Source organism: Xanthomonas sp. WHRI 7065, from assembly GCF_040203115.2.
Classification (GTDB): Bacteria; Pseudomonadota; Gammaproteobacteria; order Xanthomonadales; family Xanthomonadaceae; genus Xanthomonas; species Xanthomonas arboricola.
Genome location: NZ_CP168194.1, coordinates 1,880,593 through 1,993,101 on the forward strand (window position 1 = coordinate 1,880,593; position 112,509 = coordinate 1,993,101).

Genomic DNA, 112,509 nt, shown 5'->3' on the forward strand with positions numbered 1-112,509 from the left:
GTTGCTGTGACAACGCCGGCCACCAGGCCGGCGTTGTCGTTTGGGTCCACCGGACAGGCGCGACAGGATGGACGGACGGCGGGAGGATGCGGTGCGGCGGGAGCCAGCGATGAGCGACACGGAATCGAACCGCAGTGGCCTGCCCAGCCCGTGTATCGGTGTATGTTCATTGGACGCGCAGGCGCACTGTGTCGGCTGCCTGCGCAGCCTGGATGAAATTGCACGCTGGATGAGCATGAGCGACGGCGAACGTCAGGAATATCTGCACACGGTTCTGCCCGCGCGCGCGTTGGCGGCGCGGCTGCCCGAATGTGCGCAGCTGCAGCGTGCGTTGTATGCGCTGGACACCGCTCCCGACGGGCCGGGCTGGAATCATACCGAATTGATCGACCTGACCGAAGGCGGCGCGTCTGCGGAGGCCGCGGTGCTGTGCGGTCTGGTGCCGCGCGCGCAGGGCACCATGGTGCTGCTGACCCGGCGCACCGACAGCCTGCGTCACCATGCCGGACAGGTCAGTTTTCCCGGTGGCCGGGTCGAGCCGTCGGATGCGGATGCGGCCGCTGCGGCCTTGCGCGAGAGCTGCGAGGAAATCGCGCTCGGTGCCGGCCAGGTGCATGCGCTGGGATATCTGGATCCGTTTCTGACCGTGAGCGGGTTTCGCGTCATCCCGGTGGTGGCGGTGATCGACCCGGCGTTTGTGGCGGTGCCGCAGCCGGATGAAGTGGCCGAGGTGTTCGAGGTGCCGTTGGCCTATCTGATGGACCCCGACAATCTGCGCAGCGTGGAGCTGGAGTTTCGCGGCCGGCCACGCCGCGTGCTGGAATACGACTGGCCCGGCCACCGCATCTGGGGCGCCACCGCGGCCATTCTTCTCAATCTTCGTCGTCGTCTGGAGCAGGTTGCATGAGTGCGGAACCCCACTGGACCACGCTGGTCGACAGCGCCACGTTGGCCGCGGCATTGCCGCATCCGCAGTTGCGACTGCTGGACGCGCGCGCTGCGCCACCGACTGCGCCCGACCCGGATGCAGCGCGCAAGGCCTATGCACAGGGGCATCTGCCAGGCGCGCACTACGCCGATCTCGACGAGGATCTGGCCGATCTGTCGCAGCCGGCGCAAGGGCGGCATCCGCTGCCGACCAGCGCGGCATTTGCCAGGCGGCTGGGCGAGTGGGGGATCGACCCCGACAGCCAGGTGGTGATCTACGACGCCGCCGACGGCAGCATGGCCGCGGCGCGGGCATGGTGGATGCTGCGGTTGCTGGGGCATCGCCGCGTGGCGGTGCTCGATGGCGGGCTGGCCGCCTGGCGCGCGGCGGGGTTGCCGGAGAGCACCGAGCCGCCGGCACTGCACGATGGCGCGGCGTACCCGGGCAGCTTCGATGGCGATGCCGTGGTCGAGGCCGGGCAGATCCTGGCGCAGCTGGATCAGGCGCCGGGCTGGTTGCTGGATGCGCGCGCCGCCGAGCGGTTTCGCGGCGAGGTGGAACCGGTCGATCCGGTGGCCGGGCATGTGCCCGGTGCGGTGAGTCGTCCGTTGGGCGTGAGCCTGCGCGACGGGCGTTTCAAGCCTGCAGAGGAACTGCGCAGCGAGTTGTCAGCGCTGCTGGGCGCGTATCGTCCTGAGCAGGCAGTGGTGATGTGCGGCTCGGGCGTGACCGCCTGCCATCTGCTGCTGGCGCTGGAAGTGGCCGGCTTGTCGGGCGCGCGCGTTTACGCCGGCTCCTGGAGCGGTTGGTTGCAGGATGCGACACATCCGGTCGCGACCGGCCCCTGATTGCAGGCACAATGGCGGCAGGAACGGTGACCTGTGGGGACGCAGGTTCGCTGCGCGGAGCGCAGTTTCTCGCAGTGCTGGGTGACTCATGCGGTTGCAGTTGCAGGTCGGCGCGCTGTGCGTCGCGATGCTGTCGATGGCTGCCTGTTCGGCAGGGTCGACCGCCGACGCCAACGGTGCGCGCATCGCCGGTCGTGGACAGAGCGACCGCCATGCGGTGTATCAGGTCGAACTCGAACGTGCACGCGCCGAGCGCTTGCAGCGCTTGCGTGCGCCCGACGGCTGGCTGAGCTACACCGGCTCCGGGCGTGTGCGTGCAGGCCGTTACCAGGTGGGCAGCGATCCGCGCAGCGATCTGGTGTTGCCGGCCGGTCCTGCGCAACTGGGGCAGCTGACGCTGGATGGCGACGGCCGCGTGCACTTCGACGCCGCCGCCAATGTACCGGTGTACTTGAACGGGCAGCGCGTCGATCGCGTACGCCTGGAGCCGGAGCGCGCAGGGCAGCGGGGTGATCGCCTGGATGTGGAAGGGCGGCAGTTCTATCTGGTGCAGACCGGCAGCTTGTTCGGCTGGCGTTTCCGCGACCCGGCAGCGCCGCTGCTGAGCCATTTCGCCGGGCTGGAATATTTTCCGACCGATCCGCACTGGCGCATCCAGGCGCGCTGGCAGGCGTATCCCACCCCGCGCACGACCACATTGCTGACGTCGATCGGTACACCGCTCACCGTCGAGGTGCCGGGCGAGGCGGTGTTCTCGCGCAATGGCCAGGAGTACCGCTTGCAGCCGATCGTCAGCGACGACGGGCAGGGCCTGTTCTTCCTGTTCGCCGATCGCACCAGCGGCAAGGAAAGTTATGGCGGCGCGCGTTATCTCTACACCGCGCCGCCACACGATGGCCGGCTCGTGCTCGACTTCAATCTGGCCGAAAATCCGCCCTGCGCGTTGACGCCGCATGTGGTCTGCCCGATCGCATCGCCGGAAAATCGCCTGGATCTGGCGGTGAATGCAGGCGAGAAGACCTACCGCGCAGCCGAGCGCTGAGCGCTGCGCCAGCCAAGGCAGAATGCTGTTTCGATAGGCTGGCGTGCACTGCTGCTAGCGCGGCGTATGCGACCAGCTGACCGCCGCTTCGATCTGCGGCCACGGAAACAGCGGGCCGGGATCGAGCTTGCGCTGGATCTTGCGCGACGGGTCGTCGCTGGCCGCTTCCTGGGTGGTGTCCAGTGCCTGGTGGCCGGCAATGCGGCGTACCGACGGCAACTGTTGTTGCAGCCATTGCAGCAGCGTGATCAGTGCGTTGATCTGCACCTGCGGGTACGGTTCGCTCATGCACTGATGGCGCGAGTCCAGCCAGTGCGGATAACGGCCGCTGTTGACCAGTTCGATGCCTAGCGTATGCGGGTTGTGGCCGCGCACATGATGCGCGACGCGCTCCAGCGCAACGTACTGCTGGATGCTGCCGTTGCGGTCGATGTAGTAATGCCCGCTGTTGCCGGTGCCGCTGTCGTAGAGCACGCGTTCGCCGTATTCGCGCGCCATTGCCATGTCGGGCAATTCGGTGCAATGGATGACCACCATGTCGATCTGCGTGAGCGCGCGTCGCGCCAGCCGCGATTCGTAGGACAACGGCGCGTAGGTGATCGGTGGCGACGGCAGGACGGCATCGGACATGGGGCGGATGCTAGCATTCGACGATGGCTTTGAATCCCGACAGCCCTTTGGGCAAATTGATGGCAACCCTGCCGCAGACCGGCCAGGTGATCTGGATCGGCGTGCGCCCGGCGCGCGACGTGGACATGATCGAGGTGGACGCGGCGCAGGCCACCACCGGCATCGGCCTGGTCGGCGACCGCTACAAGGGCGGCAGCGGCAAGCGTGGCGTGACCCTGATCCAGGCCGAACATCTGCCTGTGATCGCAGCGCTGGCCGGTCATACAGCAATTGCGCCGGCCACCTTGCGCCGCAACCTGGTGGTGTCCGGTATCCCGCTGATCGCATTGAAGGGGCGGCGCTTTCGCATCGGCGATGTCGAGCTGGAAGGCACCGACCCCTGCGATCCGTGCTCGCGCATGGAAGATGCGCTGGGCGCGGGTGGCTATAACGCCATGCGCGGCCATGGCGGCTTGTGCGCGCGCATCCTGCGTGGCGGCGTGCTGCGCATCGGCGATACGGTGCAGGCGCTATGAGCCGCGGTCATTGCATCCTGTCGCACGGCTTCGAGAGCGGCCCGGATGCGCTGAAGGTCACCGCCCTGGCCGATGTCGCCGGGCAGCTGGGCTGGAGCCACGAGCGCCCGGACTACACCGATCTGGATGCACGCCGCGATGTCAGTTCGCTCGGCGACGTGCAGGGCCGGCTGCAACGCCTGCTGGAGATCGCGCGGGCGGCGGCCGACAAGGGCCCGCTGGTGCTGGTCGGTTCCAGCCTGGGCTCGTACATCGCCGCGCAGGTGTCGTTGCAGGTGCCCACGCGCGGGCTGTTCCTGATGGTGCCGCCGACCCGGATGGGGCCGTTGCCGGCACTGGAAGCGGCGCGCGTGCCGATTTCCATCGTGCATGCCTGGCGCGATGAATTGATTCCGGCCGGCGAGGTGATCGCCTGGGCGCAGGCGCGGCGTGCGCGCTTGCTGCTGGTCGACGACGAACACCGGCTGGCGTCGCATGTGGATGCGTCGGCGCGCGCCTTCGCCGAATTGTTGCAGAGCCTGTGATGCGCAACCGGTTGAAGGTGTGCGTGCTGCGGGGCCTGCGATGAACGTGCTGATTCGCGAAGCCAGCGATGGCGATGCTGCGGCGATCGAACTGCTGACGATGGTCGCGTTTATGCGCGACGAACATAGTCGCCACGACGAGCAACACGTGATCGCCGCCTTGCGCAACGACGGCGCGCTGGCGTTGTCGCTGGTGGCCGACCACGACGGGTATGTGGTCGGCCACCTGGCGGTATCGCCGGTGTCGCTGTCGGACGATTCGCCCGGCTGGTACGCGTTGGGGCCGCTGGCGATCGGGCCGGGGCATCAGCGCCAGGGACTGGGCACGCGCCTGGTGCAGGCGGCGCTGGGCAGCTTGCGCGAGCGTGGCGCTGCCGGTTGTCTGGCATTGGGCGAGCCGGGGTTTTTCCGGCGTCTTGGCTTTGCGGTGGAGCCGGGGCTGGTGTTGCCCGGCGTCCCGGCGTCCGAGCTGCAGGCGCTGGCGTTCGGCGACCGGCTGCTGCCGCTGGCCGATGTCGCCTATCACCCGGCCTTCGGGCTGGGTTGAGTGCAGCCGCTGGCGACCACCTGGCGTGATCCACGCCAGGCCTTGCGTGCGGTGCCAGTTCGCTCGGCCGCATCTTCCATCGCGGTAGAGACGCCGTCGCGCCGGGAGTGATCGCAGCATGGCGAGCGCTGCGATTGGCGCGCTCCTGTCGAGGTGGACGATGCAACGTGATGACGAAGACCTGGGCCAGGCCGCGCAGGCGGGCCGGCTGATTTCCCACGGCAGCGATGACCAGGACGATGCTGCATTGCTGGCATCGCTCACATCGCGTTTGCGCCAGAGCGGTGACCGGCCCGATGCGCTGGTCCAGCGTCTGCTTGGTCTGGTCGATGCGCTCTGGGCCACCGAGTTCGGGCGGTTTCTGCTCAGGCATCGCGGGTTGAATGCCTACTGGACCCATCGGTTGGTGACGTATCGCGCCGATGCGCAGCCGAACGAGTCGATGTCGGCGATGGAACGGCATATCTTCGAAGAGGCACCTGCGGTGCTTGCGACCCGCGAACGCTTCGGCATCTTCCAGCAGCAGCTGCAGGAGCTGCTGCGGCCAGGCATGACGCTGGCATCGGTGCCCTGCGGATGGATGGGCGAGCTGTTGCTGTTGGACTACCGGGAGTGTCCGGACGTGCGCCTGATCGGTATCGATCTGGACCCACAGGCGCTGGAAGGGGCGCTGCACCTCGCACGTGCGCGCGGGCTGGAGGGGCAGCTTTCGCTTCGTCTCCAGGACGCATGGACGCCTGGTGCCGACGATCGCGTGGATGTGCTGACCAGCAATGGCTTGAACATCTATGAGCCGGACGAGGTGCGCGTGATCGCGCTGTACCGCGCATTTTTTCAAAGGCTGGCGCCAGGCGGCGTGTTGGTCGCAAGTTTCCTGACACCGCCGCCGACGCTGTCTGCCGAGTCGCCGTGGAAGCTGGAACACATCGATCCCGAGGCGCTGATGCTGCAGAACCTGGTGTTCGCCGAGATCGTCCAGGCGCGCTGGGCCTCGTTCCGCACCCATGCGCAGACCCGCGCGCAGCTGGAAAGCGCCGGGTTCACCGATCTCCGCTTCATCGATGATCGCGCCAGCATCTTTCCTACGGTGGTTGCCCGGAGACCTGCGGCCGGCTGAGTGGGGGGTAGCGAAGGCATCGGCCGCGTCGTATGCGCCGCTATGCCGGTTGGACGCAGGCCTGGCCGGCGAGTTTCACGCTGCGTGCTGCGTGCTAAGTGCTGCGGGTCCTGGCCTTCGGCGAGCACTTGCCGCGTTTTTTCGAGGGCGCCTGGAAGTCAGCAGGTGCCGGCCGCCAGGAGCTTGAGCATGTCTGCAAGGTCGGGTGCTCACCATGCTGCGCTTGAACGCAGCCAAGCCCGAGGTTTGCTTGCGTCGCAGGCTGACCTACACTTTGCCGCATTGCCCACTGTCTGAGGATTGGTCCAATGCGCCATTGATGCCGCCGTCGTGATGACGGCCTTACCCGCTGCCGGTCCGGCTGGATCGGTGCGTGTGCTGGCATGCAATGGAGACCCGTATGACCTATCCGTCGCTGACGCTGGAAAGCGTTGCGTATGTGCTGCCCGATGGCAGCCCGCTATTTTCCGATCTGTCCATCCACATCGACCAACGCGCCACCGGCCTGGTCGGGCGCAATGGCGTGGGCAAGAGCGTGCTTGCGCGCCTGCTGGCCGGCGAGGTGCTGCCCAGCGCAGGGCGTTACGTGCGCAACGGCAGCGTGCATTACCTGCCGCAGCGCGTGCGCGTGGCGCCGGGGCAGAGCATTGCCGAACTGGCCGGGGTCGCGCCGCTGCTGGATGCGCTGGACCGTATCGCCGCCGGCAGCGTTGCGCTCGCCGATTTTGAACTGGTCGGCGAGCGCTGGACCGCCCATGCGCAATTTGCCGCAGAACTCGAACGGCAAGGCCTGGGTGGGCGCGATCCGCGTGCACCGGCCGCGCAGCTCAGCGGCGGCGAAGCGACGCGCGTGGCATTGGCTGGTGCGTTTCTGACCCGGCCGGACCTGTTGATTCTGGACGAGCCCAGCAATCACCTGGATGGCCCGCAACGCCAGCGGCTGATGGATCAGTTGCTGGCGTGGAGCGGTGGCCTGCTGGTGATCAGCCACGACCGCGGCCTGCTCGATGCGATGCAGCGCATTGTCGAATTGTCCGCGCAGGGCCTGCGCAGCTACGGCGGCAATTACACGTTCTATGCGCAGCAGCGCGCCATCGAACAGCAGGCGGCCAGCGCGTTGCTGGCCCAGCGCAAACAGGCGCGTGCGCGCGGCGAGCAGGCGCTGCGCGAACAGCAGCAGCGTCAACAGCAGCGCCAGGCACGCGGCGCGCGCGCTGCAGGGCAGGCCAACCAGGCCGCGATCCTGCTCGGCGCGCAGAAGCAACGCAGCGAGGTCAGCGCGGGGCGGCTGCAACAGCAACGCCAGGCCGAACATTCGCGGTTGAGCGAGGCGGTGGTGCAGGCCGCAGCGCTGGTGCAGGATGACCCCACGATCGCGCTCCTGGCGCCGACATCGCCCGCCGGCGCATCGCGGCAGCTGGCCACGCTGCAGCAGGTGGAGCTGGCCGACGGACGGCTGGGTGGGCGGCGGGTGGATCTGCTGCTGCATGGGCAGCCGCGGATCGGCCTGGTCGGCCCCAATGGCAGCGGCAAGTCGTCGTTGCTGCAACTGCTGGCCGGGCGCCTGCAACCCAGCGCGGGGCAATGCCAGGTGCATGTGCCGGCGGCCTATCTGGATCAGCACCTGGGGCTGCTGGATACGATGCGCTCGGCCGCTGCGCAGCTGCAGGATGCAGACCCGGGTGCGCCAGCCCACGCACAGCGGCTGCGCCTGGCGCTGCTGGGGCTGGACCAGCAGCGTGCCGACCTGCCCACCGGCCAGCTCAGCGGCGGCCAACGGCTCAAGGCGGCGCTGGCCTGTGCGCTGTACCGGGCGCAGCCGGCGCAACTGCTGTTGCTGGACGAGCCGACCAACCACCTGGACCTGGCCGCGGTGGAAGCGATCGAGGCGCTGCTGCGCAGCTACCAAGGGGCGCTGATCGTCGCCTCGCACGATGCCGCCTTCCTGCAGCGGCTGGGCCTGCGGCAGCGCCTGGAGACTGCGCAGCCGCAGTGGCGGCTGGCGCCGTGGTGAACCGCGCAGCGGGCGATCCGGCCGGCGGGCTGGTAAAGCCGGCTCCGATGGCCGACCATTTGCGCCCCGCCCGCGGCGGCCACGGCTTTGCCCTCCCGGGCGCCGGCCCAGCGTCCTGCTCCCACGCTCGCCCCCACGGCCAGCGTCTCCATCGATACCTGCCTACGTGAAATTCTTCGCATCCTGTGCCAAGGGCCTGGAATACCTGCTTGCCGACGAGCTGCTGTCGCTCGGTGCCAGCAAGGCCACCGCCACCATCTCCGGCGTCAACGTCGAAGGCGACCTGCGCGACGCGCAGCGCGCCGTGCTGTGGTCGCGCCTGGCCAGCCGCGTGTTGTGGCCGCTGAGCGAGTTCGATTGCCCGGACGAGGACGCACTGTATGCCGGCGTGGCCGAATTGCCGTGGGACGAGCACCTGTCCGTCGGCCACACGCTGTCGGTGGACGCGCATGTCTCCGGCACCGCGATCACGCACGCCCGTTACGCGGCGCAGCGGATCAAGGACGCGGTGGTCGACACCATGCGCCGGCAGGGCCTGGAACGCCCGTCGGTGGATGTGGACAGCCCGGATCTGCGGTTGAACCTGTCGCTGCGCAAGGGCCGCGCCACCATCTCGGTGGATCTGGGCGGCGGCCCGCTGCACCGGCGCGGTTGGCGCATGGCGCAGAACGATGCGCCGCTCAAGGAGAATCTGGCCGCGGCGGTGTTGCTGCGCGCCGGTTGGCCGCGCGCCTATGCCGATGGCGGCGGCCTGCTGGATCCGATGTGCGGCAGCGGCACCCTGCTGATCGAGGGCGCGCTGATGGCCGCCGACGTGGCGCCCGGCCTGCAGCGCTATGGTAGCGATCTCCCCAGCCGCTGGCGCGGCTTCGACCGCGAGGGCTGGCAGCAACTGGTGGGCGAAGCGCGCGAGCGCGACAGTCTTGGCCGCGCCGCGCTCAGGCAGGTGATCCACGGCAGCGACATGGACCCGCATGCGATCCGCGCCGCGAAAGAAAATGCGCAAGTGGCTGGCGTGGCCGAGGCGATCTGGTTCGGCGTGCGCGAGGTGGGCGACCTGCAGACCCCGCCGCAGGCCACCGGCGTGGTGGTGTGCAATCCGCCTTACGACGAACGTCTGGCCGCCGATGCGGCGCTGTATCGCCGCCTGGGCGATACCCTGCAGCGCGCGGTGCCGCAATGGCGGGCCAGCCTGCTGTGCGGCAACGCCGAGCTGGCGTATGCCACCGGCCTGCGCGCGGGCAAGAAATACCAGCTGTTCAATGGCGCGATCGAGTGCGCGTTGATCGTCTGCGACCCGATCGCGGTGCCGCGGCGCACCCCGCTGGCGGCGCCGACCGCGCTCAGCGAAGGCGCGCAGATGGTCGCCAACCGCTTGCGCAAGAATCTGCAGAAGTTCAAGAAGTGGCGCGCACGCGAAGGCATCGAATGCTTCCGCGTCTACGACGCCGATCTGCCGGAGTATTCCGCCGCCATCGACGTGTACCAGCAAGCCGATGGCGATCGCCGCGTGTTTCTGCATGTGCAGGAATACGCCGCGCCGGCGACGATTCCGGAAGCCGACGTGCGCCGCCGTCTGGGCGAACTGCTGGCCGCCGCACGCGAGGTGTTCGAGGTGCCGGGCGAACGCGTGGCGCTCAAATCGCGCGAGCGCGGCAAGGGCGGCAGCAAGTACGGCCGCTTCGAGCAGCGCAACGAGTTCATCAACGTGCGCGAGCATGGCGCGCTGTTGCGGGTGAATCTGTTCGACTACCTGGACACCGGCCTGTTCCTGGATCATCGCCCGTTGCGCGGCACCATGGCGACACAATCGAAGGGGCGGCGCTTCCTCAACCTGTTCTGCTACACCGGCGTGGCCAGTGTGGAAGCGGCGGTGGCCGGCGCGAGCTCGACCACCAGCGTGGACCTGTCCGGCACCTATCTGCAGTGGTGTGCCGACAACCTGGCTCTGAACGGCCAGGCCGGCAGCAAGCACAAGCTGGTGCAGGCCGACGCGCTGGCCTGGCTGGAAGCCGAGCGCGCGCATTTCGACGTGATCTTCTGCGACCCGCCGACCTTCTCCAACTCCGCACGCGCTGAAGACTTCGACATCCAGCGCGAGCATGTGCGGCTGTTGCGCGCGGCAGTGGCGCGCCTGGCGCCGGGTGGGGTGCTGTATTTCTCCAACAACTTCCGCCGCTTCAAGCTCGACGAGGAACTGGTGGCCGAGTTTGCGCAGTGCGAAGAAATCAGCCCGCGCACCATCGACCCGGATTTCGAGCGGCATGCGCGCATCCATCGCGCCTGGCGATTGACCGCCTGAGGAAGTGGCCCGGTGACGTCTGGCCGGGCAATACGCGTATGGCGCGCGAGATTGCCGCGCCCGTTACGCTGCCGCGCGCCGTGTCACCGGTGGCGCCCGATCGCGCAGGCGCAGGTGCGGCCGCACAGGCGAGGGCGGGGCGGCCAGCCAACAAGCCCACCACAGCGCTGCGGTATGCTGATTCGCATGCTCTGGAGTCAACGATGACCGCACCACCCCGGATTGCCTTTCTCGCCAGTCACGCCGAGCCGGCGGTGACCGCGCGCGCGCGTCTTGTGCAGCGCTATGGCGATCATGCGCTGGACACCGCCGACATCGTCTGCGCCCTGGGCGGGGACGGCTTCATGCTGCAGACCCTGCACCGGCACGGCGCTGCCAGCAAGCCGGTGTTCGGCATGAAGCTGGGCTCGGTCGGGTTCTTGATGAACCAGTACCGCGACGACGAGGACGACCTGCTCGCGCGTCTGCAATGTGCCGAACCGGCGCACCTGCGCCCGCTGGAAATGCAGGTGCAGACCGAGTCCGGTGCCAGCACGGTGTCGCTGGCCTACAACGAGGTCTCGCTGCTGCGCCAGACCCGCCAGGCCGCGCATCTGAGCGTGGATCTCAATGGCCAGACCCGCATCGCAGAGTTGATCGGCGACGGTGTCATGGTCGCCACGCCAGCCGGCAGCACCGCCTATAACTATTCCGCGCACGGGCCGATCCTGCCGCTGGGCTCGCACACGCTGGCGCTGACGCCGATCGCCCCGTATCGCCCGCGCCGCTGGCGTGGCGCCATCCTCAAGGCCGATACCGAAGTGTGCTTCCGCGTGCTGGACCCGTACAAGCGCCCGGTCAGCGTCACCGCCGACTCGCACGAGATCCGCGACGTGGTCGAAGTGACCATCCGCGAATCCACCCAGCGCCAGGTGACGCTGCTGTTCGATCCCGAACACAATCTGGAAGAACGCATCTTCAGCGAACAGTTTGCGGTTTGAGGAGCGGGGATTGGGGAGTCGAGATTCGGGATTGGCAATGGCAGAAGCGCGACGTGCAGCCGAGCCTGCGCGTGCCCAAGGTACGATGCAGTGCAAGTAACCAACTCAAATCCCAGAACATTCGTTGTTGCTCCAACCCATTCCCCAATCCCGATTCCCCATTCCCGGCACCCCAATGGCTGATAATTCCCCAAGACTCCTGACCGTCGCAGTGACCTCGCGCGCGCTGTTCGATCTCGAAGAAGGCCATGCGCTGTTCGAGGCCGATGGCGTGGAGGCGTATTCGGCGTTCCAGCGCGAGCATGAGGACGACATCCTGGAGCCGGGCGTCGCCTTTCCGGTGGTGCGCAAGCTGCTGGCGCTCAACCACGATGTGCCCGAAGAAACCCCGCGTGTGGAAGTGATCCTGCTGTCGCGCAATTCCGCCGACACCGGGCTGCGCATCTTCAATTCGATCCAGCACTACAACCTGGGCATCGTGCGGGCGACCTTCACCTCGGGTCAGCCGACCTGGCCGTACGTGAAGCCGTTCGGCACCGACCTGTTCCTGTCGGCCAACCCGGAGTCGGTACGGCGCGCGCTCACCCATGGTATTGCGGCGGCGACCATCATGCCGCGCGCGCCGGGCGAACGCGCCGAAGCCGCCGCGGCGATCGTGGACAACGACGAAAGCCGCCTGTCGACCCAGCTGCGCATCGCCTTCGACGGCGATGCGGTGATCTTCGGCGACGAGAGCGAACGCATCTCGCGCGAGCAGGGCGTGGAGGCATTCGGGCGCCACGAGCGCGAACGTGCGCGCGAGCCGTTGTCGGTCGGGCCGTTCCGCAATTTCCTGTCGGCGCTGCATACGCTGCAGGCGGCATTCCCGCCGGGCGAGGCCTCGCCGATCCGCACCGCGCTGGTCACCGCGCGCTCGGCGCCGGCGCACGAGCGGGTGATCCGCACCCTGCGCGAGTGGGGCGTGCGTCTGGACGAGGCGCTGTTCCTCGGCGGGCGGCACAAGGGGCCGTTTCTGGAGGCGTTTGGCGCGGACATCTTCTTCGACGATTCGCAGCACAACATCGACAGTGCGCGCCAGCACCAGCACGTGGCAGCCGGCCACGTGCCGCATGGCGTGGCCAACGATCCGCCGGGCAGGTGAGCGAGGCACCGAAGCCGGCTGGACGCGCCGCGCTGCGCTCCAGCTGGCGCCAGCTGGAGCTGTACTTCGCCGACGACACCGTGCAGACCCGCATGTCGCGCTGGGCACCGTACCGGCTGATGCTGCCGTATACGCGCGGCATGCTGGCGGCGCTGTGGCTGCAGCCGCGGCCCGAACGCATCGGTCTGATCGGCTTCGGCGGCGGCGCGCAGGCCAAGTTCTGCCACCGGTATCTGCGCAGCACGCGCATCGAGGCGGTGGACGCCGATGCGCAGGTGCTGGCGTTGCGCGATGCGTTTGGCGTGCCGCGCGACGATGCTCGGCTTGAGGTCACGCACGGCGACGGTGCGCAGTGGATCGGCACGCGTACCGGGCGTTACGACCTGTTGCTGCTGGATGCCTACGATGCCGAGGGCATCCCACCCGCGTTGCGCACGCCCGAGTTCTACGCCGATTGCCGCGCTGCGCTGACGCCCGGCGGTGTGCTGGCGCTGAACCTGTTCCAGGTGCCACTGGCCGGGCATCTGGCCACGCTGCGCGAGGTGTTTGATGGGCGGGTGCTGCTGTTGCCCGAGCCGGATCCGCGCAACCAGCTGCTGTATGCCTGGAACGGCAAACGCACGCCGGGCACTGCGGAGCAGGCACTGGCGACATTGCCGTGGCCGGCGCGCCGGCAACTGCGGCCGTCGATGCTGCGGCTGCAGGCAGCGTGGATGGAGCGGGCCTGGCGGTTTTCGTAAGCCGCTGTCCGGCGCGCGGCGTCAGCCTGCGAAGGAGAACACTTCGACCGCGCTCGCAGGCGCGCGGTCATGGGGGCAGCGGAGTTTCTGCATCTGCCAGCGGCAGCTGGATATCGGTCAGCCGCCAGCGCAGCCCTTGGCGGGTCAGCACGAACACCACCGGCACGCCGGTCGCGGTGCGGGTGGTGGCGGTGAAGCGGCGGGTGGATTCGAAGCGCTGCTCGGCGCCTTGCAGCGGACGCGCCGGCGCCGGCGCCGCATAGGTGTCCGGGCTGACGGTGGTGCCGGTGACGCGATTCCACACGCTATGGCCTTGCAGCAGCGCGCCGATGCCCAGCGGCGTCACCAGCGTGTCCACGCCTGCACCGCTGATACCGCTGGCGAGCTGCAGGGCGAACCCGCCGAGCAGGCTCGATTGCATGCGGCTGCCGGCCTGGCGGACCAGGTAATCGTCCAGCTGCGCCTTGAGGTTGACCCGCAGGCTGGGGAAATCCACATGGCGTTCCAGCTGCGCGGCGTCGCGATTGGCGACGGCCTGGCTGATGCCGCGAATGGCCAGGTACGGGCCTGCAACCACATAGCTGACAAGCAGCAGTACGGCCAGTACGGGCAACAGCAACCAGCGCTTGTTCATGGTGCGCAGTCCATCGCTATGGTTGGTGCAAGACGCAGCGATGCATAGCACCGCACAGCGGGAGATCGCTTCGGTGTGCCGACCGCCGGCGTCGCGTCGATGGCTGTCGGCGCCGCGCGATCCATCAAAATTCCAGATCCAGCGCGGCGCACAGGTAATCGACGAACGGCGCCAGCACCACCAGGTCGGCTTCGATGGTCTGGCGCAGGCGCGGGCCGGTCATGACGGCATCGTCGAGATGACGCAGGTACGCCCAGTTGCGATGCTTGAGATCGTCGATGAACTCGAACTCGTTGGGAAAGCCGCGCGGTGCACGCACCAGTTTCTCGCTGTCGTCCAGCGCGAACTTCCGGCGCAGTCTGGGTTCGTAGGCAGCCGCTTTCCAGTTGGCGGGATTGTCGAAGATGAACTGGCGCAGCTTGCGCTGGGTGTCCGGCTCCGGATGCCACAGCCCGGCACCGACGAAGCTCTCGCCCGGCTGCAGATGGATATAGAACGACGGCGCCGGCACCTGGCGGCGGCGCTCATGGAACAGGCGCGCGCCCTGCCAGTTCTTGTACGGCGATTTGTCGTTGGAAAAACGCGCATCGCGGTAGATGCGAAACAGCGAGCCGCCCTGGGTCTTGGGGTCGGCGCGATAGTGCTCGCTGACCTCGGCCAGGGCCGGCTGCAGGTCGGTGATGAGCTGCAGGAACGGCTGGCGCACATGCGCCTCGTACTGATGCCGGTGATCGTTGAACCAGGTCTTGTCGTTGTGGCGCGCCAGTGCGCGCAGGAACTTGAAACTGGCGTCGGAAAAATAGGTGGTCATAGCGTGCGTTGGAGGTCCAAACCCCAGGCGGCGAGCTGATCGAGCAGGGACTGCTTGGTAGCATCGTCGGGGTGAGCAAGCCGTAAATCCGCGATCTGCGCATGGAACTGATCGAGCGTGAGCTCGCCCAGGCCACGGTCTTCGAGCAGGCGCTGGCGGCGGTAGACGTTCCAGCGTTCCTGCTCTTCGAACGACAGCGTCTGCGGCCAGTTGCGCGCGCGGTAGCGGAACAGCAACTCGACCAGGCGCGGGTCGCGAAAGCGCGACTCCAGCGCGCCCAGTTCGGCCGGCGCACTGGCGCGCACCTGCGCCAGCAGGCGCTTGTCGCCTTCGGCCAGGAAGCCGTCATAGAGCGAGGCATCGGCATCGTTGACCGCCGGCGCCGCAGCACGCTCGTTGTCGTACACCTGGCGCACTTTTTCGGCCAGTTCAGGGCCGAGTTCGCGCAGGCGTGCAGCCTTGGCCAGCACCGCGTCGTGGTCGATGCCCAGGCGCTGGAAATCCGCTGCGCGCAGATGCTGCCAGGCCACCAGCGCCGGCGACTTGTTCAAGTGCACTTCCTTGAGCGGAATGCGCTGCTCGCCCTCGGGCAGGTCGGCGGCGCGGATATACAGCCGGTCGGCGATCTCGTCAGGGCTCATGCGCAACAGCACTTCAGGATCGCCGTCCAGATCGAACACGATCACGCGGCTGTCGATGCGCGGATGGCGCGTCAATGGCAGCACCGCGGCGGCGCACATGCGCGAGGCGGGATAGCGCTGCGAGATATGCAGCACCGGCTGCATCGCGATGACGTCCAGCAGCGTCGCCGCAAAGCGCTTGTCGCGCAGGCGCAGCGCGTAGTCCCACAACTTGGGTTGATGCTGCTGGAACCTGCGCGCCATGCCGATGGTGGCGTACACGTCCGACAGCGCCTCGTGCGCGTCGCCTTCGCGCACTGCGTTGGCATCGGCCAGGTGTTCGAGCCTGAACGAGGTGGCGCCGTCTTCGCGCTGCGGCCAGACGATGCCATCCGGGCGCAGCGCATGCACCAGCCGCAACACGTCGAGCAGGTCCCAGCGCGAATTGCCGCCGCGCCACTCGCGCTCGTACGGGTCGTAGAAATTGCGGAACAGTCCGCAGCGCACGAACTCGTCGTCGAAGCGGATCGAGTTGTAGCCCAGCGTGCAGGTCTGCGGCCGGCTCATCTGCTCGGAGATGCGTGCGAACGCTTCGGCCTCGCTCACGCCTTCGCGCAGTGCGTGCTGCGGGGTGATGCCGGTGACCATGGTCGCGTACGGCGAGGGCAGCAGATCGTCGGCCGGCTGCACGTAGAAACTGATCGGCTCTTCGATCACGCGCAGTTGCGCATCGGTACGCACCGCGGCGAACTGTGCGATGCGCGTGCGGCGTGGATCCTGGCCGAAGGTTTCCAGGTCGTAGAAGAGAAAGCTGTCAGGCATGCCGTATGAAATCCAGATCCGCGGCGCACTGCGCAGGGCGCCGCCAGTGCTGCCTAGTATCTCTTATCCGCGCCTACGCCTGCTGACGCCGGCCTGTGCGAGTGGATCAGTGCGCGCCTTCCAGCGGCTGCAGGCGCGCATGCACGACCGCTTCCAGCGCGGCCCAGTCGATGCGCGACAGGTCGCTGTGCCCGCGCGTGGCCTCGACCAGGATCTGGCGCTGGATCTCGCTGCGCGCCAGGGCGATCGAGTAGCGCGTGCGCAGGAAGGTCACCATCGTGTAATGCGGCACGAAGCGGGTGGGCCAGCGCGCCTGCAGTTGCTGTTCGAGCGCGCGTTGCAGCAGGAAATCGGGATCGTCAACGCGGTCGCGCATTTCCAGGTAATTCTCCAGCGCCATCTGCTGGATCGCTGCGGCGTCGTCACGGCGTGCGGCCTGGAACGCGGCAAACGCGGTTTCCAGATCCTCGTGTGCATCCAGCTGCTCTGCCAGCGCCACGCAATCTTCGAACGCGCAGTTCATGCCCTGGCCGTGGAACGGCACCATCGCGTGCGCAGCGTCGCCGATCAGCAGTGCGCGGCCGCCCAGGTGCCAGCGGTCCAGGGTGAGGGTGCCGAGCAGGCCGGGCCGATGTTCTTCCCAATGCTCCTTGAGTTGCGGGATCAGCGGCAGGGCATCGGGAAAATCACGCGCGAACAGGGCCAGCGCTTCGTCGCCGGTGCGCGTGGTGGCAAAGCTGGGTTCGCCGGCGTTGGGCAGAAACAGCGTGACGGTGAAGGTGCCGCCGTCGTTGGGCAGCGCGATGCACATGTAGCGCCCGCGCGGCCAGATGTGCAGCGCATTGCCTTCGATGCGGAAACCGCCACCGGGCAACGGCGGAATTTCCAGCTCCTTGTAGGAGTGATCGAGGAATTCGGTACGCTCGCCCAGCGGTGACTTGCGCTGCATCGCCGCGCGCAACGCCGAGCCGGCGCCATCGCTGCCGATCAGGCTCTGGAAGTGGATTTCGTGCGGCTGGTCGTCGCGGTCGTCGATGAAGCGCGCATAGCCGGCATCGAAGTCCACCGTGTGCAGGCGCCGATAGAAATGCACGCGTGCGCCAGCCTGTTCGGCCAGATCCAGCAGCGCGACGTTCAACGCGGCGCGGTGGATCGACCAGATCACTTCGCTGTCGTCGCGTCCGTAGCGTTGCAGCTGCGGTTCGCCGATCAACGGATGCACGATGCGCCCGCGCATCATCACCGCCTTGGCCATCACCGCGTCTTCGGCACCGGCCTGGCGCAGCGCATGGCGGCCGCGCTCGGCCAGCGCCAGGTTGATCGAGCGGCCGGACTCGTAGCCCTTGATGCGCGGATCGCCGCGGCGCTCGTAGACGGTGACCTGCCAGCCGCGGCGCGACAACAGGATGGCCAGCAGGCAACCGGCCAGGCCAGCGCCGATCAAGGTCAGGGAACGGGGAGAGACTGCGCTCAATGCGGTATCCGGCAGCGGCCGGACGCAAGTGCCGGCGAAGGGGGAGAACGGGGATGGCTGGCAACGGCACCAGCTGCGATCAGCCAGGTGCGGGTTCGGAGTTTACGTGCGCGTGTGCCGGTTCCGGCCCACGCACCGATCTGGTCGATGGCACAGTCTGTGCCGCGTGTGCTCAGGCGCTGGCCCAGGTTTCCACCTGTTCGACCAACCGATGCAGATCGCTGAAGCGGTTGTACAGCGGCACCGGTGCGATGCGGATCACGTCCGGTTCGCGCCAGTCGCCGAGCACGCCGACCGACTGCAGGTACTCGAACAGCGAGCGCCCCTGCGCGCGGCCACCGGCCACCCGCAACGACAGCTGGCAGCCGCGTTGCGCCGGCGCGGCCGGGGTGACGATCTGCAGCACCTGCGGCACGCGGGCGTGGATCAGCTGTTCCAGGTGCCCGGTGAGTTGTTCGGACTTGGCACGCAGCGCCGGCATGCCGGCCTGATCGAACAGCTCCAGCGACGCACGCAGCGGCGCCAGCGCCAGCACCGGCGGATTGCTCAGCTGCCAGCCTTCGGCGCCAGGCGAGGGCACGAACTGCGGCTCCATGCGGAAGCGGCTCTGCTGCTCGTGTCCCCACCAACCGGCCATGCGCGGCAGGTCGCTGTTGGCATGGCGTGCGTGCACGAAACAGCCACCCACCGCGCCGGGGCCGGCGTTGAGATATTTGTAGTGGCACCACACCGCAAAATCCGCGCCGTCGTCGTGCAGCGTCAACGCGATATTGCCGACCGCATGCGCCAGGTCGAAACCCACCATCGCGCCCTGCGCGCGTGCCAGCCGCGCGATTTCGCCCAGCTCGAAGGCCTGGCCGGTGCGGTACTGGATGCCGGGCCACAGCACCAGCGCCAGCCGCGGACCGTGCCGTGCGATGGCATCGGCGATCGCCGCCATCGAGACCGTGCCATTGGGTTGGTCGGCTTCCACTTCGATCAGCTGCGTGGCCGGATCCAGCCCATGCAGGCGCAGTTGCGATTCCACCGCATGGCGGTCGGACGGAAACGCGCCGGCTTCGATCAGGATGGCGCCACGCTCGGGCGTGGGCCGGTAGAAGCTGGCCATCATCAGATGCAGGTTGACGCTCAGCGTGTTCATCGCGACCACCTCGCCGGGCTGCGCGCCGACCACGCGCGCCAGGCCATCGCGCACCAGTTGGTGATAGGTCAGCCACTGGGTGGGACCGGTGAAATGGCCTTCCACCGCGAGCGCGCCCCACTGGTCGAGCACCTCGGCCACCATCGCGCGCGCGCCACGCGGCTGCAGGCCCAGCGAATTGCCGACGAAATAGGTCTGGTCCTGGCCGGCATGCTGCGGGAACACGAAGTCATCGCGAAGGTGGCGCAGCGGGTCGGCGGCGTCCAGGGCAACGGCATGGGCGCGGGACAGCAGGTCGGTCATGATCACGGCTCGCAACGCAGGTCAGTGACGCAGTTTACCCGCCGGCACCGTGTGCGCCGTCATGCGTGGCCGCTGGCTCGGCTGCAGCGCTGGTCGAGGCCGGCCGGGCAGGGCGCAGTAGATGCGTCAAGGTGCCGATGCTGTCGGTGATGCGGTCGATGGTGTCGGCCAGTGCGGCGGTGGCGGGCGAGCCGTCAGGCAGGGCGGCCAATGCATCGGACAGCTGGCGCTCGGCGCCGCGCAAGGTGGCCGCGGCGGGAATGCCGCCGTCGACCAGGCAGGCGATCAGCTCGGACAGCGCCTGGTCGGCCTGTTGCGCGAAGGCGGGCAGCGCTTCCAGCGCAGGCAGGGGATGGCCGTCGCGCAGCACCGCCTCCAGCGACAGGGTGGCGCGGATCAGCCGGTTGCCGTTGGCCAGCAAGGATTCGGCGAGTTTGAGCTCGTGCAGATTGCGCCGGCTGCGTGGCTCGCCGCGCAGCCGTTCGATCGAGGCCTGCGCGTTGGTGCGCGCCACGCGTGCGGCAGCGCGGGTGTCGCCCAGATCCTCCATCCTGCCGAGCAGCAGATTGCGCAGATGATCGCGGTAGGCGCTCAGCAGCTGCGCCAGCGAGGCGCGGATATGCCGGCGCTCGCGCGTGGGCCACACCGCGTAGGCGATCAACGCCCAGGCACTGCCGGCGACCGTGGCCTGCAGACGCGCACCGATGGCCTCGCCCGGTGCAACGCCTTCGAACGACAGCAGCAGCACCAGCATGCCGGTCAGAAACGCCACGCCGATGCCGTAATTCACCTGCGTCAGCAGGCGAAAGCCCAGGCAGAACAGCGCCAGCAACGCCAGGCGGACGCTGGCGCCGTCCATCGCCAGGTGCGCCAGCAAGGTCGCCACCAGCAGGCCGACGAAGGTGCCGGCCACGCGCAAGGCGCCGAAGCTGAAAGTGCCGCCGAAATCCGGCTTGAGCACGATGGCGGTGGTCATCGGAATCCAGAAGCCGTGCGGGATCTGCTGCCAGCGCTGGAAGGCGATGGCCAGCGCCAGGCACACGCCGCAGCGCAAGGCATGCCGGAAGGCCACCGAGGACAGATCCAGGTTCGCGCGCAGCGTGGCCCAGGTTGCCGCGGGCCGCAGCGCCGCCGGCAGGCGCGCTTCGGCCAGCTGCGCCTGGATCTCGCCACGGCTGCTGGCCCAATGCGCGTTGCGGATCAGGGCGCGCAGCTGGCCGCCCAGGCCTTGCGCGCGCGCCACCGCCACCCGCACCAGCCGGCGCTCGCGGGTATCGGCGTTGTCGTGCTGGAACTGCGCCAGTGCGGCGACCAGATCGTCGAAACCGGTCATCGAGGCATTGGCGGCAAGCGGGTCTTCGTCCACCGTCATCGCATGCGCGAGCTGTTCCAGCACGATGGCGCTGCGTTCGAGCACGCGCTCGATCGCCGGGCGCGCCTGCGAGTCGGTCAGGCGGGTATCGACATCGGCCAGCGACAGCAGCTCCAGCCGCACGCGCTCGCACAGCTCGGCGATGATGCGGAAGCTCTGCACGGCGATCGCGCGCGAGCGATGCTCGCCATGCAGCATCACCATCGCATCGAGCACTTCCTGGGTGGCCGGCGGCGGGGCGCTGGCTTCCGGACGCTGGCGTGCGATGCCGGCCAGTTGACGCATCAGGTCGGCCAGCGCGAAGCGCTCCGGGCGATAGCGTTGCAATGGCCAGGCCGCCAGTGCCAGCACTACCTGGAGCAGGCCGCCGGCGAAGATCAATGCCGCCACGCCCGCGGCCTGCTGCACCGGCAGGCGCATGTCGGCGCTGACCACCAGCAGGATCATGCTGGTCAGCCCCACCCGCGCTGCCACCGGGCCAAGTGCCACCAGCAAGCCGCCGCCAAGACCGAGCAGCAACCCGGCGATCACCAATGCCGGCGTGTTGTGGCCGACCCAGATGCCGAGCAACGCGGCCAGGCCTGCTGCCAGCGCGGCCATCAGCATGCGCTGCAGGCGCGCACGGTACGGGCCGGGCTGGTCGGTGAACATGGTGTTGAGCGCGCCGGTACACACGGCCAGACCGGCGGCGACATGCCCGGTGGCCACGCCGACGGCCAGCGGCAGCACCACCGCGGCGGTGTTGCGCAACGCTACGCGCAATGGCACGTCGCGCGGCTTGAGGTCGATCAGCGTGCGCAGCATGGCATGGGGTTCAACGCGGGCGCACAGCGCAGCTGCGGCGCGTGCACACGCTCGACACACGGCGCGCTGCGCACAGCTGCATCGTCATTGCGTTGCGCGGCATTGCGAGGGCGCGGCGGAGCGCCGATGGCCACCACCGAGCGAATGCGCTCGAAGACCTGTGCGACGCGTGCCTGGAATTGGCTGGGCCATCGTCCACTCATGCCTCGACAGTGGCATAGCGCTCCGGCGCAGGGTGCAGATGCCCGCACTGGCTGCAGGTGCGCAGCGCGAGCGAACGGTAGAAATGATCGAACACCGGCGGAAAATCGGTTTCGATGTCCTGCAGCGGAAACATCGCCTCGTACAGTTTGTGATTGCACTGCGGGCAATACCACTGCAGGCCGTCCTGCTCGTTGGGCAAGCGCTCGCGTTCGATCACCAGGCCGATCGAGCCGGCCGCGCGTTGCGGCGAATGCGGCACCTTTGGCGGCAGCAGGAAGATCTCGCCGGCGCGGATCGGGATGTCGCGTGCCACACCTTCGTCCTGCACCTTCAGCACCATCTCGCCTTCGAGCTGGAAGAACCACTCCGGGCCTTCGTCGTAGTGATAGTCGGTGCGCGCATTCGGCCCACCGACGATCATGATGATGAAGCCGTCCTGCTGGATGCATTTGTTGCCCACCGGCGGCTTGAGCAGGTGGCGGTGTTGCTCGATCCAGGCTTGCAGGTTGATCGGCGGGACCAGCATCGACGTTCCTCGGCAAAGAAGACGTCCAGCATAGCCAACCGACGGCGCCGATGGGCGCCGCGGCTGGCTGGCGTGCGGGTGCGGCTCAGCGTTCGGCGTGATCGGCCTGGATGCGCGCCAGTGCGGCGTCGTAACGTTCCTGCAGCAGCTCCGGGCGGTCGATCGACATGCCCAGGTCGTGCGCACGTCCGTCGCGCAGGCTGTAGACCCAGCCATGCACCTGCAGTGCCTGGCCGCGGTCCCAGGCGTCGCGCACGATGGTGGTGCGGCAGACATTGACCACCTGCTCGAGCACGTTGAGCTCGCACAGGCGCGCGTGCTGCACCGGCAGGTCGCCCGCATCGTGCAGGCAGGCCTCGTGCTTGTCGGCCACATCGGTGACGTGGCGGATCCAGTTGTCGACCAGGCCCATGCGCTTCTGGGTCAGGCTGGCAAACACGCCGCCGCAGCCGTAATGGCCGACCACCAGGATGTGCTTGACCTTGAGCACGTCGACGGCGAACTGGATCACCGACAGGCAGTTCAGGTCGGTGTGCACCACCACGTTGGCGATATTGCGATGGACGAATACCTCGCCCGGGGCCATGTCGATGATCTGGTTGGCCGGCACGCGCGAGTCAGAACAGCCGATCCACAGGTACTCGGGCGTCTGCTGGGTGGACAGCTTGGAGAAGAATTCCGGGTCCTCGCGGCGGATGCGCTCGGACCAGGCACGGTTGTTTTCAAGCAAATGGTTGAGCTCGTTCATGCGCGCAGTATTCCAGAAAACGCAGTGTTGGTGGCCCCTGTCGGGGCCCGGGATGAATCAGCTTTCAGGCTTCGTAGTATCGGTGAAGGGCCGATGTCCCGCTATTGCACCGATGCGGAAACTGGCGCCACCGATCAATTCAACAGGTGGCGCCGATGGCTGACTTCAACATGTTTTTTCCAACCCTGCTCAAGCACGAGGGCGGCTTCGTCAACGACCCCGCCGATCCGGGCGGTGCCACCAACAAGGGCATCACACTGCTGACCTTCAAGGCCTGCGCCCAGAACTTGCTGGGCGTGGAGCCAAGCTTGGCGAACCTGCGTGCATTGACCGATGCCCAGGCCGGGGTCATTTACAAGACGCAGTACTGGGACCGGCTACGCGCCGACCAGATCGCACTGCAGCCGTTGGCCAACATCTTGTTCGATTTCTATGTCAACGCCGGCGGCAACGCGATCAAGCTGCTGCAGACCGTGCTCAATGCCCAGACCGGCGGCGCGCTGGTGGTGGACGGACGGATGGGACCGGCGACCTTCGCCGCCCTGGCATCCAGCAACCAGCAAGACCTGTATGCACGTTACAGGGTCGGCCGCAAGGACTACTACCAGCGACTTGTCGCCGCGCGACCGGCGCTTGGCAAGTTTCTCAAGGGGTGGCTGGCACGCGTGGATAGCTTTCCCAGCGCGGCCTGAGCCGTCACCGTCCCCGCGACATCTCCGACCAACGAGCCCAACATGGCGCAAATCTCCCTCAATGATCTGATCGAAGCGCTGGCCGGGGCAGTTATCGACGCCCAGGACCGGATCGAACAGCACCAGATGGCTAACCTGGGCGCGTTCTTTGACGAGGACAACCGTCCCAGAAGCGTTCTGATCCGCTTGCCGTCGCAGCACCCGGAAGCGGGCGAGAACGACGAAGACCTGTATCGCGCACCGCTGTTGCCGCTGGTGTCGTCCAACGTCCTGCGCATCAAGGACGTAGAGATCAGCTTCGATGCACAACTCGGCGAGCTTAGCGAACTGGACGAAGCCGCGTTGCCGGCGTCGCTGGCGGTTCCAGCTGCCGTCGATGACTGGCATCCCAAGCCGCCAGCGCTGCCCGGCCAGATCGGCATCGACCTCGGCTCCAATGCAAAAAGTGCGCGGCACAGTGCGGTGCATGTCGTGTTACGCGTGGAAGGCAGCGAGCCGACCGAAGGCGTGGCACGTCTCATCAGTCGCCTTGCGCAGTCGCAAGGCGTGTTCAAGACGGTCAAGGGCGATTGATCCCCGCCGTCATCGATTGTTTTTCAAACAACCACTCTTCAGGAGAACACCATGAGCGATATTGTCAATATGTCCGACCAATTCAAGGGCCTGCCGATGGCGGACCTGATCGGCGCCCCGTTGCGTGCAGCCTGCGATGCGCAGGTCATGCTGGCCCGCGCCACCGCCGACTTCATCAAGGTCATCGGTTTTCTGCCGCCGACCGACCCTGCTGCCGATCCCAACGGAAACGGCGGTACGCGGACCGCGCAGTTCAAGTTCAAACGCCCGGTCGAAGACCCCAGCGGTACCGGGATGGCCGAGGAGGAAGTCGAGATCGTCGTGCCGCTGCTGACCTTGGTCAACGTTCCCAATTTGAGCATTCAGACCGTGGACGTGACGTTCGACATGGAAGTCAAATCCTCGTTTTCGGAAAAGGAAGCCGAAGACAAGAGCCTCAAGGTGGATTTGGAGGCAAGCGTCGGCTGGGGCGTGTTCAAGGCCAAGGTCAACGTGCAGGGGTCGGTGTCCAGCCACAAGGAAAACACGCGCTCTTCCGATAACTCGGCCAAGTATCACGTCGCATTGCACGCCGAAGATCGCGGTACCCCCGAAGGGCTGTCGCGCGTGCTCGACATCCTGCAGACCGCCGCAGCACCACGTAAAGTCACTGCGCCTGTGCCGGTGCCGTAAGCGTCGCTGTTGAGTCCTACACCTTTCTATCACCCGAGTCGTTGCCGATGATCGATTTGTCAGAAGTGAGCTACATCAAGCGCATCGTCGTCGGCAGCGACAACCCGGCAAAGATGCAGACCGCTGAGCAGGTCGAGGCCGCGCAGCATCTGCTCAATCGCTGCCTCAGTGAAGCGCCCAGGGGAACGATTCTCGGCATCGAGAAGAGCTTCACCATTGTGCAGCTGGGCGAGCATCAGGTGGTGCTGCAATGGTTGTGCTACCACGTGGGGTTCAAGCGCAAGCCGATCTGGCTGACGGAGTCGTAGATGGCACACGCGAGCTATTCCCTGGACGTCTTCGTGGAGCTGCTCGACCAGGCCGTCCGACAAGCGCAACAGCGATGCCGCCAGCGCCACGCCGCACTGGTGGATGCTGCGGTGGCCGCCTGCAGCATGCAGGTTCGCTGCATGGATGATGACGGAAAGGCCCAGGGCGAAACGGAGACCCTGCTGTCCATTCCGGTCTGCCAATTGCGTGCGCTGCGGCTATCGCAAATCAACGAGTTTTCGTTGACGCTGCACGTGCAAATAGAGCCGGTCACGCAGAGCGACGGCGCTCCCGGACTGGCGCTGCGTATCGCGCCGCCACGCAGCCGTACGCCAAGCCACGCGCTGAAAATCGGCTATCAAGGCAGCGAGCGTCCGCGTGGCGTGCTTTGGTTCGATGGCATCGCGCTGAAGGAATGGACGCTTCATCCGTTCGTGGACGTGCCATCTTCCGATCCCGGAGCGGTGCCGTGAGGTTGCTGCTGTCAGACGCCGATGCCCGCGCGCTCGCCGAGCGGCTGGGAACCGATGTGGCGGCCCTGCATGCGGATCTCTGCCGGCGGTCTCGGTGCCGGCGGCTGTCCAACTTCATCATCTGCTTGGTTGCAGTTCTGGTAGTTACTGCAGCCGGTGTGCTGAGCAGCAGCTTGATCGATCTTTCCATCCTGTCCAACTTCTTATCGGAGCTTTCTCATGTCTACCCAACCTCATCATCGACGTCATGTTCTCCGCATCACCTCAGCACTGGCCTTGTGCCTTTCATTGAGCGCAGTACAGGCCGCTCCGGCTGGTAGCATTCCGACAGGTGACTGGCGCGGAATCCTGTCCGCCAGCGGTGGTGCTGGCCCGGTTTATGTCCGCCTGAGCGGGCGCGCGGTGGGAGCCGACGGCACCCAAACGGCGGACGTGCGATTTGGACCTCCTTTCAATTGTGCGCTGGAGCTACGAGCGCAGCCGGACGGTTACGCGCTGCTGTCTCGCAATGGCGGCAGGTTTTGCGATGGGCTAGCCGGTGGCCGCGCCCAGCTTGAGGTGACGGAAGGTGCGACGTCCGGCATGCAACTCACGCTGCCCGGCCGCGATTCGCCGTTGGTCGTTGCTTTGGATCAGAGCAGCGCAGGTTTGGCTGAAGCTGGGCGCTGGCGTGGGGCGGGCCTGATTTCCGCCCAGCTGGAGATCGTGGCGACCACAGTCCGCCCGGGAGACGTGCTCGGTCGCCTGCGCTATGGCGCCCCCCGCGACTGCCAAGTGGAATTGCGCTATGCCGGGCGTGCGGCAGGCGCGTTGAATGCCTGGATCGGGGCCAACGATAGAGGCTATTGCCGCCAGCTCAGCGATGGCCAAGCCAGTCTGCGGATTCGCGACGATGGCAGCGCAGAGCTTGCTCTTGTTGTGAAAGGTCAGCGCGATACGACGCTGTTCGAACGGATGCCCTGAGATCGGGCTGGATGCGCGCCTGCATGTTGGGAATCACTTATGTGGAAGCGAACCAGGATGCGCGTCGGCCTGCGGCGACGCGCGGTGGCCCAGTCCGTCTCGCCGGCAGGATTCACCGGGCCGGTCTTCTCCAGCGTGCTTGAACAGCTGGAGCTCGAATGTCGGGCCATGGTGTCGTATGCGCTAAAGCAGGGGTTGGCGATGTCCCCCGATCTGCCTGGCCGGTTGGCGGAACTACGGGTGATGCCTGGCACCTCCCTGCATGGCGAAGCTGGCGCGCGCGAACTGGCCGCTCTGCACCGACAGCTGGTTCGCGCGATCCAACCCGCAACGCCGCAAGCGGTGGTGCTGATCGAGCGGGAGCGCTTACGCGGTGGCTTTTTGCGCTGGCTCGGTCCAATTCCGCTGATCCGCACCTTGACCTTAAGCTCGGTCGGCTGCCTTGCCTCAGTGGTCGGGCTGGCGATGTCCAGCCTTGTCAACGAGCAGAACATCGCGCTGGGATTTCTCGACTCCTCGGGCAGCACGCTGGGCTGGAATGTGATGTTCATCCTGGCCTGTGCCGGGCTTGGCGCAGCGTTTTCCGCCCTGTTCCAGGCCCATCGTTACGTCGCCGACGCGACGTACGATCCGCGATTCGATTCTTCCTATGCCGCGCGCATGATTCTGGGCCTCATCGCCGGTCTGATCTTGGTGGAGTTGCTGCCGGAGGATCTGTTTGCCGAAAGTAGCCTGGGCGCGTTCGGAAAACCCGCGTTGGCGATGATGGGCGGATTTTCGGCAAGTGCCGTCTATCGCCTGCTGCAACGCATGGTCGATGTCATGGAAACGGTCGTACGCGGTGATTCCAGCCAACACGCCGCTGCAGCGATCCAGTCTCAGCGCGCATTGGTCGAGTCCGAAGGTATCCGCGCGCGTGGCGAACTTGCCGCAGGTCTGCTGGACCTGCAGCGCGAGTTGGAAGCGGACCCGCGTCTGGATCAGGTGCGTCAGCAACTGACCGGCCTTGCCAGGCAAATGATGTCCGGCGACTCGTAATCTTTCGCGGTTGAGCTGCAGCTGGAACCGCGTTCGCTTTTATCGGCAGTCTCATGCAGAAACGATGTCTGGCACAGCGTGCCGAGCATCAGGTGGCGGTGCGTGTTGGTCCGGAGCGGCACAGTCCGCTTCGGCTCCGGTGCAACGTGCGTAACACACCCCAGGCAAACCTACCCGTCATTGCGTCGCACCGACATCTACACCGTTGTGCAAACCAGCATTCGACGGTCGCCAAATCAGTCCAGAACCGATGGTGCCGAGATGAGCGTATGACAAGCTCGCTCAAGTGCTCCTGCCGAGCATCTGTCGATTCGCTGCAGCGCGCCGCTTGAATGCCGCTGCACATCGCGGTCCCCATTCGTGTAACCGAGGGAATGATGAAGACACGTATCGTCGTCGCTGCTGATCGCACCATCCTCGTGGAAGGCATGGTCGCTTTGCTGCAAAAGGTTCCGGGTTTCGAAGTGGTGGGGCATGCCGAAGACGGACTGGCGTGTCTGCAGATCGCTGCCAGAGAGCAGCCGGATATCGTCCTGGTGGATGTCCTGCTCCCTGGCCTCAATGGCATCGATCTGACCCGACGTTTGATTCAACGCAGTCCCGGCAGCCGGGCAATCTGCATTGCTCCGTCCGATGCCTGCATGCGTGCCAGCGCGGTCTTCGAAGCTGGCGCAAAAGCCTATCTGGCGCGAACCAGTACCTTCGCCGAGTTGCTGCGTGCGATTCAACTCGTTGGTCAGGATCAGATCTATATCAGTCCGCAGATGTCGCGTTCGTTGATCGCAGGACTACGTCGAGCCGCCAAAGACGATTCTGCGTATACCCGGCTGACCTCACGTGAGCGCGAAATCGTGCAGCTTTACTCCGAGGGCCTGTCGACCAGACAGATCGCCACGCGCTTGCACTTGAGCGTGAAAACGGTGGGCACGCATCGCGAAAACTGCATGTTGAAACTCAATATTCAAAGCATTGCCCAGCTCACCCGCTATGCAATCGCGCAAGGACTTTCTCCGCTTGACCCCGCATCCGGCTGTGGCAGCGATCCCTGTGAGGCGCTTGTGCCGCAGCGATCGCGCCGGGCTGGCTGAGTTGCACTAGCCTTCGGGGAAATAGGGTGCCAGGCACGCCGGCGTCGGCCGACAATGTGGCCGACGCGTCCCAACCCTGTGGTGATCTGTCTTTCCAATGCGCAACTGAGGCCGTCTCAGCGCGTCGTATCGGCATTCATTGCCGCCTGCATCAACGCTGCGATCGCGTTCGAGGCTTGGTCGGGTTGCTGCGCCAGGAACTGGCTGACGCTGCGCCGATTGGCGGCGGGATGATTCTGGCTGAGCTTGAAGGTCAGCTCGATGCGGCTCGGAACGAAGCGGAAGCCGACCAGGCCGCGTAACTGGCGGCGGTGGCTGTCGCGTTCCATCTCGAACAGCCAGTCACTGCCGACGCGTTGTTCGAAGTGCGTGCTCATGCGGCCGATCAGCTCGCCCAGCGCTGCCTCATCGCTCACCTGCTCGCAGCGTCCATGCAGATGCGCCACGGCGTAGTTCCAGGTCGGCACGCGTGCGGCCGCTTCCTTGTCCGGATACCAGCTCGGCGACACATAGGCATGCGGGCCCTGCACCACCAGTACCGCATCGCCGGGACTGCGCGCCTGCGGATTGGGGCGCGCCCAGTGGCCTTCGATGACCACGGATTGCGCATCGCGTCGGTACAGCACAGGCAGATGCGAGATCGCCGGCTGTCCGTCCTCGCCGTGGCTGATCATGGTGACGAACGGGTCGCGCGCGATCAGCCAGTCCAGCAGTGCCAGATCGGTCTGCGCGAATGCGCGCGGGGCGTACATGTCAGGCGCGACCGCCCAGGGTCAGCACCATGCGTTCGCGCAGGTCCGCATCGTCGTCGCCACGCGGCGGCGAGACTTCGTCGAGCGAGAAACCACGCGTCAGCGCGTCTTCTTCGTCCAGCCCGTCGAGCGCGACGAATTCGGCATCGAACAAGGCCGCGCGGGCGCTGTCTTCGCTGTCGTAGGGCAGGATCTTGCCGTCGCTGTCCAGGACTTCGGCGGTACCGGCCTGCTTGACGCGCAGGCGCGCCCAGATCAGCGTGCGGCCGATCGTGGCCAGCCACCACGAATCGTGGTCGTCATGTGCGGTGTCTTGCGGTGTATTCATGGCATTACCTTGGAAAGCAGGCCGAGCAGGGCTGCCATGCCCAGGCCGAAGAAAATGGTCAGCAGCGACAGCCAGGCCGGCGTGGCCAGGCCGGACAGCGCACTGTCGCGATGGCTGCGGTAGCGCCGCGCCAGCAACCAGCGCAGCGCCGCAGGACTGATGAAGGCCGGCTCGCCGAAGCTGGCCAGCGCCTCGGGATGACGGTCGCGCAGGTGCACCAGCGTCAGCGGCCAGAAGATCAGCAAGGCGGTGAGCCCGGCAACGGCCACACCGACAAAACACAGTGCAAAGAACAGGGTCATGTGCCCGCCAGCATCAGTGCGAGTTGGGGAAGTGCTGCGCCGATCACCAGCGCAGCGATGGTCCACCATAACGGACGCACGGCGTGGATGATCGCCCTGCGTGCCGTGTCACCCTGCCACCACGCGCTGGCACCTGGATGTGCGGCTGCCAGCTGCGCCAGCCGGACGCCGCGCACCCCGGCGATGCCGGCGCCCAGCAACGCTGCCGCGAAGGCCAGCAATTGCAGCGTGGCGGCGGCCAGCAGGCTCACATCAGAACTCGGCGCTACCCGGCGCGCGCGGGTAGGGGATGGCGTCGCGGATATTGCTCAGCCCGCACACGTAGACCACCAGGCGCTCGAACCCCAAGCCGAAGCCGGCATGCGGCACCGAGCCGTAGCGACGGAAATCGCGGTACCAGCTGTAGTGCTCCTGGTCCAGGCCGAACTGCGCCATGCGTGCATCCAGCACATCCAGGCGCTCTTCGCGCTGGCTGCCGCCGATGATCTCGCCGATGCCCGGCGCCAGCACGTCCATCGCCGCGACGGTCTTGCCGTCGTCGTTCAGGCGCATGTAGAAGGCCTTGATGTGCTCGGGGTAGTTGGTCACCACCACCGGGCGGCCGATATGTTCCTCGGTCAGCCAGCGCTCGTGCTCGGTCTGCAGGTCCAGGCCCCACTCGACCGGGAAGTCGAACTTCTTGCCCGAGTTCTGCAGCAGTTTCACCGCCTCGGTGTAGTCGATCTGCTCGAACGGGGCATTGATGAAGGCTTCCAGTTTGGCGATCGCGTTTTTGTCCACGCGCTCGGCCAGGAATGCCAGATCGTCGCCACGCTCATCGAGCACCGCGCGGAACAGGTACTTGAGGAACTGCTCGGCCAGGCGCGCGTCTTCGGCCAGATCGGCAAAGGCGATTTCCGGCTCGATCATCCAGAATTCGGCCAGATGGCGCGTGGTATGGCTGTTCTCGGCGCGGAACGTCGGGCCGAAGGTGTAGACCTTGCTCAGCGCCAGGCAGTAGGCCTCCACGTTGAGCTGGCCGGACACGGTCAGGAAGGTTTCCTTGCCGAAGAAGTCGCGGCTGAAATCCACCGCGCCGCTGGCATCGCGTGGCAGGTTGACCATGTCCAGCGTGGAGACGCGGAACATCTGCCCGGCGCCTTCGGCGTCGGAGGTGGTGATGATCGGGGTGCTGATCCAGTTGAAGCCGTTCTGGTGGAAGAAGCGGTGCACCGCCTGCGCCAGGCAGTTGCGGATGCGGGTGACTGCGCCGAACAGGTTGGTGCGCGGGCGCAGGTGCGCCACTTCGCGCAGGAACTCCGGCGACATCGGCTTGGGCTGGATCGGGTAGGTCAGCGGGTCTTCGACCCAGCCGACGATCTCCACGCCGCTGGCCTGGATCTCGAACGACTGACCCTTGCCCTGCGACTTCACCAGCACGCCCTTGGCGATCAGCGAGCAGCCGCTGGTCAGGCGCTTGATCTCGTCGAAGTTGGGCAGGGTGTCGTTGGCCACCACCTGGATCGGAGCGAAGCAGGAGCCATCGGTCACGTTGATGAAGGCCAGTCCGGCAGATCCGCGCAGCGTGCGCACCCACCCCCGTACCGTGACTTCGCCGCCTTCCGGGAGTTTTCCCGCAAGCGCATGTTCAACGCTGACCACCGTCATGACTTGTCCTCGCCGTAGCGACTTTGAATGGTCTGCGAGTTTACTGGCTGCGGGCGCGCTGGCGCGAGCATCTGAACCGCTTGCGGATGGTTGCGCTTGTCCAAGGCCGGACATGGCCCCATCTGGGGAACACGTCGTCGCAGCGGCTGCAGCCCCGGTGATTGCAGCCTCGCTATACTTGCCACCATCGTTTCCGGAGCACCCCCCCATGGCCATCAGCCTCACCCCCGCCGCGCTGGAGCGCGTGCAGCGTTTTGTGCAGCAGACCCCGGGGACGCTGGGTCTGCGCTTTGGCGTGACCAAGACCGGTTGCTCGGGCTGGGGCCATGTCACCGACCTGGCGCGCGAGAAACGCGACGACGACGCGGTGTTCGAGCAGGAGGGCGTGCGCATCTTCGTCGACCCGGTCAGCCTGCCGCTGGTCGACGGCACCTGCATCGATTTCGGCAAGCACGGCCTGAGCGAGACCTTCACCTTCCGCAATCCCAACGCGACTGCCGAGTGCGGCTGCGGGGAGAGCTTTACGACCGAAGCCGAGCATCGCTGAGCCGGCCGGCGCGCGCTATTCCTTCTCCCACCGGGAGACGGTGCTCGAAGGGCGGATGAGGGTAAGGGGCGAAGCCTCGCGCGGTTAGACGTCACCAGTGGTTTCGCCGCGGACCCTCACCCCAACCCCCGCGCCCCGGCCCGCGCTTGCGGCGCGGGCGCTCCAAGGCACGCGCGCCAGTGGCGCGCAAGTGGTGCCTTATTACCCCGGCGGGAGAGGGGCTCAAGCAGTCGCCGCGCAGATGTCCTGTCCGTGGGCTCGCCCGCTGGCTCGGCCCGGTTGCGGCTAAGCGCCTGAACTGCCATACTTTCCTGCTTCCTGCCCGGTTCCGGGCGGGAATCCTTGCTCCACCGGCCGCCTTGCGCGGGTCACCGGGGAGCTGTCCGGCCCACGTGGCCACATCCGAAAGGTAATACAACATGAGTCGTCATTACGAAGTCGTGTTCCTGGTCCACCCGGATCAGAGCGAGCAGGTCCCGGCCATGATCGAGCGCTACAAGTCGCTGATCGAGGGCGGTAACGGCACCATCCACCGTCTGGAAGACTGGGGCCGCCGTCAGCTGGCCTACCCGATCCAGAACCTGGTGAAGGCGCACTACGTGCTGCTCAACATCGAAGTCGACCAGGCCGTGCTGAGCGAGCTGGTGGAAAGCTTCCGCTTCAACGATGCGGTGCTGCGTCACCTGGTCGTCAAGCGCGACGGCCCGGACACCGAGCAGTCGCTGATCATGAAGAGCAAGGACGAGAAGGGCGACAAGCCCGAGCGTAGCGAGCGTCGTCGTCGCGATGACGATGAGGGCGATGCTGCACCTGCCGCCACCGATACCGACGGCGACAACGCCGAAGCCGCTTAAGGAGCGCTGTCATGTCCAAGTTCTTCCGTCGTCGCAAGTTCTGCAAGTTCACCGCCGAGGGCGTGAAAGAGATCGATTACAAGGATCTCAACACCCTGCGTCAGTACCTCACCGAGAACGGCAAGATCGTGCCGAGCCGCGTGACCGGCACCAAGTCCAAGTACCAGCGTCAGCTGGCCACGGCCGTCAAGCGCTCGCGTTTCCTGGCGCTGATCCCGTACACGGACAATCACGACGTTTAATCCGAGTCGTTGATGTGAGTCCCTCACAAAAGCCCGCACATCCATGTGCGGGTTATTAAAAATATAGAGGCCGGTCATTCGAGATGCGGTGTTGATCGTGCTCTTGCGATTCCCAAATCCCGATTCCCGAATCCCGTCTTTTCGGACAGCAAACGTTGCGTCGGCCAAAGTGCCGGCGCTAACGAATAACGGAGCAACACCATGGATCTGATTCTTCTGCAGAAAGTGACCAATCTCGGCGGCCTGGGCGACAAGGTCAGCGTCAAGCCGGGTTACGGCCGCAACTTCCTCGTGCCGCATGGCAAGGCCGTTCCGGCCACCGCTGCCAACGTCGAAGCGTTTGAAGCCAAGCGTGCCGATTACGAAGCCAAGGCCAACACCATCCTGGCCGATGCACAGAGCCGCGCCGGCAAGTTCGAAGGCGCCAGCGTCACCATCGGCGCGCATGCGTCGACCGAAGGCAAGCTGTACGGCTCGGTCGGCCCGCGCGACATCGCCGAGGCGTTCACCGCCGCCGGCCTGCCGCTGGAAAAGAGCGAAGTGATCCTGGGCGAAGGCGCATTCCGCAATGTCGGCGAGTACGACGTTGTGCTGCACCTGCACGCCGATGTGGAAACCTCGGTCAAGGTCATCGTCGAATCCGACGCCTGATCCACGCTGCACGCTGTACCCGAAGGGCGCCTGGTTAGGCGCCCTTCGTCTTTCTGCGGCCACGCCAGCGGTGCCAGGCCCGCTATACTCATGCTCCATTGCCGGTTCCACGGCCCATAGATCTTGTGGATCAAGGGCTTAGGGGCGGCTTCACAGGAAAAAGCGCCTGCCGGCCCCGCCCGTGCGGTGCCCGGAACCTTCAGTCCCATGCGCCTGTCCACGATCAAACTGTCCGGTTTCAAGTCGTTCGTCGACCCGACCACGTTGCACCTGCCCACCAACATGACCGGCATCGTCGGTCCCAACGGCTGCGGCAAGTCCAACATCATCGATGCGGTGCGCTGGGTGATGGGCGAAAGTTCGGCCAGCCGCCTGCGTGGCGACTCGCTGACCGACGTGATCTTCTCCGGCTCCTCGGCGCGCAAGCCGGTGTCGCAGGCGACGGTGGAGCTGATCTTCGACAATTCCGATCACACCATCAGCGGCGAGTTTGCCTCGTTCAACGAGATATCGGTCAAGCGCCTGGTCAGTCGCGACGGCAACAGCGCCTACTACCTCAACGGCACCAAGTGCCGGCGCCGCGACATCACCGACCTGTTCCTGGGCACCGGCCTGGGGCCGCGCAGCTACTCGATCATCGAGCAGGGCATGATCAGCCAGATCATCGAGGCGCGCCCGGAAGACCTGCGCGTGTATCTGGAAGAAGCCGCCGGCATTTCCAAGTACAAGGAGCGCCGCAAGGAAACCGAAACGCGCATCCGGCATACCCGCGAGAACCTGGATCGCCTGGGCGACCTGCGCGAAGAGATCACCAAGCAACTGGCGCATCTGCAACGCCAGGCGCGCCAGGCCGAGCAGTATCAGGCCCTGCAGGAAGAGCGCCGGATCAAGGACGCCGAGTGGAAAGCGCTGGAATACCGCGGCCTGGATGGCCGGCTGCAGGGGCTGCGCGAAAAACTGAATCAGGAAGAGACCCGGCTGCAGCAGCTGATCGCCGAACAGCGCGATGCCGAGGCGCGGATCGAAACCGGGCGCGCGCGTCGCGAGGAAGCCGCCGAAGCGGTGGCCAAGGCGCAGGCCGATGTCTATCAGGTCGGTGGTGCGCTGGCGCGCATCGAGCAGCAGATCCAGCACCAACGCGAGCTCTCGCAGCGTCTGCACAAGGCGCGCGATGAGGCGCAGAGCCAGTTGCAGGAGCTGACCCAGCATATCAGCGGCGATTCGGCCAGGCTGGCGGTGTTGCGCGAGGCGGTGGACGCTGCCGAACCGCAACTGGAACAGCTGCGCGAAGACCACGAATTCCGCCAGGAGTCGCTACGCGAGGCCGAAGCGCGTCTGGCCGACTGGCAGCAGCGCTGGGAAACCCATAACCGCGACACCGGCGAAGCCTCGCGTGCCGGTGAAGTGGAGCGCACGCGCGTCGATTATCTCGATCGCCAGTCGCTGGAGGCCGAGCGCCGCCGCGAAGCGCTGGTCAATGAGCGCGCCGGGCTGGACCTGGATGCGCTGGCCGAGGCATTCGAGCAGATCGAGCTGCGCCACGAAACCCAGAAGACCTCGCTGGACGGGCTGACCGAGCAGGTCGAAGCGCGCAAGCACGCGCTCGGTGGGCTGCAGGAACAACAGCGCGCCAGCCAGGGCGAACTGGCCGACGTGCGCAAGCAGGCGCAGGCCGCGCGTGGCCGGCTGTCGTCGCTGGAAACCCTGCAGCAGGCCGCACTTGGCCAGGAGCAGGGCGCCGCAGTGGCGTGGCTGAAGTCGCGCGGGCTGGATTCTGCCGCACGTGTCGGCGAGCGCATCACGGTCGAAAGCGGCTGGGAAAACGCGGTGGAAGGCGCGTTGGGGCAGTTGATCGAAGGCGTGCTGGTGGATGCGCCGGAACAACTGGTCGATGCGTTGGGCGAATTGGGCGAGGGCCGCATCGCGCTGGTGTCCGGTGCCAGCGACAGCGCGAGCTTCGCGCCGACCTCGCTGGCGGCCAAGGTGCAGGGGCCGATCGCGATCCGTCGCCTGCTCGCGCGCCTGCACGCGGCCGAGGATCTGAAGGCCGCGCGCACGCTGCAGCGCAGCCTGCCCGAAGGCGATTCGGTCATCACTCGCAGCGGCGAGCGGCTGGGCGAGGGCTGGGTGCGGGTGTCGCGCTCCGGTGCCGCCAAGCAGGGCGCCTTGCTGCGCGAGCGCGAGATTCAGGAGCTGCGCGCACAGATCGAAACGCTGCAGGAGCGCGAGGCCGAACTCGAGCAGCGCCTGGGCAGCTTCCGCGAGCAATTGCTGGCGGCCGAACAGCAACGCGAAGATGCGCAGCGCCAGTTGTATATGGCGCACCGCAGCGTGTCCGAACTGGCCGGTCAGCTGCAGAGTCAGCAGGGCAAGGTCGATGCCGCGCGCACGCGCATCGAACGCATCGAAAACGAATTGTCGCAGCTGCTGGAAACGCTGGACACCAGCCGCGAGCAGGCACGCGAGGCACGTGCCAAGCTCGAAGACGCGGTGACCCTGATGGGCGACCTGCAAGGCACTCGCGAGGCCCTGGAGAACGAACGCCGTCAGCTCACCGATGCGCGCGATCAGGCCCGCGATGCCGCACGTGGCGTGCGCGATGCGATGCATGCATTGGCGCTGACGCTGGAATCGCAACGCACCCAGATCACCTCACTGAGCCAGACGCTGGAGCGCATGGACAGCCAGCGCGGTCAGCTCGATACGCGTCTGGAGGACCTGGTCGCCCAGCTCAGCGACGGCGACTCACCGGTGGAAACGCTGGAGCACGAGCACCAGGCCGCGTTGAGCGAGCGTGTGCGCACCGAGCGCGTGCTGAGCGAAGCGCGCACCATGCTCGAGAGCATCGATGGCGAGCTGCGCAGCTATGAGCAGACCCGCCAGCAGCGCGACGAACAGGCGCTGGCCCAGCGCGAGCGCATCTCGCAGCGCAAGCTCGATCAGCAGGCGCTGGTGCTCAGCGCAGAGCAATTGGAGGCCGCCGTGGTGAAAGCCGGCTTTGTGCTCGAAGACGTCGTCAATGGGTTGCCGGAAGCCGCGAACGTGGCCGAGTGGGAGGCGGCGGTCGGCCAGATCGACGGCCGCATGCGGCGGCTGGAACCGGTCAACCTGGCCGCGATCCAGGAGTACGGCGAAGCGGCGCAGCGTTCGGAATATCTGGACGCGCAGAATCTGGATCTCAACACCGCACTGGAGACGCTGGAAGAGGCGATCCGCAAAATCGACCGCGAAACCCGCGGCCGCTTCAAGGACACCTTCGATCGGGTCAATTCCGGCGTCCAGGCGCTGTATCCGCGCCTGTTCGGCGGTGGCCACGCATATCTGGAGCTCACCGGCGAAGACCTGCTCGATACCGGGGTGACCATCATGGCGCGCCCGCCGGGCAAGCGCGTGTCCAGCATCTCGCTGCTGTCCGGTGGCGAGAAGGCGATGACCGCGGTGGCGCTGGTGTTTGCGATCTTCCAGCTCAATCCCGCGCCGTTCTGCCTGCTCGACGAGGTGGACGCGCCGCTGGACGAAGCCAATGTCGGCCGCCTGGCCAACATGGTGCGGGAAATGAGCGAGAAGGTGCAGTTCCTGTTCGTCAGCCACAACAAGGCCACGATGGAGGCTGCGCGCCAGCTCTCCGGCGTGACCATGCGTGAGCCGGGCGTCAGTCGCCTGGTCAGCGTGGACCTGGAAGAAGCCGCACGTTTGGCGGGTGCGGCATGACGTGCCATGCTTGTCGGAATATCGACACCTGTCACTCTTATGCGGAGGCACGCTGAATGTCCGACATGGCCATGATCCGGATCGGGATCCTGATCGCTGGACTGCTGCTGGTCGCGGCCATCTTCCTGTTTGGTCGCCCGAAAAAATCGCCGCAAGGGCGCCGGGTCGACAAGGACGACGGGCAACCGCGCGAGCGCCGCGAGCCGGTGATCTCCAGCGAGCCTGGCGTGGAGGGCGACCCGTTCGAGCGCAATGAAGGCGCCGAGCAAAGCGAACTGAACCTGGACGATGCCGATGCGGCCGGCGGCAACGATGTCGGCAAGCGGCCCAACCAGGATTTCGACAAGATCGTCTCGCTGTTCGTGGCCGCCAAGGCCGGCCAGGTGCTGCGCGGCGAAGATGTGGTGGTCGCTGCCGAGAAGACCGGGCTGGTGTTCGGTCACATGAATGTCTTCCACCGTTTGGTGGAAGGGCACCCGGAGCGCGGGCCGATCTTCAGCATGGCCAGCATCCTCAAGCCCGGCAGCTTCGACATGGCCAACATCCGCGAGATGCAGACCCCGGCGATTGCGTTCTTCCTCACCTTGCCGGCACCGATGACCGCGCTGGATGCCTGGGAAAAGATGCTGCCGACCGTGCAGCGCATGGCCGAGCTGCTCGACGGCGTGGTGCTGGACGACAGCCGCAATGCGCTGGGCCGCCAGCGCGTGGCGCATATCCGCGACGAACTGCGCGCCTACGATCGCCAGCACCAGGCACCGCCGCTGACCAAGTCGCCGCGCTGGTGAGTGAGTGCGTATTGCTTTTAAGTGCGGGCTGCTGGTGATGTGCGTGGGTGGTGATTGCGCACCGCTGGTGATCGAGCGTCGCTGAGTCAGTGATTGCGAGCCATTGACCGCGAGTCATCCCGACCGTGAGTCGTCCACACGCGGTCTAAGTCGCGACCTGCCGCAGGGCGCGTTCTAGCGTAGAGGTGAACGATGTGGAGCTTGCAGGGCGCGCTGGCGGTGCTGATGTTGCTGGCGGTGTGGGCCATCCTGGCCGCACCGCTGCTATGGATGGTGTCGCGGATTGCGCTGCGTTTGCGCAAAGGCGCGCCGACAAGGCCAGGTCGCGCGCAATGGAACTCGATCGGGTTTGCCGCTGCTGTGACGCTGCTGGTTGCGCCAGTGCCAACGCCCATCGTCACTGTCTTCCTGCCGCACGTGATCGCGCTGTTGGATGCAAGCTACTACGCGCGCATCTTTCAGGGCCCGCCGATGATGCGCCAGCTCCTGGTGTGGATTGCGGTGTCGATGGCGCTGACGTTTGCGCTCAGCTACGTGTGGATCCGGCGCTTGCTGCGTCCGAATGCTGCCGCGCCTCTGCCAACTCCCACGCGATAGGAAATCAAAGCCCCTCTCTCCTGGGCGAGAACGCACCGCGTGCGCGCCACCGGCGCGCGCGCCTTGGAGCGCCCGCGCTGCTTGCGCGGGCCGGTGCGCGGAGCGGGGGGTTAAGCTGAGGGTACGGAGGCGAAGCAGTGGAGCAGTCGGTGATCCAGGTCTGACGGCACTTGGCGATGCGCTTGTCATTACAGGTGTTGATAGATCTACGAGGCGTACCCTCATCCGCCCTTTCGGGGCACCTTCTCCCGAGGGGGAGAAGGAATGACCACTCTGTGCTTGGCGATCAGCGCTTGGCCTTGGTAAACGCCTCGCGAAAGCGCAGCATCTCCGCCTCGGTGCCGACGCTCACGCGCACGCGCTTGGGCCAGATCGGCCAGCTGCGGCCGACGATCACGCCCTGTTTCTGCATCGAGTCGGCGAACACGCCGGCCTCGCGCTTGATGTCGAGCAGGAAGCAATTGGCCTGCGTGGGCAGGCAGGTGTAGCCCTTGCTCTTGAGCCAGGCGATGGTGTCGTCGCGCACGCGGGCGTTCTCCGCGCGGCGGGTCTGCACCAGTTGCGGGTCGCGCAGGCTGGCGATGCCGGCGGCCATTGCCGGTACCGACAACGGGTTGCTGCCCAGGCTGGCGAGCTTGGTCTGCAGCCCCGGCGGCGCCAGCGCAGCGCCCAGGCGCAGGCCGGCCATGCCGTAGAGCTTGGAGAAGCTGCGCAGCACGATCAGGTCCTGGCGCTGACGCACCAGATCCGCCACGGACGGCTCGTTGCTGTAGTGGATATACGCCTCGTCGACCACCAGCACCGCGCTGGCCGGCTTGTTGGCCAGCAGCCATTCGATATCGGCGCGCGGGGTGATGGCGCCGCTGGCGTTGCCGGGGTTGCACAGGTAGATCAGGCCGGCGGACGGGTCGGCCTTGGCCATCGCCTTGACGTCGTGCGCGCCATCGGCCCGCAGCGGCACCTTGCGTACCGGCACGCCGCGGGCGGTGGCGCTGTCGATGATCGGGTCGAAGCTCGGGTCGGCTACCACCAGCCCGGCACGTGCCGAGGTGAACAGGCTGCCGGCACGAAGCAGTGCGTCCCTGGAACCAGGAAAGAACGCCAGATGGTCGCCGGGCAGTTGCAGCTCGCCGGTCATCAGGTTGCGCAGGTCCTGCTCCATCTCGAACTGATAGCGGCCTGCGCGTTCCAGCGAACGCGTTGCCGCGTCCACTGCGGCGGGCGAGGGGCCGAGCGGATGCTCGTTGAGATTGAGAAACACCGCGCCCGCTGCCGGCGCCACACCGGGCTTGGCCGGCGCAGCGGCACGTTTGCGGGCTGCCCCGGCCGCGGGTGCCAGTCCCAGTGCGGAGATCGCCACGCCAACGCTGGCAAGGCTGAGAAACGAACGGCGCGAGACGGGCAACGGCACGGTGAGCTCCAGGCGAGCAGGCAAAGAGGGCGCCACGCTAGCGGGTTTGTGCCTGTCTGCCTATCGGGAAATCGCTGCCGGGCTCGCTGTCGCGCGGTTTGGTTGGCGGTCGGGCAGCACTTGCACACCGGCACGGCCCGTTAGAATGGGCGGCCCAGTGCCAGCCCAGCGATCGTATGACTGTCAGCCCGGATCCCGCTCAGCGCATCGGCGCCCTGCGTCATCGTATCGAGGACGCCAACTACCGCTATCACGTGCTCGACGAGCCGCAGATGGCCGACGTCGACTACGACCGCCTGATGCGCGAACTGGAAGCCCTGGAGGCTGCGCACCCGGAGCTGGCCAGCGCCGATTCGCCGACCCAGCGCGTCGGCCACCTGGCCGCGTCGCGCTTTGCCGAAGTGCGCCATGCCCTACCGATGCTGTCGTTGGGCAATGCCTTCAGCGACGAGGAAGTGACCGAGTTCGTACGGCGGATCAGCGAGCGGCTGGAGGTGAAACAGCCGCTGTTCTCGGCCGAGCCCAAGCTCGATGGCCTGGCGATCAGCCTGCGCTACGAAAACGGCGAGTTCGTGCAGGGCGCAACGCGCGGCGACGGCGCCACCGGTGAGGATGTCAGCGCCAATCTGCGTACCGTCAAGGCGATTCCGCTGCGCCTGCGTGGCGAAGGCTGGCCGCAGGTACTGGAGGTGCGCGGCGAGGTGTACATGCCGCGCGCCGCCTTCGAGACCTACAACGCGCAGATGCGCCTGCAGGGCGGCAAGGTGCTGGCCAATCCGCGCAATGGCGCTGCAGGCTCGCTGCGTCAGCTGGATGCGCGCATCACGGCGCAGCGCCCGCTGAGTTTCTTCGCGTATGGCGTGGGCGAAGTGAGCGAAGGCGCACTGCCGCAGACGCATTCGGCGATCCTGGCGCAGTTGCGCGCATGGGGTTTCCCGGTCAGCGCCCTGGTCGAGGTGGTGCAGGGCAGCGACGGCCTGTTGGCGTACTACCAACGCATCGGCGAGGCGCGCGACGGCTTGCCCTTCGATATCGACGGCGTGGTCTACAAACTCGACGATCTGGCCGGGCAGCGCGAGATGGGTTTTGTCTCTCGCGCGCCGCGCTGGGCGATCGCGCACAAGTTCCCGGCGCAGGAGCAGTCCACCACGGTGGAGGCGATCGAGATCCAGATCGGCCGTACCGGTGCGGCCACGCCGGTGGCGCGGCTCAAGCCGGTGCACGTGGCCGGGGTGATCGTCACCAACGCCACGCTGCACAACGCCGACCAGATCGCGCGGCTGGATGTGCGCGTGGGCGATACGGTGATCGTGCGGCGTGCCGGCGATGTGATTCCCGAAGTGGCCGGCGTGGTTGCCGATCAACGGCCGCCCGTCACCCAGCCATGGCAGATGCCCACGCACTGCCCGGTCTGCGGGTCGGAGATCGTGCGCGAGGAAGGCGAGGCGGTGTGGCGCTGCTCCGGCGAGCTGACCTGCCCGGCGCAGCGCAAGGAAGCGTTCCGGCATTTCGTCTCGCGCCGCGCGATGGATGTCGATGGCCTGGGCGAAAAGTTCATCGAGGTGCTGGTCGACAGCGGCGTGGTGCAGGGCGTGGCCGATCTGTATCTGCTCAACGTGGACCAGCTGCTGCAATTGCGCATGATCAGCACTGCCGAAAGCCCGCACGCATTCCTGCGCGAGGCGCGCGAGCATCTGGCCAGCGGTGCGTACGGCCAGCTGGAAAACACCGTGGTCGGCATCGGTGTGGACCTGGCCGGCGAGCGCGAGGCGCCGCACACCTGGCAGGCCGATCTGTTGCGCGCCGGGCTGCCGGCGTTCGACTGGAACCGCAAGAAGATCGCCACCAAGTGGGCGGAAAACCTGATCGAGGCGATCGAGCAATCGCGCGATACCACGCTGGAGCGTTTCCTGTTTGCGCTCGGCATCGAGCATGTCGGCGAGAGCACCGCCAAGGCCTTGTCGGCGTGGTTCGGCGATCTGGCGTTGATCCGCCATCTGCCGTGGCCGCTGTTCAAGCGCGTGCCCGACATCGGTGGCGAGGTGGCGCGCTCGCTCGGGCACTTCTTCGACCAGCCCGGCAATCAGCAGGCCATCGACGACCTGCTGCAGCGTGGCGTGCGCATTGGCGATGCGCATCCGCCATCACCCAGGCTGCGCGAGGCGCTGAGCTTTGCCAGCGTGCTGCAGGACATGGATATCCCCAAGGTGACGCCGGTGCGTGCGCAGCAGCTGGCTGCCGCGGTGGCCTCCTTCGATGCGCTGCGCAGCGCGGGGTCCGATGCCTTGTTGCAGGCCGGCGTTCCCGCGCCGGTGGTGGCGTCGCTGCTGCAATGGCTGGAGCGGCCGGAAAATGCGGCCTTGGCAAGCGCCGCGCAGCAGGCGATGGAAACGGTGCTGTCGCGTCTGCCCGACGCCGACGCGCTGCAAACCGGCCCGCTCGACGGCCAGACCGTGGTGATCACCGGGACCCTGGCCGCGCTCACCCGCGATGCGGCCAAGCAACGGCTGGAAGCGCTGGGCGCCAAGGTCGCCGGCAGCGTCTCCAAGAAAACCGCGTTTCTGGTGGCTGGCGAAGAAGCCGGGTCCAAGCTGGACAAGGCGCAGTCGCTGGGCGTGGAGATCTGGGACGAGGCGCGCTTGCTGGGCTTCCTTGGCGAGCACGGCCAGCAACCATGACCGTGACGCAGGTCGATCTGGACGCGTTGCGGTTGCGCGCGCGGCTCAACGCGCTGATCCGCGATTTCTTCGCCGAGCGCGGCGTGCTGGAAGTGGAGACGCCGGTGCTGTCGGAGGCCGGCAACACCGAGCCGAATATCGAGAGCTTTAGCACGCGCTTTAGCGGCCATGTCGATGCCGGCGCGGCGGTGCGCTGGTTGCGCACCTCGCCGGAATATCCGCTCAAGCGGCTGCTGGCGGCCGGGGTGGGCGATTGCTACGAGCTGGGGCGGGTGTTCCGCAATGGCGAGGCCGGCGGCCGCCACAATCCCGAGTTCAGCATGCTCGAGTGGTACCGGGTGGGTTGGGACGATCGCGCCCTGGCACAGGAGACCGTTGCGTTGGTGCGCCGCGCGCTTGCGCTGGTCGGGCGCCACGCGCAGGTGCAGGTGCTGAGCTATCGCGCGCTGTTCGTGCAGGCACTGGGCATCGACCCGTTGCGCGATCCGATCGAAACGCTGCGCGCACCGCTGCACGACATCGCCATCGATCCGGATGGCCTGACCCGCGACGACTGGCTGGATCTGCTGGTGACCCATCGCCTCCAGCCGGGCTTTGCCAGCGACACGCTGACCGTGGTGCACGACTGGCCTGCCAGCCAGTGCGCGTTGGCGCGCATCCGCCCCGGGGAGCCGCCGGTGGCCGAGCGCTTCGAGCTGTATCTGGGCGCCTACGAGGTCGCCAACGGGTACCACGAGCTCAACGATGTGCAGGAGCAGCGTGCGCGTTTCATGCGCGACAACGCGGTGCGTGCGGCGCGTGGATTGCCGCAGCTGCCGGTGGATGAGCGCCTGCTGGCGGTGTTGTCGCAACTACCCGATTGCGCGGGGGTGGCGGTCGGTGTGGACCGGCTGTTGATGGCCATGCGTGGCACCACGCAGATTGCCGATGTGCTGGCCTTCGCGTTCGCCCGCGCCTGACCCACGGCGGTACCCAGTGTCTGCGCGGCACCGGGCGCGCGCCCGGTGCCATCCCGCTGTCATCGCCACCGTATTGCTATCTTCACATCGATGATGCTCTCATCGTGGCGTCCACGGGGGCGCGGCGCAGAGTGTGTTTGGGTGAGGATTGTCGGCATGAAGTGGCTGATCAGCTTATGCGGTTTGTGGTGCTTGCCGCTGCTGATGCTGGCCGATGCGCGTGCGGCGGATCGCGCCGCCGGCGTCGTCCGTTGCGAGTCCAAGGACATGGCGCGCGTGCATTGTGCGATGGATACCGAGCACGGCGTCCAGCTGGTACGCCAGCTGTCCGAGACCAGTTGCATCCGTGGCAGCGAGTGGGACATCGAACGCGGTGGCGTCTGGGTCGAACAGGGCTGCCGTGCGGAGTTTGCGGCCGCGCGGGTGCTGAGCGCTCCGCAGATGCGCCGCGTGGTGCGCTGCGATTCCAACGGCGGCAAGGTGGTTTGCCCGGTGGTGCTGCGTGGTGCGCCGGTGCGCCTGCTGCGCCAGCGCTCGGTGTGGCCGTGCAAGGAAGGCCGCAGCTGGGGTGCGCGCCGTAACGAAATCTGGGTCTCGCGCGGCTGCGATGGCGAATTCGAGGTCGCTGCCGAGGACGGTTCCGGGTTCGTGGCCATGCCACGCATGGTGACCTGCGAATCGAAGAAGGGCGCACGCCGCACCTGCGGGATCTCGGTGGAGCGCCAGGTGCGGGTAGGCCGGCAGATCTCCAAGAAGGAATGCGTGGAAGGCCAGACCTGGGGCTGGAGCCGCGACGGCGTGTGGGTCAACGACGGCTGCCGCGCCGAGTTCATCGTCGACTGATGGAGTGACGAAACCGCTGCTCTCCATCGCGTAGGTGGGCGTAGCCGGCGCCGTGGCCCCGTCAGCACGCGACCAGGTTGGTGAGGGTGTCTAGCCCTCGACCAGCTCTGCTTGGAACATCCAGACCACGCTGAAGCTCAAGCTCCCAGTTCTCTTGAGATGTGATTGAACGGGGTGCGGATGCGTCGGGCGTGGAGCGGGCGATCTGTGGCTCGGTTGCAGGGCCCTTGCCCGCCCACCATCGCGGGACACGCCGCAAGTACGTCCCTGTAGGCGCTTACGCGGCATCCATGCCGCGTAAGGTCCCGCGACGATAGGCGGGCAAGGACCCGTCGGTGTGGTCGGTGTGAGTGGTGCAGGCAGGGCGTGACGTGCGCTGGTTGGAGCACTGTGCGTCGGCCAGCTTCTCTTTACCTTGCCATCGCAAGCCGGGCAACAGAAAAGCGTTCAACACGCCACCTGCCAACTTCTCATCCGCCTCGCGCAGGCTGCGCAACAGGCTTCCAAGAAGCTGCCGGCCAACTCTCTGGCGCGGTGCGGACGCCGCGCACTCGACCAGCTCAGTAGCGACATCGCCAGCGGGCTGAGCGATGTGGCCACTGACTGGGCTGCCCGCGCGCCTTACAATGTCCGGATGAACGACAGCGCCCATATCGATTACGCCCGCTACGACCATATCCGCCCGCTGCTGTGGACGGGCGATGCCCTGGAACTGCTCGACCAGCGCAAGCTGCCCTTCGTGGTCGAGCATGTGCGTTGCGACACCAGCGATGCCGTGGCCGAGGCGATCCATTCGCTGGCCGTGCGCGGCGCGCCGGCGATCGGCATTGCGGCCGGGTGGGGCGTGGTGCTGGCGGCGCGCGACATCGTTGCCGACGACGGCAGTGCGGCCCTGCAGAAGCTCGAACCGGCGCTGTTGCGGCTCAATGCTGCGCGTCCGACCGCGGTCAACCTGGCCTGGGCGCTTATGCGCATGCGTCGCGTGCTGGGCGCTGCCGGTGCCGACTGGCGCGAGGTAATCGCGCGCGAGGCGCAGGCCATCGCTGACGAAGACCTGGCGGCCAACCGGCATATGGGCGCGCTGGGTGCGTCGTTGATCGAGACCGGCAGCGGCGTGCTGACCCATTGCAATACCGGTTCGCTGGCCACCGCCGGCTTCGGCACCGCGCTGGGCGTGATCCGTGCCGGCATGGCGCAGCAGCGCATCGCCAAGGTGTTTGCCGGCGAGACCCGGCCGTGGTTGCAGGGTGCGCGCCTGACGGTGTGGGAGCTGCAGCAGGATGGCATCGACGCGACCCTGATCGCCGATTCGGCCGCCGCGCATCTGATGAAGTCCGGGCTGGTGCAGTGGGTCATCGTCGGCGCCGACCGCATCTGCGCCAACGGCGATACCGCCAACAAGATCGGCACCTATCAGCTGGCGATCGCCGCGCGCCACCACGGCGTCAAATTCATGGTGGTGGCACCGTCGTCCACGGTGGACATGGACACCGCCAGCGGCGATCAGATCGAGATCGAGCAGCGCGATCCGGGCGAATTGTTCGGGATCGGCGGCGTGCGCACGGTGGCCGATGGCATCAACGCCTGGAATCCGGTGTTCGATGTCACCCCCGGCAGCCTGATCGATGCGATCGTCACCGAACGCGGGGTGATCGCGCAGCCGGACCTGGCCCGCATGCAGGCGGCGTTCGGCGGCTGAGGCCAGTGCGGCGCACTATCGCCGCATCGCCCCGCCAAAATCCTGCAAGTGCTTGTTTCTGGCCGGTAAACCGGCGGCATCGTGGTGCCCCTTCGTGATACAATCCGGGGCTTGAATCGATCGGCGGGAGCGTGGGGTCGGCAGCCCGTTGTCAGGGCGCCCCCGACGCGGCTTTCCGGCTCGCCCGCCACCTCACTTACGGAACCCGAATGGCAGAAACCGCCAAGGAAATCATCCAGGTCAATCTGGAAGACGAGATGCGCAAGAGCTATCTCGATTACGCGATGAGCGTGATCGTGGGCCGCGCACTCCCCGATGCCCGTGATGGCCTCAAACCCGTGCACCGTCGCGTCCTGTACGCCATGCACGAGCTGGGCGCACACAGCAACAAGGCCTACTTCAAGTCGGCGCGTATCGTCGGCGACGTCATCGGTAAATACCACCCGCACGGCGACCAGTCGGTGTACGACACGCTGGTGCGCATGGCGCAGCCGTTCTCGCTGCGCTACATGATGGTGGACGGCCAGGGTAACTTCGGTTCGGTCGATGGCGACTCCGCCGCGGCAATGCGTTACACCGAGTCGCGCATGTCGCGGCTGGCGCATGAGCTGATGGCCGACATCGACAAGGAAACCGTCGATTTCCAGCCCAATTACGACGAGAAGGAACAGGAACCGACGGTCATGCCGACCCGGTTCCCGAGCTTGCTGGTCAACGGCTCGGCCGGTATCGCGGTGGGCATGGCCACCAATATCCCGCCGCATAATCTGACCGAGGCGATCAACGCCTGCATCGCCTTGATCGACACGCCGGAGCTGGATGTCGAAGGCCTGATGGAATACATCCCTGGCCCGGATTTCCCCACCGCCGGCATCATCAACGGCACCGCCGGCATCGCTGCCGGTTACCGCACCGGCCGTGGCCGCGTGCGCATGCGCGCCAAGGCCGATGTGGAAGTGGCCGACAACGGCCGTGAAGCGATCATCGTCACCGAGATTCCGTATCAGGTGAACAAGGCGCGGCTGATCGAGAAGATCGCCGAGCTGGTCAAGGAAAAGAAGCTCGAAGGCATCAGCGAGTTGCGCGACGAGTCCGACAAGGACGGCATGCGCATCTACATCGAGGTCAAGCGCGGCGAGTCGGCCGAGGTTGTGCTCAACAACCTGTATCAGCAGACCCAGATGGAGTCGGTGTTCGGCATCAACATGGTGGCGCTGATCGACGGCCGCCCGCAGTTGATGAACCTCAAGCAGATGCTGCAGGCGTTCATCCGCCACCGCCGCGAAGTGGTGACCCGCCGCACCATCTTTGAGCTGCGCAAGGCGCGTGCGCGTGCGCACGTGCTGGAAGGCCTGACCGTCGCGTTGGCCAACATCGACGAGATGATCGAGCTGATCAAGACCTCGGCCAACCCGCAGGAAGCGCGCGAGCGCATGCTGGCCAAGACCTGGGAACCGGGTCTGGTCGGCGCGCTGCTGGGTGCTGCCGGTGCCGAAGCCTCCAAGCCGGAAGATCTGGCGCCGGGCGTGGGCCTGGCCAACGGCTTCTATCAGCTCAGTGAAGTGCAGGCCTCGCAGATCCTGGAAATGCGCCTGCATCGCCTGACCGGGTTGGAGCAGGAAAAGCTGACCGACGAGTACAAGCAGTTGCTCGAGGTCATCCAGGGCCTGATCCGCATCCTGGAAAACCCGGACGTGCTGCTGCAGGTGATCCGCGACGAGCTGATCAACATCCGCGAAGAGTACGGCGACGAACGTCGCACCGAAATCCGTCACAGCGAAGAAGATCTGGACATCCTGGACCTGATCTCGCCGGAAGACGTGGTGGTGACGCTCTCGCATGCCGGCTATGCCAAGCGCCAGCCGGTCAGCGCATATCGTGCGCAGCGCCGTGGTGGCCGCGGCCGGTCTGCGGCGGCGACCAAGGAAGAGGATTTCATCGACCAGCTGTGGCTGGTCAACACGCACGACACGCTGCTGACCTTCACCAGCAGCGGCAAGGTGTTCTGGCTGCCGGTGTACCAGTTGCCGGAGGCCGGCTCCAATGCGCGTGGCCGTCCGATCATCAACTGGATTCCGCTGGAACCCGGCGAGCGTGTGCAGGCGGTGCTGCCGGTGCGCGAGTACGCCGACAACCGCTATGTGTTCTTTGCCACGCGCAACGGCACGGTCAAGAAGACCCCGCTGAGCGAATTCGCGTTCCGCCTGGCACGCGGCAAGATCGCGATCAACCTCGATGAGGGCGATGCGCTGGTCGGTGTGGCCTTGACCGATGGCGACCGCGACGTGTTGTTGTTCGCCTCCAACGGCAAGACCGTGCGCTTTGGCGAATCCACCGTGCGTTCGATGGGCCGTACCGCCACCGGCGTGCGCGGCATCCGTCTGACCAAGGGTGAAGAGGTGGTCAGCCTGATCGTGGCCGAGCGTGCCGGCGGCGTTGAAGGCGATGTCGAGGACGAGGGTGTCGAGGACGTGGTGGAGAGCACGGATGGTGTCGAGGCGGAGGTGATCGACGTTGCCGAGAGCGACGACATGGCCTACATCCTCACCGCCACCGAGAACGGCTACGGCAAGCGCACCCCGCTGACCGAGTACCCGCGCAAGGGCCGTGGCACGCAGGGCGTGATCGGCATCCAGACCACCGAGCGCAACGGCAAGCTGGTGCGTGCGGTGCTGCTGGGCGCCACTGACGAAGTGCTGCTGATTTCCGATGGCGGTACGCTGGTGCGCACCCGCGGTTCGGAGATCTCGCGCGTGGGTCGCAATACCCAGGGCGTGACCTTGATCCGCTTGTCCAAGGGCGAAAAGCTGCAGGCGGTCGAACGCCTGGATGCCTCGCTGGATGAGGCCGAGGACGTGCTGGACGATGCAGCGGTTGCACCGGCAGCAAGTGCAGACGACCTGCCACCGAACGAAGCGTGATCGCATCTGGCGAGCAACGCAGCTGAAGAAAAACGCCGGCGCACAGCCGGCGTTTTTTATTGCACGCGGTGACATCTGCAACGCAGTGTTTTTCGACGGCGTTCGCAAAGAACGCGGTTTTTTCACCGCAGCGGGTCGAAGGTTGGGGGTGGTGCGGCGGCGTTGCGTCGCCGCAGATCGAAGAGGAACAACTGATGACGACATTGCATCGTCCTTCCCGTCGCGGCCACTGGGCGCTGGCGACGTTGGGAGGCGTGATTGGAGTGCTGGGCGCCGTGCTGCTGGCAGGCGGCGTGTGGCTGGCCGCGCTGGGCGGCTCCTGGTATTACGCGCCTGTGGGCGTGGCCTTGCTGATCGCCGGCGTGTTGCTGTTTCGCGGTCGCAATGCGGGCGCGTGGTGGTTTGCCGCAGTGGTGGCGGCGACGTTGCCGTGGACGTGGTGGGAATCGGGCAGCGACTACTGGCGTTGGGTACCGCGGCTGGGCTTGATCGTCGGCCTGGCGTTCGTGCTGGCGCTGCTGCTGCCGAAGCTGGAGCGCCCGGTGTCGCGCGCGGTGTCGCGCAGCGTGGCCGGCGTTCTGGCGGCGGTGTTCGTGGTGGCCTTCGCGCTCGCCTTCGTGCCGTTTGGGGTGACCGAGGCCGATGGCGCGCTGGCACACGCCGCCGGCATGGCCGCGGGCCTGGTCAAGCGCAGCGCGTCTGCAGCGCCGGCCGCCGCCGACGGGCAGCCGGGCAATGCGCCTGCCGACGACGACTGGGCCGCATATGGACGCAGCCAGGCCGGGCAGCGCTATTCGCCGCTGCAGCAGATCAACCGCGACAACGTTGCGCAATTGAAGCAGGCCTGGGTCTTCCACACCGGCGACCTGCCGAGCAAGCGCTGGGGTGCGGAAACCACGCCGTTGAAGGTGGGCGACAGCCTGTACCTGTGCACTGCGCGCAATCAGGTGATCGCGCTGGATGCCGCCAGTGGCAAGGAGCGTTGGCGTTACGATCCCAAGGTCAAGGATGAGGCGATTCCGTATACGGCCGCCTGCCGTGGTGTGTCGTACTACCAGGTGCCGGCGGCAGCCAATGAGGCCGCCGCAACGATGGCAACGGAGGGGGCGCCGCTGTGCCGCACGCGCATCATCGAAGGCACGCTGGATGGCCGCCTGATCGCGCTGGATGCGCGTAGCGGCAAGCCGTGCACGGACTTCGGCAACAACGGCCAGGTCGATATCACCGTCGGCATGGGGCAGACGCCGCCGGGTTATGTATCGATCAATTCGCCGCCCGCCATCGTGCGCGGGGTGGTGGTCACCGGCCATCAGGTGCTGGACGGGCAGAAGCGTTACGAGCCGTCCGGTGTGATCGAGGGCTTCGATGCGGTGACCGGCCAATTGCGCTGGGCCTGGGACATGACCCATCCGGACTGGAACGGCGCACCGCCGCCGGGCCAGACCTGGACGCGTGGCACGCCGAACATGTGGACCACCGCCGCGGCCGACGAACAGCTGGGCTATGTGTATCTGCCGATGGGCAACTCCACCGCCGATTACTGGAGCAGCTCGCGCACGCCGGAGGAGAATCGCTATGCGACCTCGCTGGTGGCACTGGATGTCACCACCGGCAAGCCGGTGTGGAATTTCCAGACCACGCATATCGATGCGTGGGATTACGACCTGGGCTCGCAGCCGAGCCTGATCGACTTCCCCAAGGACGGCGTCAACGTGCCGGCAGTGTTGTTGCCGAGCAAGCAGGGCGAGTTGTACGTGCTGGATCGGCGTACCGGCAAGCCGCTGGTCGGCGTGGAAGAACGCGCAGTGCCGGGCGGTGGCGTGGAGCCGCAGATGCGTGCCAAGACGCAGCCATTTTCGCTGTACCACACGCTACGCAAGCCGGATCTGACCGAGCGCGATATGTGGGGGATGACGCCGATCGATCAGCTGGTCTGCCGCATCCAGTTCCGCAAGGCCAGCTACAAGGGCATCTACACGCCGCCGGAAGCCGACCGCCATTCGATCGAATACCCAGGCTACAACGGCGGTTCGGATTGGGGCAGCGTGTCGGTGGATCCGCAGCGCGGCGTGATCGTGGCCAACTACAACGACATGCCCAACTACAACCTGCTGGTGCCGCGCGCCAAGGCCGACAAACTGGGCTGGGCACCGCGCGATGAAGCGCGCGGCGATGCAGGTGGCGCGGAAGGTGCGGGCGATCCGCAGGCCGGTACGCCGTATGCGATCAACGTCAATGCCGGCTGGCGCCTGCCGTTCACCAAGCTGCTGTGCAAGCAGCCGCCGTATGGCGGCATCCGTGCGATCGATCTGGCCAGCGGCAAGACCCTTTGGGACCGTCCGTTCGGCAGCGCACGCGGCAATGGTCCGTTCGGCATCCGCTCGGGTCTGCCGATCGAGATCGGCACGCCCAACAACGGCGGTTCGGTGGTGACGGCCAGTGGCTTGATCTTCATCGCCGCAGCCACCGACGACCTGATTCGTGCGATCGATCTGGCCACCGGCAAGGAGCTGTGGCACGCCAAGCTGCCGGCCGGCGGCCAGGCCAACCCGATGGTCTATGCCTACAACGGCCGCGAGTATCTGGTGATCATGGCCGGCGGCCACCACTTCATGGAAACGCCCGCAGGCGATGCCGTGGTGGCCTACGCGCTGCCGCAGCAGGCACCATGACGCAGGCAGCGGTCAAACCCGCCAACCAAGGCAGGCCGGCCATTCCCGAGGCCTGAAACGAAAAAGCGCACCGCAAGCGGTGCGCTTTTTTCATGGGCAATCGCATCACAGCAGTCGCTGCATCGGGAAGCGGTCAAACAGCATGCATCTACCTGTTGACCCAACAGAACCCCGCACCCACGCTCCTACGATTCCCGATTCCCGATTCCCGATTCCCGATTCCCGATTCCCGATTCACCCAACGTTGGCCGCAACCGCATCCTCCATCACCGCATCGCGCACATCCTGCGCCAGCGTCGCCTTGACGATGATCGAGCGGATGGCATCGGTGGCATCCGACAGCGGCACATCGCTGCTCAGCCGCTGGAAGGTGTCGCGGCTGTTGTAGCCGGACCCGTCCTTCAGATAGTGGTCGTACATCGACAGCAGGTCCTGGCAGGCGGTGATCAGCGCCGCGACGTTGCCGCGCAACAAGGCATAGCCGATCTGGTCGAAGCTGTGCAGGCAATCGGCCAGCCAATGCAGGTCGTAACGGGCGGTGGCCGGTTCCGGCGCAGTGTGGCCGCGGCTGTAGGCGCTGTAGCGGCGCAGGCTGCGTGCCACCCGTGCGACGTGCGCGAACAACGTGCCAATCTCGTTTGCGATATCCAGCCGCTGCACCATCACCATCGGAATGACCTGGCTGTCGGCAGCCGGCGCCTGTTCGGCGGCCGTCTGTTCCTGCTGCTCCAGCGATTGCTTGAGGACGGTGTAGCTGCGCTGCAGCGATTCCAGTTCCAGCACGCTGGCGGCCGCGCGCGCCTTCGCCTGCGAGAGCGCTGCCTGGTAGCGGGCAAGGCTGTCCTGGGTGCTGGCGAGCTGGCCGGATTCGGCGCGCAGCTGGCGGCCACGTACGAACGCCAGCACGGTGGCAATCAGCGCCCAGAGCGCGAATGCAGGCACCAGGTAGATCAAGATGCCCATGGAGATCCCTCGAAACGTTGCATACCTTGTCGGCCTGCACGCGGCGGACTTGAGGGCAATCGTCGAGAATGTGATGGGCAACGATGTCCTCGCTTGCAACCCGAAGCAGGAAGTTCTCGCGCCCCCTGACCAAAGGCACGTGGCGGGCGGTATCGCGGCATGCTCGAATCAGCGCACTCGCCAGCCCGGAGCCTTGCATGCGCAGATGGATCGATCACTGGCCGCCAACGCTGCGGCGCATCCGCTCAGCCGGACTGATCTGGGTCGTGATGTGCGCTACCGCGCATGCCGCGCCAGCCATGCCGTCATCGGCACCCGTGCAGGTGGGTTACAGCGAGGCCACGGACCTGTTCAACCTGCTGGATAACCTGTCGGACTGGTTGCCGGGCTATACGGCGCCCGTGTATCGCAGCTATTTCGAAACCCACGGCGGGCTGGACCCGGCCGATCGTGCAGCACTTGTGGCCTACGCAGCTTTCCGTCGGCGCACCTCGGGGCTGACAAAGGACGACGATCTGGAGATGCTCGACCGCGTGTTTGCGCCAGATGCGACCCGTGAGGTGGATCCTTTCTCCCGGCATTTCCTCGGGAATGCCGGATTCGAGGCCTCAGCGGACGCCGCCATTGCCGAGCAGTCGGCAGACGACCAGGCGATGTTGCGCGCGTATTTTGCCCGCTTCGTTCCGCGCGCCAGGCGCGTGGTCGCCATTGCACCGCGTTTCGAGCAACAGGCGCGCGAGCTGGGCGAAGAACTGTCCAAGCCCGCCGTCTCGCGGTTGGCAGCGCAGATGCGGGCGTTCTTTGCGGTGCCGGAGCCTGCGGTGTTCCAGGCAAGATTCGTCTGGTGGCCGGAGCCGGACACCACCCAGGCCAAGGTACGCGGACGCACCATGCTGCTGTATTCGCAGCATGATGCGCGTACCGGCACGGCCTCGATGGACTGGGCGCCGATCGTGTTGCATGAATTGAGTCACTACCTGTCTGCGGGGCAGCCCTCGGCGCGCAAACGGATGCTCGCTGCCAACTTCGTGCGGCTGTGTCCGGGTGCGGCCATCTTGCGTAACCCGCTCAACGCGCTGGAAGAGCCGTTGGCGATCTACTGGGGACAGTATCGCTTCGAGCAGGCGGTGCGCGGGCGTACGCTGCCGCCGTCGTCGCAGTGGTATATCCAGGCGGACGCCGATCGCGCGGCGAAGGTGATCGCAGCGGCCTATCCAGCAAGCGGGGCGGCACCGGTGCTCGATGACGGCGCATTGCTGGCCGCTGCTGCATTGGCCTGCAAGTAGACCGTGATGGAGCTGGAAGCCGCCGGCAGAACGCGGCGGATCGTCGTCGCCTGCTGCGGACGCTGCGCCCACAACCGGTGATGTCCGCGTGCTGCATGCCGACCGCGTACGGCGTGCACGCGGTCGGCGAAACAGCCGGGGCCGAGAATCCTCAGCCCAGAATGCCGGGCAAATCCAGGCCTTTTTCCTTCGCGCAGTCGGTGGCGATGGCGTAGCCGGCATCGGCGTGGCGCATCACGCCGGTGGCCGGGTCGTTCCAGAGCACGCGCTCCAGACGTCTGTCGGCCGCCTCGCTGCCGTCGCAGACGATGACCATGCCGGCGTGTTGCGAGAAGCCCATGCCGACGCCGCCGCCATGATGCAGCGACACCCAGGTCGCACCGGACGCGGTGTTGAGCAGGGCATTGAGCAGCGGCCAGTCGGAGACCGCATCCGAGCCGTCGGCCATGGCTTCGGTTTCGCGGTTGGGCGAGGCGACGCTGCCCGAATCCAGATGATCGCGGCCGATCACCACCGGCGCCTTCAATTCACCGCTGCGCACCATCGCATTGAAGGCCAAGCCGAGCCGATGGCGGTCGCCCAGACCGACCCAGCAGATCCGCGCAGGCAGGCCCTGGAAGGCGATCTTTTCGGCGGCCATGTCCAGCCAGCGGTGCAGATGCGCATCGTCGGGAATGAGCTCCTTGACCTTGGCATCGGTCTTGGCGATGTCGTCGGGATCGCCACTGAGCGCGACCCAGCGGAACGGGCCGATACCGCGGCAGAACAGCGGCCGGATATAGGCGGGCACGAAGCCGGGGAAGTCGAACGCGTTGTCGACGCCTGCTTCCAGCGCCATCTGGCGCAGGTTGTTGCCGTAATCGACGGTGGGCACGCCGAGTGCGTGGAAGGTGAGCATGGCGCGGATGTGGTTGGCCATCGAGTCGCGCGCGGCCGCTTCCACCGCCTCCGGCGCGCTCACGCGTTTCGCGTCCCATTCCTCCACCGTCCAGCCCTGCGGCAGGTAGCCGTTGATCGGGTCGTGCGCGGAGGTCTGGTCGGTGAGCAGGTCCGGCTTGACTCCACGTAGCAGCAGTTCGTCCAGCACGTCTGCGACATTGCCGAGCAGGCCGACCGACAGCGGTTTCTTCGCCGTGCACGATTCCTCGATCAGGCGCAGCGCTTCGTCCAGGTCGTCGGTCCAGGTGTCCAGGTAGCCGGTGCGCAGGCGCATGTCGATGCTGGAACGGCGGCATTCCACCGCCAGGCACGAGGCGCCGGCCATTACCGCGGCCAGCGGCTGCGCGCCGCCCATGCCGCCCAGGCCACCGGTGAACAGCCACTTGCCGGCCAGGCTGCCGCCGTAATGCTGGCGGCCCATTTCCACGAAGGTCTCGTAGGTGCCTTGCACGATGCCTTGCGCGCCGATGTAGATCCAGCTGCCGGCGGTCATCTGGCCGTACATCGCCAGACCCTTGCGATCGAGTTCGTTGAAATGCTCCCAGCTGGCCCAGCGCGGCACCAGGTTGGAGTTGGCGATCAGCACGCGCGGCGCATCGGAATGCGTGCGGAACACCCCGACCGGCTTGCCGGACTGCACCAGCAGGGTCTGGTCTTCGTCCAGGCGGGTCAGCGCGGCGACGATCGCATCGAAGGATTCCCAGTCGCGCGCGGCGCGGCCGATCCCGCCATAGACCACCAGTTCCTGCGGGCGCTCGGCCACGTCCGGGTCCAGGTTGTTCATCAGCATGCGCAGCGGCGCTTCGGTGAGCCAGCTTTTTGCGGTGAGCGTGGTGCCGGTGGCGGCGCGGATGACGCGGGTTGCATCGTGACGGGTCATGCCGGTTTCCTTGCAATCAACGGTGCGCCGCAGGCGGCGTGGTGGCGGAGGAGTCAGCGGTGGTATTGGCAAACTGCAGGCAGGCCAGCAGCACGTGGCGCAGCACCGCGCGCAGTGCGACCGCATGTGCGGGGAGCCACGGCGTGGGCCAGTTCTGCGGGGTGATGGTGTCCGGCTCGCGCATATAGCCGCGGCACGCCAGCTCCATCTGCAGCGTATGCACGCCATGCCCGGGCTGCGCATAGTGGCGTGTGATCCAGCCGCCCTTGAAGCGCCCGTTGCGCACGGTGCTCGAGCCGCTGCTGCGGCACAGCTGCTCCACGGCATCGGCCAGGGCCGGATCGCAACTGCGGTCGTCGTTGCTGCCGATGTTGAACTGCGGCAGCTCGCCATCGAACAGATGCGGAATATGCGAGCGGATCGAATGCGCGTCGTAGACCACGATCCTGGCGTGCTGCGTGCGCAGGCGCGCGATCTCGGCAGCGAGCGCAGCGTGATAAGGGTCGAACCACTGCGTGCGGCGCCAGGCGGTCTGCGCTTGGTCGGGCTCAGCGCCGTCGGCATACAGCGGCTGGTTGTCGAAGGTGGTCAGCGGACACAGGCCGGTGGTGTTCTGCCCCGGGTACAGGGACGCTCCGCTGGGATCGCGGTTGACGTCGATCACCGAGCGCGAGATCGCGGTGCGCACGGTGGTGGCGCCCAGCGATTGCGCGAAGTCGTACAGCTGATGCACCCACCAATCGGCATCGCGGCGTGCCAGCCAGGGCGAGACGAACTGGTCGACCATCTCCTCGGGCAGCTCGGTGCCGGTATGCGGGAAGCTGAGGATCAGCGGCGCATCGCCGCGGTGGATCTCGAGCCAGGGCAGGGCGCTCATCGCGGTGCGCCTTGTGCTGGTGCGATCGTCAAGGCGCGACGATGTCGCGCCTGCATCCGGTCGGCACGCGGCGCGCAAGCGCGCAGCACGGCCTGACGCGCAAGCAGTCCGCGCGCGCGTATTGCCCGCAGTGCATGGTCATTGCGCAGATGCGCGCTCGGCAGTGACGCGAGACCTTGCACGCGCGAACACGACGCTGCCGAGGTCATTCCAGCGGCTGCGACGTGGCACGTCATGCGTGCTGCTCCACGCCTGGCAAGGCGATGGCAACCGCCTGCGCGAGCGCGCCCGAACGCACCAACGCACTGGCCGCCAGCATGTCGGGATGGAAATAGCGGTCGTCCTGCAGGGTCGGTACCTGCGCGCGCAGCAGGGCGCGTGCCGCTTCCAGCGCGGCGCTGGAGCGCAGCGGCGCATGGAAGTCGCAGCCTTGTACGGCCGCCAGCAGTTCGATACCGATCACGTGCGCGGCGTTCTCGGCCATCGCCAGCAAACGCCGCGCGCCATGCGCGGCCATCGACACATGATCTTCCTGATTGGCCGAGGTCGGGATCGAATCGACACTGGCCGGATACGCGCGTTGCTTGTTTTCCGACACCAGGGCCGCAGCGGTGACCTGCGGAATCATGAAACCGGAATTCAGGCCCGGGCGCGGGGTGAGGAACGCCGGCAGGCCCGACAAGGCCGGGTCGACCAGCATCGCGGTGCGGCGTTCGCTGATCGAGCCGATTTCGCAGACCGCCATCGCCAGCATGTCGGCCGCGAAGGCCACCGGCTCGGCGTGGAAGTTGCCGCCGGACAAGGCCTCGCCGGTATCGCTGAATACCAGCGGGTTATCCGAGACGCCATTGGCCTCGATCTCCAGCGTGCGGGCGGCCTGACGCATGATGTCCAGCGCCGCGCCCATCACCTGCGGCTGGCAGCGCAGGCAGTACGGATCCTGCACGCGTACATCGCCGAGCCGGTGCGATTCGCGGATGCTCGAATCGGCCATCAGCGCGCGCAGTGCGGCAGCGGTGGCGATCTGCCCCGGCTGGCCACGCAAGGCATGGATGCGCGCATCGAATGGCGTGTCCGAGCCCTTGGCCGCTTCCACCGACAGCGCGCCGGTGACCAGCGCTGCCTGCAGCACGGTTTCGATCTCGAACAGGCCGGCCAAGGCGCAGGCGGTGGAGAACTGGGTGCCGTTGAGCAGCGCCAGGCCTTCCTTGGCGCCCAGCACGCGCGGCTGCAGCTGCGCCTGTGCCAGCGCGTCGGCGGCAGGCAGGCGTTGCCCGCCGACAAAGGCTTCGCCGACGCCGATCATCACCGCGGCCAGATGCGACAGCGGTGCCAGATCGCCGGAGGCACCGACCGAGCCCTGGCAAGGCACCACCGGCGTGATGCCCTGGCGCAGCATCGCGTCCAGCAATGCCAGCGTCTGCGGCTGCACGCCCGAGGCGCCCTGGGCCAGGCTGGTGAGCTTGAGCGCCATCATCAGCCGCACCACCGGCACCGGGGTGGGCTCGCCGACCCCGGCGGCGTGCGAGAGCACGATATTGCGCTGCAGGGTCTGCAGGTCCTCGCGCTCGATGCGCACGCTGGCCAGCTTGCCGAAGCCGGTATTGACGCCATACACCGGCTCGCCGCGCGCCACGATGGCCTCCACCGTCTGCGCGCTGCGCAGCACCGCGGCCGCGCAGGCCTCGTCCAGCACGACGTCGGCGCCGCGATACAGCGCACGCCACTGCGCCAGCGTGACCTGGCCGGGCTGCAAGACAAGAGAAGCACTCATGATGACTCCGGATTCAGCAGGAATGCCCGCGCCAGACGCGGGCATGAAGAGGGTTGAAGCCCATGCGGTAGACCAGGTCGGCCGGCGCATCGATGTCCCAGATCGCCAGGTCGCAGTGCAGGCCGGCGCGCAGCCGGCCCAGTCGCTCGCCGCGCCCGAGCGCGCGTGCGGCTTCGCGGGTGAACCCGGCGATGCACTCGTCCACGGTCATGCGGAACAGCGTGGCGGCCATGTTCATCGCCAGCAGCGGGCTGGTCAGTGGTGAGGTGCCCGGATTGCAGTCGGTGGCCAGGGCCAGCGGCACGCCGGCGGCGCGCAACGCCGCGATCGGCGGCAGCTGGGTGTCGCGGGTGAAATAGAACGCGCCCGGCAACAGCACCGCGACGGTGCCGGCGCCGGCCATCGCGGCAATGCCGGCGTCATCCAGGTATTCGATGTGATCAGCCGACAATGCGCCATGGCGTGCGGCCAGTTGCGCGCCATGCTGATTGCTCAGTTGCTCGGCATGGATCTTGATGTCCAGGCCATGTGCCTGCGCGGCACGGAAGACCTGTTCGGCCTGCGCGGGCGAGAACGCCAGATGCTCGCAGAACACGTCCACCGCCTCGGCAAGCCCTTGCGCGGCGATCGCCGGAATCATCTGCGTGCAGACGGCGTCGATATAGCTCTGCGCATCGCCGCCCGGCGGCACCGCATGCGCACCGAGGAAGGTCGGTACCACTTCGACCTTGCGCAGTGCCGCGAGCTGGCGTGCCACGCGCAGCTGCTTGGTTTCGTCCTGCAGCGTCAGCCCGTAGCCGGATTTAATTTCCAGCGTGGTCACGCCTTCGGCGAGCATGGCGTCCAGGCGCGGCAGGCTGGCGGCCAACAGCGCTGCGTCGTCGGCGGCGCGGGTGGCGCGTACCGTGGCCACGATGCCGCCGCCGGCTGCGGCAATCTCGGCATAACTGGCACCGCGCAGGCGTTGCTCGAATTCGTTGGCGCGATTGCCTGCATACACCAGATGGGTATGGCAATCGATCAGGCCGGGGCTGATCCAGCGGCACCGGCAATCGTGCGCAACGTCCGGCTTTAGCGCCGGGGCCTGCGCGGCCGGGCCGGCATAGGTGATGCGGCCGTCCTGGCAGGCCAGAACGCCATCGTCCACGATGCCCAGGCCACCATCGGCTGCGTCCAGGGTCATCAGCTGTGCGTTGTGCCAGAGGACGTCGCAATGCATGGCGCAGGCTCGTGGTGTCTGATATGTATATACAATAGAACCGGTATTCGAGGGTGTCCAGTGGCAGACCAACAGGTGCAGGCGTTGTGGGCGGCGCGGGCTCTCTTGCCCGATGGTTGGGCGGGCGATGTGCGGATCACCCTGGCGCAGGGGCGCATCGCCTCGGTGCAGCCCGGCACCGCACCCGCTGCCGACGACAGCCGGGTCGAGTGGCTGCTGCCCGGGCTGGGCAACCTGCATAGCCACGCATTCCAGCGCGGCATGGCCGGGCTGACCGAAGTGGGCGGGCGCAGCGGCGACAGTTTCTGGAGCTGGCGCGAGTTGATGTATCGCTTCGTCGACCGGCTCGATCCGGACAGCCTGCAGGCGATCGCCGAACAGGCCTATGTGGAGATGCTCGAAAGCGGCTTCACCCGCGTCGGCGAATTCCACTACCTGCACCACAGCCCCGGCGGCGCGGCGTATGCGCAGGCCAGCGAAATGTCCGGGCGCATCGCCGCTGCCGCCGCCAACACCGGCATCGGGCTGACGCTGTTGCCGGTGTTCTATGCGCATGCGGATTTCGGTGGCGTGGCGCCCAGCGCAGCGCAGCGTCGTTTGATCCACGATATCGATGGCTTCGCGCGGTTGCTGGACGACTGCAAGGGCAGCTTGAAAACATTGCCGGATGCCGTGCTCGGGCTGGCACCACACAGCCTGCGCGCGGTCACGCCGGAGCAGTTGGCGGCGTTGGTGCCGCTCACCGATGGCCCGATCCACATCCATATCGCCGAGCAGCAGCGCGAGGTCCAGGCCTGCCTGACCTGGTCCGGCCAGCGCCCGCTGCAGTGGCTGCTGGCCAACACGCCGGTGGATGCGCGCTGGTGCCTGGTGCATGCCACGCATGTGGACGCCAGCGAGCTGCAGGGTATCGTCGACAGCGGCGCGGTGGTCGGGCTGTGCCCGATCACCGAGGCGAATCTGGGCGACGGCTTGTTCCCAATGCAGGCATTTGCCGCTGCGGGCGGGCGCTTTGGCGTGGGCTCGGATTCGAATGTGTTGATCGACGCGGCCGAAGAGCTGCGCCTGCTCGAATACGGCCAGCGTCTGCAGCTGCAGGCGCGCAACGTGCTGGCGCAGGCGGGCGCCTCCAGCGGGCGTTGGTTGTTCGAGCAGGCGGGCGAGGGTGCGGCGCAGGCCCTGGGCATTGCGCGCAGCGGCATCCGGGTCGGCGCATCGGCCGATCTGCTCGAACTGGACCCGACCCATCCGGCGCTGCTGGCGCGCAACGACGATGCGCTGCTGGACAGTTGGCTGTTCGCCGCGCGCGGCGGTGCGGTGCGCACCGTCTGGCGCGCCGGGCGCGCGGTGGTGCGCGACGGGCGCCATGTGGATCGCGCGCGGATTGCCGCGCGTTTTGCCGGGGTTCTGCGATCGCTGCTGAGCAAATGAGCGGATGCGCGCACAATGCGGGTCTGACCGGAGACCCGTTTTGACCGCCACCCCCATCGCCGCGCCCGGCACCCTGCATCAACGCATCCGGCAGGATCTGGAACGCCGCATCCACAGTGGCGACTGGCCGCCCGGTCACCGCGTGCCGCCCGAGCACGAGCTGATGGCGCAATACGGCTGCTCGCGCATGACCGTGAACAAGGTGCTTGGCCTGCTTGCCGATGCCGGCATGATCGAACGCCGGCGCCGCACCGGCTCGTTCGTGGCGCGCCCGCATCCGCATCTGGAGCAGGTCGCGTTGTCGATCCCCGACATCGAAGTGGAAATGACCGCGCGCGGCCACGTCTACCGGTTCGCGCTGCTGTCGCGCCGACTGCGCAGCCCGCGCCTGCGCGTGCTGCAGGAGCGTGCGCTGGGCAGCAGCGGCAAGGTGCTCGCGCTGGAAAGCATGCACCTGGCAGACGGCCGCCCGTTCGCGCTGGAGCAGCGGGTGATCGACATCACCACCGTGCCCGAAGCATTGCTGCAGCCGTTCACCGACGTGGCGCCGGGCAGTTGGTTGTTGCGCAACGTGCCGTGGACGCGCGCCGAGCACCGCATCAGCGCCGTCAATGCGGACGCCGCACAAGCCGAACGCCTGCAGGTGGACGATGGCGCGGCCTGCCTGGTCATCGACCGCCACACCTGGCGCGGCGACCAGCCGGTCACCTACGTGCGTCAGTTGTTCCTGGGCGGATCCTACGACCTGGTGGCACGGTTCGCGCCGGGAATGCGCTGACCCTCAAACGCCGCGCGCAAGCGCATAGGGCGATGCGTGAATCAGATCGTCGTGCACTGCCGCCAGCGCACCGCCTCGTCCACGCCGGGGCGCGGATTGAGTTGCACGCGCACGGTGCGCAGGTAGGGGTAGCGCTGCAGTTCGCGGCAGATCAACGGCCACGCCGCCGCATCGTCAACCGAGCGATCCACCGCCAGCGTTGCCTGGGTGATCCAGATACCGCGTACCAGGCCGGGCGTCTGTGCCAGCGCCTTGGACACCTCGCGCTGATAGCCCTGCATGGTCGCCGCATCCGGTTCGGCATCATTTGCCAATGGTGTCGATGCAGGCGGTGCGGCTGATGGCGACGGGGCCTGCGGCGAGCTCGCGCCCTGCGGTGCAGGTGTTGCAGCGACCGCTGCGGCAGCACCTGGGGCGGCCACCACCGTTGCCTGCTGCGCGGGCGCAGGCGGCGCCACCGGTTGCAAGGCCAGCACCGTGACCAGCGCCAAGGTTGCCAGCGCTGCACCGGCAATGAGGCTGTGACGGATTGCGCGACGGCGCGCCATGCCGACCACGCCGGTTTCCACATCGCCCGGCAGATACGGTTTGAGCAAGGGCCACAGACGCACGCCATCCAGCACTTCGATGGACTGCTTCTCGGCGGCCGCCAGGCCTTCGCGTTCCATGCGGCCCTCGGTCACCATCACGCCGCCGCCCGCGCCGGCCAGCCGCGCCATCGCGCCCAGCTCGTTCACCGCCGCCACGCCGATGCGATAGCCGCGCCCGTGCTTGCAGGCCACCAGGCGCGTGCCGTGCTCGGTCTGCATCATGAAGTCGGCCGTCGGCAGGCCATCCGGTGGCACTTGAGTGGGTTGCCAGCCGCGTTGATCCTGCAGCACGCGCTGCACCACGGCGGAAAAGTCGCGCCAGTGCATCGCCGCCAACGCACGCACGCCCTCGCTGGTTTCGTTGGCACGGCGGCGCACCAGCCACACATAGGCGCACACCACCGCCCACAGCAGCAGGGAAACCACAAGCGCCACAGTCCAGGAAGGCATGAGCATCAAGCGAAGGTATGGAACGTATGACGAAGCGGTGCGCCTAGAAGAATCCTTCGCCGCAGATTCGTCAATGGATCGCGGGCGGCGATACCACGCAGCGTGATCCAGATAGCGAAAGACCCGCCAGTCCGAAGCCGTGAGGGGAGGGGAGCAAACGGACTTCATATTACAGGACTGGCGGGTCCTTCCCGATTGTCTAAAAAATCATGTTGCTTTGCAACATTGCCGGGCTGGCTTATTCACCATCGAACGCAGCGCTGCCAGGGCTGGAGTTGCCGCTGGTCGAGCCTGCGCCGGTGGTGTCGCTGCTGGCGGCCTGTGCGGCCTGATTGGCGGTGCGGTTGGCGCGCTTGGTTGCGGCGGTATTGGCGCGCACCTGGGCCTTGAGCGATTCCACCTCGCGACGCAGGTTTTCCAGTTCGTCCTGCTCGGGGATGTTGAGCGTGCGCAGCACGCCCTTGACGCGTTCGTCGAAGGCCTTGCCCAGCTTGTCCCAGCCGCGTACGGCGGTGTCGCGTGCCTGCTCGAACTGGGTCTCCACCTCTTCGCGCAGCTCATCGACGCTTTCGGCTGCCTTGCGCTGGCCGCTGCGCTCGTAGGCCGCGCCTTCGCGCACCAGCGAATCGAACAACTTGCCACCCTCGCTCTGTACCCGTCCCAGCGCACCGAGCCCGGCCAGCCACACCGTCTGCGCCGATTCGCCGAGCCGGCGCGAAATCTGTTCCGCCTGTGCCTGGAAGCCGTGCGCGGCATCGTCGCGCTTGCCGTTCTGATCGTATCCGGTCGTCATGGAATGCTCCTGTGGGTTGCCAAAGTGACGTTGCCTTCACCCTAGTCCCGGCACTGCATCGAGCAGGTGAAGCACGCTCAGAGCATCCGCCTGCAACGGGCTGCGCGGGTGACTTGTCGCTGAAGCACCGGTGCGGTCAGGCCATGGCCGGGCGATCAGGCCCGGACCAACCGCTGCGGCTCAAGCGAGTTTTTCGGCCAGCAGGCGCCGGATTTCCGATTCCACCATCGGCTGCATCGCCGACAACAGGAAGCCGAGCTCGGCGGTGACATGCACCTGCTGCGGCAGCAGGGTGATTGCCCCATCCACGCCGGCCCGCGCGATGCGCAAGGTATCGCCTTCCCAATGCGAGGCGACACCATAGCGATCGGTCAACTTGCGCGCCGCCGCGTCGATCGCTGCGCGGGCCTGGGCCGGCGACAAGGCATGGTCGTGGCGGATATCAATGCTGGACATGGGTTCCATGGGAAAGACGAAAGAAGCGTGCATTGTGCGCATGCGCGGGCCAGGCTCCAAGTGCGGCCCGCATGTGGCCGAGCAGCGACGCCACCTCGCTGCTGTACTTGCGTCGGCCGGACGCCGGTCACATTGTTGGCCGCGGCGCGGGGCAAACCTGCTAGGCTGCGGCGGGTGCGCGATCTGCAAGTTCATTTCACCCACCGGCAGCAGCCGGATCATTCCCTCAAGCCCGGCGTCCACCGGATCGTCCGCCATGCCTCCGGCAGTGTGCGGGTGGTTGCCGATGCGCAGGGTGCGTTGCTGTTGGCGCAGTTCTGCCTGGACCAGCGCGGGCTGTGGCTGCAGGTGGCCAACGGGATCCGCGGCATCCACGTCAACGGGCGTCCGGTGCGGCGCATGGCGCTGTTGCGCCCCGGCGATGCGATCTACGCCGACGGCGTGGAGATGCTCCTGCGCAGTGCGCCATCGAGCGCGCCGGCCAACGACGTTGCAGACGACGATGCCGGCCTAAGCGAGGTCTGCCTGCTGTTGCGCGGGCTGGGCGGCCGCCATCACGGGCGCAGCTTCACGCTGGACCGCTCACGTCTGGTCGGCAGCGACCCGGCGGCGGACATCGTCATCGACGACCCGGCCTTCGCTGCGCAGCACGCGCGCCTGGAACGTCACGGCGACCGTGTGCTGATCCGCGACCTGGGTTCGGAAGAAGGCAGCTGGATCAACGGCGTGCAGGTGCGCGACGGCTGGCTGCAGGCCGGCGACCAGGTGGTGTTCGATGCCCGCCATCGCTTTGTCGTCGAGGTGCCGCGGATCCATCACGGCACCACCTGGGACCTTCCCGAGTCGGAGCCGTTGCCACCACCACGCGCGCCCGGCGAACCGGTGCGTGCGCCGGTCAAGGTCGCGCGCTGGCCGTGGTTGCTGCTCAGCGCGGTGTTGCTGGCGGCGGCGTTGAGCGCCTTGCTGTGGTTCGGCGCGCGCTGAGTTTCTTCCAGATCCGCCAGCCCAGCAGCACCGCCAGGATGCCGGCATACAGCGCCGGTTCGCGGATGTCGGATTTCACCAGCCACCAGAAATGCAGTACGGCCAGCAGCCCAATCGGGTAGATCAGCATGTGCAGGCGGCCCCAGTTGCGCTTGAGCCGCCGCATCCAGCCCTGGGTGGAGGTGATCGCCAGCGGCACCAGCAGCAGCCATGCCGCAAAGCCCACCGTGATGTAGGGGCGCTTGAGGATCTCCTCGAAGATCTGCGTCCAGTAGCCGCGCAGATCCAGGCTCAGGTAGGCCGCCAGATGCACGCTGGCGTAGAAGAACGCGTATAGCCCGAGCATGCGCCGGAAGCGGATCAGCGTCGCCTGGCCGGTGAGCTGGCGCAGCGGCGTGATCGCCAGGGTGATCAACAGGAAGCGCAGCGCCCACAGCCCGGTGCGGTGCTCGATCTCGGCCACCGGATCGGCGCCCAGCGCATCGCTGCCGGTTTGCCATACCTGCCAGAACTGCCAGCCGAGCAAGGCGATCGGGGTCAGCGCGGCGACGTGCACCAGGGTCTTGGCGGCGATCAGGGATGCGGAGGTCTTGGCCATGCGATCTCGAAGAAGGAAGCGATGCCGCGCGGGCATCAACATGCATCGTAGGAGCGCACCCGGGCGCGACGGGCATTCCTGGTGACGCCCGTCGCGCCCGGGTGCGCTCCTACGCGGGGGCATCACTGCCTTAGAACCACTTCTTCAGGTCCATCCCCGCGTACAGCGAGGCGACCTGGTCCGCGTAGCCGTTGAACGGCTTGGTCGCGATGCGCTCGGCGAACAACTTGCTGGCGGTGCCGGCGATCCGGCGCTCGGTCTTCTGGCTCCAGCGTGGGTGATCCACCGCCGGATTGACGTTGGAAAAGAAGCCGTATTCGGACGGCTGCAGATCGTGCCACGCGGTCTCGGGCATCTTTTCGACAAAGCGGATTTCCACGATCGACTTGATGCTCTTGAAGCCGTACTTCCACGGCACCACCAGCCGCAGCGGCGCACCGTTCTGCTGCGGCAGCGGCTTGCCGTACAGGCCGGTGGCCAGCAGGGTCAGCGGATGCATCGCTTCGTCGATGCGCAGGCCTTCGCGGTACGGCCAGTTGATCGAGCGGTAGCGTACGCCCGGCATCTGCTGCGGATCGGCCAGCGTGGTGAACGCCACGTACTTGGCCTTGGAGGTCGGTGCGAAGCGCTTGAGCACCTCGCCGAGCGGCACGCCCGTCCACGGGATCACCATCGACCAGCCTTCCACGCAGCGCAGCCGGTAGATGCGCTCTTCCGCGCTGATGCCCTTGAGCAATTCGTCCAGCGACAGGCTGCCGGGCTTTTCGCATTCGCCGCTGACCTTCACCGACCACGGCGACAGCTTCAGGGTCTTGGCGGCCTTGGACGGGTCGGTCTTGTCGGTGCCGAACTCGTAGAAGTTGTTGTAGCTGGTGACGTCTTCCAGCCGGGTCAGTTCCTCGGCGGTACGGAAGCCGCTGCGCGCCTGCGCCGGAGTCACCACGGTCTTGGGCGGAGGCGGCGGATCGGCCTCGGCGCAGCCGGCCACGCCCAGCGCCGGGGTCAGAGCAAACAGCTGCAACAGCCGGCGTCGGTCGCGGTAGACGGCCTCATCGGTGATCTCGCTGGACGGCGTCTTCAAGACATCGCGAAGGGACATGGCTCGCTCCTGACAGTGGCTGCTGATGAGAATACCGGACCATGGTGATGACGCTGCCGATGGCCTACGCAAACCATACGTCGCCGTGGGTGAGAAGGATGCACATGCAACTTTTCTGCAACGCTGCCAAGGCCGGTGCGCTGCGGCATACTAGAAGGCTAGCTCGACAAGGTGTGCCATGACACGCGCGTTCAATTTCAGTGCCGGCCCTGCGACATTGCCGGAATCGGTCCTGCGCCAGGCGCAGGAAGAGATGGTCGAATGGAACGGCGTCGGCGCCTCGATCGTGGAAATCAGCCACCGCAGCGCCGATTTCATGGCCGTGGCGGCCGCGGCCGAAGCCGATCTGCGCACCCTGTTGTCGATTCCCGACGATTACGCGGTGCTGTTCACTGCCGGTGGTGCCACCACCATCCAGGCGCTGCTGCCGCTGAACTTCGCCGCACCCGGCCAGGCTGCCGATTATGTGATCACCGGCCACTGGGGCAAGACCGCGATCAAGCAGGCGGCCACCTATGTGGATGCACGCATTGCCGCCGACGGCCAGGCAGGCGGCTTCACCGACATTCCGCCAGTGGCCAGCTGGACCTTGTCGCCGCACTCGGCCTACGTGCACATCACCGCCAACGAAACCATCCACGGCGTCGAGTTCCGCGACACGCCGGCGGTGGGCACGCTGCCGCTGTTTGCCGATTTCAGTTCGTCGATCGCCTCCGAGCCGCTGGATGTCTCGCGCTACGGGCTGATCTATGCCGGCGCGCAGAAGAATCTGGGCCCGGTTGGCATCTCGGTACTGATCGTGCGGCGCGAGTTGCTCGAACGCGCCGGCCAGCCGCGCGCGGACATCTTCAACTACGCCTCGCATGCCGCCCGCGATTCGATGCTCAACACGCCGCCGACCTGGAACTGGTATCTGCTCGGACTCACCGTGAAGTGGATGCTGGAGCAGGGCGGGGTGGACGAGTTCGCCCGCCGCAACGCCGAAAAGGCCGCGCTGGTGTATGGCGCGATCGATGGTTCCGGCGGGTTCTACCGCAACCTGGTCAAGCCGGCGGTGCGTTCGCGCATGAACATCCCGTTCTTCCTGGCCGACGAGCAGCTGGATGCGTTGTTCGTCAGCGAATCCAAGGCAGCCGGTCTGCTGGCGCTGAAGGGGCACAAGGCGGTCGGCGGCATTCGCGCGTCCTTGTACAACGCGATGCCGGTGGCGGGCGCGCAGGCGCTGGCGAGCTTCATGCACGACTTCCAGCAGCGTCACGGCTGAGTCTTTCATTCGACCGCGGCGCGTGCCGCGCAGGCGCATGCGCCGCAATTTCAAGGAATGCCGAGCGATGGCTCCCAAGTCCAGCAAGCCCAGTGCCGCCACCGGCGGCAAGACCAAACCGGCAGGCAAGTCCGCCGCCAAGTCCGCGGCCAACGCCTCAGACAAGCGCGCGATCAAGCCGGCCACCGCTGCGCCGGTGCTGGCCGACGTGCGCGCCAAGATCGACGAGATCGACCGCACCATCCAGGCGTTGATCGCCGAACGCGCCAACTTTGCCCACCAGGTCGGCAAGGCCAAGGGCAAGCTCGCCGCGGCGGTGGATTACTACCGGCCCGAGCGCGAGGCGCAGGTGCTGCGCATGGTGGTGGACCGCAACGAAGGCCCGCTCAGCGATGAAGTGCTGGTGCACGTGTACCGCGAAATCATGTCCGCGTGCCTGGCCCAGCAGGAGCCGTTGAAGATCGGCTATCTCGGCCCGGAAGGCACCTTCAGCCAGCAGGCGGTGCTCAAGCACTTCGGCCGTTCGGCAGTCGGCCTGCCGATGGCAACCATCGAGGAAGTGTTCCAGGAAGTGGAAGCCGGCAATGCCGATTTCGGCGTGGTGCCGGTGGAAAATTCCGGCCAGGGCACCATCCAGGTCACCCTGGACATGTTCCTGACCTCCAACCTGAAAATCTGTGGCGAAGTCGAACTGCGCGTGCACCAGTACCTGCTCTCGCGCAACGGCCGGCTGGAAGACATCGAGCGCATCTACGCGCATTCGCAGTCGTTTGCGCAGACCGCCGGCTGGCTGCGTTCGCACCTGCCCAAGGTCGAGAAGATCGCCGTCTCCAGCAATGCCGAAGGCGCACGCCGCGCCCGCAATGCCGAGGACGCCGCGGCGATCGGCGGCGAGAGCGCCGCGCATGTGTATGGCTTGAAGAAAGTCATCATGAAGTCGATCGAAGACGACGACGACAACACCACGCGTTTTCTGGTGATCGGCCGGCAGATCTTTCCCACCTCCGGGCATGACCGCACCTCGGTGCTGGTGTTCATCCACGACAAGCCGGGTGCGTTGTTCGACGTGCTCAGCCCGTTCGCGCGGCATGGCATCAGCATGAACCGCATCGAGTCGCGTCCCTCGCACCAGGCCAAGTGGGAATACGGCTTCTTCATCGACCTGGCCGGCCACGTGGAAGACGAGGCGATGAAGCAGGCGCTGGCCGAACTGGAAGCGCACTCGGCGCAGATCAAGGTGCTGGGCTCGTACCCGGTCGCCATTCCCTGAGCGCCGGGCGTCACGCCAGCGCCGTCCTGACGGGCGCGCCGTCACCGGCCGAGGTGACGGCAGCGCCACGACACTCTTCAACGTGCATCGCCGCACAGGGCGATGCCGCAGCAATCGGATCACACGCATGAGCAGCAGCACGCACCACTGGATCGCCCGGCAGGGCAGCGCATTGCAGGGCAGCCTGACCATTCCTGGCGACAAGTCGGTCTCGCACCGCGCAGTGATGTTCGCCGCGCTGGCAGATGGCGTCTCGCAGATCGATGGCTTTCTCGAAGGCGAAGACACGCGCTCCACCGCGGCCATTTTCGCCCAGCTCGGTGTGCGCATCGACACGCCTTCGGCGTCGCAGCGCATCGTGCACGGCGTCGGCGTGGATGGCCTGCAGCCGCCCAGCCAGGCGCTGGACTGTGGCAACGCCGGCACCGGCATGCGTCTGCTCGCCGGCCTGCTAGCCGCGCAGCGTTTCGATAGCGAGTTGGTCGGCGATGCGTCGCTGTCCAAGCGCCCGATGCGGCGCGTGACCGGCCCGCTGGCACAGATGGGCGCGCGCATCGACACCGAGGACGACGGCACCCCGCCGCTGCGTGTGCATGGTGGTCAGGCCTTGCATGGCATTGACTTCGTCTCGCCGGTGGCCAGTGCGCAGGTCAAATCCGCGGTGTTGCTGGCAGGGCTGTATGCGCAGGGAGAGACGTCGGTCAGCGAGCCGCATCCCACCCGCGATTACACCGAGCGCATGTTGTCCGCGTTTGGGGTGGGGATCGATTTCTCGCCCGGCAAGGCGCGGTTGCGCGGTGGTCAGCGTCTGCGCGCCACCGATATCGCGGTGCCTGCCGATTTTTCGTCGGCGGCGTTCTTTATCGTGGCAGCCAGCATCATTCCCGGTTCGGACGTGCTGCTGCGTGCGGTGGGCCTGAATCCACGTCGTACCGGGTTGCTGGCGGCACTGCGGCTGATGGGCGCGAATATCGCCGAAGAACGTCATGCCGAACATGGTGGCGAGCCGGTGGCCGATCTGCGCGTGCGCTACGCGCCGCTGCAGGGCGCGCAGATTCCCGAAGCGCTGGTGCCGGACATGATCGACGAATTCCCGGCGCTGTTTGTAGCCGCCGCTGCGGCAACCGGGCAGACGGTGGTCACCGGCGCTGCCGAACTGCGGGTCAAGGAGTCCGACCGCCTTGCAGCCATGGCCACCGGGCTGCGCGCACTGGGCGTGCGTGTGGACGAAACCCCGGATGGCGCCACCATTCATGGCGGCAGCATCGGCAGCGGCGTGATCGAAAGCCACGGCGACCACCGCATCGCGATGGCGTTTGCCATTGCCGGGCAGCTATCCACCGGCAGCGTGCGGGTCAACGACGTGGCCAATGTCGCAACCTCGTTCCCGGGCTTCGACAGCCTGGCGCGGGGCGCCGGTTTCGGGCTTGAAACGGCGTGAGTAACGGAACGTCTTAAGTTAGGAAAGGCGGGCAGTTCTCTTGCCGGTTGAGGACTGCTCGTCGGATGAAAGCTGCTTAATCGAAAGCGTCGTAAGTAGGTACGCCTGTCAGTCGACGTTTAGATGCCGCATTGCAGCCAGCACGGCGCTACTGCGACCCAACTTGGTTGATCCCGCTCAGTGCTCTGCGGTGAATTCCACCGGCACCTGCACGCTGCTGACGACGGCGTGGCCGTCACGGGTGGCTGGCTCGAAACGCCACTGACGCAAGCTGTCCATCACCGCTGCATCCAGGCGCGGGTCGTTGCTGCCGCTGCGATCGACGATGCTCACATCGCTCACCCGGCCTTGCACATCCAGCTGCAGGCGCGCAGTGCGGCTGCCTGCGATCCCGGCCTGCGCGATATCCGACGGGTAGCTCGGCATCGCATTGCCCGGCAGCGGAATCGCTTCTTCAGTGCTGATCGGCGCGCGCGCGGGTTGGTGCGCAATCATGGTCATCGCACGCGGGCCATCCGATGTTGGCAGGATCTGGCGACTGGCCGCAGGCGCGGGGCGCGTGTCGGTCGCAAACGATTCATCGCTATGGCGGGCCCACCACCAGGTCGGCACCACCACCAGCAGCGCCAGCAGTGTCGCCCACAGCCACGGCGAGGCGCCGTCGGTCGTGTCGTCGCCCACACGGTCTTGCGCATGCACGGGACGGGGCGGCAGTGCCTGGGTACGGTGTGACGAGGGATTGGAGATGAAGGACATGGCCGGCCTCCTAGCGCATCTTTGGGATGACGTGGCCAGTCTGGTCGGCCTTGCCTGAGGCCCAGCTAAGGCAGGGCGCTCAGGAAGGTTTAAACGGCGGTAGACATTCAGCTTGGTCAAGCCGAGTCGGGGTCTGGTTCGACCCGTGTTGTCTGGTTAACGCGCAGTGATGTTCGTCGATTGCGGCAGTCCGGCCGCCGTCGTGTGCGGTGCGCACGACGCGGCTTGTTGGCGGGGCTTACTGCGCCGGCTTGAACTCGAACGGGATATCCAGACTGCCGGCAATCGGCTGGCCGTTGCGCTGCGCCGGATGGAAACGCCAGTGACGCACCGCTTCCATCGCGGCGCGGTCCAGATCGCGCGAGCCGCTGCGTTGCACCAGCGTCACTCCGCCCGGATTGCCCGCTGCGTCTACGTCCACCCGCACCACCACATCGCCGGCGTCGCCGCGACGTAAGGCAGCCGAGGGATAGCGCGGCGGCGGCATCTGGCCCTGCATCGGCACCGGGCGATCTCCGCCTGCGGCCGCCGCGGTGTTTGCCGGTGCTGCGCCCGGCGCGCCGGGAACCGCGTCCTCCGGCAAGGGCGTCGGCGCAGGCGGGGCTGGCGGCGCATTTTCCACCAGTGTCGGGGTTTCTTCCGGTGGCTTGGCCTGCGGCATGTCGCTGGCGCCGTCCTGGGCCGGCAGCGGCGCGGGCAGCGGCTGGATGTTGTCGTCGGCCTGCGCACCCGCAGCCGGTTGCGCCGGCGAGGCCTTGTAGAAGTCGTCCTTGCGGCCGGTGGCCCACACCAGCAAGAACAGCAGCAGGCCGGCAACGAAGGCGATACCGGCAATTTTCAGGGTGTGGCGGGGCAAACGCAGGACGATCTGACGATCGGACGCAGGGCGGGGCGCGGGCATAGGGCTCACCTGAAGGATCGGGCCAATTCTGGCATAGCGGCGGTGAATCGATCGCAGCAGGTGACGGAACAGGCGATAATCTCGCGCTTCCTACCGACACACAGACTCCCGATGCTAGATCCGGCCCTGCTTCGCCAACATCCCGCCGACCTTGCCGAGCGCCTGCGCAGCACGCGCAGTTTCTCCCTGGACACTGCGGAACTGGAGTCGCTGGAAAGCGAGCGCAAGCGCATCCAGGTGCGCACGCAGGAACTGCAGAGTCAGCGCAATTCCAAGTCCAAGGCGATCGGGCAGGCCAAGGCCAAGGGCGAGGATGTCACTGCGCTGATGGCCGAAGTGGCCGGTTTCGGTGATGAGCTCAAAGCCTCCGAAGAAGCGCTGGAGGTGATTCGCGCCAAGCTGGAGACCATCGCGCTGGGCTTGCCCAATCTGCCGGCCGACGACGTGCCGCAGGGCAAGGACGAGAGCGAGAATGTCGAGCAGTCGCGCTGGGGCACGCCGCGCCAGTTCGACTTCCCGGTCAAGGACCATGTGGAACTCGGTGCGCCGCACGGCTGGCTGGACGGCGAGACCGCCGCCAAGCTGTCGGGCGCGCGTTTCACCGTGCTGCGCGGGCCGGTCGCGCGGCTGCACCGCGCGCTGGCGCAATTCATGCTCGACCTGCATGTCGGCGAGCATGGCTACGAAGAGACCAACGTGCCGCTGCTGGTCAATGCCGAGTCGATGCGCGGCACCGGGCAACTGCCCAAGTTCGAGGACGACCTGTTTCAGACCGAAGTGGGCGAGTCGCGCCGCTATCTGATCCCCACCTCGGAAGTGCCGCTGACCAATATCGTGCGCGACGAAATCGTCGATGCCGAGCGTCTGCCGTTGCGCATGACCGCGCACTCGATGTGCTTCCGCGCCGAAGCCGGCAGCGGTGGCCGCGACACACGCGGCATGATCCGCCAGCACCAGTTCGAAAAGGTCGAACTGGTCACTGCCTGCGCGCCGGAACACAGCGATGCCGAGCATCAGCGCATGACCCGCTGCGCCGAGGTGGTGCTGGAAAAACTCGGCCTGCCGTATCGCAAGGTGCTGCTGTGCACCGGCGACATGGGCTTCTCGGCGATCAAGACCTACGATTTGGAAGTGTGGCTGCCGTCGCAGGACACCTATCGCGAGATTTCGTCGTGCTCGAACTGCGGCGATTTCCAGGCGCGGCGCATGCAGGCGCGCTGGCGTAACCCGGCCAGCGGCAAACCGGAGCTGTTGCACACGCTCAACGGCTCCGGCACCGCCGTGGGCCGCGCGATGATCGCGGTGATGGAGAACTACCAAAACGCCGACGGCTCGATCGATGTGCCCGAGGTGCTGCGTCCGTATATGGGTGGGCTCGAGCGGATCGGATAAGAGCGGCCGAGGCACCGGCTGCGCGGCGTCCAGACGGGCGCGGCCGAGGCCGGGAAGGGGCGCGCGTGCATCTTCATTTTCAATTCCGGGCGGGCAGCCAGTCTCGACTGGCGATTGCCAGCTCCGGCTCGCTCGTCAGCCTTGTTGAGCATGTTGCTCGCTGCCGCTTAGCTGCCCAGGTTGCGGTGGGGTAGCTGTTAAAAATATTGATCGAGAACGGGGCCGGCACTGGCCCCGTTTGCATTTCCATGGCGCACGGCTTGTTGCATTGCCTGGAAGACCCTGGCGGATCTTGCGAGCGCTACCCGCCGACATTTGCGCTGGGTGCCGCGCGTAGCGGCGGCGAAAACGATGGAGCTCCGTGCACAAGAGGCCGATGTTCTGGCTGCAAGGAACTACATTTCTGATGTATCAGGTCGTTGCTCTGTTGGAATAAAGGTGGTTAAATATCACCTATCGTTCTATTCATGGATGCCAGCGCCATGCACGACCTGAATGACCTGTACTACTTCGCGATGGTGGTGGACCACGGCGGCTTTGCCGCGGCCGAGCGTGCGCTCGGGATCCCCAAGTCGCGTCTGAGCCGCCGTATCAGCCAGCTCGAAACGGATCTTGGCGTGCGCCTGCTGCAGCGTTCCACGCGCCGCTTCGCGGTCACCGACGTCGGCACCAGCGTGCATCGGCACGCGCAGACCATGCTGGCCGAAGCCCAGGCCGCGCGCGAGGTGGTGGATCGTCTCAGTGCCGAGCCGCGTGGCCTTGTACGTGTGAGCGTTCCGGTCTCGCTGGCGCAGATCCAACTGCCCAAGCTGTTGCCGGAATTCCTGGCCAAGTACCCCAAGGTGCGGCTGCAGCTCAACATCAGCAATCGCCGCGTCGACGTCATCAACGAAGGCTACGACATCGCGCTGCGCGTGCGATCGCGCCTGGATGATGACGGCAGCCTGGTGATGCGCAGCTTCGGTCAGGTGCAGGAGTTGCTGGTGGCCAGCCCCAAATACCTGGACCGCGCCGGGCGTCCCAAGGACCCGAGCGAGCTGGCCAACCACACCACCATGAGCACCAGCGAAGACGAAGCGCACCAGCGCTGGGAACTGCACGGCCCTAACGGCGAGATGCGCCGCGTGGACCTGCAGCCGCGTCTGGCCGGCTTCGATTTCCCGCTGCTGCAGTCGATGGCGCGCGATGGCTTCGGCATCACCATGCTGCCGGAAACCGTGTGCGCCCAGGCAGTGCGCAGCGGCGAGCTGGAAGTGGTGCTGCCGCACTGGTCGCTGCCGCAAGGCATCTGCCACGCGGTGTTCGCCTCGCGCCGCGGCCTGCTGCCGGCGGTGCGGGTGTTCATCGACTTCCTGGCCGAGCACCTGCCGCAGGAAATCGAACGCTCGCGCCTGGATTGCGGCGGCAACTGCGCCGAGCTGGCCGAAAAGCTCAAGCGTGCGGCCGCGACCGCACCGCGCCTGGCCGTGGCGGAAGCCGGCTGAGCGTCGTGCCTGTTCGTGGCTGAAGCCGGCCAAGCGCTGCGCCTGGTCGTCGACGTCGGCACATCAGCGCTGTCGCCTGGCAGCGCTGCGTAATCGAGAACGCTGCGTAACCCGGCAAGCGGAACCGCTTGGCAGAGCTGTGCAGCTCAACAACACGTGGCGCTTAGCAAAGCGCGTCCGGGCATGCGAGAATGCGCGCCCGGGAGCAATCCCGGGTTGATGGCGCCGCTCAATGCCGCGTCCATCGACATACGTCACCCGCATCGCGCGTGGCGCAAGCGTGATCACACGACGCCTTCGGCGGTCACGCAAGGCAGCATCGGAGAGATGGCCGAGCGGTTTAAGGCACCGGTCTTGAAAACCGGCGAAGGGTCAAACCTTCCGTGGGTTCGAATCCCACTCTCTCCGCCAGCCTGCCGATTTCACGCCGTGGCGCGAAATTCTGTGCGATAGCGACACCAAAGCCGCCGATTGCCGCATGGCTGCTGTACCTGCCAAGTCTCATCCTGCCACTATATGGCAGCAGGAAGTGGCTATAAGCTTGCTTGCATGTCCCGCTCCGAACGCCTTTTCGACCTTCTCCAGACGCTTCGCCGCCACCGCCGTCCGGTGAGCGGCAAGGTGCTGGCCGAAGAGATCGGCGTCAGCATCCGTACCCTCTATCGCGATATCGCCAGCCTTCAAGCGCAAGGCGCCACCATCGAGGGCGAGCCGGGTGTCGGCTACGTCCTGAAACCGGGATTCCTTCTGCCGCCGCTGATGTTTCCGGCAGAGGAGATCGAAGCGCTCGTCTTGGGCTCGCGCTGGGTAGCGGACAGAGCAGACAATCATCTGCGTGATGCGGCGAGAAGCGCACTGGCGCGGATCGCCGCCATATTGCCACCCGAACTACGCGACGAGCTGGATGCGTCGTCACTGCTGGTCGGGCCTGGTGCCAACATCCCGGCCGACGCGATCGACCCGGCGCTGCTGCGCAAAGCGATCCGCACCGAACGCAAACTGTCGCTGTCCTATCGCGATGGATCAGGGACAGGGTCGGAGCGTGTGGTTTGGCCATTCGCGCTCGCCTTTTTCGATCAAGTGCGCGTTTTGGTCGGATGGTGCGAACTGCGCCAGGATTTTCGCTCCTTCCGCACGGATCGCATCGCCTGTGCGGAGATACTCGACGCCCGCTATCCCAAGCGACGTCAGGTGCTGCTGAAACAGTGGCGGGAGATCCAGAAAATACCGCGCCCGGATGCTTGATGCTGCCGGAAACTGGCAGCATCAGGTCATAGGATCATGCCTGTCCAACGAACGACAGGTGCAACTCATGACCAACAGCAACAGCATTCTTCTCTATGTGACCGACGCGCTGAAGAGCGCCGCCTTCTACACGAAACTGCTCGGGCAGGAACCCGTGGACGCAAGCCCGACCTTCGCCATGTTCATCCTGCCCTCCGGCCTGGGGCTCGGCCTCTGGGGCAAGACGGGCGTGGAACCCGCGCCGGCGGCTGTGGGCGGCGGCTGCGACATAGGGTTCAAGGTCGATACGGCCGCCATGGTCGATGCGACCCATGCCGATTGGCGGAACAAGGGCGCGGATATCGCCCTGCCGCCCACCGACCTCGATTTCGGTCGGAGCTTCGTCGCCGCCGATCCGGACGGGCATCGTCTGCGCGTCTACACCGTGAACGAGGAGATGTGAGCCATGTCCAAGGCCTGGATCGCCGTAGCCTCGGCGGAGCATGTCCGGATCGGTCGAGAGGCCGGCTTCATGCAGGTCTGTCACGGCAAAGCGGCGCCGCTCAGGCGCATCAGGCCGGGCGACTGCGTGATTTACTATTCGCCGACCGTCACCTTCGGGGCCAAGGAACGTTGCCAAGCCTTCACCGCGATCGGCGCAGCGCGCGATAGCGCACCTTACCAGGTGGAGATGGCAAGCGGCTTCAGGCCCTGGCGGCGGGATGTCGTTTGGCAGTCTGCGGAAGAAACCCCGATCCTGCCACTGCTTGGCCGGCTCGCCTTCACCCAGGTCGGCGCCAACTGGGGCTATCAGCTTCGCTTAGGTTTGTTCGGTATCGACGAGGAAGATGCCGACGTGATCGCGCAGGCCATGATGCATGGGCGTCGAGAGAGCGCCTCGAACGTCGCTATTTCCGCCTCATAAACGCAAATTTCCGCGCACGGCGGCAGAGAATGCGGCGTTAGAGGGCTATAGCGTAGACGTAGTGCTCATCATCGTCGGGCGCGGTCGCGGTCCGCCATATGTCGCTGCAGAGCACTAAGGCGCCCGCTTTTTTCAAGACCCGCCGATTCGTCATGGCAGGCAGTGCTGTGCCGTTTGCAGCGGACCGTGCGCAGGGCAGCTGCCAACCGATGTAGCCAACGCGTCTGCAAATCTCTGCCGTCTCTGTCTCGGCGCAGCAGCTGGTTCATGGCCATCATCTGCTTGCCGTCCCCGCGATTGCTGCAGCCGTTGCTGAGCAATGCCGAGACGGCCTCTCCACGCGGTCAAATTCGCCATGGGCGCTTCCAATGTCCGGTCGACATCATCGTCCTCGTCGCGTCTTTCGCATGATTGGCGCTCGCTCTTTGCTTAGTGCTGCCTGCAGCATCGGCTGCTGCGGCTGACAGTATTCCGCCCGGGGATTGGCGCGGAATCCTGTCCACCAGCGGCGGCACAGGGCAGGTTTATGCCGTTCTGAGCGCGCGCAGGCAGGTGCTTTGACTACCTGGATCGGTGCCAACGATAGAGGCTACCGCCGGCGGCTCAGCGACAGCCAAGCCAGGATGCATATGCGTCCGGATGGCAGCGCCGTGCTTTCGCTGCTCTTGCATGGTCAACGCGATATGGTGTCGTTTGAGCGAGTGCCCTGACCTCGGTGCAGGTGCAGGTGCAGGTGCAGGCTGCCAGTGCGACAACACCGCCGTCTTTCAAACGGTGATTACTGTGTGTTGGTGTGCTGATGGGAGTTAAGCCTTGCGGCAGCGAACGAGGAAAAACATCAGGGGCGTGGCCTGGCTATAAATTGTTCATGAAATGAGCAAGATCAGCCGCCTGCGAGGACTGCCGCGGGTTTCTCTAACGAAGCGGCAGCTTCGACTAGAAAAACGAAAGGAATGCCGGGTGTAGGCCGGATCGCGCGTCTATTAGCCATTGCCATTGCCATTGCAAGTGCAGGCCAGATTAGGCGTGCGGCCCTCGACAAGTGACTGCCTACGGCTTCGACGGAGCGTAAACAGCGGGTGGAGCACATTGGCCTGACCAGCCATAAAGCCAGGAACCTCATGAACGCGCCCGTCGAATATCGCCCCGATCTGGAAACGCCCAGCGTCAGTGAGCAGGAAACCATTCGTTCCTTGGAAGCGCTGTTCGTTGACATGGCAACGACCGTGGCCGAGAAGGAAGGACATGCACACCGCGCAGTCCATGCGAAAGGGCAGGGCCTGTTTACCGCCAAGCTCAGCGTATTCAACGATCTGCCCGAAGAGCTGCGACAAGGCCTGTTCGCAGGGACCGGGCAGTACGATGCTTACATCCGCCTGTCATCGCCACCTGCAGAACAACTGAGCGATGCTGTCTCGACCCCGCGCGCCCTGGCCTTGAAGGTGTTGGGTGTCAGCGGCGAGCGCGTCGAGGGCGGAGACGAGAAGCACAGCCAGGATTTCTTGATGGTCAATGGCCCTTCCTTCACCACTCCTGGCCCCGATGGGTTCTTGCGTAATTTCCGGGTGCTGGCGACGACCACGGAAAAGGCGCCGGGCGCCAAGGCGGCGCTTTCAAAAGTGCTTCGGGGTGTCGAGCACACGCTTGAAAAGATCGGCGGCGGAAGCGGCAGCATTAAGCAGATGGGCGGACAGCCGCAGGTTCATCCGCTGGGCGAGACGTTTTTCTCGCAGGTGCCGTATCTCTACGGGCGTTACATCGCCAAGTTCTCGCTGGCGCCGGTGTCCAGCAATCTCGTTGAACTCGATGGGCAGGAAGTTGGCGACTCCCAGGACGCGCAGCGCGAGGCCGTTCATCACGCCATCAGCACCCTGGACAGCCCGGCCGAGTGGGAGCTGCGCGTGCAGCTGTGCCGGGACGTGGAGAAGATGCCGGTCGAGGATGCGTCGATAGAGTGGCCGCAATCCATCAGCCCCTTTGTGGCGGTCGCGCGCGTGGTGGTCGAGCGCCAGGCCGGCTGGGACGGAGAGAACTCGCAGCAGCTGGAAGACCGTATCGCCTTCTCACCATGGCATGCCTTGGCCGCTCACCGGCCGCTGGGCGCCATCAACCGGGCGCGCCGTATCGTGATGGCAGCCTCGCGCCGATTCCGCTCCGAGTTCAATCGCTGCCCGATCCACGAGCCGACTGGCGTCTAGCCGCGCTCGCTGCTTGCCTTGTGTCATGCAGTCTCTCTGCATCCGCGGGCCGGAGTGCCCCGGATCGCAGCTGCCAGGCGAGGCTTTTGATAAGTCGTTGAGCGACTGCAGCGACCGGCTTGGCATGGCAGGGTGACCGCCGCCACGTTTGGCAAGGAGGAGCAGAGCGCCGGCTCGATCCATCAGGACTGGTGCTTCTGCCTAGCTGAATGCTCGACTCACCCAGGGTGGTGGATCGGGAAAGAACCATCAAGAACGGCCGATTGCTGCCGCTAGGGACGCATCCCCAACGCAAGCAGCAGAGGCCGCTATGTTTTTCTCCGACAGCCACAAGGTGGACGCACTGACCAAGGCGGTTGATGCCACGTTGAAAGGTGGCAGTGCGCAGTGGCCCAACAACGGATCGGCTCTGCTGCTCAAGAAGATGGCCGAGCGTTTGTATGCGGCCCAGCAGGAGCGTGACCTGGCCAAGGCCCAGGCGGAAGATGCGACCACCGCGTTACGCCATCTGGAGGGCCGTTTCGAGCTGGTCGCCAGCGGTACGACCGACGGGCTCTGGGATATTGGCGTCATCGCCGGCGATCCCAGCCACCCCGACAGCCCGGTGTGGTGGTCGCCGCAGATGCGCCGGCTGCTGGGCTTTGCCTCCGAACAGGATTTTCCCAATGTCCTGGACAGCTGGGTCGCATGCCTGCACCCGGATGACAAGCAGCCGACGCTGGATGCCTTCGCGGCGCACCTTGCCGATCGCAGCGGTCGAACGCCCTACGACGTTGAAAACCGCCTGCGTCTGAAATCCGGGGAATATCGCTGGTTCCGCGCATTCGGCACCACCGAGCGCGATGCGCAAGGCTTGCCGCTCCGTGTGGCGGGTTCGCTCACCGATATCACCGAGCGCCGCGAGCGCGAGCAGTTCCTCGACATCACGCTGACGCGCTTCGAGCTCGGCTCGCAGATGCTCAGCGACGGCTTGTGGGACATGAGCGTGATCGCAGGTGACCCGATCAATCCGAACAACGAGTTCTGGTGGTCGCAGCAGTTCCGCCATCTGCTCGGCTTCGAGTCCGAGCAGGACTTCCCCAACGTGCTCGATAGCTGGGCGTCACGGCTGCACCCGGAAGACAAGGAGCGTTCTTTGAACGCATTCGCGGCGCATTTGAACGACCGCAGTGGCCGCACCAACTTCGATATCGAGTATCGCCTGCAGCTCAAGAACGGCCAGTACCGCTGGTTCCGCGCACGCGGCCTGACCAAGCGCGCTGCCGACGGCACGCCGTTGCGTGCGGTTGGAGCATTGATGGACGTGGAAGCCGGGCGTCAGCTGGGTGAGGTGGCAAACACGCTCAGCAGTGCGGCAGGCGATATCGTGCGCAGCAACGATGACCTGTCGCGGCGCACGGAGCAGCAGGCGGCGGCGCTCGAGGAGACCGCAAGCTCCATGGAAGAGATGACCAGCATCGTTCGCAAGAACGCCGAAGGTGCGCGTCAGGCCAATTCGCTGGCGAGCAAGGCCGCGGAGACCGCGTTGCATGGCGGTGAGCTGGTCAATGGTGTCGTCAGCACCATGGCGGCAATCCAGGCGTCGTCGCGGAAGATTGGCGAAATCATCACCGTCATCGATGGCATCGCGTTCCAGACCAATATCCTTGCCCTGAACGCGGCCGTGGAAGCGGCACGGGCTGGCGAGCAGGGACGTGGCTTTGCGGTCGTCGCGTCCGAGGTGCGTAGCCTCGCGCAGCGCTGCACCATGGCCGCCAAGGAGATCCGCGACCTGATCGCCGATTCGGGTGCGAAGGTGGGGCAGGGCGCGGAGCAGGTCAACGTGGCGGGCAAGGCCATGGAAGAACTGCTTTCCTCGGTGCGGCAGGTCAACGACATCATGAGCGGCATTGCCGCGGCCAGTCACGAACAGAGCGCTGGCATCGAGCAGATCAATCAAACCATCTCGCAGATGGATGCAGCGACGCAGCAGAATTCCGCTCTGGTTGACACCATGGCATCGTCGGCCCGCGCACTTGAGGATCAGGCGACGGCGTTGGTGGAGAGTGTTGCCAACAGCTCACGCAGCGTCGCTGGCAAGGCGAAGCTCGCATTGGCTGCATAACGCGTGTAGCCAGTGCCGCCCTGCGACCTGGTAATGCCGGGAAGCAGGGCGGTGCGCTGGAAACCAGAATGCGTTCAATGGCTTTTCTACACTCGGCCTGAAAAGGCGCCCGGTCTAGACCGATCGCCTGAAATGTTTCATCGGGCAGGTGCGGTGTCGATGCGTGCGCCCGTCGCGAATGAGGCTCTCTGGATTTTTCCATCGATCACCTCGTAGATGCATAGCATCTCAACAAGGCCGATCCCGTCTGGAAAGTTGCGGGTGATGCGCTCCGCGTCGGTGACCATGTTGCCGACGACGGTCCGCGACAACAGCTGCGCATGCAGGTCCGGCTCTTGAAAGCGGGCCAGAAACCGCTCGCGAAGCATGGCATGTCCCTTGGCCAGCTGTGGTCCGTGCAAGGTGTAATGCTCGGCATCGTCAGCATAGGTGGCCAGCAACGCGTCGATATCCTTGGCGTTGTAGGCATCCAGCTGCGCTTGAACGATCGAGAGCAGGCTATCGGTGGTCATGTCTGGACAATCTGCTCATGCAGCGGAGGACAAGGCGCTATCGTCCAGCATCCGTGGATGACGTGACAAGGATTTGCTGGCAGTGAGGCACCGAGGCAAGCGGATCCTGGTGGGTGTCTGCTAGTACCAACCCAGATACAGCGTCGCAATGCCCCAGGTATCGATCAAGCCATGCGCCAGGATCATCGCCCAGAGGTTGCGTCGTGATCGCAGATAGACATAGCCGAACAACGCGCCGACAAGCCCGGTCAGCAACACCCCCGAGATGCCTTGGGTCAGGTGCATCGCGCCAAACAGGGCTCCCCCTGCCAGTGTCGCCATCACGCGTCCGCCACGATGGCGGCTCAGCAGGTGATCGAGGTGGTGCATCAGGAACGCACGGAAGACCAGTTCCTCGCCAAGCGCCGCGCTGAGCCAGGCGCCGCCTGCCAGGTGGGCGGCCGCGTTGACGTTGCCAAGCAGTGCGCCGTAGCCGCTGTAGTCGGCCTTGGTGCCGGTCAGCGCATCGATCAGCGGTTGCACGAACGGATTGATGACGCCGATGACCAGCGCGAGCAGCAGCAGCGTCCAGCCGAGCAAGGCGCGAGACGGCTGAGGCTTTAATCCACAGGCACTCAGCGAGCGCGTTTCCAGCCAAACCAAGGCAATCCCTAGAATGCCGACAAGCGGCATCCGCCAGGGAAACTGCACCCAGCGGTAGTGCGCCAGTGCGAGGATGACTGCGATCGCTGCGATGCGTGCCAGAGGATGTCCCAGTACAGGGATGCCCGGGTGGAGATGTGCGCTTGAGGAGCCTTGTTGAAACATGCTGGACGAAGGATCGAGTAGGTCCTCGAACGGTAACCACGGGAGCGACAAGCGTCCTGTGCCAGAGGGCATGGGTTGCTGACTGCGACGAGGGACAGACATGCGCTGTTTCAGGCGCTCGACCGTGATCCGCACATTGAAGTAGGGCCGGCCGATGTCGCCGTGTGCGGTGAAGACGCTGCTGGCAGCGGCTGACTTCAACATTCATCACTGATGGGTTTGCATTGAGTTCAAGCAAGGTCTGCATCAGCACAGCGTTTCAGTTGGCAGCCGCTCCACGTTTTCATTTCATTTTCTGGTGGTGTAGTGGCTGGGGATTCGTTTCAGGTTGGACTGCACATCGCTCCGAAGTGACGATGTCGTTGGTGCCTTTGCCATGCGGCTTTAGTTGCCTGATCACAGCTTGAGCATTGATTGCCGCGCTCAACGTCAGCTGGTATCGATCATCTCAAGCGATGGTTCTTCGTTATAGAAACTGCGTTGGCCAGTGGTGACCGCTGACGTCTGTCACGCAGTACTCTGCTTGAACTCGGCATCACCTTGCTTGTTCAGCTGTGTTCGCGCCGACTGGCAAAACGCACCACCAAGGACATGTGGATCCGGATACGCTATGCGCTTCCCACAGCGTTGTTGAAAGGTATGGAGCAGTTGAACGAGCAATGGATGACAGCGGTTGTGGATGCCTTGAGTGACCTGCAGGCAGCAAGGGTGGCGCAGGGCGCGGTGCTTGAGGCCCTGGTTGCTTCGCATCCATCCCCCGTGCTGCTGATGCGTTGTTGGGATCGCCTTTCCTCCTCCTTGGTTGCGACCGTTTCGCAACACAAAGCCTCCTCGACAATGGCAAAGCCGATCGAGGCATATACGCTTGAGCAGTTGGCAGCGTGGACGGATCGAATGGAGCGCTGTTTTCCCCAGGCCAGAGGGCAATCCTAGCCTGGGCTACTGCAAGGCAGCGCTTGCCATCCCGCTCGATGCACAGCACCTGGCCATCCAGTGCGTAGCGTAGTCATACGCCGCGCCTGGATCAGCGAAGGCGACAATGAGCAGTCGCCAGCAGTGCAGTGTGCTGGGGCCGGACTCTAGCCGGCCGTCAAGCCCCTGTTCTGAGCCTTGATGCGCAATCAGCGTTGCGAGACAGGGCGGGCAGTCTGCCTTGACGCGCTGGACTTTACTGACGCATGCCAATCGCCAAACGATTGAATGCGGCCATCAGCGCGATGGCAAAGCTCAGGTCAGCGATCTCGGCGTCACTGAAATGGGCTTTCAGAAGAGCAAAGTCATTATCAGGGGCTCGGCTGTTTGCAATATCTGTCAGTGACTCGGTCCACCCCAGGGCCAGGCGCTCACGTTCGCTGAAATGCGGACTCACTTGCCATCCGGCCAGGCTGTCCAACTTGGCGTCGGGCATGCCGCCAGCACGTAACGCAGCAGCATGTATTTCCAGGCAGAAGGCGCAGCCATTGAGTTGCGAAACGCGCAGGTAGACAAGTTCAATCAAGGGCTTGCCGAGGCTGCTCTTCTCCAGTGCCTTCTTGGTGATGCCAAAACCTTTGTAGGCATCTGGAGATAGGGTTTGGTAAGGCAAACGAAGTGTGTTCACGCAGAATCCAGTCTTGAGTCAGTGGCAGCAAACAGCCGTTTTTAGGAGGCAAACCCGCTGACGCTGCCGCTGCGCCAACGAGGCCGCAGAACAGGGATGAGCGGCGAGCAATGTTCGGGTGCCCGGCGGAGCTTCAGCCGCCTCTTGTGCGACCACGCCTACTTTAGGAGACTGATGTCCCAGCTGGATGGGGCAAGAATTGAAGAGTCGAGTAGGGCATGAGTGACAGGGGGCAGTGCGAGCCGGTGCGCAACTTGCCGATGTTTCTGCAGTTGTATTGGCGCTACCGAAACGCAATTGCGCAAGGCGGGCTGCGCCCGGGTGATCGGGTGCCTTCGGTGCGCAGCCTTGCCAGCGAAGTAGGGGTTGCGCGTGGAACGGTAGAGAAGGCTTACGAGCTGCTCGTGAGTGAGGGATACCTTCTGACCAGGGGGCCAGCCGGAACCGTGGTGTCGCCCATGGCAGGCAGCGTGGGTGCTGGCCAGCGTCAGCGTCACTCTCCGCCGCGCGCGGCGCCTTCGCTGGATGCGTCGTCTGCAGGCGTGCTCAGCAGGCCCTTCCAACTTGGCGTGCCGGCGTTCGATGCATTTCCCAGCAAGGTGTGGAAACGCCTGGCGGGGCGTCACCTGCGCTCGCTGGATACGGCAGCCATGGCCTACCCCGAAGCGGCAGGTTATGAGCCACTCCGCCGTGCCATTGCCAACTACCTGGTCAGCGCTCGAGGCGTTGCCTGCACATACGAGCAGGTGTTCGTAACCGCAGGCTACCCGGGTGCCCTGGACTTGATCTGTCGCACCCTGCTGAAAACGGGGGATGTCGGCTGGTATGAAGATCCAGGCTATCTATTCGCCCGCCAGTTCCTGCAGCGCTCCGGGATGCAGCTGCAGCCGGTGTCAGTAGACGAGGAGGGCTTGAACGTAGGCGAAGGTCTGAAGCAAAGCCCTGCGGCGCGATTCGCTGTGGTCACACCTGCCCATCAAAGCCCGACGGGCGTAGCGCTGTCATTGCCTCGCCGCCTGCAATTGCTGGACTGGGCCAGCCAGGTCAATGGATGGGTGATAGAAGACGATTACGACAGCGAATTTCGTTACCACGGCCGGTCCCTCCCGGCGCTCAGTAGCCTGGATGACAATGATCGCGTGCTCTATACGGGGTCTTTCAGCAAGGTGCTTTTCCCTGGTCTTCGCCTGGCCTATCTGGTTGTCCCCAAGGCCCAGACCGAACGTTTCGCCGATGCAGCCGGGCAGTTTGGCTGTGTGGGATCCTTCGTGTCACAGGCCACGGTCGCCGAGTTCATGGAGCAAGGGCACTTCTCCCGTCACTTGCGCAAGATGCGCGTGCTCTACAGTCAGCGGCGCAGCTATTTGGTCGATGCGCTCAGCGATATCTTTGGCTCCCGCATGGCGATCCAGCCCCAGGCAGGCGGACTCCAGGTGCTGGCCTACCCCAGCACGGGGCAAAGCGATGCGCTGCTGGCGCAGGCCGCCCAAGCACACGGACTGCCACTTCAGGCATTGAGCAGGTGGCGAATGCGCCCCTCATCGTCGGGCGGTTTGCTGATGGGATTCTCGGGCTTTGCAACGCAAGAACAAGCGTATGCCTCGGTTCAACGGCTACGAGCAGCGCTGGATGACGTGTGGGCGCCTGCAGGGCCTAGCGGTCGTGCTGCATCGCCCCGGGCCTGAAGCACTTTGATCAACGGCCACCCTGAAAGCGAAAGGTGAAGCGCATGTCCGACGTGGCGGCCGTTGCCGAGTCTGCTGGCGGGGCAGTGGCGGCGACCAACGTCAACTGGCCATCGGCCACAGGCACCGGGATGCCAAGCGTGAGATCGATCTGTTTGGACCAGCCGCCGCCGAGCACGGTGGCCCTGACGATCAGCCGGCCTGCCACGACGCATTGCACCTCGGCCGGGCAACGGCTGTCTTCGATGACGCGGTCGGGACGAACCTTGGGGCCATCGACCGCCGCGATTTCTCCCAGCCGCACCGGGCCTTCGATGGGCTGGCTGGCAATGGGTCCTGCCGCTGCACACGCGGCAAGCCAGGCGACCAGAAGCGTTGCAAGCACCAGCCTGCGGACGGGTCGGAGACGTTCCATGGCGGCAATCATGCCCGTGTGTTGTGGAGATGCAAACTGATGTCTCGGTGCGCTGTGCGGATGTAGCGACCACATCAATGCGATGCAGTGTCACTTCGCCGTGATGCGCTCGCGCAAGTGCGCAACATTGCGCGAGCGCAGGCAGCAATATGGCCAGTCGCTAAGGATCGCGCTACCCGGCCAGTCAGATCACCGAGGCATTGACCTTAAACACCTCGACCGCCTGCGTCAGCTGGGTCGAATGCGCTTCCAGCGAGCGCGCCGCCGTGCTCGCAGCTTCGACCAGGCTGACGTTCTGCTGGGTGGTTTCGTCCATCTGGGCGATGGTCAGGTTGACCTGTTCGATGCCGCCGGCCTGTTCCTGCGAGGCGGCGGAGATGTGGCCCATGATGTCGGTGACATGCTGGACGCTGGTGACGACCTCGCCCATGGTGGTGCCGGCCTTGTGCACCAGCGTTGCACCGTCGGCGACGCGTTGCACGGAGTCGTCGATCAGGCGTTTGATCTCCTTGGCGGCGTCCGATGAGCGGTGCGAGAGGGTGCGCACTTCCGAGGCCACCACGGCAAAACCGCGGCCTTGTTCGCCGGCGCGTGCGGCCTCGACGGCGGCATTGAGCGCGAGGATGTTGGTCTGGAAGGCGATGCCGTCGATGACCGAGATGATGTCGGCAATACGCCTGGACGAGGCTTCGATGCCGGACATCTGTTCGATGACCTGGCCGACCACGTCGCGTCCCTCCGAGGCGATGGCGGCGGCGCCCAGCGCGAGCTGGTTGGCGCGGCCGGCGTGCTCGGCATTCTGCTTGACGGTGGAGGTGAGTTCTTCCATCGAGGCGGCGGTTTCTTCCAGGCTGGCGGCCTGCTGTTCGCTGCGGCGGGACAGTTCCTGGTTGCCGCTGGCGATGTCTTCGGCGGCAAAGCCGATGCTGTTGGAGGTGGTCTGGATATGCGTGACGATGTCGGTCAGGCGATGCACGGTGCTGTTGGCATCGTCGCGCATGGAGGCGAACACGCCGTGGAAGTTGCCGGTCATGCGCACGGTCAGGTCGCCATCGGCGATGCACCGCAGCAGGTCGGAAAACCTGGCCAGGTTGGTGTCGGAGGTGGCCATCATGGTGTTGAGGTTTTCGACCATCAGGCGGAAGTCGTGTTCGAACTTTTCCGGCTGGCCGCGCAGCGCGAAGTTACCGGCGCAGGCAGCCTGGGTGAGCTGCTGGATCTGCGCGTTGATGGCGCGCAGGTTCTGCTTGACCTGCTGCATGGTGGCGGTGATGGCGGCTTTCTCGCCAGGGTATTGCTCGATTTCGGGGGCCAGGTCGCCGATGGCATAGCTGCCCATGACTTCGGTCATGCGCAGCTGGGTCTGCACGTGCGCATGCACTAAAGCGTTGGTGTCCTGCACCATGTGCCCGTATTCGCCGGGGAACTGCTGGGCGTCGGTGCGGTAGCTGATCTCGCCGGCATCGTGGCGGGCCGCCATGCTGCGCTGGGCGGAGATCACATCCTGCAGGCGGCGCTGCATCTGTTGCATGGCGCGCAGCAGCTGGCCGGATTCGTCCTTGCTGGTGGGCAGGTCCTGGCTGCGCAGGTCACCGTCATTGATGCGCTCGGCCAGCCGCAGCGATTGGCGCAAGGGCAGCACCACGCTGCGGGTCAGCAACCACGCAATGGTGGCGCCCAGCAGCAAGGCAATGACGGTGGAGACCACCATCAGCATTGCAAAGCCGCGCGCGGTAGTGACCGCATCCTTGGCGGCCGCGCGGTTCTTGGCCTCCTGCAGGTCGATGAAGGCATTGATGCTGGCCAGCCAGGCGACGAAGGCGGGGCGCGCCTGCTGCAGCAGGCGTTGTTCGGCATGCGGCTTGTCGGCGCCATCGCGGAACGCGCGCACCTGCGCGATCAACGGCATGGTGCGCTGCTCAATGGCCTTGATCCGCTGGAGGATGGCCTTTTCTTCCGCGTCTGTGGAGGCCGCGATCATGTCGTCCAGTGGCTTGGCGGAGCGGGCGTAGTCCGCGGCGAGCTTGTCGATCGATTGTTCTGCCGTGTGCCGGTCTGCCGGGTCGTCCAGCAGCACGACATCGCGCAGGGCGATCGCGCGGTCGTGCACGCTGCCGCGGAAATTGATCGCATAGCGTTGCTTGACGCTGTTCACTTCGTTGATGGCGGTGAGCTGCTGGTCGATGCTGCGTACGCGCTGGATGCCGACGACGGTGAGGATCACCATCAGGACAATGATCGCGAGGAAGCCGAGGGCCAGGCGCTGACCGATGCGCAGATTCGAAAGCAGGGACATAGGGAGTTTGATCGGTGATCCGGCGAGCGGAAGAGCGGGGAGAATCCCAGCAACAGCTGGGAGGCGATGCGCCCGGGACACCGATGGGGTCGGCAGCGTTGCCGCTGCACGAAGGATGTCTCGACCTGTTCGTTAGCGGCTTGCGTCAGCGGAAATGAAACCGCCGGCGGCGGCAGGATTCATCCACGGTTGGCTTCGCAATGCCATCAGGCCGGGGCGATCAGGCAGCGAGCAATTACATTCTGACTTCGATTTCGTGCGGGGACGCAAGCCATCGGTCGCGGCCGCAGCGCAGTGCTGCGGTGCCGGTCAGCGCCAGGGCAGAAGCGGATTCAGGCTCAGCGAATGGCCTAGGCGTGGAAACGGCCGCGGCGCCGGAGCCGCGGCCGATGGCAGGCGTCGATCAGCACGCACCGTGCTGCCACCGCAGCACAGCCGCCGAGCCAGACAGCCTCACTCATAGCGCGACAGATCCGGCGCCTTCATCGACGGCGTCATCAGCTTGGCGGCAATGTTCTGGAGGCTGGGTTGGCTGGCGAATTTCAGTGCGCCGTGCAGCAGCTGGATGCCGAGCCGGCTGTGCGGGTTCATCAGGCGCGGGCCGATCTTCGGCACGCCCTGTCCCTGTTCCACCATCGGCCGCATGGCGTCGGCGTAGGCGGCGAAGGCTTGTTCCAGCGTCGCGGCGCGTGCAATCTCGTTGGCCAGCACGTAGCCGCCGGTGACCGCCAGGGTGGCGCCGATGCCGGCCAGCGGGGTTGCGCACCAGGCCGCGTCGCCGGTCAGCACGACGCGGCCGGCGTGCCAGCGCGGCATGCGCACCTGCCGCAAGGCATCGAAGTAGAAATCGTCGGTGGTGTCCATGCCGTCCAGCACCCGCGCAGCCTGCCAGCCGGCGTCGGCGAAGCGTTCGCGCAGATAGGCCTTCTGGGTCGCCATGTCCCAGTCCTGCTCGCCCTCGGGGACTTTCTGCAGCGACAGCATGGCGCGCGTGGTGCCGTGCTGGTCCGGGCGCAACGAGATGCTGCGCCCGCCGGTGGTGTGATACCAGCGCCACAGGCGGTCGTCGTCGGCGGTGCGTGCGATGGTGAAGTAGGCAATGGTCAGATCCATCCAGCGCGGGTCGTTCTCGCCGGGAAACACCAGCTCGCGTGTGGCCGAGCCGACGCCTTCGGCGACGATGACGGCATCGAAGTGGTCGCTGCGTCCGCTCTGGAAGCGGACGGTGGCAGCCTCGCCGTCGTCGTCGATGCTGGCGATGCGGTCGCCGAACCGGTACTCGGCCGTCTGGCGGGCGGCGTCGTAGAGCAGGCGGGCGAGGTCGCCGCGCAGGATTTCCAGCTCTGCGGTCGGGCCATCGCCATCGATGTCGTCGGTCTTGAAGGTCGCCACCGCATGGCCGTGGTCGTCGACCCAGGCGGTGCCTTCCTCACCGGTGCCGTGATCGAGTGCGGCCTGCTCCAGGCCCATGCGCTGCAGGACCTCGCGGCCGACCCCGCGCACGTCGATGTTCTGGCCGCCATCGCGAAACTGCGCGGCCTGCTCGACGACGCTGACGTCGAATCCCTGCCGGGCGAGCGCCCAGGCCACGGTGTTGCCGGCGACGCTTGCGCCGGTGATGAGGATGCGACGCGCCATGACAGATCACCCGGAAGAATAAATATCAGAAGTGATATTACATGTCTCGGTCGCGCTGCTCCAGGTTGGCGATCAGGCGCTGCATGAACGCGACAGTCTGCTGCGCCTCCTCGGGCGAGAAGTCCTTCAGCGCATCGGCATTGAGATCGATCAGTATCTTGCCGCCGATCTCGGCGATCTTGCGCCCACGCGGCGTGAGCGAGACCACCGCAGCGCGGCGGTCCTGCGGCGCCGGGGCGCGCTCGATCAGCTTCAGGCCCTCCAGCTTGTCCAGCAGGGCCACCATTGCCGGCTGCTTCACCGCGGAGTCGATCACCAGGTCGCGTTGCAGCATCGGCCCTTTCCAGGACAGCAGCATGATCGGCCCGATCAGTGCCAGCGACACGCCATGCGGCCGCAGTTGCGCATCCACCAGACGATTGAAGACCCGCGCAGCGTGGTTGGCCAGATACCCCGGTGCGACCGCAGCCAGCGGGTGAATGAGTACGTCGCGATCCTGCATCTGCGTTACCGTGCCACGCCTTTCGGCCATCTCGCGATTTTATCCGGGCACGCGCACCACGGGGCATTGCCTGCGCGCCGCAGCGAGGGATCCATGCCGGCTGCCGCGTGGCAACGTGCGCCATGGTGGGGCCGGCGCGCAGTCAGCAGGCATCGTCACCTGAGTGTTGTAACGTAGGCGGGCGCTGCACGCCGGGCAGGGCGCCCACGGCGATGCCGGATGGCGCTGGTGGCAGGTCAGGCCGGCAGGTCGGCCTTGCCGATCCTGCCAGCCGGCGATGCGCGGCGTTGGCCCCTGGTTCTTCTTCAATGGTTCGTCAAAGATGCTTGTTTGGGTGATTGGTAAACCGGCCGCGCACCGCGTTGCGCATTGCACGCAGGACGACTGCCGCTGGACGGCAGCGCGATCGGGCGCCGCATGAGCGCGTCGTTTCCGTATGGCGACAGCGCCATGGCGCAGGCCGTGCGCGCCTACGATTGGGCCGCAACACCGCTGGGGCCGACCACGCAATGGCCGTCGCCGCTGCGCAATGCGGTCAGCCTGATGCTCAGCTCGCCGGAAAGCATGTATGTGGTGTGGGGCGATGCGCTGACCTTCTTCTACAACGATGCCTATACGCCGATCCTGGGGCCGCGGCAGCCGCATGCGCTGGGTGCGCCGCTGCAGGAACTGTGGGCCGATGCCTGGGAGGCGGTGCGTGCGCCAATCGAGGCCGCGTTCGCGGGGCGCGCCTCGCGCTTCGAGGAAGTGCCGATCGGCATGAACCGCTACGGCACGCCGGAAGACACCTGGTGGACGTTCTCGTTCTCGCCGATCTATCTGGACGATGGACGTGTGGGCGGCGCGTTCTGCGTCACCAACGAAGTCACCGACCGCAAGGTGGCGCAAAACCGGCTTGCCGATGAGCACGAGCGGCTGATCCGGTTGTTCGAGCAGGCGCCGATGTTCATGGCGTTCCTGAGCGGTCCGCAACATCGGGTGGAGTTCGCCAACCCGTGCTATTCGCGCCTGATCGGGCACCGCGACGTGATCGGCAAACCGCTGGCCGAGGCCTTGCCGGATCTGGTCGAGCAGGGGCATCTGCATCGCCTGGACGAGGTGTACCAGTCCGGGCGTGCCTATGCGGCCAATGCGCTGGCCTATAACGTGCAGGCCGAGCCGGGCGGCCCGGTGGAGCGACGCCTGCTGGATCTGGTCTACCAGCCGATCGCCGGCGCCGACGGCACCGTCTCCGGCATCTTCGTGCAGGGCCTGGACATCACCGACCGCATCGGCCTGGAACGCGCGGTGCGCGAGGCGGAAGTGCGCAACCGGCAGATCCTGGACAGCGTGATGGACTACGCGATCATCGCCACCGACCTGCACGGCCTGGTCACGTCCTGGAACGAAGGCGCGCAGCGCATTCTGGGCTGGAGCGAAGCCGAAATGCTGGGCCAGACGCTGGAGCGCACCTTCACCCCGGAAGATGTGGAGCGCCGGCAGATCCTGATCGAGGCGGCGGCGGCGCTGGAAAGCGGCAGCGGCATGGACGAGCGCTGGCATGTGCGCAAGTCCGGCCAGCGTTTCTGGGCGAACGGGTCGCTGATGGTGCTGCGCGACGAAACCGGTGCGGCGATCGGCTTTGTCAAGGTGCTGCGCGACCGCACCGCCGAGCGGCTGGCCAGCGAAGCCCTGCGCGAGAGCGAGCGCCGGCTGGATGCGCTGGTGCGCGCGTCCTCGCAGTCGATCTTCTCGGCCAGCGCCGACTGGCGCGAGCTTCGCCAGCTGGTTGGCGAGGGGGCGCTGAGCGATGCGCTCTCGGCAAGCTTGAACTGGCAGCAGGAGATGGTGCACCCGGACGATCGCGCGCGGCTGGCCGAAGCCATTGCGCATTCGATCGTCAACAAGACCGGGCTGGATGTGGAATACCGCGTGCTGGATGCCGATCAGCGGGTGGGTTGGACCCTGATGCGCGCGATTCCCCTGCTGGACGAGCGCGAGCAGATCGTGGAGTGGTTCGGCACCGCTGCCGACATCACCGACAAGCGGCTGGCCGAACAGCAGCTGCGCCAGCTGACCGAAACGCTGGAAGAGCGCGTGCGCGAACGCAGCGCGGCGCTGCTGCTGGCCGAGGAAAAGCTGCGCCAGAGCCAGAAGATGGAGGCGGTCGGCCAGCTGACCGGCGGGCTGGCGCACGACTTCAACAATCTGCTGACGGCGATCAGCGTCGGTCTGGAGCTGTTGCAGACGCGCATCGAACAGGGCAAGTACGACCGCCTGGAGCGCTACGTGGAAATGGCGCAATCCAGCGCCGCGCGCGCCACCGCATTGACCCAGCGGCTGCTGGCGTTTTCGCGCCGGCAGACCCTGGCGCCCACCGCGCTGGACGTGCAGGCACTGGTGCAGGGCATGCACGACATCATCGCGCGCACGCTGGGGCCTTCGATCGCCTTGCGGCTGCGCCCTGCAGCCGACCCCTGGAAAGTGCTGGTGGATGCGCCGCAGCTGGAAAACGCGCTATTGAACCTGTGCATCAACGCGCGCGATGCGATGCCCGATGGCGGGGAGCTCACCATCGCCGTCGCCAACCGGGTGCTGGACGCCGGCGCCGCCCAGCAGCTGGACCTGCCGATCGGCGAGTACGTGTGCCTGAGCGTGCAGGACACCGGCACCGGCATGAGCGCCGATGTGATGTCCAAGGTGTTCGAGCCGTTCTTCACCACCAAGCCGATCGGGCAGGGCACCGGTCTGGGCTTGTCGATGATCTACGGATTCACCCGCCAGTCCGGCGGCCACGTGCGCATCGATTCGGAGGTGGGCGTCGGCACCACGATGGCGCTGTACCTGCCGCGCTTCGATGGCGTGCTGGCGCAGGACGAGGCAGTGCCGGCGACCGAGCAACCGCTGCGTTCCACCGCGCCAAGCTGCACGGTGCTGCTGGTGGAAGACGAAACCGCGATCCGCGTGCTGATGTCCGAAGTGCTGAGCGAAGCGGGCTACCGCGTCATCGAGACCGCCGAAGGCAGCGCCGCAGTGGAGCGCCTGCGCTCGCAGGAGACGATCGATCTGCTGGTGACCGACGTCGGCCTGACCGGCGGATTGAACGGACGTCAGGTCGCCGACGCGGGGCGGCAGTCGCGGCCGACGCTGCCCGTGCTGTTCGTCACCGGCTACGCGGCAACCGCGGCGGTGGGCGCCGGGCAACTGGAGGAGGGCATGGAGGTGCTGACCAAGCCGTTTTTGGCCGTGGACCTGGAACGCCGCGTGGCGCAGCTGCTGGAGCGCAAATCGCACTGAGGCCTGCATGCAGGCCTGGCGATGATTGGGTCGGGCTTGCTTACAGCGCGGTCTGCACGATGCCCAGCAGGTCGCGCAACGAAAACGGCTTGGTCAATAGACGCATGCCGGTATCGAGAAAATCCGCGCGTTTGGCAATGGACCCGGCATAGCCGGTCATGAACACGATGGGCAGGGCGGGATACAGACGGCGCGCATTGTCGGCAAGGTCGCGCCCGTTCATGCCGGGCAGGCAGATATCAGAGAGCAGCAGATCGAACGGACGCGCCTGGTTGAGCTGCTCCAGCGCCTGCTCGGCGTCTGCCGACGCGGTGACCTGGTAGCCCTCGTCACCCAGGATATCTGCGGTCATCGCACGAATGGCATCGTCGTCTTCGACCAGCAAGATACGGGCGTTACATGATGCGTGATTCACCGCTGTCCTCGAGCGATCGCAACCATGCGATGCACTTCAGGCGTAACGCTAGGCCCACGCGCGTGACGAACGTGTCGGAACTGTCATAAAGCGCGGCGCAGGTCACAGCACTCTACCGATATCGCGGACGCTCAGCTCGCGCCAAGCAAGCTGATCCATTCATTGGTGCGCAGCGGCCAGTGATGCGCCCGTGATAAATTTAAACCTATGGGAAATCTGAAGCCGATGATCGCAAACCGCATTACGACTGGTACGACGGGGCTTGACACCATCCTGCGCGGCGGCCTGCCGCCCAACCGCCTGTACCTGCTGGAGGGCCAGCCGGGCTCGGGCAAGACCACCGCGTCGCTGCAGTTCCTGCTCGATGGCGCTGCAAAGGGCGAGAGCTGCCTGTACGTGACCTTGTCGGAAACCATCGACGAGCTCAACGAAGTGGCCGCCTCGCACAATTGGTCGCTGGAGGCGCTGCATATCTTCGAGCTGGCATCGGCCGAGGCGTTTCTGGGCGATGGACGCCAGCAGTCCATCCTGCATCCGTGGGAAATGGAGCTGGATGGCACCATCAAGCTGATCCAGTCCGAGGTGGACCGGGTCAAGCCGACGCGTGTGGTGTTCGACTCGCTGTCCGAGTTGCGCCTGCTGGCGCAGGATTCGCTGCGCTACCGGCGTCAGGTGCTGGCGCTCAAGCAGTTCTTTGCACCGCGCAACATCACCGTGTTCCTGGTCGACGACCTCACCGGCGAGAACGGCGAACGCGATGCGCATCTGCACAGCCTGTGCCACGGGGTGATTTCGCTGGAACGCATGACGCTGGATTTCGGTGCGGCGCGGCGGCGCATGCAGGTGCAGAAATTGCGCGGTGTGGATTTCATCGCCGGCTACCACGACCTCACCATCACCACCGGCGGCATGCGGATCTTTCCGCGGCTGATCGCCTCCGATCACCATGTGCCGTTCATCGGCGATGCGGTGTCCAGTGGCGTGGCGCGGATCGATGCGCTGCTGCACGGGGGGCCGCTGCGCGGCACCAGCACGCTGCTGACCGGGCCTGCCGGCTCGGGCAAGACCAATATCGCGCTGCAGTACGTGACCGCTGCCTGCGAGCGCGGCGAGCATTGCTGCATCCTGGAGTTCGACGAGCGCACCGGCACCTTGCTGACGCGTGCCGAGAGCCTGGGCATGGATCTGCGCAAGTATCTGGACGCCGGCTTGCTGGAACTGCATCAGATGGATCCGGCCGAGCTGACCCCGGGCGAGTTCGCCTGGGCGGTGCGCGCCAGTGTGGAACAGCGCAACTGCCGCGTGCTGGTGATCGACAGCCTCAACGGCTATCTCACCTCCATGCCGCAGGAAAAGCAGCTGATGCTGCAGATGCACGAGCTGCTGTCCTACCTCAACCAGAGCGGTGTGACCACGTTCCTGGTCAATCCGCAGCACGGCCTGGTCGGCACGATGTCCACCGGCAACCTCAATATCTCCTACATGGCCGACACCGTCATCCTGTTCCGCTTCTTCGAGGCGCAGGGGCGCATCCGCAAGGCCTTGTCGGTGATCAAGAACCGCAGTGGCGCGCACGAGGATTCGATCCGCGAGCTGCGCATCGGGACGGGCGGTATCCATCTGAGCGAGCCGCTGGAGAAATTCCACGGCGTGCTGACCGGTACTCCGCATTTCGTTGGGGACGATACGCCGTTGCTGGATCGTCCACTTGACTACCTGTGACCCGGATGGGTCCATCGTCCACATCATCGCGCCGTTCGGCCGCGATGCGGAGAGCATTGCCGGCATTGTCGGCCAGCGCGGACTGACGCGCCGGGTGTACGGCTCGCTGGCTGCGCTGGCCAGCGACCTGCTCGATGCCTCCGGTGTGGTGGTGCTGACCGAGGAAGCGGTGGGCGGCGATCTGCAGCAGCTTTCGCGCATCCTGCAGAGCCAGGCCGCCTGGTCGGATATTCCGTTCGTGCTGCTGCGTGCGCCGCGCGGCACCCATAACGGGCGCCAGGCCACGCTGCCGGCGGAAGTCACCAATGTCATCGAGCTGGAACGGCCGCTGAGTTCGTCGTCGTTGTTGAGCGCGATTTCCACTGCCTTGCGCTCGCGCCAGAAGCAGTTCGTGATCCGCGACCAGATGGAGCAGTTGGCCGAAAGCAAAATGGCCTTGATGTCGAGCGAGGCCGAGCTGCGCCGCGTCACCGATGCGCTGCCGGTGCTGATTGCCTTCATCGACAAGGATCTTATCTACCGCTTCGCCAACCGCTCGTATGAAGACTGGATCGGCATCCCGCCTGCCGAGGTGATCGGGCGCCCGATGGTGGACGTGGTTGGGCCGGCGGTGGTGCAGCAGCGTCGCGCCTGGATCGAGGCCGCACTGGCCGGGCGGGCGTTGACGGTGGAGGCCAGCTGGCCGCACGCCGACGGACGCCGGCGTGATGCGGAGATCCGCTACATGCCGCGCCTGGATGCGGACGGCAAGGTGGACGGCTTTCATGTATTTGCCACCGACATCACCGCGCGCGCGCTGGCGCTGGAATCGATCCAGCAGCAGGCCAGCCTGCTCGAGGTCAAGGTGGCCGAGCGCACCGCCGAGCTGCAGCAGCAGATGCTGGCACGCGAGTCCAGCGAGGCGGCATTGCGCCAGGCGCAGAAGATGGAAGCGGTGGGCCAGCTCACCGGCGGCATCGCACATGACTTCAACAACATGCTGACCGGCATCCTGTCGGCGCTGGATCTGGCGCGCCTGCGCATCGACCAGGGTCGCACCGAAGGGCTGGGCCGCTTTCTGGATGTGGCGTCGGCGTCGGCCCTGCGCGCGGCCGCACTGACGCAACGGCTGCTGGCGTTTTCGCGCCGGCAATCGCTGGAAGCGCGGCATCTGCATCTGAACGACCTGGTGGTGTCGCTGCAGGAATTGCTGGCGCGCACGCTGGGCGAATCGGTGCATCTGGAAACCGATCTGCAGGCCGACCTGCCGCAGGCGTATGTCGACGAAAACCAGCTGGAAAGCGCGCTGCTCAACCTGGCGATCAATGCCCGCGATGCGATGCCCGATGGCGGGCAGTTGCGCATCGCCACCCGGCAGTTGCAGGTCCAAGCGCAACCGCTGGAACTCGGGCGCGGGGTGACGCTGGCGCCGGGCAATTACGCGGTGGTGTCGGTGACCGACAGCGGCGCCGGTATGCCGGCCGATGTGCTGGAGCGTGTGTTCGAACCGTTCTACACCACCAAGCCGATCGGGCAGGGCACCGGCCTGGGCATGTCGATGATCTACGGCTTCATGCAGCAGTCCAACGGGCAGGTGTGGGTGGAGTCCGAGCTGGGAAAGGGCACCACGGTGAGCCTGTATCTGCCTGCCGGTCTCCATCCGCAGGCGCTGTCGCCGCAACCGCAAGCCGGTGCCGTGGTGGCCGGGCGCGGCCAGCAGGTGTTGGTGGTGGAAGACGACGAACAGGTGCGGCTGCTGGTCACCGAACTGCTCAACGAGTTGGGCTATGAGGCCGATGTGGTGGCCGACGCCGATGCGGCGCTGCCGATCCTGGCCTCGCAACGGCGCATCGATCTGCTGGTGACCGACGTGGGCCTGCCCGGACTCAACGGGCGCCAGTTGGCCGAGATTGCGCGGCAGTCGCGGCGGGATCTGCCGGTGATCTTCATGACCGGCTATGCGGAAACCGCGCGCGATCGCGGCGAGTTTCTTGCCGACGGCATGAGCATGATCGCCAAGCCGTTTACGCTGGGCGAGTTCAGCGGAAAGCTGCACGAGGTGTTGGGGCCGTCGGCCTGATGGCGTTGCGCGGTCAATCGCGCCTGACACCACGACGGCGCTGCCGTCGGCTGGCACCGGGGCGGCCTTGATGAGGGATGCAGCCTGAGGTTGGCGTCAGGGCGCTGCGCGCCCGGACTGCCGCGCGCTGGCCAGCGACTCGGCCACGGCGATCTTGTCGGCCACCGCCTTCTGCATCGGCGAGCCGGCGTCGAGCAAGCCATGCAGATGTCGCCAGTGCTCGCTGGCAGCGCGGTAGTCCTGCTGCTGAAAGTCGCTGATGCCCAGCAGCCACAGGCCGCGTTGGTGGTCCGGCTCGCGTGCGACCACCTGTTGCAGGCGGCTGCGTGAGTCGGCGTCGATGGCGAAATCGCTGCGCGTGGCCATGTCCGCGGCCACCCAGCCGACGATGGCGGCGCTGAGATCCGGCGCTATTTTGAGCGCTTGCGCATAGGCCTCACGCGCATCGGCGGGGCGGTTGTCCTGCTCGTGGGTCCTGGCTTGCTGCATCCACGACTCCAGCGCCTGCTCCTGCGCAGCGTCGGCGTTGGCCTCTGCGGCCCGGGCTTGCTCACCAGCGGCGACGGCAGGCGCGTCTGCCGGTTGCGCCGTCGCATACACACGCCGTGCGATCGCGTCCGGCGCGCCGACCAGCCGATACAAGCCGGCCGTGGCGATCGGCAAGCCGAGCACCAGCAGAATCGGCAAGGTGTAGCGTGCGTTGCCATTACGCGCGGGCTGGCGCAGCAACGGCACCAGCACCAACAGCAAGGCGACGACCACCAGCGCGGCGCTTGCGACATAGAAACCGGTCATCACCATTCTTCCTCCGCCTGCGGCGCCACCGGCGTGCCGGCGCGCGCACGTTTGCGCACGGTATGGATCACCACGCCCGCACCGGCACCCAGCAGCAGCAACGGACCGAACCACAGCAGCCAGGTGCCGCGCTTGACCGGCGGGTCGTACAGCACGAAGTCCGAATAGCGATCGACCATGTACTGCTTGATCTGCGCATCGCTCCTGCCGGCCTGCAACTGCGCGAACACCTGGTGGCGCAGATCGCGCGCGAGCTCGGCATTGGAGTCGGCCAGGTTCTCGTTCTGGCACACCAGGCAGCGCAACTGCGCGGTCAGGCGCTGATAACGCGCTTCGTCGCTGCGGTTCTTGAACGGCAGCGGGTCCACCGCCTGCGCCGCCAGCGGCGGTGCAAGCAGCACGCCCAGCAGCAGCACCAGCAGCAGACGCAGTTGCCGGCCGTGCATGCGCCAGTACCAGCGCCAAACCCGGCGCGCCGCCATCACCGCGTGCCCCCGGGCAGTGCGGCGATGGCGGGCAGCAGCTCGTCGTTGATGACTGCGGGTGTGAGCACGCCGATGTGCTTGTAGCGGATCACGCCTTGCGCATCGATCAGGAAACTCTCCGGTGCGCCGTAGACACCGAAATCGATCGCGGTCTGGCCGGCTTCATCGGCAATCACCAACGCATACGGATTGCCGTACTGCGCAAGCCAGGCCGTGGCGTCGGCAGGCGCGTCCTTGTAGTTGTAGCCGATCAACGCCACACCGAGCCGGCTGGCCTGCGCCATCAGCACCGGATGTTCGTGCACGCATTCGGCGCACCAACTGCCGAACACGTTGAGGACGTAGGGCTTGCCCAGCAGCTGATCGCGGCTGACCCGTTGCTCGGGCCGATCCAGCCGCGGCAGCGAGAACGCCGGTGCCGGCTTGCCGATCAACGGCGAGGGCACATCGCGCGGGTTGTGCTGCATCGTCCAGTAAATGCCGAAGCCGAACAGCGCCGCCAGCAACAGAAAACCCAGCAAGGGCAGCAGACGGTTCATGCGTGCGATTCCTGCGCAGTGACACTGGTGCCGTGTGCCGGTGCCGTGGCCGCCGTCGTGGCGAGCGCCGGCGCACGGAACCGACGGGCGCAGGCACTGACGAAGCCGCCCAGCATCATCAGCAGGCCGCCGGCCCAGATCCAGCGGATGAAGGGTTTGTAGTACAGCCGCAGCGTCCAGTCGTACTCGATGTGTTGATCGTCCAGCGGCTCGCCGAGCGCGACATACAGATCGCGGGTGATACCGGGGTCGATCGCCGATTCGGTCTGGATGCGCTCGCTGCTGTACAGGCGTTTTTGCGGATGCAATTGCGCAACCAGCTGGCCATCGCGGCTGACCTGCACGCTGCCTTGTTCGGCCTTCCAGTTCGGCCCGTCGATCAGTTGCACGCCGTCGAAGCGGAAGGCGTAACCGGCGATCTCGGCGGTCTGTCCGGGCGACAGCCGCACGTCGCGTTCGACCGACAGGCTTTCCGATACCAGCACGCCGGCCACGAACACCGCCACGCCCGCATGCGCGAGCAGCATGCCGGCCATTTCCGCCGGAAACCGCCGGCCGCGCGGCATCTCGCGCCAGCGCTTGTACATGTACAGCGCGGTGCCGGCCGCCACCCATGCGGCGACGCCGATCCCGGCGATCGCCCTGGGCTGGCCCTCGGCAAACAGGCTGCCGACCAGCGCGCAGGCGACCGCGGCGATGCCGGCGCGCGTGCCCAGTGCCTGCAACGGCGCCGCCTCGGCCTTGCCCCAGCGCAGGTACGGGCCGAACGGCAGCAACAGCATCACCGGCAACATCAGCAGCGGGAACAGCAAGCCGAAGTAGGGCGGCCCCACCGACACCTTGCCCAGGCCGAAGGCATCGGCCACCAGCGGAAACAAGGTGCCCAGCAACACCATCGCCGCCGCCACGGTGAGCAGCAGGTTGCCGATCAGGATCGCGGTCTCGCGCGAGGCGGCGGCGAACGGTTTGCCGCTGGCGATCCGGGGCGCGCGCAGCGCATACAGCAGCAACGAGCCACCGACCACGGCGATCAGGAAGATCAGGATGTACAGGCCACGGCGCGGATCGGCGGCGAAGGCGTGCACCGAGGTCAGCACGCCCGAGCGCACCAGGAAGGTTCCCAGCAACGACAGCGAGAACGCCAGGATCGACAGCAGGATGGTCCAGGCGCGCAGGCTGCCGCGTTTTTCGGTGACCGCCTGGGTGTGGATCAGCGCGGTGCCGACCAGCCACGGCATGAAGCTGGCGTTTTCCACCGGGTCCCAGAACCACCAGCCGCCCCAGCCCAGTTCCGCATACGCCCACCAGCTGCCGGCGACGATGCCGGCGGTGAGGCAGGCCCAGGCCACATTGGTCCACGGCCGCGCCCAGCGCACCCAGGCCTGTTCCAGCTCGCCGCCCAGCAAGGCCGCCACCGCGAACGCAAACGCCACCGAGAAGCCGACATAGCCGGTGTACAGCACCGGCGGGTGGAAGGTCATGCCCGGGTCCTGCAGCACCGGATTGAGTTCGTTGCCATCCAGCGGAATCGGCGACAGCCGCGCGAACGGATTGGAGGTCAGCAGGATGAAGGCGAGAAAGCCCACCGACACCAGCCCCAGCACCGCCAGCACGCGCGCGGCAAAATGCTGCGGCAGATGCCGGCTGAAGGCGGCCAGCAACAGCGTCCAGCTCGACAGGATCGCGATCCACAGCAGCAACGAGCCTTCGTGCGCGCCCCACACCGCGGCAAAGCGGTAGTACCAGGGCAGTGCGATGTTGGCGTTGTCGGCGACATAGCGCACCGAAAAATCCAGCGACAGCAGCGACCAGGCGAGCAGGCCGAACGCCATCCACACGAACAGCGCCTGACCGACCGCGGCAGGCCGCGCAATGCCCATCAACGCGCCATTGCCGCGCCAGGCGCCGATCAGCGGCAGCACGCCCTGGGCGAGCGAGAGCAGTAACGCCAGGATCAGTGCGATCTGGCCGAGTTCAGGCGTCATGGGCGAATCGCATCGTGCAGCGAAGAGGGATCATCGAGGGAAGGCACAGCCTGCGCGCCGCATCAGCGCGGCGCAGACAGCGGCACCGCGGCGGCGGGAATCGGCTTGCCGACATGGCCTTCGGCCATCGCGTCCTTCAGTTCCTTCGGCATATAGGTTTCGTCGTGCTTGGCCAGCACTTCGTTGGCGACGAAGCGCCCGCCCTGCATGCGCCCATTGGCGATCACCGACTGGTTGTCGCGGAACAGGTCCGGAAGAATGCCGGTGTACTCGACCTGCGTCGCAGCATGCTTGTCGATCACGGTGAAGTGGACGGTGAGGCTGTCGGTGGCGCGCTGGATCGAGCCGGCCTTGACCATGCCGCCGAGGCGGAATTGCCGGTAGCTGGCCGCCTCGCCGGCATGTACCTGGCTGGGCGTGAATAGGTAGCTCATGTTCCGCTGCAGCGCGAGCACGATCAGCGTGACCGCCAATGCCGCAGCGGCGAGTGCGCCGATCACCAGCCACAGGCGTTGCTTGCGGGTGGCGTTCATGGGGCTTCACGCTCCAGCGGCGTTGTTGCCGACACTTCGCGCGTGCGCCGCGGCGTTTGCCGTTGCAGCTGGCTGCGCAGCTCGCGCGGCAGGCGGCGGCGACGCAACCATGGCGATGCCAGGTCGGCCAGCAGCACCAGCACGAACAGCGCGTACGCGGTCCACACGTATTGCCCGTAGCCGCCCATCGCCAGCAGGGTCGTCATGCGGTGCGCTCCGTCAGCACGATGCGGCGCGCCCAATCCTTACCGCTTTCCAGGGCGAGCAGGTCCACACGCACGCGGCCGAACAGGCTGGCCAGGTAATAGCACTTGGTCGCCAGCGTCATGGTCAGCAGCGGCCACAGCATGTCCGCGCTCATCGTGGAGGGGCCGAGAAGGCGCACGGTGGAGCCCTGGTGCAGCGTGTTCCACCACACCACCGAGTAATGCACGATCGGCAGATTCACCAGGCCCACCAACGCAAGCAAGCCGGCCGCACGCATCGCCTGGCGGCGGTCTTCCACTGCGTGGTACAGGCCGAGCACGCCCAGATACAGGAACAGCAGCAGCAACTCGGAGGTCAGCCGCGCATCCCAGGTCCACCAGGTGCCCCACATCGGCTTGCCCCACAGCGAGCCGGTGCACAAGGTGATGAAGGTGAAGGCCGCGCCGATCGGCGCCGAGGCCATGGTCACCACCTCGGCCAGCTTGATCCGCCACACCAGCGCAATGAACGCGGATACGCCCATCGCCGCGTAGATGAACAGACTCATCCAGGCGCTGGGTACGTGGATGAAGATGATGCGGTAGGCATCGTGCTGCTGGTAATCCGGCGGCGCCAGCACCAGCCCACCGTAGGCGGCTACCGCACCAAGCAACAGCGCCAGGCCCATTGCCCACGGACGCACGCGTCCGGCCACGCGATAGAAGGTCGGCGGCGAGCTGAGTCTGTGCAGCCACAAGGGAATCCACTTGGCCATGCCGGTGTCGTCAGTTGGAATGTCTGGCGGGAGGCGCCAGCGCCTGCACGGCGGCACCGGCGTTGACCTGCAACTGGCCGTCGGAGAGCTTGCTGGTGCGCTGCATCAGCTCGCGCAATGCAGTGGCGTCCAGCGACGGCGACAGCGACAACAGCAGCGCGACCACGCCGCTGACATGCGCGGTGGCCATCGACGAGCCGGAGGTGAAGTCGTAGCGGCCGTTCGGCTGGGTGGTCAGGATGTCCTTGCCGGGGGCGCTGAGCACGCCCGGCATGGCCGCGGTGGGGCTGCTGCTGCGTACCACCAGCACGCCCGGCACATCGTTGGGAAAGCCGTCCAGCCGGCCGTTGGGCGGCATCGCGGCGACCACGATGCGGCCCTGCTGCACCAGGTGCTGCAGCATCTTGCTCAGCAGCGGGTCGGCCGGGCCGCCAAGGCTCAGGTTGATCACGCGTGCGGAGCTGTTGTTGATCGCCGCCAGCGCCTTGGCCAGGGTGAAGGTGTTGCAGCGTGCGGTGGCGCCGACCGTGGGCGCATACCAGCAGGCCTTGTAGATGCTCAGCATGGCCTTGGGCGCCATGCCGACGATGCCTTGATGGTTGTTGCTGCCGGCGGCGATGATGCCGGCCACCTCGGTGCCGTGCGAGTCGCTGCTGGTCATCACCGGCGAGTCGTCGACCAGGTCGTGCACGTCGCGGATGCGCGCCTTCAGGTCGGCATGCGTGGTGTCCACGCCGGTATCGACCACCGCTACCACCACGCCGCGGCCCTGGGTGACGGTCTGTGCGCTGGCCGCATCGGTGGCGATGAAGCCGCGTTGCAGATCCACGTACGGGTCGTTGTAGCCGGACAGCGCAGTGGTCTTTTCCGATGCGTCGGCGGAAAACACCGAGAAATCCTGCACCGGTTGCACCAGCTCCACGCCGTCGTCGTCAGCCAGCGCGCTGACCAGTTCGTCGCGCGACACCCCCGGCGGCGGCTGCAGCACGGCGCAATACAGACCCAGCGAGGTGATCGGCCAGCCGGAGACTTCGCGCAGCTTGTAGCGCTGCTTGAGTGCTTCCATGCGCACGGCGGCCTTCTGACCGGCGCCGTAATAACTGGAGGCGTAGCCGATTAGGCTGGACCCGGCGCGGGCCGGTGGTGCGCTGAGCGGGTTGGCCACCGCCAGCAGGATGTCGCGGCTGCTGTCGGGCGTGTGCGCATCGGCCGCCGGTGGCGTGCTGGCGCTGGCGGCGGCCTGCGCCGGCTCCTGCGCGGCGGCCTGCGGGCCAAGGCCGATGCAGGCGGCGATGATGCCGATGGCGAGCAGGCGCTTCATGGTGCGGATACGATCTCGGCCATGCGGATGCCCGGGTTGGCGCGCAGCTGCTGCACGGTCTGCTGCGGCTGGACCGGCGGTTGCGGCTGGGCCGGCACCACGGTGTAGGCGCCCATCTCGTTGGGCCCGCCGATCACCTGCAACTGCTGTGCATGTAGCAGGCGGTCCCAGTCGGCCACGGTCATCTTGGCGTCCGGCACCACCCGGATGGCGCCTTGCGGCACCGGCTGGGCGGTGGCGCTGCTGAGCGTGCGGTAGTCGTGCGAGGGCGCGGGCGCGGCCAGCCTGACGCCCATGACGCCCAGGCCGATTGCCTGCACCAACGCTGCGGCCGCCAGGGCGCGCACGGTCCAGCTACCGGAGCGGCGCGCTGCCGGCGGCGCGGGCGCGCTGGCCTGCTCCGGCGCGTCCAGGCGGCCGAGCAGGCGCTGCAGGCCGGCGTTGGCGTCTAGCTTCACTGCCGACGGCAGCGCCAGCGCCTGGCGCAGGCGGTTCTGCTGGGCGAACTCGGCACTGCACGAGGCGCACTTGGCCACGTGCGCGATCAGCCAGGTGTTCTCTTCCTCGGTGGCGCTGTCAAGCAGGACCGCGGGCATCAGTTCCCAGGCGTGCGAGCATTCCTTGCCAGGCGCGATGAAAAACGTCTTCATTGCATGGTCTCCGTATAGGGGGCGCCGCCGGCCAGGCCGGGCAGCACATTGCGTAATTTGACCCGCGCATGGAACAGCCGGGCCTTGATGGTGCCTACCGGGCACTGCATGATCTCGGCCACTTCTTCCAGCTTGTGGCCGACGCCGTAGACCAGTTCGATCACCAGGCGCTGGTCCGGCGACAGCCGTTCCATGCCCTTGTCGAGCCAGTCGCGCAGCTCGCGGTCGTCGTTGTCGTCGGCGCTGGGGGCGTGGTCTTCCACCACCGCGGTATCGTCGATGGCCTCGCCGTCGTGCTGGCGCAGGCATTTGAGGCCGCAGCGGTAGGCGATGCCCATGATCCAGGTCGAGACCTGCGAATCGCCGCGGAAGTCGCCGGCCTTCTGCCAGGCGATCCAGAAACAGTCGTTGATGGCTTCTTCGATGATGTCCGGGCGCCGGGTCAGGCGCGACAGGAAGCGGCACAGCCGGCCGTGATAGCTGGTGTACATGGTGGACAACGCGGCGCGATCGCCCGCCGCCATGCGGCGCAGCAGCATGCGATCGGTGGCATCACCCAGGGTGTCGGAATCATTCATCGAGGCAGGCACGGCTTAGGACGCATGTCAGTGCCCGCGGGCGGGCAAAAGGTTGCGTGGGGATCAGAAGGTGACCGACGCGGTGCCCAGCCAGGGCGTTTCGCCGGGGCCGCCCTGCAGGCGTGGGGTGTTGTCGCTGGTGACGATGCGTTCCAGCTTCAGCGTCCATCGGTCCCGACTCCAGCGCAGGCCGAATTGCCCATACTGATAGCGGCCGGACCGGGCGGCGCCGTAGGCCATCGCCGGGAAACGTGACGAGCCGGCGCCGACCGTCAGGCTGAGGTCGTCGCGCAGCGGGATATTGGCGGTGACGTCGATGGCGACATTCCACGGCGACTGGTCGGCGCGCGGGAAATTGAAGGTCGACACCGAGAAGGTCAGCACGTCGCGATAGGACCAGGCCAGGCTGGCCTCCTGGCGGTCGAAGGTGCGCGTGGCCTGGTTGGTCGGGTAGCCGTAGTACAGCGCGCTGGCCTGCATCTGCCAGCGGTCGCCCAGCATCCAGGCGCGTGCGGCCTGGGCGGTCACCGCCACCGGCCTGCTCAGCGAGGGCGATTGCAGCGCGACCGACGCCGACGTCGACCAGCCCGGTGCGGGCAGCCAGTAGCCGGCGGTCTGCAGGGTCGCCTTGTTGGGCGCGATCGAGATGCCGCGGTCGATCAATTGCGAGGTCAGCGCCACCGCGCCGCCGACCGTGCCGGCGATGGCGTTGCCCGGGCCCAACACCAGGGCCAGCAGCAGGCAGTGGCGCAACGCGGCGCGTCGGCGTGCGGCTTGCGCGTGCCGGCAGTGCGGCATGCCCCGGGGCGTGTGGCAGCGTCGCCGGCCCGCCCCGTGGCCGCTCGCGAGCCACGGCTGCCCGTCGCAGGCGCAGCTGCGTCGCGTCCGGAGCGGGTAAGGCCTGGCAGTCAAGGCATTCGGCAATGGGGTAGGCGTCTACATGGAACAGGGGCGCGATAGTGACCCATCACGCAAGACGAGACCGCTGCGACGGCGGTTGTTCCGTCCGTATACGCGAAGGAACCGGCACAGGCAACGCGCACCTGTGCCGGTATGCGCCGGCGATCGCGCTTCCGGATGCCAACCGGCAGCGCGCCGGTGGCGATCAGTGCAGGGTGTTGAGGTAGGCGATCAGCGCGTCGAGCTCCTTTTGATCTTCCAGGCCTTCGTACTTCATCTTGGTGCCCGGCAAGGCCTTGGAGGAGGACTGCGACAGATAGGTCTTGAGCTGGGCAGGCGTCCACTGCCACTTGCTCGCCTTGAGCGCATCGGAGTAATTGCTGTAGTCGGCCAGGCTGGCGGCCGGGCGCCCGGCCACGCCGAACATCGACGGGCCCTTCTTGTTCTTGCCCTGGGCGGCGCTGTGGCATTCGGCGCATTCGGTCATGAAAACGCCTTTGCCGTCGGCCGCGTGCGCAGGTGGGGCAAGCAGGGCGCCGGCCAGTAGCAGGCCGGCCAGCGGGGCGCACAACAGGGTCTGGTGGAATGACTTCATAGGGGTCCTTACGCGTGCGGGGGGATCAGAACGAGACATTGACCGACAGCGCGAAACTGTCGAGATCGCGCGGGTTGGTGATCGGAATGCCGCCACCGAACACATTGGTGGTGCTGCCGTTGAACTTGTCGAAGCGGAACCAGGTGGCCGCAAACCGCACGTTGGCATTGGTGGTGTAGGTGCCTTCCTTGCCGAACGGGGTCCAGTACAGCAGGATCAGATTGGCGGTGGTGTCGGGAATGCCGTAGGGCTGATAGCGCGCCACATCGAACGAGCCGCTGTTGATCAGATGCGCCGCCAGCACGCCGTAGGTCTGCTTGAACGCGTAGTTCATGCTGATGTTCTGGTCGCGCACGCTGCCGCGATCGCGCGGGGACATGCTCGGGTCGGTCGGCAGCAGCGGGCTGCCGTATTTGCGGCGCTCGTAGATGTTGACGTAGGCCAGCGACAGCACGTGCTCGCGGGTGCCGAGGAACTGATAGGTCAGGTCGTAGCCCAGGTCGGTGAGGTCATCGCTGGGGCCGCCGCTGCGCAGTCGCTGGCGGCGCGTGGTCATGGCGGTCAGGCCGGCCGAGAAGAACTGCCGCTTCATGTCCTTCATATAGGCAAAGCGCGCATAGCCGGTGTCGCTGAGCTTGCCCGGGTCGCCATTGGGGTTCCAGCCCAGGTGGTCCTGCGCGTCGGTGGACAGCGCGCTGTAGCTGCCGACTTCGCCGTACCAGTTGCGGTCGAACAGGCCGTACACGGTGGCGCCGATCACGCGGTTGGAGAGCGAGGACGAACTGAGCATGCTGGCCGAGCCGGCATTGGACACCGGGCTCAACGTCGATGCATTGGGCAGCACCTGGATCGGGTCGGACACACCGGGATTGTTGTTGATGCTGACGCCGACCATCGCGTCCTTGCCGGCCAGCTGGAACGGCTTGCTGACAAAACGCAGATCCACATCGTCCAGCTGGGTGTTGAAGGTGTCGTTGCCGCCGTTGTTGGAGCGGATCTTGGAGTAACCGCCGACGTGGTCGTTGACCCGCCCGGCCAGATACAGGTCCGCTTCGTTGATGCGTGCGCTGCTGTCGCCACGGCTGGGATTGCGCCGGGTCCAGGTTACCTGGCCCGAGGCCGGGATCTTGGTGCCGTTGCCGTCGGTGTCAGTGAAGCCGCCGAGCTTGAAGCGCATGCCGTACGGCGTGAGCGACGGACCGTAGGAGCCGACATGGCAGTCCGCGCACGACGAACCGGTCTGGCGTGCGAACGAGGGAATCGCCTGCGCCTGGGTGCTGGCCAGCAGCAGCAACGGGCCGGACACGCACAACAAGGAGGTCAGGGAGGCGGTGCGCGTGGCAGTGGTGCGACGCGGAGCGGGCTGGGGAGTAGGCATGGAAAGTCCTTGTTCGACGGTACGGGGTTCGGCGCTGCGGGAGCGGGGGACGGCGGGCAACACGACGGAGCTCATCGGCGTTTTCCCGGCAGCACGCGGTGCAGCAGGCCATCGCGCAACACCAGGTGATGCCAGAGGGCGGCGCCGATATGCGCAATCACCAAGGCCAGCAGCACCCAGGCGGCATTCAAGTGCCAGGTGCCCAGGGTGTCGGCCAGGTCTTCGTCCGGCGCAACCAGATTGGGCAGCGTCAGTCCGAACAGGTAGACCGGTTTGGCGTAGGCATTGCTCAACGACCAGCCGATCAGCGGCAGGGCGACCATCAAGCCGTACAGCGCGAGGTGGGTGGCGCCAGCAGCCAGCCGCATCGGCAGCGGCGATGGCGGGCCAGGCGGCAACGCGCGCAGGCGGATGCGCAGGCCCACCCGCAGGACGAACAGCAGCAGCACCATCAAACCGAAGTGGCGATGGCCTTCCATCAGCCACTGCCGCAGGGCGCGTCCTTCCAGCTCGGCGCGCAGCAGGATCAGCGTGGCTGCCATCGCCAGGCAGAACACTGTCAGCCAATGCAATCCGCGCATCGGTCTGGGCAGCGGAATGACGCGCGCCGGCAGTGCGGCCTGCTCCGGCAGCGCACTGGCACTGTCGGCTGCAACCGCATCGGGCGCGTGGGGGGATGAACTCATCGATCGGTGTCCTGCGCTGGTGTCGTTGGATCCGGCAGTGCGCGGTGCGCTGCCAGGCCTGGCTCCCCACGCCGGCCGAGCTGCGGCCACGTGAACGTGCACCGATATGTGCGGCGCGGCCGCTGAAAGGTTGCATCGCCGTGCAGTGATGACGCGCCTTGGCACGGGGTTGGCGGCAGCGACTGCGCTTGCGCGCACCCGGGTTCGCAGCGCCGTGACGCCGCGCAACCTTTCGCGCATGCCGGCGCACTCAGGCATGTCGCACTACGTGCAGTCAGCGGTTACGCCCTTCCGATCATGGCCATCGAACGCATCCAGTTGCATACCCACGGCGACGATCGCGGGCTGCTCATCTCGTTGGAGCAGCAGCGCAATGTCCCGTTCGAGATACGTCGTGTGTATTACCTGTTCGGCACCCGCAACGGCGTCCATCGCGGACAGCATGCACACCGGCGGCTCAACCAACTGGCGGTGGCCTTGCACGGCTCGGTGACGATCCTGCTGGACCAGGGCGACGGCCACGGCCAGCAGGAAGTGGTGCTGGACGATCCATCGCAGGGCCTGCTGCTCGGCCGCATGGTGTGGCGCGACCTGCATCGCTTCAGCCCCGACTGCGTGCTGATGGTGCTAGCCGACCAGTTCTACGATCCCGCCGACTACATTCTCGATTACGACCAGTTCCTCAGCGAAGTGCGCGATGGCAGCGGTCTGGATGCACGCAGGCTGGAAGCATGAGCGTGCACAAGCCCCTGGTGATCGTGGGCGCAGGCGAATTTGCGCAGATCGCCTGCGAGTATTTTCAGCACGACAGCGACTACACGGTGGTGGCCTTCAGCGTGGAGCGCGACTTCCTGTTGCGGCCCACGCTGGCCGAGTTGCCGGTGGTGGCCTACGAAGAGCTCGAGCAGCGCTATCCGCCCGAACAGTACGAGGTCTTCGTCGCCATCCCGGCCACGCAGCTCAATCGCCTGCGGACGCGCTTTTTCCAGGACATGCTGCGGCGTGGCTATCGCTGCGCCAGCTATGTCAGCTCGCGTGCGTTCGTCTGGCGCAATGCGCAGATCGGCGCCAACTGTTTCCTGTTCGAAGGCAACGTGATCCAGCCATTCACCCGGATCGGCGACAACTGCATCCTGTGGAGCGGCAACCATATCGGCCACCGCACCGTGGTGCAGGACAATGTCTTCATCGCCTCGCATGCGGTGATTTCCGGCTATTGCGAGATCGGGCGCGGCAGCTTCATCGGTGTCAACGCCACGCTCAGCGACAAGGTGCGCATCGCCGCCGACAACATCATCGGCGCCGGTGCGCTGGTGACCCGGCATACCGATGCCGAGCGTGTCTACGTCGGCTCGCCGGCGCGCGCGGTGGCCGGCAGGTCCAGCTTCGACGTGGAGCTGTGAGTATGTTTGCCTGGACCAAGCGCGGCCTGGTCTTCGACGTCGCACGCGATGGCGTGGGCGGCTGGATGCAGCACGCCGCGCTGACGCCGACGCCCTACCGGTTGTCTGCGCAGGTGCTGCGTGTCTATGCGGGCTTTCGCGATGCGCAGGGCGTGAGCCGGATCGGCTATGTGGACGTGCGCGCCGACGCACCGACGCAGATTGTCGGCGTCAGCCCGCAGCCGGTGCTGGACATCGGCCGCGCTGGCTGTTTCGACGACAACGGCATGATTCTCGGCGATGTGGTGGCCGGGCCGCATGGGCTGTACATGTTCTATGTCGGCTTCCAGCGCGTGGCCAAGGCCAAGTTCCTGGCCTTCACCGGGCTTGCGCTGTCCCGCGATGGTGGCGAGCGTTTCCAACGCTTGCAGGACACACCGCTGCTGGATCGCGCGCCCGGGCGCAGCACGATTGCCGCGGTGCATTCGGCACGTTTCGAGGATGGGCGGTGGCGGCTGTGG

At 66.3% G+C, this 112,509-nt stretch carries 105 protein-coding genes and 1 tRNA gene (1 of these 106 only partly in view); 57 read left to right on the top strand and 49 right to left on the bottom strand.

Annotated features, from left to right (window positions below; translation table 11 throughout):
* Positions 1-109: 109 nt before the first annotated feature.
* The 3 genes from ABQY64_RS08140 to ABQY64_RS08150 all read left to right on the top strand — a co-directional run bounded on the left by ABQY64_RS08140 (position 110) and on the right by ABQY64_RS08150 (position 2,818).
* Positions 110-907 (top strand): CoA pyrophosphatase, encoded by a 798-nt coding sequence (locus ABQY64_RS08140; RefSeq protein ID WP_349779953.1) that lies wholly within the window; start codon positions 110-112, stop codon positions 905-907.
* A complete protein-coding gene (locus ABQY64_RS08145) occupies positions 904-1,776 on the top strand; it encodes a sulfurtransferase (RefSeq protein WP_349779954.1) in 873 nt (290 codons plus the stop codon). The genes ABQY64_RS08140 and ABQY64_RS08145 overlap by 4 nt, the downstream gene beginning before the upstream one ends.
* A gap of 88 nt (positions 1,777-1,864) precedes the next feature.
* Positions 1,865-2,818, top strand: coding sequence for a DUF1684 domain-containing protein (locus ABQY64_RS08150; RefSeq protein WP_349779955.1), 954 nt, complete (start codon positions 1,865-1,867; stop codon positions 2,816-2,818).
* A 54-nt stretch (positions 2,819-2,872) separates the two neighbouring features.
* On the opposite strand, the gene ABQY64_RS08155 is transcribed toward ABQY64_RS08150, so the two are convergent.
* A complete protein-coding gene (locus ABQY64_RS08155) occupies positions 2,873-3,448 on the bottom strand; it encodes an N-acetylmuramoyl-L-alanine amidase (protein WP_104600694.1) in 576 nt (191 codons plus the stop codon).
* Positions 3,449-3,471: 23 nt separating this feature from the next.
* Between ABQY64_RS08155 and ABQY64_RS08160 the strand changes: the two genes are divergently transcribed.
* The 10 genes from ABQY64_RS08160 to ABQY64_RS08205 all read left to right on the top strand — a co-directional run bounded on the left by ABQY64_RS08160 (position 3,472) and on the right by ABQY64_RS08205 (position 13,328).
* Positions 3,472-3,963 (top strand): MOSC domain-containing protein, encoded by a 492-nt coding sequence (locus ABQY64_RS08160; RefSeq protein WP_349779956.1) that lies wholly within the window; start codon positions 3,472-3,474, stop codon positions 3,961-3,963.
* Positions 3,960-4,487, top strand: a complete 528-nt coding sequence (locus tag ABQY64_RS08165) for a YqiA/YcfP family alpha/beta fold hydrolase (RefSeq protein WP_349779957.1) — start codon at positions 3,960-3,962, stop codon at positions 4,485-4,487. Before ABQY64_RS08160 ends, ABQY64_RS08165 begins: the two co-directional genes overlap by 4 nt.
* 40 nt (positions 4,488-4,527) lie before the next feature.
* Positions 4,528-5,034, top strand: a complete 507-nt coding sequence (locus ABQY64_RS08170) for a GNAT family N-acetyltransferase (RefSeq protein WP_104554859.1) — start codon at positions 4,528-4,530, stop codon at positions 5,032-5,034.
* 160 nt (positions 5,035-5,194) lie between these two features.
* On the top strand, positions 5,195-6,151 hold the full coding sequence (locus ABQY64_RS08175; protein WP_349779958.1) for an SAM-dependent methyltransferase: 957 nt from the start codon (positions 5,195-5,197) through the stop codon (positions 6,149-6,151).
* A gap of 400 nt (positions 6,152-6,551) precedes the next feature.
* The gene (locus tag ABQY64_RS08180; RefSeq protein ID WP_349779959.1) at positions 6,552-8,165 is read left to right on the top strand and encodes an ABC-F family ATP-binding cassette domain-containing protein; all 1,614 of its coding nucleotides are present in this window, start codon (positions 6,552-6,554) and stop codon (positions 8,163-8,165) included.
* The gene (locus ABQY64_RS08185) at positions 8,144-8,335 is read left to right on the top strand and encodes a hypothetical protein (protein WP_080689560.1); all 192 of its coding nucleotides are present in this window, start codon (positions 8,144-8,146) and stop codon (positions 8,333-8,335) included. Before ABQY64_RS08180 ends, ABQY64_RS08185 begins: the two co-directional genes overlap by 22 nt.
* Entirely contained in the window at positions 8,332-10,467 is a 2,136-nt protein-coding gene (gene rlmKL / locus ABQY64_RS08190) for a bifunctional 23S rRNA (guanine(2069)-N(7))-methyltransferase RlmK/23S rRNA (guanine(2445)-N(2))-methyltransferase RlmL (RefSeq protein WP_016902459.1), read from the top strand. Before ABQY64_RS08185 ends, rlmKL begins: the two co-directional genes overlap by 4 nt.
* Before the next feature lie 203 nt (positions 10,468-10,670).
* Entirely contained in the window at positions 10,671-11,447 is a 777-nt protein-coding gene (locus tag ABQY64_RS08195) for an NAD kinase (protein ID WP_349779960.1), read from the top strand.
* Positions 11,448-11,622: 175 nt separating this feature from the next.
* Positions 11,623-12,588 carry a 5'-nucleotidase gene (locus ABQY64_RS08200; protein WP_024940674.1) on the top strand — a complete coding sequence of 322 codons (966 nt, stop codon included), beginning with the start codon at positions 11,623-11,625 and terminating at the stop codon, positions 12,586-12,588.
* Positions 12,585-13,328, top strand: coding sequence for a transferase (locus ABQY64_RS08205; RefSeq protein WP_349779961.1), 744 nt, complete (start codon positions 12,585-12,587; stop codon positions 13,326-13,328). The genes ABQY64_RS08200 and ABQY64_RS08205 overlap by 4 nt, the downstream gene beginning before the upstream one ends.
* A 67-nt stretch (positions 13,329-13,395) precedes the next feature.
* Here the strand turns inward: ABQY64_RS08205 and ABQY64_RS08210 are convergent, their stop codons facing one another.
* The 8 genes from ABQY64_RS08210 to can all read right to left on the bottom strand — a co-directional run bounded on the left by ABQY64_RS08210 (position 13,396) and on the right by can (position 22,787).
* Positions 13,396-13,962 carry a DUF2939 domain-containing protein gene (locus tag ABQY64_RS08210; RefSeq protein WP_349779962.1) on the bottom strand — a complete coding sequence of 189 codons (567 nt, stop codon included), beginning with the start codon at positions 13,960-13,962 and terminating at the stop codon, positions 13,396-13,398.
* 124 nt (positions 13,963-14,086) lie between these two features.
* The gene (locus tag ABQY64_RS08215; protein WP_024940671.1) at positions 14,087-14,773 is read right to left on the bottom strand and encodes a DUF2461 domain-containing protein; all 687 of its coding nucleotides are present in this window, start codon (positions 14,771-14,773) and stop codon (positions 14,087-14,089) included.
* Positions 14,770-16,215: an exodeoxyribonuclease I gene (sbcB, locus tag ABQY64_RS08220; RefSeq protein WP_349779963.1), complete on the bottom strand. Its 1,446-nt coding sequence runs from the start codon at positions 16,213-16,215 to the stop codon at positions 14,770-14,772. Before sbcB ends, ABQY64_RS08215 begins: the two co-directional genes overlap by 4 nt.
* A 106-nt stretch (positions 16,216-16,321) precedes the next feature.
* Positions 16,322-17,689 (bottom strand): NAD(P)/FAD-dependent oxidoreductase, encoded by a 1,368-nt coding sequence (locus tag ABQY64_RS08225; RefSeq protein ID WP_349779964.1) that lies wholly within the window; start codon positions 17,687-17,689, stop codon positions 16,322-16,324.
* 172 nt (positions 17,690-17,861) lie between these two features.
* Positions 17,862-19,133: a kynureninase gene (gene kynU, locus ABQY64_RS08230; protein ID WP_039520603.1), complete on the bottom strand. Its 1,272-nt coding sequence runs from the start codon at positions 19,131-19,133 to the stop codon at positions 17,862-17,864.
* 34 nt (positions 19,134-19,167) lie between these two features.
* Entirely contained in the window at positions 19,168-21,309 is a 2,142-nt protein-coding gene (locus tag ABQY64_RS08235) for an FUSC family protein (protein ID WP_349779965.1), read from the bottom strand.
* A 199-nt stretch (positions 21,310-21,508) separates the two neighbouring features.
* A complete protein-coding gene (locus ABQY64_RS08240; RefSeq protein WP_024939857.1) occupies positions 21,509-22,039 on the bottom strand; it encodes a 3-hydroxyanthranilate 3,4-dioxygenase in 531 nt (176 codons plus the stop codon).
* 85 nt (positions 22,040-22,124) lie between these two features.
* Positions 22,125-22,787, bottom strand: coding sequence for a carbonate dehydratase (gene can, locus ABQY64_RS08245; protein WP_016902447.1), 663 nt, complete (start codon positions 22,785-22,787; stop codon positions 22,125-22,127).
* 155 nt (positions 22,788-22,942) lie between these two features.
* On the opposite strand from can, the gene ABQY64_RS08250 reads away from it, so the two are divergent.
* From ABQY64_RS08250 to ABQY64_RS08285, 8 genes are all read left to right on the top strand, one after another.
* The gene (locus tag ABQY64_RS08250) at positions 22,943-23,479 is read left to right on the top strand and encodes a glycosyl hydrolase 108 family protein (protein WP_349779966.1); all 537 of its coding nucleotides are present in this window, start codon (positions 22,943-22,945) and stop codon (positions 23,477-23,479) included.
* Between the two features lie 42 nt (positions 23,480-23,521).
* Positions 23,522-24,052: a DUF2589 domain-containing protein gene (locus ABQY64_RS08255; protein ID WP_349779967.1), complete on the top strand. Its 531-nt coding sequence runs from the start codon at positions 23,522-23,524 to the stop codon at positions 24,050-24,052.
* 51 nt (positions 24,053-24,103) lie between these two features.
* Complete coding sequence (locus tag ABQY64_RS08260) at positions 24,104-24,724, top strand: DUF2589 domain-containing protein (RefSeq protein WP_039511773.1); 621 nt, start codon at positions 24,104-24,106, stop codon at positions 24,722-24,724.
* 47 nt (positions 24,725-24,771) lie between these two features.
* Positions 24,772-25,032 (top strand): hypothetical protein, encoded by a 261-nt coding sequence (locus tag ABQY64_RS08265; protein WP_016904187.1) that lies wholly within the window; start codon positions 24,772-24,774, stop codon positions 25,030-25,032.
* Positions 25,033-25,506 carry a hypothetical protein gene (locus ABQY64_RS08270; protein ID WP_349779968.1) on the top strand — a complete coding sequence of 158 codons (474 nt, stop codon included), beginning with the start codon at positions 25,033-25,035 and terminating at the stop codon, positions 25,504-25,506. It begins immediately after the preceding gene.
* A gap of 219 nt (positions 25,507-25,725) precedes the next feature.
* The gene (locus ABQY64_RS08275) at positions 25,726-26,469 is read left to right on the top strand and encodes a hypothetical protein (RefSeq protein WP_104559171.1); all 744 of its coding nucleotides are present in this window, start codon (positions 25,726-25,728) and stop codon (positions 26,467-26,469) included.
* Between the two features lie 168 nt (positions 26,470-26,637).
* Positions 26,638-27,507 (top strand): hypothetical protein, encoded by an 870-nt coding sequence (locus tag ABQY64_RS08280; protein ID WP_349780032.1) that lies wholly within the window; start codon positions 26,638-26,640, stop codon positions 27,505-27,507.
* Between the two features lie 374 nt (positions 27,508-27,881).
* Complete coding sequence (locus ABQY64_RS08285; protein WP_052767946.1) at positions 27,882-28,595, top strand: response regulator transcription factor; 714 nt, start codon at positions 27,882-27,884, stop codon at positions 28,593-28,595.
* Positions 28,596-28,711: 116 nt separating this feature from the next.
* Here ABQY64_RS08285 and ABQY64_RS08290 read toward each other — a convergent pair whose 3' ends face one another.
* The 5 genes from ABQY64_RS08290 to asnS are packed head-to-tail and all read right to left on the bottom strand — an operon-like array spanning position 28,712 to position 31,624.
* A complete protein-coding gene (locus tag ABQY64_RS08290; RefSeq protein WP_349779969.1) occupies positions 28,712-29,347 on the bottom strand; it encodes an FMN-binding negative transcriptional regulator in 636 nt (211 codons plus the stop codon).
* Position 29,348: 1 nt separating this feature from the next.
* The gene (locus ABQY64_RS08295; RefSeq protein ID WP_349779970.1) at positions 29,349-29,675 is read right to left on the bottom strand and encodes a hypothetical protein; all 327 of its coding nucleotides are present in this window, start codon (positions 29,673-29,675) and stop codon (positions 29,349-29,351) included.
* Positions 29,672-29,977, bottom strand: a complete 306-nt coding sequence (locus tag ABQY64_RS08300; RefSeq protein WP_047125582.1) for a hypothetical protein — start codon at positions 29,975-29,977, stop codon at positions 29,672-29,674. Before ABQY64_RS08300 ends, ABQY64_RS08295 begins: the two co-directional genes overlap by 4 nt.
* On the bottom strand, positions 29,974-30,228 hold the full coding sequence (locus ABQY64_RS08305) for a hypothetical protein (RefSeq protein WP_166768245.1): 255 nt from the start codon (positions 30,226-30,228) through the stop codon (positions 29,974-29,976). Before ABQY64_RS08305 ends, ABQY64_RS08300 begins: the two co-directional genes overlap by 4 nt.
* A gap of 1 nt (position 30,229) precedes the next feature.
* On the bottom strand, positions 30,230-31,624 hold the full coding sequence (gene asnS / locus ABQY64_RS08310; protein WP_039511777.1) for an asparagine--tRNA ligase: 1,395 nt from the start codon (positions 31,622-31,624) through the stop codon (positions 30,230-30,232).
* Between the two features lie 208 nt (positions 31,625-31,832).
* Between asnS and ABQY64_RS08315 the strand changes: the two genes are divergently transcribed.
* From ABQY64_RS08315 to ABQY64_RS08345, 7 genes are all read left to right on the top strand, one after another.
* Complete coding sequence (locus ABQY64_RS08315) at positions 31,833-32,171, top strand: iron-sulfur cluster assembly accessory protein (RefSeq protein ID WP_016904198.1); 339 nt, start codon at positions 31,833-31,835, stop codon at positions 32,169-32,171.
* A 419-nt stretch (positions 32,172-32,590) separates the two neighbouring features.
* On the top strand, positions 32,591-33,025 hold the full coding sequence (rpsF, locus tag ABQY64_RS08320; protein WP_006451585.1) for a 30S ribosomal protein S6: 435 nt from the start codon (positions 32,591-32,593) through the stop codon (positions 33,023-33,025).
* An 11-nt stretch (positions 33,026-33,036) separates the two neighbouring features.
* A complete protein-coding gene (rpsR, locus tag ABQY64_RS08325) occupies positions 33,037-33,267 on the top strand; it encodes a 30S ribosomal protein S18 (RefSeq protein ID WP_005991243.1) in 231 nt (76 codons plus the stop codon).
* A gap of 201 nt (positions 33,268-33,468) precedes the next feature.
* On the top strand, positions 33,469-33,918 hold the full coding sequence (gene rplI / locus ABQY64_RS08330; protein ID WP_349779971.1) for a 50S ribosomal protein L9: 450 nt from the start codon (positions 33,469-33,471) through the stop codon (positions 33,916-33,918).
* Positions 33,919-34,125: 207 nt separating this feature from the next.
* Positions 34,126-37,629, top strand: a complete 3,504-nt coding sequence (smc, locus tag ABQY64_RS08335; RefSeq protein WP_349779972.1) for a chromosome segregation protein SMC — start codon at positions 34,126-34,128, stop codon at positions 37,627-37,629.
* Positions 37,630-37,685: 56 nt separating this feature from the next.
* On the top strand, positions 37,686-38,417 hold the full coding sequence (gene zipA, locus ABQY64_RS08340; protein ID WP_102584325.1) for a cell division protein ZipA: 732 nt from the start codon (positions 37,686-37,688) through the stop codon (positions 38,415-38,417).
* Positions 38,418-38,609: 192 nt separating this feature from the next.
* The gene (locus ABQY64_RS08345) at positions 38,610-39,014 is read left to right on the top strand and encodes a hypothetical protein (protein ID WP_349779973.1); all 405 of its coding nucleotides are present in this window, start codon (positions 38,610-38,612) and stop codon (positions 39,012-39,014) included.
* A gap of 286 nt (positions 39,015-39,300) precedes the next feature.
* On the opposite strand, the gene ABQY64_RS08350 is transcribed toward ABQY64_RS08345, so the two are convergent.
* A complete protein-coding gene (locus tag ABQY64_RS08350; protein WP_349779974.1) occupies positions 39,301-40,425 on the bottom strand; it encodes a pyridoxal phosphate-dependent aminotransferase in 1,125 nt (374 codons plus the stop codon).
* A gap of 176 nt (positions 40,426-40,601) precedes the next feature.
* Between ABQY64_RS08350 and ligA the strand changes: the two genes are divergently transcribed.
* The 6 genes from ligA to ABQY64_RS08380 all read left to right on the top strand — a co-directional run bounded on the left by ligA (position 40,602) and on the right by ABQY64_RS08380 (position 52,197).
* Positions 40,602-43,103, top strand: a complete 2,502-nt coding sequence (ligA, locus tag ABQY64_RS08355; protein WP_349779975.1) for an NAD-dependent DNA ligase LigA — start codon at positions 40,602-40,604, stop codon at positions 43,101-43,103.
* Positions 43,100-44,062 carry an EF-P lysine aminoacylase EpmA gene (gene epmA, locus ABQY64_RS08360; RefSeq protein WP_349779976.1) on the top strand — a complete coding sequence of 321 codons (963 nt, stop codon included), beginning with the start codon at positions 43,100-43,102 and terminating at the stop codon, positions 44,060-44,062. Before ligA ends, epmA begins: the two co-directional genes overlap by 4 nt.
* Before the next feature lie 156 nt (positions 44,063-44,218).
* On the top strand, positions 44,219-44,905 hold the full coding sequence (locus ABQY64_RS08365) for a DUF3011 domain-containing protein (RefSeq protein WP_047125576.1): 687 nt from the start codon (positions 44,219-44,221) through the stop codon (positions 44,903-44,905).
* Positions 44,906-45,539: 634 nt separating this feature from the next.
* Entirely contained in the window at positions 45,540-46,604 is a 1,065-nt protein-coding gene (gene mtnA / locus ABQY64_RS08370) for an S-methyl-5-thioribose-1-phosphate isomerase (RefSeq protein ID WP_349779977.1), read from the top strand.
* A 209-nt stretch (positions 46,605-46,813) separates the two neighbouring features.
* Positions 46,814-49,525, top strand: coding sequence for a DNA gyrase subunit A (gene gyrA / locus ABQY64_RS08375; protein ID WP_349779978.1), 2,712 nt, complete (start codon positions 46,814-46,816; stop codon positions 49,523-49,525).
* Between the two features lie 194 nt (positions 49,526-49,719).
* Entirely contained in the window at positions 49,720-52,197 is a 2,478-nt protein-coding gene (locus tag ABQY64_RS08380) for a membrane-bound PQQ-dependent dehydrogenase, glucose/quinate/shikimate family (protein WP_349779979.1), read from the top strand.
* Positions 52,198-52,431: 234 nt separating this feature from the next.
* Here ABQY64_RS08380 and ABQY64_RS08385 read toward each other — a convergent pair whose 3' ends face one another.
* Positions 52,432-53,160, bottom strand: coding sequence for a hypothetical protein (locus tag ABQY64_RS08385; protein WP_039514302.1), 729 nt, complete (start codon positions 53,158-53,160; stop codon positions 52,432-52,434).
* A 197-nt stretch (positions 53,161-53,357) separates the two neighbouring features.
* Here ABQY64_RS08385 and ABQY64_RS08390 point away from each other — a divergent pair, with 197 nt between their 5' ends.
* A complete protein-coding gene (locus ABQY64_RS08390) occupies positions 53,358-54,446 on the top strand; it encodes a hypothetical protein (RefSeq protein ID WP_349779980.1) in 1,089 nt (362 codons plus the stop codon).
* Positions 54,447-54,597: 151 nt separating this feature from the next.
* On the opposite strand, the gene hutU is transcribed toward ABQY64_RS08390, so the two are convergent.
* The 4 genes from hutU to hutI form a co-directional block, all read right to left on the bottom strand.
* Positions 54,598-56,265, bottom strand: a complete 1,668-nt coding sequence (gene hutU, locus ABQY64_RS08395; RefSeq protein WP_349779981.1) for a urocanate hydratase — start codon at positions 56,263-56,265, stop codon at positions 54,598-54,600.
* 16 nt (positions 56,266-56,281) lie between these two features.
* Positions 56,282-57,142 carry an N-formylglutamate deformylase gene (hutG, locus tag ABQY64_RS08400; protein WP_349779982.1) on the bottom strand — a complete coding sequence of 287 codons (861 nt, stop codon included), beginning with the start codon at positions 57,140-57,142 and terminating at the stop codon, positions 56,282-56,284.
* Positions 57,143-57,374: 232 nt separating this feature from the next.
* Positions 57,375-58,916, bottom strand: a complete 1,542-nt coding sequence (gene hutH / locus ABQY64_RS08405) for a histidine ammonia-lyase (RefSeq protein ID WP_349779983.1) — start codon at positions 58,914-58,916, stop codon at positions 57,375-57,377.
* 13 nt (positions 58,917-58,929) lie between these two features.
* Complete coding sequence (gene hutI, locus ABQY64_RS08410; RefSeq protein WP_349779984.1) at positions 58,930-60,135, bottom strand: imidazolonepropionase; 1,206 nt, start codon at positions 60,133-60,135, stop codon at positions 58,930-58,932.
* A 60-nt stretch (positions 60,136-60,195) separates the two neighbouring features.
* Here hutI and ABQY64_RS08415 point away from each other — a divergent pair, with 60 nt between their 5' ends.
* Entirely contained in the window at positions 60,196-61,566 is a 1,371-nt protein-coding gene (locus ABQY64_RS08415) for a formimidoylglutamate deiminase (protein ID WP_349779985.1), read from the top strand.
* A 4-nt stretch (positions 61,567-61,570) separates the two neighbouring features.
* Positions 61,571-62,344, top strand: coding sequence for a histidine utilization repressor (gene hutC / locus ABQY64_RS08420; RefSeq protein ID WP_349779986.1), 774 nt, complete (start codon positions 61,571-61,573; stop codon positions 62,342-62,344).
* Between the two features lie 41 nt (positions 62,345-62,385).
* Here the strand turns inward: hutC and ABQY64_RS08425 are convergent, their stop codons facing one another.
* The 3 genes from ABQY64_RS08425 to ABQY64_RS08435 all read right to left on the bottom strand — a co-directional run bounded on the left by ABQY64_RS08425 (position 62,386) and on the right by ABQY64_RS08435 (position 64,633).
* Positions 62,386-63,390 (bottom strand): restriction endonuclease, encoded by a 1,005-nt coding sequence (locus ABQY64_RS08425; protein ID WP_349779987.1) that lies wholly within the window; start codon positions 63,388-63,390, stop codon positions 62,386-62,388.
* Between the two features lie 232 nt (positions 63,391-63,622).
* Entirely contained in the window at positions 63,623-64,177 is a 555-nt protein-coding gene (locus ABQY64_RS08430; RefSeq protein ID WP_039514313.1) for a phasin family protein, read from the bottom strand.
* Positions 64,178-64,357: 180 nt separating this feature from the next.
* Positions 64,358-64,633 carry a polyhydroxyalkanoic acid system family protein gene (locus ABQY64_RS08435; protein WP_026064847.1) on the bottom strand — a complete coding sequence of 92 codons (276 nt, stop codon included), beginning with the start codon at positions 64,631-64,633 and terminating at the stop codon, positions 64,358-64,360.
* A gap of 174 nt (positions 64,634-64,807) precedes the next feature.
* Here ABQY64_RS08435 and ABQY64_RS08440 point away from each other — a divergent pair, with 174 nt between their 5' ends.
* Complete coding sequence (locus tag ABQY64_RS08440; RefSeq protein WP_024939832.1) at positions 64,808-65,617, top strand: FHA domain-containing protein; 810 nt, start codon at positions 64,808-64,810, stop codon at positions 65,615-65,617.
* Here the strand turns inward: ABQY64_RS08440 and msrQ are convergent.
* Both msrQ and msrP read right to left on the bottom strand, forming a co-directional pair.
* A complete protein-coding gene (gene msrQ, locus ABQY64_RS08445) occupies positions 65,559-66,215 on the bottom strand; it encodes a protein-methionine-sulfoxide reductase heme-binding subunit MsrQ (protein WP_024939831.1) in 657 nt (218 codons plus the stop codon). The two genes, ABQY64_RS08440 and msrQ, sit on opposite strands and share 59 nt — an antisense overlap.
* Positions 66,216-66,345: 130 nt before the next feature.
* Positions 66,346-67,314 (bottom strand): protein-methionine-sulfoxide reductase catalytic subunit MsrP, encoded by a 969-nt coding sequence (msrP, locus tag ABQY64_RS08450; protein ID WP_024940184.1) that lies wholly within the window; start codon positions 67,312-67,314, stop codon positions 66,346-66,348.
* A 178-nt stretch (positions 67,315-67,492) separates the two neighbouring features.
* Here msrP and serC point away from each other — a divergent pair, with 178 nt between their 5' ends.
* The 3 genes from serC to aroA all read left to right on the top strand — a co-directional run bounded on the left by serC (position 67,493) and on the right by aroA (position 71,289).
* Positions 67,493-68,578, top strand: coding sequence for a phosphoserine transaminase (serC, locus tag ABQY64_RS08455; RefSeq protein ID WP_039514318.1), 1,086 nt, complete (start codon positions 67,493-67,495; stop codon positions 68,576-68,578).
* A 67-nt stretch (positions 68,579-68,645) separates the two neighbouring features.
* The gene (gene pheA / locus ABQY64_RS08460) at positions 68,646-69,848 is read left to right on the top strand and encodes a prephenate dehydratase (RefSeq protein WP_039520680.1); all 1,203 of its coding nucleotides are present in this window, start codon (positions 68,646-68,648) and stop codon (positions 69,846-69,848) included.
* A 127-nt stretch (positions 69,849-69,975) separates the two neighbouring features.
* Entirely contained in the window at positions 69,976-71,289 is a 1,314-nt protein-coding gene (gene aroA, locus ABQY64_RS08465) for a 3-phosphoshikimate 1-carboxyvinyltransferase (RefSeq protein ID WP_167704131.1), read from the top strand.
* A gap of 177 nt (positions 71,290-71,466) precedes the next feature.
* Here the strand turns inward: aroA and ABQY64_RS08470 are convergent, their stop codons facing one another.
* Both ABQY64_RS08470 and ABQY64_RS08475 read right to left on the bottom strand, forming a co-directional pair.
* Positions 71,467-71,934 (bottom strand): energy transducer TonB, encoded by a 468-nt coding sequence (locus ABQY64_RS08470; RefSeq protein WP_167705141.1) that lies wholly within the window; start codon positions 71,932-71,934, stop codon positions 71,467-71,469.
* A 349-nt stretch (positions 71,935-72,283) separates the two neighbouring features.
* Positions 72,284-72,946, bottom strand: a complete 663-nt coding sequence (locus ABQY64_RS08475; RefSeq protein WP_167704129.1) for an energy transducer TonB — start codon at positions 72,944-72,946, stop codon at positions 72,284-72,286.
* 111 nt (positions 72,947-73,057) lie between these two features.
* On the opposite strand from ABQY64_RS08475, the gene serS reads away from it, so the two are divergent.
* From serS to ABQY64_RS08515, 8 genes are all read left to right on the top strand, one after another.
* Entirely contained in the window at positions 73,058-74,338 is a 1,281-nt protein-coding gene (serS, locus tag ABQY64_RS08480; protein WP_104559196.1) for a serine--tRNA ligase, read from the top strand.
* A 467-nt stretch (positions 74,339-74,805) separates the two neighbouring features.
* A complete protein-coding gene (locus tag ABQY64_RS08485) occupies positions 74,806-75,822 on the top strand; it encodes a LysR family transcriptional regulator (protein ID WP_104559197.1) in 1,017 nt (338 codons plus the stop codon).
* Between the two features lie 321 nt (positions 75,823-76,143).
* A tRNA-Ser gene (locus ABQY64_RS08490) sits at positions 76,144-76,233 on the top strand.
* A gap of 138 nt (positions 76,234-76,371) precedes the next feature.
* On the top strand, positions 76,372-77,067 hold the full coding sequence (locus ABQY64_RS08495) for a YafY family protein (protein ID WP_104559198.1): 696 nt from the start codon (positions 76,372-76,374) through the stop codon (positions 77,065-77,067).
* 67 nt (positions 77,068-77,134) lie between these two features.
* Positions 77,135-77,509 (top strand): VOC family protein, encoded by a 375-nt coding sequence (locus ABQY64_RS08500; protein ID WP_039527918.1) that lies wholly within the window; start codon positions 77,135-77,137, stop codon positions 77,507-77,509.
* Positions 77,510-77,512: 3 nt separating this feature from the next.
* Positions 77,513-77,971, top strand: a complete 459-nt coding sequence (locus ABQY64_RS08505) for an EVE domain-containing protein (RefSeq protein WP_104559199.1) — start codon at positions 77,513-77,515, stop codon at positions 77,969-77,971.
* Between the two features lie 1,121 nt (positions 77,972-79,092).
* Positions 79,093-80,169, top strand: a complete 1,077-nt coding sequence (locus tag ABQY64_RS08510) for a catalase family protein (RefSeq protein ID WP_349779988.1) — start codon at positions 79,093-79,095, stop codon at positions 80,167-80,169.
* Positions 80,170-80,479: 310 nt separating this feature from the next.
* Positions 80,480-82,273 carry a PAS domain-containing methyl-accepting chemotaxis protein gene (locus tag ABQY64_RS08515; RefSeq protein WP_104559201.1) on the top strand — a complete coding sequence of 598 codons (1,794 nt, stop codon included), beginning with the start codon at positions 80,480-80,482 and terminating at the stop codon, positions 82,271-82,273.
* A 137-nt stretch (positions 82,274-82,410) separates the two neighbouring features.
* Here ABQY64_RS08515 and ABQY64_RS08520 read toward each other — a convergent pair whose 3' ends face one another.
* Positions 82,411-82,785 carry a nuclear transport factor 2 family protein gene (locus ABQY64_RS08520; RefSeq protein WP_039527911.1) on the bottom strand — a complete coding sequence of 125 codons (375 nt, stop codon included), beginning with the start codon at positions 82,783-82,785 and terminating at the stop codon, positions 82,411-82,413.
* 120 nt (positions 82,786-82,905) lie between these two features.
* Complete coding sequence (locus tag ABQY64_RS08525; RefSeq protein ID WP_102584225.1) at positions 82,906-83,457, bottom strand: CPBP family intramembrane glutamic endopeptidase; 552 nt, start codon at positions 83,455-83,457, stop codon at positions 82,906-82,908.
* Between the two features lie 774 nt (positions 83,458-84,231).
* On the opposite strand from ABQY64_RS08525, the gene ABQY64_RS08530 reads away from it, so the two are divergent.
* Positions 84,232-84,525 carry a hypothetical protein gene (locus ABQY64_RS08530; RefSeq protein ID WP_039520701.1) on the top strand — a complete coding sequence of 98 codons (294 nt, stop codon included), beginning with the start codon at positions 84,232-84,234 and terminating at the stop codon, positions 84,523-84,525.
* A gap of 235 nt (positions 84,526-84,760) precedes the next feature.
* Here the strand turns inward: ABQY64_RS08530 and ABQY64_RS08535 are convergent, their stop codons facing one another.
* Positions 84,761-85,192, bottom strand: coding sequence for a carboxymuconolactone decarboxylase family protein (locus tag ABQY64_RS08535; protein WP_047125557.1), 432 nt, complete (start codon positions 85,190-85,192; stop codon positions 84,761-84,763).
* Positions 85,193-85,410: 218 nt separating this feature from the next.
* Between ABQY64_RS08535 and ABQY64_RS08540 the strand changes: the two genes are divergently transcribed.
* Positions 85,411-86,877, top strand: coding sequence for a PLP-dependent aminotransferase family protein (locus ABQY64_RS08540; protein ID WP_164739399.1), 1,467 nt, complete (start codon positions 85,411-85,413; stop codon positions 86,875-86,877).
* A 10-nt stretch (positions 86,878-86,887) separates the two neighbouring features.
* On the opposite strand, the gene ABQY64_RS08545 is transcribed toward ABQY64_RS08540, so the two are convergent.
* The 4 genes from ABQY64_RS08545 to ABQY64_RS08560 form a co-directional block, all read right to left on the bottom strand.
* Positions 86,888-87,304, bottom strand: coding sequence for a hypothetical protein (locus ABQY64_RS08545; RefSeq protein WP_104574155.1), 417 nt, complete (start codon positions 87,302-87,304; stop codon positions 86,888-86,890).
* Positions 87,305-87,476: 172 nt separating this feature from the next.
* On the bottom strand, positions 87,477-89,588 hold the full coding sequence (locus ABQY64_RS08550; RefSeq protein ID WP_039520705.1) for a methyl-accepting chemotaxis protein: 2,112 nt from the start codon (positions 89,586-89,588) through the stop codon (positions 87,477-87,479).
* A 453-nt stretch (positions 89,589-90,041) separates the two neighbouring features.
* A complete protein-coding gene (locus ABQY64_RS08555; protein WP_349779989.1) occupies positions 90,042-91,226 on the bottom strand; it encodes an FAD-dependent monooxygenase in 1,185 nt (394 codons plus the stop codon).
* A 37-nt stretch (positions 91,227-91,263) separates the two neighbouring features.
* Positions 91,264-91,728 carry a MarR family winged helix-turn-helix transcriptional regulator gene (locus tag ABQY64_RS08560; protein ID WP_349780033.1) on the bottom strand — a complete coding sequence of 155 codons (465 nt, stop codon included), beginning with the start codon at positions 91,726-91,728 and terminating at the stop codon, positions 91,264-91,266.
* 417 nt (positions 91,729-92,145) lie between these two features.
* On the opposite strand from ABQY64_RS08560, the gene ABQY64_RS08565 reads away from it, so the two are divergent.
* A complete protein-coding gene (locus tag ABQY64_RS08565; RefSeq protein ID WP_349779990.1) occupies positions 92,146-95,004 on the top strand; it encodes a PAS domain-containing protein in 2,859 nt (952 codons plus the stop codon).
* A 40-nt stretch (positions 95,005-95,044) separates the two neighbouring features.
* Here the strand turns inward: ABQY64_RS08565 and ABQY64_RS08570 are convergent, their stop codons facing one another.
* Positions 95,045-95,389, bottom strand: coding sequence for a response regulator (locus ABQY64_RS08570; protein WP_039520710.1), 345 nt, complete (start codon positions 95,387-95,389; stop codon positions 95,045-95,047).
* A gap of 237 nt (positions 95,390-95,626) precedes the next feature.
* On the opposite strand from ABQY64_RS08570, the gene ABQY64_RS08575 reads away from it, so the two are divergent.
* Both ABQY64_RS08575 and ABQY64_RS08580 read left to right on the top strand, forming a co-directional pair.
* Positions 95,627-97,141 carry an ATPase domain-containing protein gene (locus ABQY64_RS08575; protein WP_047125551.1) on the top strand — a complete coding sequence of 505 codons (1,515 nt, stop codon included), beginning with the start codon at positions 95,627-95,629 and terminating at the stop codon, positions 97,139-97,141.
* The gene (locus tag ABQY64_RS08580) at positions 97,128-99,200 is read left to right on the top strand and encodes a PAS domain-containing protein (RefSeq protein ID WP_104593475.1); all 2,073 of its coding nucleotides are present in this window, start codon (positions 97,128-97,130) and stop codon (positions 99,198-99,200) included. The genes ABQY64_RS08575 and ABQY64_RS08580 overlap by 14 nt, the downstream gene beginning before the upstream one ends.
* Before the next feature lie 96 nt (positions 99,201-99,296).
* Here the strand turns inward: ABQY64_RS08580 and ABQY64_RS08585 are convergent, their stop codons facing one another.
* From ABQY64_RS08585 to ABQY64_RS08650, 14 genes are all read right to left on the bottom strand, one after another.
* The gene (locus ABQY64_RS08585) at positions 99,297-100,001 is read right to left on the bottom strand and encodes a tetratricopeptide repeat protein (RefSeq protein ID WP_039527898.1); all 705 of its coding nucleotides are present in this window, start codon (positions 99,999-100,001) and stop codon (positions 99,297-99,299) included.
* A complete protein-coding gene (locus ABQY64_RS08590; protein ID WP_127158432.1) occupies positions 99,995-100,477 on the bottom strand; it encodes a cytochrome c-type biogenesis protein in 483 nt (160 codons plus the stop codon). The genes ABQY64_RS08585 and ABQY64_RS08590 overlap by 7 nt, the downstream gene beginning before the upstream one ends.
* Positions 100,477-101,019 (bottom strand): DsbE family thiol:disulfide interchange protein, encoded by a 543-nt coding sequence (locus tag ABQY64_RS08595; protein WP_065049065.1) that lies wholly within the window; start codon positions 101,017-101,019, stop codon positions 100,477-100,479. The genes ABQY64_RS08590 and ABQY64_RS08595 overlap by 1 nt, the downstream gene beginning before the upstream one ends.
* Positions 101,016-103,004 carry a heme lyase CcmF/NrfE family subunit gene (locus ABQY64_RS08600; protein WP_024940341.1) on the bottom strand — a complete coding sequence of 663 codons (1,989 nt, stop codon included), beginning with the start codon at positions 103,002-103,004 and terminating at the stop codon, positions 101,016-101,018. The genes ABQY64_RS08595 and ABQY64_RS08600 overlap by 4 nt, the downstream gene beginning before the upstream one ends.
* A 62-nt stretch (positions 103,005-103,066) precedes the next feature.
* Positions 103,067-103,537: a cytochrome c maturation protein CcmE gene (gene ccmE, locus ABQY64_RS08605; RefSeq protein WP_039527891.1), complete on the bottom strand. Its 471-nt coding sequence runs from the start codon at positions 103,535-103,537 to the stop codon at positions 103,067-103,069.
* Positions 103,534-103,743, bottom strand: a complete 210-nt coding sequence (gene ccmD, locus ABQY64_RS08610) for a heme exporter protein CcmD (protein ID WP_127158433.1) — start codon at positions 103,741-103,743, stop codon at positions 103,534-103,536. Before ccmD ends, ccmE begins: the two co-directional genes overlap by 4 nt.
* Positions 103,740-104,498, bottom strand: coding sequence for a heme ABC transporter permease CcmC (ccmC, locus tag ABQY64_RS08615; RefSeq protein WP_127158434.1), 759 nt, complete (start codon positions 104,496-104,498; stop codon positions 103,740-103,742). The genes ccmD and ccmC overlap by 4 nt, the downstream gene beginning before the upstream one ends.
* Positions 104,499-104,508: 10 nt before the next feature.
* Positions 104,509-105,819: a S8 family serine peptidase gene (locus tag ABQY64_RS08620; protein ID WP_104552731.1), complete on the bottom strand. Its 1,311-nt coding sequence runs from the start codon at positions 105,817-105,819 to the stop codon at positions 104,509-104,511.
* Complete coding sequence (locus ABQY64_RS08625; protein WP_164739400.1) at positions 105,816-106,469, bottom strand: zf-HC2 domain-containing protein; 654 nt, start codon at positions 106,467-106,469, stop codon at positions 105,816-105,818. The genes ABQY64_RS08620 and ABQY64_RS08625 overlap by 4 nt, the downstream gene beginning before the upstream one ends.
* Positions 106,466-107,047 (bottom strand): sigma-70 family RNA polymerase sigma factor, encoded by a 582-nt coding sequence (locus ABQY64_RS08630; RefSeq protein ID WP_016902094.1) that lies wholly within the window; start codon positions 107,045-107,047, stop codon positions 106,466-106,468. The genes ABQY64_RS08625 and ABQY64_RS08630 overlap by 4 nt, the downstream gene beginning before the upstream one ends.
* A 63-nt stretch (positions 107,048-107,110) precedes the next feature.
* A complete protein-coding gene (locus ABQY64_RS08635; RefSeq protein ID WP_127158435.1) occupies positions 107,111-107,845 on the bottom strand; it encodes a hypothetical protein in 735 nt (244 codons plus the stop codon).
* 307 nt (positions 107,846-108,152) lie between these two features.
* Complete coding sequence (locus tag ABQY64_RS08640) at positions 108,153-108,542, bottom strand: cytochrome c family protein (RefSeq protein ID WP_016902092.1); 390 nt, start codon at positions 108,540-108,542, stop codon at positions 108,153-108,155.
* 25 nt (positions 108,543-108,567) lie between these two features.
* Complete coding sequence (locus tag ABQY64_RS08645; protein ID WP_026064224.1) at positions 108,568-109,920, bottom strand: hypothetical protein; 1,353 nt, start codon at positions 109,918-109,920, stop codon at positions 108,568-108,570.
* A 71-nt stretch (positions 109,921-109,991) separates the two neighbouring features.
* Entirely contained in the window at positions 109,992-110,606 is a 615-nt protein-coding gene (locus ABQY64_RS08650; protein ID WP_065049044.1) for a cytochrome b, read from the bottom strand.
* 297 nt (positions 110,607-110,903) lie between these two features.
* On the opposite strand from ABQY64_RS08650, the gene ABQY64_RS08655 reads away from it, so the two are divergent.
* The 3 genes in view from ABQY64_RS08655 to ABQY64_RS08665 are tightly spaced (at most 2 nt apart) and all read left to right on the top strand, a layout consistent with a single transcriptional unit that may run on beyond the window.
* Complete coding sequence (locus ABQY64_RS08655; protein ID WP_104593469.1) at positions 110,904-111,341, top strand: FdtA/QdtA family cupin domain-containing protein; 438 nt, start codon at positions 110,904-110,906, stop codon at positions 111,339-111,341.
* Entirely contained in the window at positions 111,338-112,009 is a 672-nt protein-coding gene (locus ABQY64_RS08660) for an acetyltransferase (RefSeq protein WP_016902086.1), read from the top strand. Before ABQY64_RS08655 ends, ABQY64_RS08660 begins: the two co-directional genes overlap by 4 nt.
* Positions 112,010-112,011: 2 nt before the next feature.
* A protein-coding gene (locus tag ABQY64_RS08665; protein ID WP_349779991.1) for a hypothetical protein crosses the window boundary here: on the top strand, positions 112,012-112,509 show its 5' portion. Its footprint extends 456 nt past the window's final position; the window shows 498 of its 954 coding nt (coding positions 1-498); its start codon is at positions 112,012-112,014; its stop codon lies off the right edge, out of view.

What these genes read in the sequence shown, in the direction of transcription:
- ABQY64_RS08265 (WP_016904187.1), top strand. Translation starts at nt 24,772, where the DNA reads ATGATCGATTTGTCAGAAGTGAGCTACATCAAGCGCATCGTCGTCGGC.
- rplI (WP_349779971.1), top strand. Translation starts at nt 33,469, where the DNA reads ATGGATCTGATTCTTCTGCAGAAAGTGACCAATCTCGGCGGCCTGGGC.
- ABQY64_RS08515 (WP_104559201.1), top strand. Translation starts at nt 80,480, where the DNA reads ATGTTTTTCTCCGACAGCCACAAGGTGGACGCACTGACCAAGGCGGTT.
- ABQY64_RS08565 (WP_349779990.1), top strand. Translation starts at nt 92,146, where the DNA reads ATGAGCGCGTCGTTTCCGTATGGCGACAGCGCCATGGCGCAGGCCGTG.
- ABQY64_RS08525 (WP_102584225.1), bottom strand. Translation starts at nt 83,457, where the DNA reads ATGCCGCTTGTCGGCATTCTAGGGATTGCCTTGGTTTGGCTGGAAACG.
- ABQY64_RS08170 (WP_104554859.1), top strand. Translation starts at nt 4,528, where the DNA reads ATGAACGTGCTGATTCGCGAAGCCAGCGATGGCGATGCTGCGGCGATC.
- hutH (WP_349779983.1), bottom strand. Translation starts at nt 58,916, where the DNA reads ATGAGTGCTTCTCTTGTCTTGCAGCCCGGCCAGGTCACGCTGGCGCAG.
- ABQY64_RS08595 (WP_065049065.1), bottom strand. Translation starts at nt 101,019, where the DNA reads ATGAACCGTCTGCTGCCCTTGCTGGGTTTTCTGTTGCTGGCGGCGCTG.
- ABQY64_RS08660 (WP_016902086.1), top strand. Translation starts at nt 111,338, where the DNA reads ATGAGCGTGCACAAGCCCCTGGTGATCGTGGGCGCAGGCGAATTTGCG.
- ABQY64_RS08210 (WP_349779962.1), bottom strand. Translation starts at nt 13,962, where the DNA reads ATGAACAAGCGCTGGTTGCTGTTGCCCGTACTGGCCGTACTGCTGCTT.
- ABQY64_RS08275 (WP_104559171.1), top strand. Translation starts at nt 25,726, where the DNA reads ATGTCTACCCAACCTCATCATCGACGTCATGTTCTCCGCATCACCTCA.
- ABQY64_RS08575 (WP_047125551.1), top strand. Translation starts at nt 95,627, where the DNA reads ATGGGAAATCTGAAGCCGATGATCGCAAACCGCATTACGACTGGTACG.
- ABQY64_RS08295 (WP_349779970.1), bottom strand. Translation starts at nt 29,675, where the DNA reads ATGAATACACCGCAAGACACCGCACATGACGACCACGATTCGTGGTGG.
- ccmD (WP_127158433.1), bottom strand. Translation starts at nt 103,743, where the DNA reads ATGACGACCCTGCTGGCGATGGGCGGCTACGGGCAATACGTGTGGACC.
- ABQY64_RS08475 (WP_167704129.1), bottom strand. Translation starts at nt 72,946, where the DNA reads ATGCCCGCGCCCCGCCCTGCGTCCGATCGTCAGATCGTCCTGCGTTTG.
- zipA (WP_102584325.1), top strand. Translation starts at nt 37,686, where the DNA reads ATGTCCGACATGGCCATGATCCGGATCGGGATCCTGATCGCTGGACTG.
- ABQY64_RS08430 (WP_039514313.1), bottom strand. Translation starts at nt 64,177, where the DNA reads ATGACGACCGGATACGATCAGAACGGCAAGCGCGACGATGCCGCGCAC.
- ABQY64_RS08530 (WP_039520701.1), top strand. Translation starts at nt 84,232, where the DNA reads ATGGAGCAGTTGAACGAGCAATGGATGACAGCGGTTGTGGATGCCTTG.
- ABQY64_RS08255 (WP_349779967.1), top strand. Translation starts at nt 23,522, where the DNA reads ATGGCGCAAATCTCCCTCAATGATCTGATCGAAGCGCTGGCCGGGGCA.
- ccmC (WP_127158434.1), bottom strand. Translation starts at nt 104,498, where the DNA reads ATGGCCAAGTGGATTCCCTTGTGGCTGCACAGACTCAGCTCGCCGCCG.
- ABQY64_RS08270 (WP_349779968.1), top strand. Translation starts at nt 25,033, where the DNA reads ATGGCACACGCGAGCTATTCCCTGGACGTCTTCGTGGAGCTGCTCGAC.
- hutU (WP_349779981.1), bottom strand. Translation starts at nt 56,265, where the DNA reads ATGACCCGTCACGATGCAACCCGCGTCATCCGCGCCGCCACCGGCACC.
- epmA (WP_349779976.1), top strand. Translation starts at nt 43,100, where the DNA reads ATGACCGTGACGCAGGTCGATCTGGACGCGTTGCGGTTGCGCGCGCGG.
- msrP (WP_024940184.1), bottom strand. Translation starts at nt 67,314, where the DNA reads ATGTCCCTTCGCGATGTCTTGAAGACGCCGTCCAGCGAGATCACCGAT.
- ABQY64_RS08200 (WP_024940674.1), top strand. Translation starts at nt 11,623, where the DNA reads ATGGCTGATAATTCCCCAAGACTCCTGACCGTCGCAGTGACCTCGCGC.
- ABQY64_RS08215 (WP_024940671.1), bottom strand. Translation starts at nt 14,773, where the DNA reads ATGACCACCTATTTTTCCGACGCCAGTTTCAAGTTCCTGCGCGCACTG.
- can (WP_016902447.1), bottom strand. Translation starts at nt 22,787, where the DNA reads ATGAACGAGCTCAACCATTTGCTTGAAAACAACCGTGCCTGGTCCGAG.
- ligA (WP_349779975.1), top strand. Translation starts at nt 40,602, where the DNA reads ATGACTGTCAGCCCGGATCCCGCTCAGCGCATCGGCGCCCTGCGTCAT.
- ABQY64_RS08290 (WP_349779969.1), bottom strand. Translation starts at nt 29,347, where the DNA reads ATGTACGCCCCGCGCGCATTCGCGCAGACCGATCTGGCACTGCTGGAC.
- ABQY64_RS08645 (WP_026064224.1), bottom strand. Translation starts at nt 109,920, where the DNA reads ATGCCTACTCCCCAGCCCGCTCCGCGTCGCACCACTGCCACGCGCACC.
- ABQY64_RS08510 (WP_349779988.1), top strand. Translation starts at nt 79,093, where the DNA reads ATGAACGCGCCCGTCGAATATCGCCCCGATCTGGAAACGCCCAGCGTC.
- ABQY64_RS08260 (WP_039511773.1), top strand. Translation starts at nt 24,104, where the DNA reads ATGAGCGATATTGTCAATATGTCCGACCAATTCAAGGGCCTGCCGATG.
- ABQY64_RS08385 (WP_039514302.1), bottom strand. Translation starts at nt 53,160, where the DNA reads ATGGGCATCTTGATCTACCTGGTGCCTGCATTCGCGCTCTGGGCGCTG.
- ABQY64_RS08505 (WP_104559199.1), top strand. Translation starts at nt 77,513, where the DNA reads ATGTCCAAGGCCTGGATCGCCGTAGCCTCGGCGGAGCATGTCCGGATC.
- ABQY64_RS08560 (WP_349780033.1), bottom strand. Translation starts at nt 91,728, where the DNA reads ATGCAGGATCGCGACGTACTCATTCACCCGCTGGCTGCGGTCGCACCG.
- serS (WP_104559196.1), top strand. Translation starts at nt 73,058, where the DNA reads ATGCTAGATCCGGCCCTGCTTCGCCAACATCCCGCCGACCTTGCCGAG.
- ABQY64_RS08650 (WP_065049044.1), bottom strand. Translation starts at nt 110,606, where the DNA reads ATGAGTTCATCCCCCCACGCGCCCGATGCGGTTGCAGCCGACAGTGCC.
- ABQY64_RS08285 (WP_052767946.1), top strand. Translation starts at nt 27,882, where the DNA reads ATGATGAAGACACGTATCGTCGTCGCTGCTGATCGCACCATCCTCGTG.
- ABQY64_RS08590 (WP_127158432.1), bottom strand. Translation starts at nt 100,477, where the DNA reads ATGGCGGCGCGCCGGGTTTGGCGCTGGTACTGGCGCATGCACGGCCGG.
- ABQY64_RS08540 (WP_164739399.1), top strand. Translation starts at nt 85,411, where the DNA reads ATGAGTGACAGGGGGCAGTGCGAGCCGGTGCGCAACTTGCCGATGTTT.
- ABQY64_RS08315 (WP_016904198.1), top strand. Translation starts at nt 31,833, where the DNA reads ATGGCCATCAGCCTCACCCCCGCCGCGCTGGAGCGCGTGCAGCGTTTT.
- ABQY64_RS08235 (WP_349779965.1), bottom strand. Translation starts at nt 21,309, where the DNA reads ATGCTGCGCACGCTGATCGACCTCAAGCCGCGCGACGTGCCATTGCGC.
- ABQY64_RS08195 (WP_349779960.1), top strand. Translation starts at nt 10,671, where the DNA reads ATGACCGCACCACCCCGGATTGCCTTTCTCGCCAGTCACGCCGAGCCG.
- ABQY64_RS08300 (WP_047125582.1), bottom strand. Translation starts at nt 29,977, where the DNA reads ATGACCCTGTTCTTTGCACTGTGTTTTGTCGGTGTGGCCGTTGCCGGG.
- ABQY64_RS08550 (WP_039520705.1), bottom strand. Translation starts at nt 89,588, where the DNA reads ATGTCCCTGCTTTCGAATCTGCGCATCGGTCAGCGCCTGGCCCTCGGC.
- ABQY64_RS08655 (WP_104593469.1), top strand. Translation starts at nt 110,904, where the DNA reads ATGGCCATCGAACGCATCCAGTTGCATACCCACGGCGACGATCGCGGG.
- hutI (WP_349779984.1), bottom strand. Translation starts at nt 60,135, where the DNA reads ATGCATTGCGACGTCCTCTGGCACAACGCACAGCTGATGACCCTGGAC.
- mtnA (WP_349779977.1), top strand. Translation starts at nt 45,540, where the DNA reads ATGAACGACAGCGCCCATATCGATTACGCCCGCTACGACCATATCCGC.
- gyrA (WP_349779978.1), top strand. Translation starts at nt 46,814, where the DNA reads ATGGCAGAAACCGCCAAGGAAATCATCCAGGTCAATCTGGAAGACGAG.
- ABQY64_RS08435 (WP_026064847.1), bottom strand. Translation starts at nt 64,633, where the DNA reads ATGTCCAGCATTGATATCCGCCACGACCATGCCTTGTCGCCGGCCCAG.
- ABQY64_RS08145 (WP_349779954.1), top strand. Translation starts at nt 904, where the DNA reads ATGAGTGCGGAACCCCACTGGACCACGCTGGTCGACAGCGCCACGTTG.
- ABQY64_RS08625 (WP_164739400.1), bottom strand. Translation starts at nt 106,469, where the DNA reads ATGAAGACGTTTTTCATCGCGCCTGGCAAGGAATGCTCGCACGCCTGG.
- ABQY64_RS08155 (WP_104600694.1), bottom strand. Translation starts at nt 3,448, where the DNA reads ATGTCCGATGCCGTCCTGCCGTCGCCACCGATCACCTACGCGCCGTTG.
- ABQY64_RS08150 (WP_349779955.1), top strand. Translation starts at nt 1,865, where the DNA reads ATGCGGTTGCAGTTGCAGGTCGGCGCGCTGTGCGTCGCGATGCTGTCG.
- rpsF (WP_006451585.1), top strand. Translation starts at nt 32,591, where the DNA reads ATGAGTCGTCATTACGAAGTCGTGTTCCTGGTCCACCCGGATCAGAGC.
- asnS (WP_039511777.1), bottom strand. Translation starts at nt 31,624, where the DNA reads ATGACGGTGGTCAGCGTTGAACATGCGCTTGCGGGAAAACTCCCGGAA.
- ABQY64_RS08585 (WP_039527898.1), bottom strand. Translation starts at nt 100,001, where the DNA reads ATGGTGATGACCGGTTTCTATGTCGCAAGCGCCGCGCTGGTGGTCGTC.
- ABQY64_RS08280 (WP_349780032.1), top strand. Translation starts at nt 26,638, where the DNA reads ATGGTGTCGTATGCGCTAAAGCAGGGGTTGGCGATGTCCCCCGATCTG.
- ABQY64_RS08390 (WP_349779980.1), top strand. Translation starts at nt 53,358, where the DNA reads ATGCGCAGATGGATCGATCACTGGCCGCCAACGCTGCGGCGCATCCGC.
- ABQY64_RS08380 (WP_349779979.1), top strand. Translation starts at nt 49,720, where the DNA reads ATGACGACATTGCATCGTCCTTCCCGTCGCGGCCACTGGGCGCTGGCG.
- msrQ (WP_024939831.1), bottom strand. Translation starts at nt 66,215, where the DNA reads ATGGCCAAGACCTCCGCATCCCTGATCGCCGCCAAGACCCTGGTGCAC.
- ABQY64_RS08495 (WP_104559198.1), top strand. Translation starts at nt 76,372, where the DNA reads ATGTCCCGCTCCGAACGCCTTTTCGACCTTCTCCAGACGCTTCGCCGC.
- ABQY64_RS08140 (WP_349779953.1), top strand. Translation starts at nt 110, where the DNA reads ATGAGCGACACGGAATCGAACCGCAGTGGCCTGCCCAGCCCGTGTATC.
- smc (WP_349779972.1), top strand. Translation starts at nt 34,126, where the DNA reads ATGCGCCTGTCCACGATCAAACTGTCCGGTTTCAAGTCGTTCGTCGAC.
- ABQY64_RS08345 (WP_349779973.1), top strand. Translation starts at nt 38,610, where the DNA reads ATGTGGAGCTTGCAGGGCGCGCTGGCGGTGCTGATGTTGCTGGCGGTG.
- ABQY64_RS08545 (WP_104574155.1), bottom strand. Translation starts at nt 87,304, where the DNA reads ATGATTGCCGCCATGGAACGTCTCCGACCCGTCCGCAGGCTGGTGCTT.
- ABQY64_RS08620 (WP_104552731.1), bottom strand. Translation starts at nt 105,819, where the DNA reads ATGAAGCGCCTGCTCGCCATCGGCATCATCGCCGCCTGCATCGGCCTT.
- ccmE (WP_039527891.1), bottom strand. Translation starts at nt 103,537, where the DNA reads ATGAACGCCACCCGCAAGCAACGCCTGTGGCTGGTGATCGGCGCACTC.
- ABQY64_RS08630 (WP_016902094.1), bottom strand. Translation starts at nt 107,047, where the DNA reads ATGAATGATTCCGACACCCTGGGTGATGCCACCGATCGCATGCTGCTG.
- ABQY64_RS08425 (WP_349779987.1), bottom strand. Translation starts at nt 63,390, where the DNA reads ATGCTCATGCCTTCCTGGACTGTGGCGCTTGTGGTTTCCCTGCTGCTG.
- ABQY64_RS08180 (WP_349779959.1), top strand. Translation starts at nt 6,552, where the DNA reads ATGACCTATCCGTCGCTGACGCTGGAAAGCGTTGCGTATGTGCTGCCC.
- sbcB (WP_349779963.1), bottom strand. Translation starts at nt 16,215, where the DNA reads ATGCCTGACAGCTTTCTCTTCTACGACCTGGAAACCTTCGGCCAGGAT.
- aroA (WP_167704131.1), top strand. Translation starts at nt 69,976, where the DNA reads ATGAGCAGCAGCACGCACCACTGGATCGCCCGGCAGGGCAGCGCATTG.
- ABQY64_RS08500 (WP_039527918.1), top strand. Translation starts at nt 77,135, where the DNA reads ATGACCAACAGCAACAGCATTCTTCTCTATGTGACCGACGCGCTGAAG.
- ABQY64_RS08165 (WP_349779957.1), top strand. Translation starts at nt 3,960, where the DNA reads ATGAGCCGCGGTCATTGCATCCTGTCGCACGGCTTCGAGAGCGGCCCG.
- ABQY64_RS08250 (WP_349779966.1), top strand. Translation starts at nt 22,943, where the DNA reads ATGGCTGACTTCAACATGTTTTTTCCAACCCTGCTCAAGCACGAGGGC.
- ABQY64_RS08555 (WP_349779989.1), bottom strand. Translation starts at nt 91,226, where the DNA reads ATGGCGCGTCGCATCCTCATCACCGGCGCAAGCGTCGCCGGCAACACC.
- pheA (WP_039520680.1), top strand. Translation starts at nt 68,646, where the DNA reads ATGGCTCCCAAGTCCAGCAAGCCCAGTGCCGCCACCGGCGGCAAGACC.
- ABQY64_RS08640 (WP_016902092.1), bottom strand. Translation starts at nt 108,542, where the DNA reads ATGAAGTCATTCCACCAGACCCTGTTGTGCGCCCCGCTGGCCGGCCTG.
- ABQY64_RS08520 (WP_039527911.1), bottom strand. Translation starts at nt 82,785, where the DNA reads ATGACCACCGATAGCCTGCTCTCGATCGTTCAAGCGCAGCTGGATGCC.
- ABQY64_RS08635 (WP_127158435.1), bottom strand. Translation starts at nt 107,845, where the DNA reads ATGCCGCACTGCCGGCACGCGCAAGCCGCACGCCGACGCGCCGCGTTG.
- ABQY64_RS08485 (WP_104559197.1), top strand. Translation starts at nt 74,806, where the DNA reads ATGGATGCCAGCGCCATGCACGACCTGAATGACCTGTACTACTTCGCG.
- ABQY64_RS08240 (WP_024939857.1), bottom strand. Translation starts at nt 22,039, where the DNA reads ATGCTGGTCCCGCCGATCAACCTGCAAGCCTGGATCGAGCAACACCGC.
- hutG (WP_349779982.1), bottom strand. Translation starts at nt 57,142, where the DNA reads ATGAGCGCCCTGCCCTGGCTCGAGATCCACCGCGGCGATGCGCCGCTG.
- rpsR (WP_005991243.1), top strand. Translation starts at nt 33,037, where the DNA reads ATGTCCAAGTTCTTCCGTCGTCGCAAGTTCTGCAAGTTCACCGCCGAG.
- serC (WP_039514318.1), top strand. Translation starts at nt 67,493, where the DNA reads ATGACACGCGCGTTCAATTTCAGTGCCGGCCCTGCGACATTGCCGGAA.
- ABQY64_RS08175 (WP_349779958.1), top strand. Translation starts at nt 5,195, where the DNA reads ATGCAACGTGATGACGAAGACCTGGGCCAGGCCGCGCAGGCGGGCCGG.
- ABQY64_RS08160 (WP_349779956.1), top strand. Translation starts at nt 3,472, where the DNA reads ATGGCTTTGAATCCCGACAGCCCTTTGGGCAAATTGATGGCAACCCTG.
- ABQY64_RS08365 (WP_047125576.1), top strand. Translation starts at nt 44,219, where the DNA reads ATGAAGTGGCTGATCAGCTTATGCGGTTTGTGGTGCTTGCCGCTGCTG.
- kynU (WP_039520603.1), bottom strand. Translation starts at nt 19,133, where the DNA reads ATGACCGACCTGCTGTCCCGCGCCCATGCCGTTGCCCTGGACGCCGCC.
- hutC (WP_349779986.1), top strand. Translation starts at nt 61,571, where the DNA reads ATGCGCGCACAATGCGGGTCTGACCGGAGACCCGTTTTGACCGCCACC.
- ABQY64_RS08600 (WP_024940341.1), bottom strand. Translation starts at nt 103,004, where the DNA reads ATGACGCCTGAACTCGGCCAGATCGCACTGATCCTGGCGTTACTGCTC.